Genomic DNA, 115,343 nt, shown 5'->3' on the forward strand with positions numbered 1-115,343 from the left:
TTAAAAATGTCCTTTACAAAGGGTACACTTTAAATAAAGGCTGCACGTTTTTTTTGATATAAAAGTATAACTTCTCGAGTCAGAGAAATGTCTAGCTCCAGCGCCTACCCCCTCGAGGTCACAAGACGAGCCTCCCAGAAAGGTAAAGGACACCTTTCCGTGAGGCTAGTCTTGTGCTTGTCGGGGGTGACCAAGGCGCTTGCGCTTTTCTTTTGCAAAAATTTCATAGGTGTTTCTTCTCGCATATTCTTAAAATAATCAATAAAATAGGAGTAGACAGAAAGAAAAGCAGGTGCATATTCATGAGTCATACTCATCTATTTTTTAATACAGGAATTGGGCGTCAAAAGCCTAATAGTATACGAAATAAAGAGCAAAGCTGTCCATTTTGCGAAAGGGAGAAGCTCACAGATATTCTAGCTTCGGATGGCTCGATCATATTATTAAAAAATAAATTTCCGGTTTTAGAGAATACATTTCAAACCGTCTTAATTGAAACGGACGAATGCCATAGTGAGCTTTCCGTTTATTCGGAGGATCATCTAATAAGACTCATTCGATTCGGTTTAACTCACTGGCTGGAAATGGCCGCTTCAAATGAGTATAAATCTGTTATCTTTTTTAAAAACCATGGTCCACTATCAGGGGGCACTATTGCTCATCCGCATATGCAAATAATAGGTTTGAAGGATATTGATTATACTGAAAAGGTTCAGGCTAGCGACTTTGAAGGTTTAACGATTCATGAAAAGAATAGAACGGTGTTATCGATATCAACTGCGCCACGTGTTGGATTTTACGAATTTAATGTGAAGCTTGGGGATATTCATGATATAACGGCATTTGCTAAGTACATCCAGGTTGCTGCTCATTATATTTTGAATCATTTTCCATTTAATTGTACGAGCTATAATTTATTCTTTTATGAATTTGAAGGAAATATTTATGTGAAGATTGTTCCGCGTTCTGTCACGACACCGCTTTTTATCGGGTATTTTATTCCCCAAGTTCCTAATAATATAGAGTGGATGAAGAATGATGTGCGGGAACGTTATTTTAGATAAAGGGAATATGATCCATTATTTAAAATGAAGTTGTTATTTAATCGGTAAAAAAATATAATAAAATATTGTATTTTATTTTTTTTGGTGTTTTAACATAAGGAGAAAAGCTATGACTTCAAATAAAACTACGATCCCTCCTAAATTAGATTTTAACTTAGTGCTCATTTTATTTTTATTGTTTTTAGTCAGCTGTATTTCGATTTATAGTGCACAAACAACAGGTCAATATAAAGAGAACTTTCTCTTGAAGCAAGTCATTTGGTATATAGTGGGCACAGGTATTATTGCAGCGGTAATCAGACTGGATTCCGAACAGCTGAAGAAAATCTCCTGGTATGCTTACGGCTTTGGTTTATTGCTGCTAGCCTTTTTAATTTTTGCGCCAAGCAGTATTGCGCCTGTGATAAATGGGGCAAAGGCATGGTATAGAGTGCCTGGAATGGGCTCACTTCAGCCATCTGAGCTTGTGAAGGTGTTTTTAATTATTGTTCTGGCGAAGGTCATTGATGACCACCATCTGAAGAATCCGGCTAAAACAATTGAAACTGATTTTCGGCTGTTGATTAAACTTGGCGTATTTACGGGAATTCCTTTGCTGCTCGTCATGCAGCAGCCTGACCTTGGTACCGGTCTTGTTTTTATTTCGATCATGCTTGGGATGATATTTATCTCCGGAATTTCTTGGAAAATTCTTGTTCCCATTTTCGGGACAGGCATTACACTCATTTCAGTTATTTTTTACTTTGTTCTATGGCAGCCCGACATATTAGAAAAATATTTGGGGGTCAAGCAGTATCAATTCGGACGGATCTACTCATGGCTTGATCCTTACAATTATCAAAGCTCGACAGGCTTTCAATTAACAAGATCACTTCTTGCCATCGGATCCGGTGAAACAAGCGGAAAAGGTTACGGAACGAGAGAAGTATATTTGCCAGAAAGTCATACGGATTTCATCTTTAGTATCGTTGGAGAAGAGTTTGGCTTTATTGGATCAAGTATTCTCGTAAGTTTATTCTTCCTTCTTATTTACCAGATAACAAAGATCGGAATGGAGACAAAGAATAACTTTTATTCGTATATTTGTGTAGGGGCTATTAGTATGATTACCTTCCATGTCTTTCAAAATATTGGCATGACCATCGGGCTTCTTCCTATTACAGGGATTCCACTACCTTTTATTAGTTATGGAGGCAGTTCTTTAATGGGGAATATGCTAGCTCTTAGTTTAATATTTTCAATACGCTACCATTATAAAAAGTATATGTTTTCGAACACCGATTGAATAAAAAGAGCGGATGCCCAAGTTCTGGGCTCCGCTCTTATTCAACCACGCCTGTTTCAACAATCTTGACCTTTGTATGTATTTTAAAGGTCATATTCTTATAATCCTCATCCCACTTGCTGAAATCGTATCCGCGAATCCTTTTAAGATGAAAATTTCCGATCCCTAAAGGATCTACGTTTTTCTTCTGGAATAATTTCACTAATTTTAAACATTCTTTATTGACATCCTCCTCCAATTTTTTAGCAATCTGGTCTACAGCTTTTTGATCTAATCTTTTTCCTGTATACTCTCGAATATCCCCAATGATCTTGAGATAGATATCTAAATGGGAATGACCCTGTCTTGTTAGCTTATACTTATGGGTAGATCGGATGCTTCTAATGGCAACATCCTCACCTTTTACATTTTTCACCTCGAAGGTTCCCTGGCTATGTTTATCTGATAATAGTTTAAAGAAAAACATTTTACTTTTAGGCAAAACATAAATTTCCTTATCGTTTTTAAAAATGCTAAGCCCGCTTATTTCAACATCTTCCGGGCTTATTTGTTTTATTTCCGGAAGATAAGGGTCCTTCCCCTTTTTGTAAAAGTCACGGAGAAAGATATGTAAATTTGTTTTGGGTACATCTCTTAGTTCAATATTTTGCCGAATTAAACTGCTTAAATATTTTGAAACTCCTTGGGGTCCATAATCTCCTTTTAAAATTTCTAAGGCACTCTCATGAGCTGTTGCTAAATAGTTTCGGGTCCCAATGCTAGCATCTCTTTCATAAGAGTCAACAAAGTCTATGATGCCTGTATCAGATAATTTATCACCAAATATTGTAATTTCAATACCGCCTGTCACAACGTTCCTGGCAGCCTTCTTCTGAACATTTAATAATAAATCTCTGCGCATTAATCCTTCTGTAACGAACACTTTATTTTCAATGGATTTATCAGGAAGGTAATCTTGAAAAAGAATGGAGCCATTAAATTTCCCATCCTCAGCTAAATCATAGGCTTCTCCTGCTATAATATTGACTTCATCAATGATTTTTTTTTGAACGCATCCCGTTAGCAGGAGAAGGATCGTAATGCTTAAGACGAGCACTCTCATTTCTTCTTCACCTTCTTTGCTATTAATATTGCTATAAACAGTAAAGGAATATAGATGAAAGTAATGGCAAAGCCTGTTTTTCCTAGATAATCGTTGAGTATGCCGACCCTTTCTCTCGTATTAAATATGTTAATAACACCTATTATGGCAGCTGAAATAAATAGGACACCTTTTTTCTGTTTTAGATGGTAAATTCTTTTCAGCAGTCTTGAGGCAACCCAAATGGGAATGCATACATTAGGCAGAATGACTAGGCTCCAGCTTGCAATGCCAATGTATTCAAACCGCTCCACAAATGGCATTTCAACAATTTTCCACATCGTTAATGTTGCCCAAATGGCCTTTTGAAGCTGCTCATTAGAGAAATAGGCAATGGTTAGAACCATTAATCCGGTATAGATCATTGTGGTGGATAAAATTGCAAAATGAGCCCATTTTTTTGATTTCTGGGGTTCCTTAATAAAGGGATAAATAAACAGCACGATTTCAAAGCCGATTAAGGATAATGACATGTGAAAGGATCCAGTTAAAAGATCCATAATGGAATGGTCAAAAATAGGCAGGAGATGCTCAAACTCCGTGAATTTTAAATCATAGATAAAAATAAGAAATAGGTAGGATGGAAGGATAGCCCCGAAAAAAGCAATCCCAACAACGACCTTAAAACCGCCATAAATGATATAAATGCATAAGATCATATAAGCAAGCGTATACCAGAAAACACTCATACTAGGAAAGACCCAAACTTGGATGATTTCGATATAGGTCCTAAGTACGGTTAATGACATAAATAAAAAGTAAAGGATAAAAAAGGAGCTGATTATTTTACCTAACACTTTTCCGAAAACAAATGCATGAGCTGTTACAATATCTCCGTTGACCGTCTCAGCGATTTTATAGATCAGCCATATAATGATATGGAGAGATAATCCTGCAAGCAGAACAGAAATCCACGAATCCTGACTCGTATACTTTGCTATAATCCGCTGATATCCAAGGGTACCTATTCCGATTTGCATAGAAACCACCATATAAAAAACTAAAAATGGAGCAATTTTAAATCGATCAGGGATTACCTCCTGCATAGGATTATTCATCTCCTTTCTTATTCATCAATATCTTTTTTCAATTTTGCCTTTTCTTTACTAAAGCGTACCCGATTTTGTGTTTGTAAGAAAAACGGCCGTAAGTATTGCTTTCTAAAAGGGAACCGGATAAATGAATCCTTTAAGTCCTCTAGCCTTGGAGGGTAGAGTGGTGCCAAAAATGGCCGTCCAAGTGATGTGAGTCGTAATAAATGGGTTAGCATTAGGCTAAAACAAAAAACAATTCCCAAGAGGCCCCAAAGCTGTGCGAATAATAAAAATGGGAACCGAAGAAAGCGAATCGTATTGCCCATCTTATAAACTGGCGTTGTAAAGGACGCTAGAGCAGCCAAAGCAACAATAATGAGAAGAACATTACTAGTGAGTCCTGCTTCAACGGAAGCGGTACCAATAACAATTCCCCCTACGATACCAATTGTCTGTCCGACTTTAGTTGGCAGTCTTGCGCCTGCCTCTCTAAGCAGCTCAATTGTTAATTCGAGAAATATCGCCTCTAATATAGGCGGTAATGGAACCACCCTTCTTGAGGTAATCAAGGTTCCGATTAAATCTTTAGGAACCAATTCATAATGATAGGTAAGCACCGCAACGTAAATTGGGGTAATTAACAATGAAAACAAAACGGAAAATACACGTATTAATCGGAAAAATGAAGCAAGAATCCAATTTAAAAAATAATCTTCAAATGACCCGAAAAATTCAACTAAAGTGGTCGGTGCAATTAGTACATGTGGGGACCCATCTACAATAATTCCGATCTTCCCTTCGGCTAATACCCCTACAACCCGGTCAGGTCTTTCTGTGTCCAATAGCTGAGGAAAAGGAGAATTTGAGTTATCACTAATGAGCTGAACAATATAGGAACTGTCCGTAATGGCATCAAATTCAACTTCCTTTATTCGCTGTCTGACAGTATTAATATTTTCCTCATTTGTGATTCCGTCCATATATAAAAGGGCTACTCTAGTTTTGGATAGGCTTCCTAGTGTAAATTCCTCAACAATAAGTTCTTTTACGGGCAATCGTTTTCTAATCAAATTTAAATTTGTTCCAAGTGATTCAACGAATGCTTCCTTTGGACCAATCACAGAAAACTCAATTTCAGGAGGAGAAATACTTCTGACATTTTCTTTTTGGACGGCGATAAAGGCAAATTTATCCTCAACACTTTCAAGGGTTACCATGACATATCCGTTTAGTAATTTTTGCTCAACTTTATCGTATTCTTCTGATATTTCTACATCTGTTAAAGGAATCAATTTTTTTACATCTTCAATGATGTTCAGTTCGCCTTCCAGCAGTTCTGGGAGCAAGGCTTGCTGAATAATTTCTTGATCAACTAATGAAGACATAAAGGTCAAGCAAATACGAATATTTGTCTTTTGATTTCTATGAAAGGATTTAGCAAAATCCTTTGATTTTTCCAATGATTTCTCCAAATTGCTTTGCTCTTTTTTTGATTCATTTTGTTTCTTGCGAATCCATCTTTTCATATAATCACCATCATTTTCTGATTACGCTTATTGTTACCGAAAATGGAAACTTTATGATGATGAGGGACAATGTTTTTGAAATGAGCGCCAACCTTTTACATGGGTAAATGATGATCATAAGATAAGGCAGAGAGGGCTGAGCAGTAATAAATGTCTTCTTGAAAGGAAAGAAAAAAATGACTGGCGCGCAAGCGCAGTCATTTTTTAGTTACTTTATAAAATATTTCTCAATATCATCAAGCATTAAGTTAGCAGCAATAACGCCACCTGCAGTATTCCAAATCACATCATCCACTTTGTGGATATTGCCTGCTTTCACGACGCTTAGATTTTTGAATAATGGATCTTCAATCCACTCTTCTTCTAAACTGCTTGCTTCACCGTCACCAGTTTCATATGTGAAGTAGAATAGCACGTCACCATCCATTGCAGGAATTCTTTCTTTCGTTGCATTTCTTTCAGCGAAATCATCAACATTTTGGCTTTCAGGTCTAGCAAATCCAATTTGGTCTAAGATCACTCCTGAGAAAGTATCCTTATGATAAATACGTACATCTCCAGCCATAAAGCGAACGATTGAAACCTCTTTGTTCACTTTATCCCCAAGCTTCTCCTTAATATCTTTAATGCGCTGATTATAATCAGCAATAACCTTCTGGCCTTCAGCTTCCTTATTCAAAGCCTTTGCATAAAGCTTAAAGTTTTCCTGCCAGTTGCCTCGTAAAGTTTCAGCGAATACGGTAGGGGCAATGGCACTTAATTGATCGTATATTTTTTCTTGGCGCATTTTGTTTCCAATAATTAAATCTGGCTTTAATGCTGCAATTGCTTCCACATTGACTTCACTCTCTGTACCTACAACTTTAACATCAGCCATTTTGTCTGCAATATGGGGGTACCAAGGATCACCGGTCCAGGACTGAACCGCACCAACAGGTGTAACCCCTAATGCTAATAGGGCTTCAGTTCCTTCATTTGTTAAAATAACGACCTTCTTAGGCGTTTCTTTAATTGTTGTTTCTCCCATTGCATGTTGAACAGTATAGCCTGTTTCTTCAGTCTTATTATCTGTTTCTTTTTCATTGTTAGTTTGTTTGCTTGAGTTATTTCCGCATGCAGCTAAAACGAAAAACGACAGGATAGAAATAATCATTAGAGATAATTTAAATGATTTCATTATGTAGTTCCCTCCTAATTGCTATTGATAATCATTTTCAATGATAACACTATCTTATGATGGTTTATTATGGTTGTCAATAGTTAATTGAAAATGATTATCAAATTCATTGACATCATGTTTTTCATCCAATAGACTGAAAATGAATACGGAACATTTCTTAATGAAAGGTTTATGCTTATGCTGTTAAAAAATAATTCACAACGATGGATTGGTTTATTGATATCTATTATCATTTTAATTTTTTTAATGTGTGCGAGTATTGTATATGGATATACAAATACGACATGGAAAATGGCTATTGATGCTTTTTCAGCGTTTGACGGATCGAATGAGGATTTGATTATTCAGTCAGTCAGGCTGCCGAGGGCATTGATTGCTTCAGCGGTTGGAGCTAGCCTTGCTATTGCAGGAGTTCTGCTGCAAACATTAACGAAGAATCCATTAGCAGCCCCGGAAATATTCGGGATTAATGCTGGTGCAGGGTTTGCTGTTGTTATCGTAGTTACGCTGTTTTCCTTAAGCAATTTGCAAATTTTTACTTGGGTGTCTTTTTTAGGAGCGACAGCAGCTTTTGTTTGTGTCTATGCTATTGGCTCATTTGGAAGAGAAGGGTTAACTCCGATGAAGCTTACGCTAGCAGGGGCAGCTATTAGTGCTATGTTTGCCTCAATGACTCAAGGTTTTCTAGTAATAAATGAAACTGCATTAGAGCAGGTTCTGTTCTGGCTGGCAGGCTCAGTTTCAGGAAGGAAGCTCGAAACGTTAGTAGCTGTTCTTCCTTATCTAGCTGTTGGCTGGGTCATTGCCATGTTCATTTCTAATAAAATGAATATCCTTTCAATGGGCGAGGATGTGGCAAAGGGGTTAGGCTTAAAAACAGGCTTGCTCAAAATCATTGCTGGAATTGCGATTATTCTCTTGTCTGGCGGAGCAGTAGCTGTTGCAGGGCCAATCGGCTTTATTGGAATCGTGATTCCCCATATTACACGTGCTGCTGTCGGAATTGACCATCGTTGGGTAATCCCGTTTTCAGCTGTCTTTGGTGGGATGCTGCTTCTTGCAGCTGACATCTGTTCAAGGTATATAATTATGCCGCAGGAAGTGCCTGTCGGAGTGATGACTGCTGTTATTGGAACACCTTTTTTCATCTATATTGCGAGAAAGGGGTTCAATAAATAATGCGCCAATATAAAAATGTCCGGTTATTTAAAGACAAGGTTTCGTTTTTAGTTGATCAAAAGGCTTTATTCATTATTCTTATTCTTTTATGCGCTACTGCCGGGGTTTTCATTATTAGTACTGGAATCGGCGAAATGAAGATTAGTCCAATAAATGTTATAAAAGTATTCTTTGGCGGTGGCACAGAAATGGAGCAGCTAGTTGTTCAATCTTTTCGGCTGCCAAGAATCATTGTTTCATTAATGGTTGGGATTGGACTCGCGGTTGCAGGGGCAATCCTTCAAGGGATTATCCGAAATCCGCTCGCCTCGCCTGATATTTTAGGAATTACAGGGGGAGCATCTGTTGCTGTTGTTGGATTTCTTGCTTTATTTAGTGATGAAAGCAATGCGTTGACCGTTAGTATTGATTGGCTGCCAGTTGCTGCATTTATCGGTGCAACAGCTGTTGCGTTTTTAGTATATTTATTAGCATGGAAGGACGGAGTTTCGCCAATCAGGCTTGTCTTAATCGGGATTGGTTTATACAGCCTAATGAAGGCATTAACGACTTTAATGATGCTGCTTGGCCCGATTTATCAGGCAAGCCAGGCGAATATTTGGATAACAGGAACTGTTTATGGATCAAACTGGAGCCACGTTTCGATCCTTGTTCCATGGATTCTATTTCTATGTGCGGCTGCATTTATTTTAGCCAGGAATGTGAATATTCAGGAGCTTGGAGATGACATCGCAACAAGTGTTGGCAGCCATGTTCAGAAGTATCGATTCCTTTTGCTGATGGTTAGCACAGCTTTAATTGGCGGATCGGTAGCCTTTGCTGGCGGGATTGGCTTTGTTGGGTTAATGGCGCCCCATATGGCAAGACGGCTTGTAGGTTCTTCTTTTGGTGCGCTGCTTCCGGCATCGGCATTGATTGGCGCTATATTAGTGATGGCTGCTGATTTAATTGGAAGGACGCTGTTTTCACCGCTTGAAATTCCAGCAGGAGTATTCACAGCTAGTATCGGTGCACCATATTTTATCTATTTGCTCTATAAAACACGGAATTCATAGAAAGTAATGTATAAAGGAGGGAGCGAAATTGGTGAATGGGCAAGCAATTGTTACAGAAGGACTGACTTTATCCTATGGGGATTCCATTATTATCAATGAGCTTGACTTGAATATACCTAAAGGAGAAATTACTGTTTTTATCGGTGGGAATGGCTGCGGTAAATCAACCTTACTTAGATCAATCGCCCGCCTGCTAAAGCCCAAATCAGGTTCTATTTTACTGGAGGGTGAAGCGATTGCAAAGCTGTCTACAAAGGAAGTAGCGAGAAAAATGGCGATACTTCCCCAATCTCCTGTGGCACCGGAGGGATTAACAGTCCTTCAGCTAGTAAAACAGGGCAGATATCCTTATCAAACATGGCTTAAGCAGTGGTCTGTAGAAGATGAGAAAAAAGTAAATGATGCCTTAATGGCAACCGGTCTTGAGTCATTAAAGGACCGCGCTGTTGACTCTCTTTCAGGAGGACAGCGTCAGCGTGCTTGGATTGCGATGACACTTGCACAAGATACGGATACGATATTACTAGATGAACCGACCACATATTTAGATATGACTCACCAAATTGACATTCTCGATTTGCTGTTTGAGTTAAATGAGAAAGAGAAGAGAACGGTTGTCATGGTCCTGCATGATTTGAATTTAGCTTGCCGTTATGCTCATAATATTGTTGCGATTAAAGATCAAAAAATATATGCACAAGGGAAGCCGGAGAATGTGATTACTTGCAGCTTAGTGAAAAATGTGTTTGAGATGGACTGTGAAGTAACAACCGATCCATTGTTTGGCACACCTTTATGTATTCCATATGGCAAGGGCAGATACATATTTAAAAAGGATGGGACTGGCAATGGTTCAATGGCTTTCAGAAGCACAGATTAATGAGCTCCGTTCCTATCGGTTTACGACTGAAAAGTCTAATTCTGCCTTGTCTATTTCATTGGAAATGCTGCTAAAAGAGCAGAATTTACGTGATTATTTAGATAAGCTTAGCCAACATATAGATGCGGCAAATGAGAAGGTAACGGCATCAATCTTTATCAAACGATATGCATTTTTGGCGGTTAATTATTTGTACGCGATGACCGTATGGAATAAGAAGCTCGATATCTCATTTGAAAATGTGACTTTGGAAACCGATGACCATGATGAATTATGGCTCCCAAGCTTTTATTTTAATGAGAAGAGTGCCGAAAAAGCTTATAATGAGGACAGGAATGCATGGCGGAAAAATTGCGTTAAAATGCTTTTTTCTGATCACCTTTTCCCGCTAATCAAAAATCTTTCCAGTGTTACTAAGGTATCCAAGCTCATTCTTTGGGAAAATATTGCTGTCTATATTTATTGGCTATACGAAACGATATTAAGTAAAGAGAAGCTGCCAGAAGAGGTTATTCTTCGTGCAAAAGAAGACTTTCAATATTTAGTTTTTCAGGCCGACGGGTCATTATTTGGCTCCCTACATGATAACCCGTTAAAAAGATATTTTAATCAACATATTTATTTAGAAGAGTTTGAGAGAGAGGTCAGGCCTCGCAATACATGCTGTTTATCTTATTTAACAAAAGCTAAAAAACGCTGTAATACCTGCCCGCATACTTGTGCAGCTTGTCCGCTAATAAATGAAATAACTAGACGGGAGGAAAAGACCCTTGAACCAAGAACTGAAGGATAAGCTTGATGGTTTACTAGAAAAATACACTGAGCTGCTTATTGGGGACTCCAGCAGCGAAATGAAAGAAAAAGTCCAAGCCTGGGTATTGTATTCTTTTATTGCAAAATCCATGCCACCATTAATAAAGCACTGGAATGACACATATCCAGATGCAAAAGATGACATGAAAGCTCTAATTGCCCAAATCAAGCAAATGAATGATGAACATAGAAGCAATAAATAAAGCCGTTTCTCTCGATGAGAACGGCTTTACTATTTTTATTGATATGGCAATTGGTTCGTATATCCTTGAAACTGCTGGTAGCTTTGCTGCATTTTTTGCTGATCGGCGGCTTCTAGCTTGTACCAGCCTTTTCGAAACATTAGATTATATAATTCACGCTGCTGGTTTTGAGTTTCTGTGAAAATGTTTAATACATCCTGATAAAGGGACTGATGACTCGCTTCATTTAAATAGGTGCAGTAGGAAGCAGTCATATATTTTTCCGTTGATAAAAGATCATTCGTAAAATCGCGCTCATTCATTTGCGGTGTTTTAGGAATTTGTGTCTCAGGATTTTGGATTTTTTGGTTTGGATTTGGATTCATTTTTTAAGGACCCCCATTCTATTGTTTTTATTGTAATCCGTTAAAGGACTGGCTTTGAGGATTCAAATGTGTCAGGATTTGTTCGTAATGGTGCTGATGCATTTGTCCGCAGTTTTCAAACGCTGCTTTTAGTTCTTGATCCTGACAGTGCTGAGCATAAAAATGCGCCTTTTTCACAGCTAATAAATTCCAAGAAAGCATATCAGTAAGGTACATAGAGTCTTTCGTAGAGACAACCGCTGGGGGCTGTTGCATCATTCCTTGATTTTGCATGTTCATATTCATATTCATATTTTGCTGCTGCATGAATGATCCCTCCGTTATAAATATTCTGTTATGGAATTAGGATTTATCGATTATATTAACTTTTTTTATACTGATTATTTTGGCTGTTCACTTTTCCGCCGCCATCTGCTTCAACGGTTGGACCGGCATTCCCCTTTACACTAGCTGCACTTACCCCTGCCTTTGAAGGGTTCTTTTTTCTTTTCGGCATCACTAATCACCTCCATTATGTAGCGTGCCCAATATCGATTTTTTCACTAGAAAAAAATGGCCGAAAGCATTTGTCATAATTGTTTTGGGATTAGGGGGCTAAGAAATTTTTTTAAAAACACTATTCATGAACACGCAAGCTTGTGAATAAAATAAAAACATAGAGGTTGAAATTTTTCGTTAATCAGGGCAAAAAATATTGCTTAAATATTTTAAATATTTTATAGTTATAAATATAAAGACTCATTCAAGGGGAATTTTTTTTAGAATAAAAATGAATGAGTGTTCATTCAAAAAGTATAAAAGGGGGAAATTAAGTTGATCCAACAAATCAAAAAAGCGGCAGTTCTTGGTTCTGGCGTAATGGGCTCTGGGATTGCAACCCACTTAGCGAACATCGGAATCCCAACCTTATTGCTGGATATTGTACCTCGGGAATTAACTGAAGCAGAAAAAGTGAAGGGATTAACCCTTGAAGATAAGGCAGTTCGGAATCGTATTAGCGAAACGGGACGGCAGAAGCTATTAAAGCAGAAGCCAGCACCGCTAACATCCAAAGCGAATTTGGCTTTAATAGAAGCAGGAAATTTCGATGATGACCTGGAGCGTCTAAAGGATGTAGATTGGGTCATTGAAGTCGTTGTCGAAAATCTAGACATTAAAAAACAAGTATTTGAAAAAGTAGATCGTTATCGAAAGCCTGGCAGTATTGTGAGTTCGAATACATCAGGAATTTCGGTTGAAGCGATGTCAGAAGGTCGCTCAGAAGATTTTAGGAAGCATTTCCTAGGCACTCACTTTTTTAACCCTCCGCGGTATTTGAAACTATTGGAAGTTATTCCAACGAAAAATACGGATCCTGAAGTTCTTGCTTTTATTAAAACTTTCGGCGAGGATGTGCTCGGCAAAGGTGTCGTTGAAGCGAAGGATACACCGAACTTTATTGCAAACCGGATCGGTACTTATGGTCTATTAGTGACATTACAGGAAATGCTTAAAGGCGGCTATAGTGTAGGCGAAGTTGACTCCATTACAGGTCCGTTAATTGGCAGACCAAAGAGCGCCACCTTCCGCACACTGGATGTTGTTGGATTAGATACATTTGTTCATGTAGCGAACAACGTCTTTGAGCAAGTGGAAGGCCAAGAAAAGAACATTTTTGCTGTGCCGGATTTTATGAAAGAAATGCTTAATAAAGGCTGGCTAGGGAGTAAATCCGGTCAAGGGTTTTTCTTAAAACAAGGAAAAGAAATTCTTGAATTGGACCCGCAAACACTTGAATACGGGCCGCGCAAAAAGTTAAAAACGACAGCAACAGAATTAAGCAAGCAAGAAAAAGGCACGGCGGGCAAAATGAAAGCGCTTGTATATGCAGATGATCGTGCTGGCCAATTACTATGGAATATATTAAGCCCAGCACTTATTTATTCTGCTCAATTACTCGGGACTATTGCTGATGATGTCGTAGCGATTGATCAAGCAATGAAATGGGGCTTTGGCTGGGAGCTAGGACCATTCCAAACTTGGGACGCAATTGGTGTAGAAAAATCCGTGAAGAAAATGGAGGAGTCTGGATTAACAGTCCCTGCATGGGTAAAGAAAATGCTTGAAAAAGGCAACCAGTCTTTCTATAAGGAAGAGGAAAATGGAGACCTCTATTACTACCATAATGGCGAATACAAACTTTTGGTAGAAAATCCAAAAGTAATTAATGTAAAAAGATTGAAAAAGAAAAATGGCGTGATTAAAAAGAATAGCGGAGCGAGTCTAATTGATTTAGGCGATGGTGTTGCATTGCTGGAATTCCATTCTAAGAGCAACGCGCTTGGCCTTGATATCATCCAAATGATTAACTTCTCAATCGACGAAGTAGAAAAGAACTATAAAGGTCTTGTGATCGGAAATCAAGGTAAAAATTTCAGCGTTGGTGCTAACCTTGCCATGATTCTGATGGAAGCGCAAGATGATAATATTTTCGAGCTTGATATGGTTGTCCGTCACTTCCAGCAGGCGATGTTGAAAATTAAGTATTGCTCAAAGCCAGTTGTCGCTGCACCGTTCGGTATGACACTGGGCGGAGGGGCAGAGGTTTGTCTTCCAACCGCACATATTCAAGCGGCAAGTGAAACATATATGGGGCTTGTAGAAGTTGGAGTAGGACTGCTCCCCGGCGGTGGCGGAAATAAAGAGCTTTATATAAAGCATCTAAACAGCTTACCAAATGGAATAGAATTCGATCTTCAAAAAGTAGCCAACAAAGTATTTGAAACGATAGCAATGGCAAAGGTTTCGACTTCCGGGGAAGAAGCTCGTGAGAATAACTTCTTGAATAATGCAGATGGAATTAGTGTAAATGGCGATCATTTATTATATGACGCTAAACAGGTTGTCCTAGCGCTATACGAAAAAGGCTATAAACCGCCAATCCGCAAAAAAGTGCCAGTAGTTGGGGAAACAGGCTACGCCACTTTACTATTAGGCGCTCAGACGATGATGTATTCAGGTTATATTTCAGAGCATGATTTGAAAATTGCTAAGAAATTAGCTTATGTGATTGCTGGCGGGAAGGTGCCGTATGGAACGGAAGTAGATGAACAATATCTACTAGATTTAGAGAGAGAGGCATTCTTAAGTCTGCTGCAAGAGCCAAAAACACTTCAGCGTATGCAGCACATGCTTCTAAAAGGGAAACCGTTACGTAATTAATTCTAAAATGGGAGTAATAGTGTCGTATTTTTAAAAGAGTGGGAGAAAGAGAGGGAATAAAATGAGAGAAGCGGTTATCGTAACAGGAGCCCGCACACCGGTTGGTAAGGCAAAGAAAGGGACGCTTGCACATGTTAGACCGGATGATTTAGGTGCCCTTGTAGTACAGGAAACATTAAAGCGAGCAGGAAACTACGAAGGAAATATCGATGACTTAATAATCGGATGTGCAATGCCAGAAGCGGAGCAGGGACTTAATATGGCAAGGAATATCGGAGCACTGGCCGGATTGTCATATAGTGTTCCGGCGATTACTATTAATCGTTACTGCTCATCAGGTTTACAATCAATTGCTTATGCTGCTGAGAAAATTATGATTGGTCATGCTGACACCATTATTGCAGGTGGTGCAGAGTCGATGAGTCTCGTTCCGATGATGGGGCATGTGACACGCCCAAATGCCAAATTAGCCGAAACAGCTCCCCAATATTATATGGGCATGGGCCATACAGCAGAAGAGGTGGCGAAAAAATATGGCATTTCCCGTGAAGAACAGGATGCCTTTGCGGTTCGAAGCCACCAAAAAGCGGCAAAAGCCATTGAAGAAGGAAAATTTGCTGATGAAATTGTACCAGTGGACGTTACTTTCCGCTTAGTAGGAAAAGACAATAAATTGATCGAAAAAACAATCCAGTTCAGCCAGGATGAAGGAGTTCGTCCAGATTCAACAATTGAAACATTAGCTAAGCTTCGTCCAGCTTTCTCCATAACGGGCACAGTAACCGCTGGAAACTCTTCACAGACAAGTGATGGAGCAGCAGCGGTCATGGTGATGGACCGTGAAAAGGCTGAAAGCTCCGGCCTGAAGCCAATGGCAAAATTTAGATCATTCGCAGTTGGCGGAGTACCGCCAGAAATCATGGGAATCGGCCCGGTCGTCGCTATCCCAAAAGCGTTAAAGCTAGCAGGTCTTGAATTATCAGATATCGGATTATTCGAACTAAACGAAGCCTTTGCCTCTCAATCCATCCAAATCATTCGTGAGCTTGGACTTGATGAAGACAAGGTAAACGTCAACGGCGGTGCCATTGCACTCGGTCACCCGCTAGGCTGCACAGGCGCAAAACTAACCCTATCCCTCATTCACGAAATGAAGCGCCGTAACCAGCAATTCGGTGTAGTCACCATGTGCATCGGTGGAGGAATGGGCGCAGCTGGCGTATTTGAACTACTTTAGGGTCAAGGAGTAGATTGAGAACAGCTTAAAAGAGTTCATGGCGCCCTACGAATCAAATTCTACATCCTAAAGGTCACCATAAATAAAAATCAAGAAAGGTCACCATAAATAAAAATCAAGCGAATGGAGGAAAAAAACATGTCAAATCAAACAGATAACCTAATTAAAGGTGGAAGCTTTTTAATCGAAGATATCTCCTATGATCGTGTTTTCACACCGGAGGATTACACAGATGAGCACAAAATGATTGCCAAAACCACTGAGGAATTTGTTATTAATGAAGTGCTTCCTGAAGTAGAACATTTGGAAAATCATGAATTTGACCGCTCAGTAAAATTATTGAAGCAGGCTGGCGAGCTTGGGCTGCTAGGTGCGGACATTCCGGAAGAATACGGCGGTTTAGCACTAGATAAAGTAAGCTCAGCCCTTATTGCTGAAAAAATGGCTCGTGCCGGCGGATTCTCTATTTCTCATGGCGCTCATGTTGGGATCGGTTCGCTTCCAATTGTTTTATTCGGAACAGAAGAGCAAAGGCAGCAGTACTTACCAGTACTAGCAACTGGAGAAAAGCTTGCTGCCTACGCATTAACAGAGCCGGGCTCAGGCTCCGACGCGCTTGGAGCGAGAACGACAGCAAAGTTAAATGCAGAAGGCACGCATTATGTTTTAAATGGTGAAAAACAATGGATTACAAACGCAGGGTTCGCAGATGTTTTCGTTGTGTACGCAAAGGTTGATGGTGAGCATTTTTCAGCTTTCATCGTTGAAAGAGAATTTCCTGGAGTATCAGTAGGTGCTGAAGAAAAGAAAATGGGCATTAAAAGTTCTTCAACTCGTACGTTAATTCTGGAGGATGCTCTTGTCCCAAAAGAAAATTTATTAGGAGAATTAGGCAGAGGCCATATTATTGCCTTCAATATTCTTAATATCGGACGTTATAAATTAGGAGTAGGCGCAGTTGGCGGATCTAAGCGTGCATTTGAAATTACAGTTCAATATGCAAATCAGCGTCAGCAATTTAAAACGCCAATCGCCCAATTCAATTTAACGAAAGAAAAATTCGGTACATTGGCTTCAAAGATTTATGCGGCTGAAAGCTCTGTTTACCGTACAGTTGGCTTATTTGAAGATCGTATGAGCAAATTATCAGAAGAAGAAGTAAAGGATGGCAAGGAAGTAGCAAAATCGATTGCAGAATACGCAATTGAGTGTTCTTTAAATAAATTCTTCTCAACAGAAGTCCTTGACCATGTAGTTGATGAAGGTGTACAAATCCATGGTGGTTATGGATTCATGGCTGAATACGAAATCGAAAGAGCGTACCGCGATTCACGTATAAACCGCATCTTTGAAGGAACAAATGAAATTAATCGCTTATTAGTTCCTGGCACATATATCCGCAAGGCTTTCAAGGGAGAGCTTCCATTATTCGAAAAAGCAATGGCACTGCAAGAGGAATTAATGATGCTTATGCCGGAAGAGCCTGGTGACGAACCACTTGCACAAGAAAAATATCTTGTGAAAAATGCTAAGAAAATCGGATTGCTAGCTGCAGGACTAGCTGCACAAAAATATGGCAAGGCCCTAGAAAAAGAGCAAGAGGTTTTAGTTAATATTGCAGACATTATTTCAAATGCTTATGCAATGGAATCTGCCGTTCTTCGAACAGAGAAGGCAATCCAAAAAGATGGTCTAGAAAAGAGCAAGCAAAAGCTTCTTTATACACAAATCTTCTGTCAAGAAGCATTCAACAAAATTGAGCAGGATGCTAAAGAAACACTAGTTGCTGTTGAAACAGGCGATGCTTTAAGAATGATGATCTCTGCATTACGCAAGTTTACACGCCACACGCCAATTAACGTTATCGCGAAAAAGCGTGAAGCAGCTGATAAGATCATTGACGCTGAACGTTTTGTTCTATAATGATTAATTATAAGGGTCTGGTATGATGCGAATTGGCATCATTGCCAGACCCTATGTAAGTTCACAGTATTAACAAAAAATATTTTTTCATTTTAGCAGGACTATGGTGAAAAGTGTCGAATCCATGTTGATAGCAGATGTTAGGTTTTACGAAAAAAATATGTTAATATTTGATTGATTTCAATCATGATTTGGAAGAATAAAGCGGAAGCGCCTAATCAGGTGGTGAAAAAATGGCACTCACTTTTTATTGGTATCCAAAATGTGGTACTTGCCGAAATGCGAAGAAGTGGCTAGATGAACAAGGGCTTACTTATGAGGCTGTACATATTGCTGAAAATCCGCCTTCCCGCAGCGAACTAGAGGATCTTTACAAAAAAAGCGGTTTGGATATAAAAAAATTCTTTAATACGAGCGGTATGAAATATCGTGAACTTGGATTAAAGGATAAGGTCAAAACGTCTTCAGATGATGAATTGCTTGATTTGCTGGCTACTGATGGAATGTTGATAAAGCGGCCAATTTTAACAGATGGCAAGAAAGTCACAGTTGGATTCAAGGAAGAGGATTATGAAAAATCGTGGCTTTAATAAAAAAGGATTGAAAAAGATCGTCCTTTTTGCCATGATGAAGGAAGAGATCGAATTTACGATCAATTTAGAAAGAATAATGGAGGGGTTATAATGAACACACCAAAAGAATTGCGTTATTCAGAAGAGCATGAGTGGGTAAAAACAGAAGGCGAGCAAGTACGTATTGGTATTACTGACTTTGCTCAATCTGAGCTTGGAGATATCGTATTCGTTGAACTGCCAGAGGTAGGCGACGAGGTAACTGCGGACGAGCCTTTCGGAAGCGTAGAATCTGTTAAAACAGTTTCTGAACTTTATTCACCAGTAAGCGGTAAGGTTGTCGCTGTTAACGAAGATTTAAGCGATAATCCTGAATTCGTAAACGAATCTCCATATGAAAAAGCATGGATGATTGTTGTTGAGCTTTCTGACGCTAGCGAGTTAGATAAGTTAATGACTGCTGAACAATACGAAGAAATGGTAAAAGAAGACTAATTAATTTCATACCGCAAATGGACATTTTACATAAGTCTATTGCTAATCAGTGAAGGAAGTCTCTGTTCAAGGGACTTCCTTTCTTTCGTCTTAATATATCTAAATAATAATTCCTCTATAGGGGGAACACTATAAACAGATCCTCTCATGAAAGGATGAGTATTGTGGTGTTAAAACAACAGAAAATAGATATAACAGACCGTGTAGTGGGAAAGCTAAAAAATGGAGAGATTGAACTTTACTTAGAAAACGAAAAAATTGGTAACATCCAGTTACCCGAAGGTTTTTCGATACAAATGGATCATCATTACGAAACGGATCAGCAAAAAATATATCAACATGTAACGACGACAGAGCATCCCCATGCCAAATATACTGATTGTGATGAGGGAGGCTGGTGCTAATAAACAGCGGAGGGCTTTCCGCTGTTTATTTTTTATCCCCAATTATAAAAAATGTGAAAAACTACAAATAAATAATAAAGCAGGAGATCAACACTTATGTTAAGAATATTGAATATGGTATGGTAAAAGAAATACTTCTTTTCAAATAATAGCCCTTTGGGCAAAACGACAACTCTGTTCAGGTGATGAATATGAATGAGGCAGTGACGGAAAAGGTCATTATTGTGGAAGGTACGACAGATAAGAGAAAGGTGCAAGCCATTGTAAGTGAGCCTGTTGAGATTATTTGCACGAATGGAACCATTGGAGTCACAAAACTAGATGAATTAATTGATATGCTTTATGATAAAGATGTTTTTATTTTAGTCGATGCTGATGCAGCAGGTGAAAAACTCAGGAAACAATTTAAAAGGGAGTTTCCAGAGGCAGAGCACCTATATATTGATCGCATGTATCGAGAGGTGGCTACAGCACCGGAGCACCACTTAGCAACCGTACTTTTAGCAGCAAATATCGACGTGTATACAGAGTTTTTAGATAAAGGATGAGAGTCTTTGAAGGATTGGTCACTAGAGGGAATTGACAATATTTTTCAAGAGAACAGAGCTGGATTGTTATATTTATATACTCCTTTATGCGGAACTTGCCAAGTGGCTGGTAAGATGCTAGCAGTCATTGAAGAGCTTGTTTCTGAACTGCCAATTGGGAAAGCTGATTTAAACTATATACCCGATTTGGCTGAGAGGCTTGGGGTAGAAAGTGTTCCATGCCTTATTATGTTTAAAGATGGCCATATTCAGGATAAAATTTACGCTTTTCACTCCGTTCCCTACCTATTAGATAAAATTAAAAGTACTCTTTAAGAATGTCAGGAAATCAGTCCTGGCATTTTTGCTTGCATTTAAATAACTGACGAATAATTCAATACTTTTATATTTACAAGTGCTTCCATATAAAGGTATTATGTTTAGGGATACGAAATAATTCTAAGGAGAAGCATCAATGGCATTTTATAAAGAGTGGGCAAACCAGATAAAAGGCTATAACCACAACATTAAGCAAGCCATTTTAGCAAATGTCTATACACAAATTGGCTTTGGTATTTTTATGGTTATTTATAATTTCTATATTCGCGAGCTTGGTTTTACAGAAATAATAAACGGGCAGGTTATTTCGCTGACTGCACTTGCTACTGCTTTAATACTTGTTCCTGCGGGTATCATAAGTGATAGGGCAGGGCGAAAAAAAGCCATGCTGATTGGCGCAGTTACGACGGGAATTGTTTTATTATTCAGAAGTGTTATTGAGGTTCAATCTCTTTTGCTGCTGTTTGCATTTCTTACTGGCTTGACATCTGCTTTTCTTCAAGTGTCCGGAATCCCATGGCTTGCTGAAAATTCAACACCTGAACAGCGGGTACATTTATTTAGCATCCATTTTGCTGTTATGACAGGTGCTAATGTAATTGGAAATTTAAGTGGAGGTATATTGACTGACCTATTTACGCTATTCACCTCGCCATTAAACAGCATTCGAATCACTCTTCTTATTGGTGGTGTGTTTTTCCTTATTGGGGTCATTCCGATCACACGATTTAAGGAGACAAAACCATCCCCTACACAAGAACGTAAGCTTAAAAAGGCATCCTTTAATAAGATGTTTTTTAAAAATGATAGTTTTAAAATGATCTTTCTCTTTGCTTTTGCCCAGTTATTAATAGGGGTGGGGGCAGGATTAGTCATTCCATATCTTAATCTATATTTTGCTGACCGATTTTTAGCATCAAATTCAGTTATTGGTTTTATTATTTCTATGGGGCAGGCTGCCACCGCAGTTGCGATGATCATAGGGCCGATGGTTGTTAGAAAGGTTGGAGAGGTGAGAGCTGTCGTCATTCTTCAGCTGCTGTCACTGCCATTTCTCCTTCTTACTGCATATACAGAGAATCTTTGGCTTGCCGCAGTTGGATTTTTATTTAGACAGGCACTTATGAATGCAGGCAACCCTATTCAAATGTCACTTATGATGTCAAAGGTTGATGACTCCATGAAAGGGCTCGCAAACTCAATTAATCAGATGGTGTTTAACGTTGGCTGGGCAACAATGGGGCCCGTTTCAACCGGAATCGTTATAAAGTATGGGGCTTATTGGGGCTACGCACTTGTGTTTTCGATTACGGCTTCCTTATACTTAATAGGATCAGTCTATTTCTATTTAGTATTTAGAAACCATAATAAGACAAAAAGAGCGGCATCGGCCATTAAAGCAGTTTGATTTTTGAAAAATAAAGACATATTTCTCGGGAAATGAAAGGCAATGCTGAAAAAAGTCGAGGCATTGTCTTTTTATTGTGTTTTTTATGTCGAACATAAATAGAAGGAGTGCAAGTAATTTTGTTGAATGTAGTTATTGGAAAGAAATCATAGAAAGATTTTGAGGTGAAGAAAGTGCATAATATGGCTTCGGAATTTCTAGAGGAAGTAAACAAGAAATCACATATTAAGAGGTTAATACAGGAAGCTTCTTTTTTAATTTGCCTTAAGGCTGGGAATGAAGAAATTCCTTTTGAAATTCGAGGAGGCAATATTTTTATCCATTCTGCAGATCAAAATTCAACCTATGATGCGATTATTTCAGGCTCATTAGAAAGCATAAATATTATTTTAACCGGTGGAGAAAAGTTAAGAGAAGCAATGAAATGGAAAAAGGTTTCTGTTGAAACTACTTTTCGAAAGTTGCTTCTTTTAGAGTCTCTCTTTTATCTTTGTAAAAAGTAAATTATTTAGTCTGAAATTTCTAAAATAACTGTTGACTGCCTAAAATCTATATGATAGTATCACTTTAATAACTTAAGTAACCTAACTAAATATTCTTATCAAGAGAGGTGGAGGGACTGGCCCTACGAAGCCCGGCAACCGGTATTTTACGCGGTGCTAATTCCAGCAGAGTATTTTGACTCTGGCAGATAAGAAGAGATGATATCATCCCTCTTCTTAGTGAAGAGGGTTTTTTCAACTCTTCTTTTATAAAAAATAGCAGTAAATCAACAATTAAGCAGATGGATTGCATAAAAAAGGAGAGATGAAAATGTCAGAAAAACAAAAGAACTACCGATTTGAAACATTAGGTGTACATGGCGGCCTGCAGCCCGATCCTGTGACTGGAGCTAGAGCTGTGCCTATATACCAAAATAATGCTTACCAATTTAAGAATACAGAACATGCAGCTAATTTATTTGGTTTAAAGGAAAATGGCTATATCTACACACGTATTCACAATCCTACTGTTACAGTTTTTGAAGAAAGAGTTGCATTATTAGAAGGCGGAGTTGGAGCATTAGCAGTGTCCAGCGGGATGGCAGCTATTACATTAGCAATATTAAATATTGCTGAAGCTGGAGATGAAATCGTCGCAGCCTCTAACCTTTATGGCGGAACGTATAATTTATTTGCTGTTACCCTTCCAAAATACGGAATTCAAGTGAAGTTTGTCGATCCAGAAGATCCGGAAAGCTTCCGAAGTGCTATTACAGAGAAAACGAAAGCTGTATTCGCAGAAACGATTGGAAACCCTAGTTTAAAGGTTTTAGATATTGAAAAGGTAGCAGAAATTGCACATGAAAACGGAGTTCCTCTTTTGATTGACAATACATTTGCGACTCCATATTTATGCAGACCAATTGAACATGGAGCTGATATTGTTATCCATTCTGCAACAAAGTGGCTGTTAGGAAACGGTACAACTCTTGGTGGGATTATTGTAGATGGTGGAAAATTTGACTGGAATTCTCCAAAATTCCCTGGCTTCACTGAGCCAGATCCAAGCTATAATAACCTTGTTTATAGTGAGGCATTGGGACCAGTTGCTTATATTATTAAAGCGAGGGTACAGCTATTAAGAGATTTAGGTCCTGCACTAAGTCCGCAAAATGCTTTCCAATTTACTCTTGGTCTAGAAACGCTTCATGTTCGAATGAAGGAGCATATTGCTAATACAAAGAGAGTAGTAGAATATTTGGAATCTCATCCAGCTGTGAACTGGGTTTTATATCCAGGAAATGAAAATCACCCTGACAAAGCATTAGCAGATAAATATTTGCCAAAAGGAGCAGGGTCTGTCGTAGTATTTGGCATTGCTGGTGGAAGAGAAGCTGGAGCGAAGTTTATTAATAGTCTAGAGCTATGGGCTCATGTAGCCAATGTGGGAGATGCTAAGAGCCTAGTGATCCACCCTGCTAGCACAACTCATCAGCAGTTAGATTCTGAGGGGCTAAAAGCAGCCGGAGTTCCTGAGGATTTAGTTCGTCTATCGATTGGCATAGAAAATGTAGATGACTTGATTGAAGATCTAGAGCAGGCCATTGAATCAGCAACAGGGATAACCTCATTATCTGTTAATGCATAAAACGAATTCGAAGTAAATTGAGTGTTCCAATTTTTTACCGTTGACCCCTCTTTATATCCGTGTTACGATATCAATCGTGAATAACAATGCTTAAATAGATTAAAGTGTTAATTGAATATAGATGTCAAGCTCTTATCAAGAGAGGTGGAGGGATGTGCCCGATGAAACCCGGCAACCGTCAGTAAATGAAATGGTGCCAATTCACACAAAGCATTAATTGTTTTGGAAGATGAGGGAAAGGATCAACAAAAGTATGCCTTTCTGCTCATAACAGAAAGGCATTTTTTTTCGCTATTAATAGTAAATAATAGTAGGAATGGACCGAAACACAAAATCCTTGCCATCTATATATCAATAGATACGAATAAGAAAAGAATGAATGGGCATATTTAATTCTTCTTATAATATAAAAATAGGATGTAAAGAGGGTGAAGCAAAAAAATGATCTCGATTAAAAATGTAAAGAAGATATATCCGTCTAAGCAAGGAGAGGTACTTGCCGTTGAGGATGTTAATTTAGAGATAAATGAAGGAGAAATTTTCGGGGTAATTGGTTATAGCGGAGCAGGAAAAAGTACCCTAATTCGAATGTTAAATGGACTCGAAATTCCTTCAAGCGGGTCAGTTGTTGTTGCTAATAATGAAGTTTCACATATAAAAGGAAATAGCTTGAGAAAGGCAAGACAGGATATTAGCATGATATTCCAGCATTTTAACTTGCTTTGGTCGAGAACTGTAAGACAGAATATAGCATTTCCTCTTGAAATAGCAGGTGTACCGAAAGCGGAAAGACTAAAACGGGTTGATGAGCTCATTAAGCTAGTTGGATTAGAAGGAAGAGAAAATGCATATCCATCTCAGCTTAGCGGCGGGCAAAAACAGCGCGTCGGTATTGCTAGAGCGCTAGCAAACAATCCAAAGGTTCTATTATGTGATGAAGCAACATCTGCACTGGATCCAGAAACTACTAATTCCATTCTTGAATTATTGGTTGATATTAATAAGCGCTTAGGATTAACAATCGTTCTAATCACACATGAAATGAACGTTATTCGTAAAATTTGCCATAGAGTTGCTGTAATGGAAAGCGGAAGGATTGTTGAGCTAGGACCAGTTATTGATGTATTCAAAAATCCTCAGCAACAAATCACAAAGCGATTTGTAAATCAAATTACAGAATCAGATCCTGAAGAAACGAAGGAAATTATTGATCAAATTACTCAATTATATCCACACGGAAAAATCGTTCAATTGAGCTTTGTAGGTGACTCTGTTGAACAGCCGTTAATTACGAATTTGATTCGGGACTTTCATATTACTGTAAATATTCTTCATGGGAAAATTTCGCAAACTCAAAATGGCTCCTATGGAACATTATATATTCACTTAGACGGTGAGAAATCAGAGATTGCAAGAGCAATAGAATTCATCAAGTCCAAGCATGTTGGAGTGGAGGTGATTTCGAATGCTTAATGAATGGTTTCCGAATGTTAAATGGGAAAAGATGTGGGAAGCAACAATAGAAACTCTTTATATGACAAGCATCTCAGTGATTGCAACTTTCATTCTAGGCATTATTCTAGGCTTATTACTTTTTTTAACGTCAAAGGGAAATATATGGGAAAATGCGGTAGTTAATAAAGTAATTAGTGCCATTGTTAATATATTTAGATCCATTCCATTCTTAATCCTTATCGTATTATTAATACCATTCACGATTTTCCTTATTGGTTCCATGATAGGAGAGAATGCAGCACTTCCGGCACTTATTATTGGATCAGCCCCATTCTATGCAAGAATGGTTGAAATTGGTTTGAGAGAAATTGATAAAGGCGTTATTGAGGCAGCAAAATCAATGGGTGCAAAAACAAGCACAATCATTTTTAAAGTATTATTACCAGAATCCATGCCTGCACTCGTTTCAGGTATCACGGTAACCGCAATTGCTTTAGTTGGTTATACAGCAATGGCTGGTGTAATCGGAGCAGGCGGACTAGGGAACTTGGCTTATTTAGAAGGCTTCCAAAGAAGCAGAAATGATGTAACGCTTATGGCTACTATCATTATTCTTATTATCGTATTTATCATCCAATTTATTGGTGATGTAATAACAAGTAAATTAGACAAAAGATAAGGGGAGATTGTAATGAAGAAAACATGGTTGTCACTTTTACTAACATTTGCATTAGTATTAGTACTTGCTGCATGTGGAACAAAGAAAGATGAAAAAGACAGCAGCAATGCAAGCGATGCAGGAGAAGGCGCGAAAACAGAAGAACTAACAAAATTAGTAGTTGGAGCATCTAATGTTCCTCACGCTGAAATTCTTGAAGAAGCAAAACCGTTATTAAAAGAAAAAGGTATTGACTTAAAAATCGTTACATTCCAAGATTATGTTCTTCCTAACAAAGCTCTAGAAGCTAAAGAAATTGATGCTAACTATTTCCAACATGTTCCTTATTTAGAGAACCAAATTAAAGAAAACGGATATGATTTTGTTAATGCAGGCGGCGTTCATGTTGAGCCAATGGGTATTTACTCCAAGAAATATAAGAGCTTAAGTGATCTTCCTGAAAATGCACATATTATTATTAGTAACTCAGTAGCTGAGCACGGACGTATTCTTTCTATTTTTGAATCTCAAGGAGTTCTAAAGTTAAAAGAAGGCGTTGAAAAATCTGCAGCTACAATTGATGATATCGTTGAAAATCCAAAGAATTTAAAATTTGACACAGATTATGAGCCATCATTATTACCGCAAATTTTTAACAATAATGAAGGCGATGCAGTTGTAATTAACTCAAACTATGCAATTGATGCTGGTCTGAACCCATTAAAGGATTCAATCGCAATTGAAGGCAGTGATTCTCCATACGTTAATATCATCGCTGTTCGCAAAGGCGATGAAAATAAAGAAACAATTAAAACTTTATTAGAAGTGCTTCATTCAGATGCAATTAAAAACTTTATCCTTAAAAAATATGATGGTGCAGTTGTTCCTGCATTCTAATGTAAATGAAAAAATCGCCACTCTTGGCGATTTTTTTTTGGACATAATTTCTACAAAATTATTTATTCTAAAGAATATAAACAATATTGTAAGAATGATGCGAATGTAAGCGTTTAACACGTCAAAAATGACTATTTTTTATATAAAAATTTCTTGAAATTGTCTTTGTAATTCAGTAAATATCAGTGTAAAATCTTAACGTGAATTATAATTCGTGAAGATGAAAGGATTGGTTTTTATTAACCAGCTGCACTTAAATTACACTACTGGAATGGAGAAAGCAATGCGCGGCGCTCACGGTGTAGGCTACGCATTGTATAGTCAGAAGCATGACGTCAGAATGAAGGTTGAGAAAAAGCGCCAGGAAGAATATGTAAAGAGCCAGCGCATGCTCGCGGATTTTGAAAGAAAGATTCATTCATAGAATCAAACATATATTAATGAAGAAAAGGGGATTCAGTTTTTGATGCTGATCCTCTTTTTGCTCGTTTTTCCAAAAAAACTTCTTCGTTTTCATCTATACATGAACAGAATGATAGAGGGAAATCTATACAGGTGAGCTGTAAAATGAAGCTTCGTATTCTTTGTATACATATCGTTCCACGTTTCCACTACACGCAAAGTGTTTACTAGCTGAAAGAGTTGCTAATACTTTTCATTTGTTATAAGATTGTAATGAGAATAAAATGAGAATAGAGGGTTGCGGCCATTTGCCGTAAGATAAAATCTTCTTTTATTGATGGAGGTATTGTAATGGCAGGTTCTAAGTTAACAATTAATGATCTTCATGTTGAAATTGAAGGCAAAGAAATATTAAAAGGTGTAAATCTTGAAATTAAAGGCGGAGAAATCCATGCGATCATGGGACCGAACGGAACTGGAAAATCAACGCTTTCATCCGCTATCATGGGTCATCCGAAATATGAAGTGACAAAAGGAAGCGTTACTCTAGATGATGAAGATGTTCTTGAAATGGAAGTAGATGAGCGTGCTCGTGCAGGTCTGTTCTTAGCTATGCAATATCCAAGTGAAATTAGCGGAGTAACGAATGCAGATTTCTTACGTTCAGCTATTAACAGCCGTCAAGAGGAAGGAAACGAAATTTCATTAATGAAATTCATCCGTAAAATGGACAGCCAAATGGAATTCCTTGAAATGGATCCAGATATGGCACAGCGCTACTTAAATGAAGGATTCTCCGGCGGTGAGAAAAAGCGTAATGAAATTCTTCAATTAATGATGCTTGAGCCAAAAATTGCAATCTTAGATGAAATTGATTCAGGTCTTGATATCGATGCATTAAAGGTTGTTTCTAAAGGAATTAACCAAATGCGCGGAGAAGACTTCGGCTGCTTAATTATTACTCACTATCAACGTCTTCTAAACTACATTACACCTGACTTTGTACACGTAATGATGCAAGGACGCATTGTAAAATCTGGTGGCCCAGAGCTTGCACAACGTTTAGAATCAGAAGGATATGACTGGATTAAAAAAGAGCTAGGTATTGAAGACGAAACGGTTGGCCAAGAAGCGTAATTGTTAGGAGGATCCATTATGTCAACAGAAACGAGAATTTTGGATAAGGAGTACATAAGCTCCTTCTCAAAAGATATGGGTGAACCAGCATGGCTGACAGAGTTTCGTTTACAAGCCCTTGCAAACTCTGAAAATCTGCCAATGCCTAAACCAGATAAAACAAACATTAAAAACTGGAACTTAACACAGTTTGAGCAGCATATCGTAGGCAGTGATGATTTCCCATCATTAAATGATCTGCCAGAGGATGTTAAAACGTTAATCAACCTAGAAGCTGCAGAACAAAATTTATATATTCAGCGCAACAACAGACCAACATATATTGCTGTATCTAAAGAACTTCAAGATAAAGGTGTCATTTTCACTGATATTTTCACAGCTGCCAGAGAGCATAGCGATTTATTGCAAAAGTACTTCATGACTGAAGGGGTAAAAGCAGATGAGCACCGCCTTACTGCTTTACATGCAGCATTAGTGAATGGTGGAGTTTTCTTATATGTTCCTAAGAATGTAGAAGTTGCCCAACCAATTCAGGCAGTTTTCATTCATGATAATGAAAAGGCTACACTTTTCAATCATGTTATCGTCGTTGCTGAGGATAACAGCTCTGTAACGTATGTTGAAAACTATGTTTCAACAATCGCTGAAGCAAACAGTGTATTCAATATTGTTACTGAAGTGATTGCAAAAGCGGGATCAAAGGTACAGTACGGAGCAGTAGATACACTCGCTAAAGGATTAACTGGATATGTTAACCGCCGCGGTGTTGCTGGAAGAGATGCTCGCATTGAGTGGGCTCTTGGATTAATGAACGACAGTAATACCATTTATGAAAATGTAACGAATTTAATTGGGGACGGCTCTTTCGGGGATACTAAAACTGTTGTTGTAGGACGCGGTGATCAAACACAGAACTTTACTACAAGCATCGTTCATTATGGTAAAAGCACGGAAGGATTTATCCTTAAGCATGGCGTTATGAAGGATTCTGCTACATCAATCTTTAACGGAATCGGTAAAATTGAGCATGGCGCATCTAAATCGAACGCTGTTCAGGAATCTCGTGTACTTATGCTAAATGAAAAAGCTCGCGGAGATGCAAACCCAATTCTATTAATCGATGAAGATGATGTAACTGCAGGGCATGCTGCTTCAGTAGGCCGTGTTGATCCACTTCAGCTTTACTATTTAATGAGCCGTGGAATTCCAAAGACTGAAGCAGAGCGTCTTGTTATTCATGGATTCCTTGCACCGGTTGTTAATGCACTTCCTATTGAGGGAGTTAGCAAGCAGCTTGTGGAAGTTATCGAAAGGAAAGTAAAATAATGAATATCCAGGATATTCGCAAACAATTTCCAATTTTACACCAGGAAGTCAATGGGAACCCGCTAGTTTATTTGGACAGTGCAGCGACATCGCAAAAGCCTGTACAGGTGATTGAAGCGGTAGATAAATATTATCGTGAATATAACTCGAATGTGCATAGAGGCGTTCATACACTCGGAACTAGAGCGACAGACGGCTATGAAGGTGCAAGAGAAAAGGTACGAAAATTTATCAATGCGAAATCAACGGAAGAAATTATTTTTACTAGAGGAACGACAACTGCTTTAAATACTGTGGCTGCCAGCTATGCGAGAGAAAACCTAAAAGAAGGCGATGAAATCGTCATTTCTTATATGGAGCATCATAGCAACATTATTCCATGGCAGCAGGTTGCCAAGCATACAGGTGCAATACTGAAATACTTGCCTCTCCAGGAGGATGGCACGATTTCTCTTGATGATGTGAGAAATACTGTAACTAGTAATACAAGACTAGTATCCATTATGCAGGTTTCTAACGTATTAGGTGTTGTCAATCCCATTAAAGAAATTGCGAAAATTGCTCATGAAAATGGAGCCGTTATGGTTGTAGACGGAGCACAGAGCACGCCGCATTTAAAGGTAGATGTTCAGGACTTAGACTGTGATTTCTTTGCTTTCTCTGGTCATAAAATGTGCGGCCCAACAGGAATCGGTGTTCTATATGGCAAGAAGCAATTTCTTGAAAATATGGAGCCAATTGAGTTTGGCGGAGAAATGATTGATTTTGTAGGATTATACGAATCTTCTTGGAAGGAACTGCCTTGGAAGTTTGAAGGCGGCACTCCGATCATTGCAGGTGCTATTGGTTTAGGAGCAGCGATCGATTTCTTACAAGAGGTTGGTTTAGATAATATTGAAGCACATGAGCATAAGCTTGCGGCTTATGCATTGGATAAAATGTCCGAGGTTGAGGGAATTACGATTTACGGTCCGAAAGAAGCGTCAAAACGCACTGGCCTTGTAACCTTTAATCTTGATGATGTACATCCGCATGATGTAGCAACTGTATTGGATGCTGAAGGAATTGCCGTACGTGCCGGTCACCATTGTGCACAGCCTCTAATGAAATGGTTGAAGGCTTCGGCGACAGCACGAGCAAGCTTCTATCTGTACAATACAGAAGAAGAGATTGATAAGCTTGTTCAAGGGCTTGTCAAAACAAAGGAGTATTTCAGCGATGTCTTTTAACAATTTAGATACTCTATATAGACAAGTAATCATGGACCATTACAAAAACCCTCGTAATAGAGGGGTGCTAGAAGGCGACAGCTTAACGATCAATATGAATAATCCGACTTGCGGAGATCGTATTCAATTGACGTTAAAGCTCGAGGATGGAAAAGTAACCGATGCGAAATTTGAGGGCGAAGGCTGCTCGATCTCCATGTCTTCTGCTTCCATGATGACCCAAGCCATTAAAGGCTTAACCGTTGAAGATGCCTTAAAGCTTTCAGAAGTTTTCTCACATATAATGCAGGGAAAAGATTATGATGATGATTTAGACCTTGGCGATATCGAAGCCCTGCAGGGAGTTGCTAAATTCCCTGCCAGAATCAAATGTGCCACACTAGCGTGGAAAGCCATGGAAAAAGGGTTAAAAGAGGATTCGAAATAATGTAAGTGCCTTGCACACGCTTGACACTTTTAAGGAGGAATACGACGATGGCAAAGAAGATGCCTGAGATCGGCGATTACAAATATGGTTTTGCCGACAAAGACGTTTCCATTTTCCGATCAAAACGCGGATTGACAAAAGAAATTGTTGAAGAAATTTCAAAAATGAAGGAAGAGCCGCAATGGATGCTAGACTTCCGTTTAAAATCATTAGAGCATTTCTACAGCATGCCTATGCCGCAATGGGGCGGAGATTTAGCGTCATTAAACTTTGATGAAATTACGTACTATGTAAAACCATCTGAAAAGACAGAGCGCTCTTGGGATGAAGTACCTGAAGAAATCAAGCAAACGTTTGATAAGCTAGGTATCCCAGAAGCTGAGCAAAAATATTTAGCAGGGGTTTCTGCTCAATACGAATCAGAGGTTGTTTACCATAACATGCAGGAAGATCTTGAAGCACAAGGAATCGTATTTAAAGATACAGATTCTGCACTACGTGAAAATGAAGATATTTTCCGTGAGCACTGGGCAAAAGTAATTCCTCCAACAGACAATAAATTTGCTGCTCTCAACTCAGCTGTTTGGTCTGGCGGATCTTTCATCTATGTTCCAAAAGGAATTAAGGTTGAAACGCCATTACAGGCTTATTTCCGTATCAACTCTGAGAACATGGGTCAATTTGAGCGTACATTAATTATTGTTGATGAAGGCGCACATGTTCACTATGTAGAAGGCTGTACAGCTCCTGTTTACACAACAAACTCACTTCACAGTGCAGTTGTTGAAATCATCATTAAGAAGGATGCTTATTGCCGATATACAACAATCCAAAACTGGGCTAACAACGTATATAACCTTGTTACGAAGCGTGCCGTTTGTGAAGCAAATGCGACAATGGAATGGATTGACGGTAACATTGGCTCTAAGTTAACAATGAAGTATCCAGCAGTTATTCTTAAAGGAGAAGGCGCTCGTGGAATGACACTTTCTATTGCATTAGCAGGTAAAGGTCAGCACCAGGATGCAGGGGCGAAAATGATCCACCTAGCTCCAAACACTTCTTCTACGATCGTATCTAAATCGATCTCTAAACAAGGCGGTAAAGTAACATATCGTGGAATCGTTCAATTCGGACGCAAAGCGGATGGTGCACGTGCTAACATCGAATGTGATACGTTAATTATGGATAACCAATCAACTTCTGATACAATTCCATACAATGAAATCATGAACGATAATATCTCTTTAGAGCACGAAGCAAAAGTTTCTAAAGTATCTGAAGAGCAATTATTCTACCTTATGAGCCGTGGGATTTCAGAAGAAGAAGCAACTGAAATGATCGTAATGGGCTTCATCGAGCCATTTACAAAAGAGCTTCCAATGGAATATGCGGTTGAAATGAACCGTTTAATCAAGTTCGAAATGGAAGGCTCTATTGGTTAATAAACTTATCTCCGCTTACCTATAAGGTAGGCGGATTTTTTAAATCTATTTATTGAGGAGGTGGAACCATGATTTTAATCGGTGTTACCGGATGGGGGGACCATGATAGCCTGTACACACATAATATTTCACCACGTGAAAAATTAAAGGAATATAGTGGCTATTTTCCAACTGTAGAGGTAGATTCGACCTTCTATGCCGTTCAGCCCAAGCGTAATTCAGAAAAATGGGTGAGAGACACACCCGACACATTTCAGTTTATTGTTAAGGCATATCAAGGGATGACAGGGCATGAACGAGGGGAGATTCCTTTTCAGGATAAAGATGAAATGTTCAAGGTCTTTAAAGAGTCACTTCAGCCATATATTGAAGGAAATAAATTAGCAATGGTGTTATTCCAGTTTCCACCTTGGTTTGACTGCAAAAAACAGAATGTGCATTATTTGCGCTGGTGTAAAGAAAAGATGGGGGATCTACCCTGTGCACTTGAATTTAGGCACCAATCATGGTTCAAACCTGAATATAAGGATAAAACATTAGAATTTATGAAAAGTGAAAACTGGATTCATTCCATTTGTGATGAGCCTCAAGCAGGGGAAGGATCAATACCCGCTGTACTTGATACTCTGGGAAACGATAAAGTGCTTGTTCGTTTTCATGGCAGAAATAATCATGGATGGCAAAAGAAAAACGCCGAGAATTGGCGGGAGGTAAGATATTTATACCGCTATAATCATCAAGAGCTTCTAGAATGGGCTGAACACATAAAACAATTAAAGCGAAGCAGTAAAAATGTTTATATTGTATTTAACAATAACTCTGGCGGAGACGCAGCTGATAACGCGAAGCAGCTCATTGATTTAATGGATATAGAATATAATGATTTAGCACCTCGGCAATTGAATTTATTTTAATTCTCCTTAAAGCAATCGGTCTTATCCGATTGCTCTCGTCTTTTATCTCTCCTTTGTAATTTTTCAAGTATTATCGATTTTATTTAGAATACACATTTCCATTCTCCGTGCATACGTTGTTAAGGGAAAGGAAAGGAGTGTTTATTCATTGATTGATTTAAAACCGATAGACATTCAGGGGCACTCATTTCAATGTGTCTCGGTACAATTGCCAAAAACAAATTTACTTGTCGTTACAAATGATAAAGGATATATAATGTGTGGTGCTCTTGACGTAGCCTTATTAAATGAAAAGCTGAAAGATCGAAAAGTTATTGCCGGAAGAGCGGTGGGAGTTAAAACGATCGAACAGCTTTTAGATGCACCGCTGGAATCTGTCACATATGAAGCGGAAGCTTTAGGTATTCATAAAGGAATGATTGGAAGAGAAGCTCTTCTAAAGATGATTTAGGCATGCCACAATGGGTGCCTTTTTTTAATACATACTGTCCAGATTTGATTAACAAGGCAATTCACAAAAAGATTGACTAAAAAAATTTAAAAAAGGACTATTGTAGGTTGAAATCCGTATAGTTAAAAGGTTAATGTAGAAATAATAGGAAAAATGTCGTAAAAAGTAGAAAAATATTCCGAATAAGGAATGATGGAAATCCAAAAATGGAAATATTGCAATGAAATTAGGTGTAATCAATGAGACTAGTTGCAACATCATATGTAGAAGCTGGAGCAGTCCTAGCAAAAGCTATTTACAATGAAAAGGGACAAATATTAGTAAATGCAGGAATCACTTTAAAAGAAAAGATGATCGAGCGCCTTCAAGAATTAGGAATTAGTTATATATTTATTAAAGAAGAAGGAACCGAAGACATTGAGTATAATGAGACAATTTCGGATTCTACTCGCAGAGAAGCAATTCAGACTATTAGCAGCACATTTGAGCAAATCCAAAAAGATCCAAAGCTAACCAGTTCCTTTGTTGTAGAGAAAGCATCCAAAAGATTTTCTGATATTATACGCCACTTATTAACTGAGATAAGAGAGAAACAGGATTTATTAAATCTTCTTTCTGATGCGTTTACCCATGATAATTATATTTTTATGCATTCTCTTAATGTCACATTATATTCACTTGCCATTGGAATGCAGTTAAAGCTCACACCAAAGGAACTTGAGACGTTAGGATTAGGGGCAATATTTCATGATATAGGGAAACTTAAAGTACCTCTTGATGTATTATTAAAGCCTGATAAGCTGACAGATAGTGAATATGAGGACATAAAGAAACATACTGAGGAAGGTTTTGAGATTTTAAGGAAAGTACATTCCATCCCTCTTCTAGTTGCCCATTGCGCCTACCAGCATCATGAACGAATGAATGGTTCAGGATATCCGAGGGGGATAGCAGGGTCAGATATTCATTATTTCGGAAAAATTATAGCAGTTGCAGATGTTTTTGATGCGATTACGTCAAATCGAGTTTATCGAAAAGCAATGCTACCAAGTGAAGGGCTTGAAATTCTTTATTCAGGTTCGGGTACGTTATTTGATCAAAAGGTAATTGAAGCATTTAGGCTCGCTGTCGCTATATATCCTGTTGGGTTATCAGTTGTTCTAAATGACGGAAGAAGAGGAATTGTTTCAGGACAAAACACAGGCTACGGTGATCGTCCACTCATAAGGATATTAGAGGAAAGCGGAGTCAAGGTTACTCCTTACGAGATTGATCTGAAGAATGAGTTAAGTGTCGTTATTATAAGCTGTGACACCGAATGAAAGTAATAATTTTAATTAACATAGCTATTATTAAAGGCCTTCCTTATATTAAGGAGGTTTTTTTGAATTTAATTACATTCAGGGATATAATTTGCATAATTTGTACGAAAAAAGACTATATGTCAAATGAACTATCAATATTTTTTTGAAAAAATATTATTATTGCCAAAATAATGTTTTGACAGACTAATCGAAAAATAATATACTATGTTTATATTAAATCAAATAGTCAGAAATATTCAAATTCCTAATATATTTGTTTAAATTAGGAAATTTGGCTGACTTACATAGGAAGCAATCAGATAGATTATTCTAATCTTGTAATCTAGCTTATGATACCTTCCTGCGTTTTGAATAGTTAGAACAATCAGATAAGAGAAAAGGGGGAAAACAAATGGTTTTCAAAAAGAAATTAACATCAGTCGTTATGGCAACAACATTGATGGCTGGTATTCTAGCTGGCTGCAGCGGCAGCAAAGATGCCGGTTCAGAGTCTTCAGGCTCAAAGGGCGGCGGAGATACTATTAAAATTGGTGCAAACTTAGAGCTATCAGGAGCTGTTGCATCATATGGATCAGGTATTGCAGCGGGGGTTGATTTAGCAGTTGATGAAATCAACGCAGCTGGCGGTGTAGATGGCAAGAAAATTGAACTTATCAAAGTTGATAATAAATCAGATGCAGCTGAGGCAACAAACGCTGCCATTAAATTAACAAGCCAAGATAAAGTTACAGCGATTATTGGAGCGGCAACAAGCGGTAATACTGTAGCTCAAGCGCAAATTGCTAACGATAACAAGACTGTACTTATCTCTCCATCTGGAACAAGCCCAACTGTAACAGTTCGTGAGGATGGTTCTGTTAATGAGTACGTTTTCCGTACTGCATTTATTGATCCGTTCCAAGGAACAGTTGCAGCTAACTTTGCTCTAAACGATGCAAATGTAAAAAATGCAGCAATCTTTGCAGATAATGCAAGTGATTATGCAAAGGGTCTTGCAGCTTCATTTAAAGAAACATTTGAAAAAGCTGGAGGCAAAATCGTTTCTTCTGAGTCATATGTTGCTAAGGATACAGACTTCCGTTCAACATTAACTCGTATTAAAGCAGCAAATCCGGAGTTCATTTTCATTCCAGGATACTATGAAGAAGTTGGTCTAATCGTTAAGCAAGCTAGAGAAATGGGTATTACTGTTCCGTTAATGGGAGCAGATGGCTGGGATTCTCCTAAGCTAGTTGAATTAGCTGGTCCAGATGCATTGAATAATACATTCATCATCAACCACTACTCTGCTGAAGATCAAGATGCAACAATTCAAAAGTTTGTTAAAGCTTTCGGAGATAAGTACGATGGCAAAACACCAGATGCATTTAATGCACTTGGCTATGACACAGTTTACATGTTAGTTGACGCAATGAAGCGTGCTGGAACAACTTCTGATTCAGAAAAAATTAAAGATGCTCTTGCAGCAACAAAAGATTTAGCTTTAATCACTGGTACAATCACTGTTGATAAGAATCATCACTTAATTAAATCAGCAACTGTTCTAGAGTATGTTGATGGTAAGCAAAAATTCAAAACAAAAGTTAATCCTTAAGATTAACCTAGAAAGTGGGGGGATTATCCTATCCTCCCATTTTCCATTCCCAATGGTAAAAAAATTAGGGAATTCTGTCGAAAGTTGTAAAGTCTTGTGCTTGACGATGCTGGACAAGGCGCTTCCGCTTTTCTAAAAAGGAGTGAGAGTTATGGAATGGTTACAGCAATTAATAAACGGGATTTCACTCGGGAGTATTTATGCGTTAATCGCATTAGGCTACACGATGGTTTATGGAATTATAAAATTAATTAACTTTGCTCATGGCGATGTATTTATGATTGGCGCGTTTGTTGGATTTTACGCTATTTCGGTTTGGGGATTAGGTTTCTTCCCAGCATTAATATTAGCGATGACCGTTTGTGCAATCTTTGGGGTTCTGATTGAGAGAATCGCTTATAAGCGTCTGCGAAATGCAACAAGAATTGCTGCATTGATTACTGCAATTGGGGTTTCCCTTCTTATCGAATACGGAGTGATCTACGTTCGTGGTGCACAGCCGGAAGCTTATCCAAATGTATTACCAAATAAATCCTTTGATATTTTTGGAGCTCAAATTAGCAGCCAATCTTTATTAATTCTCTCCGTTTCTATTATTCTAATGCTTATTTTGCAATTTATCGTTCACAAAACAAAAATCGGTAAAGCAATGCGTGCAGTATCTCATGATATGGACGCGGCTCGTTTAATGGGAATTAACGTTAACAACACAATTTCTGCTACATTCGCGATTGGTTCAGCGATGGCAGGGGCAGCAGGTGTTATTTTTGGTGTGTATTATACGAAAATAGATCCATTAATGGGGATTATTCCAGGTTTAAAAGCATTCGTTGCTGCCGTTCTAGGCGGAATCGGTATTATTCCTGGTGCAGCGGTTGGGGGACTAGTGCTTGGAGTCGTTGAAACAGTTGTAAGTGCTTTCGGTTTCTCATTATGGAGAGATGCAGCAGCATTTATTATTCTCATTTTAATCCTTTTATTTAGACCGTCGGGCATCTTCGGTAAAAATGCTAGAGAGAAAGTGTAGGTGAAATATATATGAAAAAGGCAAAAGGATTTTGGCTATATTTAATCTTATCAATCGTCGTCTATGGAGTTATTCAATTTCTCATTAATGCTGGAATCTTAAATCCATTTTATTCTAATACACTCATCTTTATTGGCATAAATATTATCCTGGCAGTCAGTCTACATCTAGTTATCGGGATTACAGGCCAATTCTCCATCGGGCATGCTGGATTTCTAGCCGTTGGTGCTTATATTTCAGCCATAATTACGATGAAACTGCATCTGCCTTTTCCGGTTGCATTAATCGTTGGCGGAATTGTCGCTGCTTTAGCAGGTCTTCTTGTTGGGATTCCGAGTCTTCGCTTAAAAGGTGACTATTTAGCGATAGCGACATTAGGATTTGCAGAAATTATCAGGATCGTTTTCCTAAATATTGACTACGTTGGCGGAGCTGCTGGTATGCAGGTTTCCCACTTAACAACTTGGACATATACGTTTATCTGTCTATTTATTACGATCTTAGTTATTATGAACTTTACGAACTCTAGACATGGGCGTGCATGTATTTCAATTCGTGAAAATGAAATTGCTGCCGATGCAATGGGTATTAACACAACTTATTATAAGGTTATCGCATTTGCACTTGGCTCATTCTTTGCTGGGGTAGCAGGCGGCTTGTATTCACATAACTTCTATATTATTCAGCCAACAAACTTCGGATTCTTAAAATCCTTTGACATTTTAATTTTTGTAGTACTTGGTGGGTTAGGAAGCTTATCAGGGGCAGTCATTTCAGCTATCTTATTAACACTAGTTTCTACCTTCTTGCAGGATTATCCAGAAACTCGAATGATTATGTACAGTCTTGTACTAGTAATCGTGATGTTATATCGTCCTCAAGGATTGATGGGAACACGCGAGATTACAGATTTATTCAAGTGGAAAAGCGCGAAAGGAGGTAACTAGTTATGGGCAATACACCTTTACTACAGGTAAAAGAAGCAGGCATTCAGTTTGGCGGATTAAAGGCTGTACAAGGTTTTAGCATGGAAATCAACCAGGGTGAACTGATTGGACTAATTGGTCCTAACGGTGCGGGAAAAACAACTAGCTTTAACTTGCTGACTGGGGTTTATGTTCCAACTGAAGGAGACATCTTATTAGAAGGAAAACGCCTTAATGGGTTACCTCCTTATAGAGTAACCCGACTAGGCATAAGCCGTACGTTTCAAAATATCCGCCTGTTCAATGAGCTTTCTGTTTTGGATAATGTTAAAGTAGCTTATCATTCATTAGCGAAGCATTCGATTTTTAGCTCGATTTTACGTCTCCCTACTCACTTCTCGGGGGAAAAAGAGATGGAAGAAAAGTCAATTGAATTCCTAAAGATATTTCAATTAGATAAATACAAAGATGAAAAGGCAAAAAATCTTCCATATGGACAACAAAGAAGACTAGAAATCGCAAGAGCCTTAGCGGCAGGTCCAAAGCTGTTATTACTTGATGAACCTGCTGCAGGGATGAATCCGCAAGAAACTCATGAGCTCATGGAACTAATTGCGTTCATCCGAAATAAATTCAATCTGACGATATTGTTAATTGAGCATGATATGAATTTAGTAATGGGTATTTGTGAAAGAATTTATGTATTAGACCATGGACAGCTTATTGCACATGGAACACCAGAAGAAATTCGAAATCATCCGAAAGTCATCGAGGCTTACTTAGGTGAGGAGGTTGACTCAGATCATGCTTAAAGTAGATGGAATTGACGTTTTTTATGGTAATATTCAAGCACTTAAGGGTGTTTCATTAGAAGTAAATGAAGGGGAAATTGTAACTCTTATTGGTGCGAACGGTGCCGGAAAAAGTACACTCCTAAAAACTTTATCAGGATTGCTTAAACCAAAGAATGGCTCTATCCAATACTTAGGGGATTCCATTGGAGGAAAGGCTGCGCAGTCAATAGTGAAAGCTGGAATCTCTCACGTTCCTGAAGGACGTCGCGTCTTTTCAAATATGACAGTGGAAGAAAACCTTGAGCTCGGTGCGTTTTTAAGAAAGGATTCTAAGGAAATCCATAAAGATATACAAAAGGTATACGAAACGTTCCCGCGTTTGCTTGAACGAAGAAAACAGTTATCTGGAACTCTTTCAGGCGGGGAGCAGCAGATGTTAGCTATGGGAAGAGCCATTATGGCAAGACCGAAACTTCTATTGCTAGATGAGCCTTCTATGGGGCTTGCACCATTAATGGTAAAAACAATCTTCCAAATTATTGAGGATATAAACCGTGAAGGTACAACGATTTTGCTTGTTGAGCAAAATGCACACATGGCTTTATCGATTGCTAACCGTGCCTATGTAATTGAAACAGGGCGTGTAACCGTTTCTGGCACAGCTGCAGAGCTTCAGGAGAGCGAAGAAATTAAGAAAGCATATTTGGGCGGACATTAATGAAACAAGGGTCAAACTTGCGCATATTGCGTTAGTTGACCCTGTTTCTTTTTCTAGCCTATTTTTTTCTGTTCCGTTCCTGTCTTTCCCACAAACGTAAATGTGAATAAGGATCAAAGGACCATTCGGTAAAACCATTATCCTTATAAATTCCATAATGTAAATGAGGTGGGAATTTGCCTGATGTGCCTGGAGGTCCATATCCAGAGCTTCCCACACCGCCAATTAACATTCCGGGTTCAACGATTTGGCCAACCCTTATATCCTTGGCAAATCCATTTAGATGAGCGAAATAATGATAATTATTATTAATATCCCTTATCCCAATTCGCCATCCGCCAAATCGATTCCAGCCTTTCATTTCGACAATCCCATAAGCTGTGGCGCGGACAGGAACACCATATCCTGCAAAAATGTCTGTTCCTTCATGAATTCTTCTTCCACCCCAGCCACGGGCAGCACCCCATGTATTTTTATAGGTGTAGTGACTTCTAATAGGAAGCGGGAAAGCATGTTTATCTAAATCCAATCTTCCAAAATGTTTATAGAGTCTGGCTTTACCAATTATAATGCTAACCGTCTTATCACGTTTATAATAATCCCATAGCCCAATTTTGATATTATCGTGATCAGTTCCATACGAGAGAAGATGATTTGCAAATGTATAAAGAACATCTACATCATTCGTTATGGAAGCTTTTCCGTCTCCGTCCCCATCAAGACCCACACCATTAAAAAGCTGAATTGATAACAGATTATCATCAGTTGGATTAGGATTTAAGGGACCTGCCCATTTTTCTGGTCTGAAATAAATAGCTGTTAGTCCTTTGGCTTTTGGAATATCTCTACGGGCTTGTCTTACATTTCGTTCATATTGATCAACACCAGCCAGATAATACCAAGGAATATGTGTAACAGCTTCAATTCTTTTATATACTTCCATACGACTATTGTAAACATCATTAGGACTAGGTTGTGCTTGTCCGTCCCATACGGGAATAATGGAAAGAATCAATGTTAAAATAGCAATTTTTTTAATTCTCACAGTAGTCCTCCCTTTATCAAACATATGCTTATTTAGTTTGTGATTTTTGAAAAAATAAATATATATCAATTAATGGTAATCAAAATTTTGCAACTTGTCCTAGGTTTCTTCATGTGTTACAGTTGCATCATATGAGTGTATTTTACGTTTTGAAGAATAAATATATAGCTGCAGCGCCTGAATGATCAAGGTCATAAGTCTGTCTGAAAAGAAGCTTATAAATCAACCTTCATACCACTTGTCTTATGCTTGATGGGGCTGGATAAGGCGCTTTCGCTATTTCTAATAGGGAGTGGAAAATTTGAGCACAAAAGAGGAATATATACGTAAGCCAGAGTGGCTAAAAATAAAATTAAACACGAATGAAAACTATACCGGATTAAAGAAAATGATGAGGGAAAAAAGCCTTCATACTGTATGTGAAGAGGCTAAATGTCCAAATATACATGAATGCTGGGCAGTAAGAAGAACAGCTACTTTCATGATCCTTGGTGATACATGTACACGTGCTTGCCGTTTCTGTGCGGTTAAGACCGGTTTGCCTACAGAGTTAGATTGGGCAGAACCGGAAAGAGTAGCAGATTCAGTTGCTCTTATGAATCTAAAGCATGTAGTTGTCACTGCAGTGGCTAGGGATGATCTTAAGGATGGCGGAGCAGCTGTATTTGCTGAAACAGTGAGAGCTATTCGAAGAAAGAATCCTTTTACAAGTATTGAAGTTCTGCCTTCAGATATGGGCGGAGTATACGAAAACTTAAAAACACTAATGGATGCACGTCCTGATATATTAAACCATAATATAGAGACTGTTGAGCGTCTTACACCGAGAGTAAGAGCTCGTGCCCAGTATCACCGTTCTTTAGAGTTTTTGAAACGTGCTAAGGAAATGCAGCCGGATATCCCAACAAAATCCAGTCTGATGACTGGGTTAGGGGAAACAAAAGAAGAAATTATCGCGGTTATGGATGATTTAAGAGCACATCATGTTGATATTATGACAATCGGCCAATACTTGCAGCCTTCGAAAAAACATCTAAAGGTAGTGAAGTATTATCATCCAGATGAATTCCAGGAGCTCAAGGAAATTGCACTAAGCAAAGGTTTTAATCATTGTGAAGCAGGTCCACTTGTACGTTCATCATATCATGCTGACGAACAAGTTAATGCTGCAGCGAAGCGTCAGCAGGAATTAGGAGAAATCGAACTTAAAAAAGCATAATAAGGAAAGAAGGGTTCAGCATTATAGCTGACCCTTCTTTATTATTTCATATTTCGATTGTTATTATTGTACTTCTCGCCTATCTTTTCGCCATTTTCATTTTCGCCATTCCCCATTTTGTATCCTTGTGGAGATTTAAGCATTTCCTTAATGACTTTATTTAGTCCGTTATTCACACTTTTTGTGTTAGGACTATTGGTAGCAAAGTTTTCAACATAACGGCGAAGGGATGTATTATCACTCACATATACATGGTACCATCTTGGAACAACAGACATGGCAGTTTTCTTTACTTGATCTGCAGTCAGGTTCCGATCCTTAGAATCTGTCGAATAAATAACGAGAACTTCTTCATCTGTCACAAGTGTAGAAATGTCATCTACATCGTTGATATCTGCGCAATAGGCGGAAATCATATCAGCGAGCTGCTCTCGATTTATCACCCCATAGCTATTGTTTACATTCTCGCCCATTATTGGGCTTTTTTGGTGACGAACATATCCAAAATTATTATTTGTATTGTTGTCCGTATTCCGATTGTTCATGAAGTTTCCATTATTGTTATCGGTATCACGGTTATATAATTCAGGACGTTGAGTGTTAACATTTAGAGTATTACCGCTGCGCTCGTAAATGCCATCTCCCTCACCAGCCAACTTATTGCTTTGACAAGCCGTTAACGCAGTAATTCCGCATATACCTAAGATCACCAATGATTTTTTAATGTGAAGCACCCCCTTGATTATAGAATAACCAGCAGATTATTTTTTTCTCATAGAAATTGATGGGGTATCAGTTATAATTTAAATATAGGTCTTTTTTAAGAAGTGCTTTCGAAATACAGACATTTCCAATATAATGGTGAATAACGAACGCTGTTTTTATACTTGAGGTGATATGATTTGATTTGTATTAATAATGTTTGCTATGAAGTAATTGAAGATATAAGAGATGGTTTTAATGAAGAGGCTTTTCGCGGCAGGTATAGTGATATTCTAACTCGATATGATTATATTGTAGGGGATTGGGGCTATGGCCAGCTTAGGCTGCGCGGTTTCTTTGATGACCAGAATCAAAAAGCAACCTTCGATACAAAGATAAGTACATTAACGGAATATTTATATGAATTCTGTAATTTTGGCTGTGCTTATTTTGTGGCAAAAAAAGTAAATAAATAATGCGAAAAAGGCAATCAACAGATTGCCTTTTTCTATTTCTGATAATCATCATATGGAGGCTCCATGCTTTTATCAGGGTCATCATGGGTTGGATGGGAACCTTCCATCTGACGTGGCATGTCTTCGTGAAGCGTCTTATTTTCATAGGCAAAATTGCTATACTGCCGCTGTTCGTCTCGAAATGGTGTACTTTTAAGTTCCACAGGCTCGTGTCTTCGAATAGGCGACCCATACGGCCCATCAGGAAAGTCTTCTTTCGCCAAATAATTTCTCCGCTTTTCTACATTTGACAACTCTGTATATTCACGCTCTTCTTCCTTCTTATCCACTATTCCACCCCTTTAAATTACAAATGATAAAGGAGAACCTTAGCGCAGGCTCTCCTTTATTATTTGTGTTAATGCTAATAATAAACGGGAAGAATAATCTTTAAACAAGTTAAACTAATTCATATAAGAAGGAGCGCAATTCTTCTGCATCTTCTTCGGAAAGATTAAAAGCATATTCCAGATACCCTTCTTCTTTTAAATCATCTGGCCCAATAATGGCAAAGCGGCTGCCTTGTATGTCAAGGACTATCTGCTTTCCGTAATATCGATCAGATTGAATAATAGCTAAATCAAAGCGTTGATTTTCACCCATAAAGCTAACAAAGCGTGTTTTGGTATTTACCATATCATCATATAAAAAAAATCGTTCGGCCATTTTTAAATACCCCTTTAAATATACATCTTTTATCTTACAGTTTACTTATTTCTATCATATCAGAAATAGGATTAATTCTCACTGCTTCCACCTGGTTAAAATTTCATTTGTCCTAAAATGTTTCTAATATTGGGGGATTCACTCGAACTTTGTGATAAAATGGTGGTATATGTAATATTTGACGCTGCATCTGAGAGGAATGAAACCATGGCTCACCCATATATAAAGAAATTCACTAATCTTAGGAAATGGCTCAAAATCTTACTGCCAATAGACAAGCTAAAGTTTTATCCGCCGCAATTCATTATTCGTGACCCGATTACGAAAGCAGTGAGAAAAGCTTTTGATGGTGGGTATGAAGTGGCGGTGGTTGTGTTCAATATTAAAAATCTGCGTGAATTGCCTGAACAGCTTGGGGACCAAGGTTATACGCATTTTATTCATTTATTAAAGAAAACATTTAAAGTAGTAATCGAAGAAGAAGTGAAGGCAGAGGAAGTGATTGCACTTCATGATTATTCAAGCGATGGCCTAACACTTTTCTTGAAGGTGAACCATGATAGTCATTCTGTAACAGATATTGATAAAAAAATGAAAAAGATTTTAAGGCAAACTGAGAAAAGACTCCATGAACAAATACCATTTGCCAAACCAAACTTTGAAACAGGTTATATGTTTATTGAAAAAAGGCATTACTCTATTCAAGAAGCGATTTTGAAAGCTAATCAACATGCTCTTTCAATGGCAGAAAAGAAGGTTCAGTCCGAGTATAATGATATGCTGTATTTAGTAAGCAAAATTGTCGCACAGAAGGATATTTATCTTCTGGCGCAGCCAATTATTGATATTGCTACTGGAGAGGTAAGAGCATGGGAAATGCTAACCCGCGGACCAAAGGGTTCGACATTAGAAAATCCACTGCAGCTCTTTTCTATTGCAAGGCAAACCGGTATGCTATATGATTTAGAACTAATTGTATTTGAAAAAACAATTAATCAAATTCAATCTACTGGCTGCACACAAGATATTTTTATTAACTTTACTCCTATCACATTAGGGCATGAACGATTTATTCGTGACATAAGGAAGTTGCTGTCAAAGAACAAAAATATTTCTCCACGACAAATTACGCTAGAAATTACAGAGCGTGATGCCATTGAAGGGATGGAGAACTTTTTATACAATATAAAGGTGTTAAGAATGCTTGGCTTCCGAGTAGCCGTTGATGATACCGGTGCAGGATATGCGAGCCTGCACTCGATAAGTGAAATTATGCCGGATATTATAAAGATTGATCGGTCGGTTATTCAAGATATTGACAAGAATGCTGTAAAAGAGTCGATGCTAAAAGGATTATTAATTATTGCCAAGGAAGCGGGCTCTTTAGTCGTGGCTGAAGGAATTGAAAATAAAGAGGAAGCTTTAGTCCTTTCTAGAAATAAGGTTGATTTAGCTCAAGGGTATTACTATGCTCGTCCGGATTATTTAGAAAAAGGATTAAAGCTATCGTAATCGAAGAAAGGTGAAAATCATGTATTTTGTTGATCGGGAAAAAATTGAAGCTACACTTGTTTTTTTAGAAGAGCAGTTCACGCTTTTTGAAGAAATAAAGGAGCTAACTTCAAAGCTTGAGAAAGCAGCACTTGAACGCACAAGCCAGTTAATAATCGAATCCATTCTTGATGTTGGAAATGCGATGATCGATGGTTTTATTATGCGGGATCCGGGAAGCTATGATGATATAGTTGATATTCTCGATGATGAAAAGGTTATCCATGACGAGTTAACAAACAGCTGCAAGCAGATTATTAAATACCGCAAAATGCTTGTTCAAAACTATATAGAAGTAAACCATAATGAGGTACAAGCACAATTTAGCCAGCATTTGTCTGTACTAAAGCAATTTCCAGAGAAAGTAAGGGCATACTTACTGCATGAGCTGGGTCCCGTGTCTGCATTCCGGAACTAATTAACCACCTTTGAGCAGTTTTCACCTGATTAGGAGTGATTGATTTGTCCAAATATAAAGGATATTTAATTGATTTGGACGGTACTATGTATCGTGGTTCCGAATTAATTAAAGAGGCTGCTGCGTTTGTAACCCAGCTTCGTGCACGGAATATTCCTTATTTATTCGTCACCAACAATTCTTCCAGAACTCCTGCACAAGTAGCAGAAAAACTGCGCAGATTTAAGATTCAAGCCAGTGAGGAGCAGGTGTTTACAACTAGTTTGGCTACTGCCAATTACATATACGAACAGCAGAAAGATGCTTCGGTATATGTGATCGGAGAGGAAGGAATCAGAACGGCTCTTGAAGAAAAGGGATTCCAATTTGCTGAAGAGCATGCCGATTATGTTGTTATTGGAATTGATCGCTCGATTAGTTATGAAAAGCTGACAGTTGCTTGTTTAGCAGTGAGAAATGGTGCGACCTTTATTTCAACAAATGGAGATATTGCAATCCCGACAGAAAGAGGCTTATTACCAGGTAATGGATCATTAACATCTGTTATTACCGTATCGACGCAATCTCAGCCGATTTTTATCGGAAAGCCGGAATCCATTATAATGGAACAGGCACTTCAAGTACTTGGAACTAAAAAGGAAGAAACCCTTATGGTAGGGGATAATTATGATACAGACATTTTAGCCGGAATGAATGCAGGGTTGGATACACTGCTTGTACATACTGGGGTAACGACGAAGGAATTACTTGTAGGATATGAGAAGAAACCGACTTATGTGGTGAATACGCTAGATGAGTGGGCGTTTTTATAGGAATGTAATTATTAAAATTAATATCAGTCTTTAAACGTAACAACGTTTGAAATAAAAAGGATGGAAATAGCTCCATCCTTTTTATTATGGACACATATGTTTTCTAAAAATAGAATTAAATCTTAATTACAGATAATTAACTATATTGAATAGTATTTCTATTGCATATATATAATACAAAATTAGATTGTTTAAGAGAATATTCAATATTTTATTGGAGGTTTAATTAATGGAGGAACGTATAAAAATTAATGATATTTTAAAAATTATTAAGAAACGCGTAGTACTTCTTGTAATAATTGTATCACTTTCAGTTATTGCTACGGGAATCATCAGTTATCAATTTTTAACTCCAATTTACGAAGCTTCTACTCAGCTACTAATCAATCAGAAAAATCCAGATCAAGAATCTGGCAAGCTTCTTGATGTGCGTACAAATTTGGAATTAATTAATACGTATAGAGTTATTATTAAATCTCCAGTAATTTTAGATAAAGTAAAAGCAGAATTGAACATAGAGAGATCTTTAAAGGAACTGAGTAAACAAATTAGTATATCTAGTGAACAAAATTCACAAGTAGTCACCATTTCTGTTCAGGATAAGGAACAAAAAATGGCAGTAGAAATTGCGGATACGATAGCTAATAGGTTTATGAACGAAATAAAAGTAATTATGAATGTTGATAATGTAACAATATTATCAAAAGCTAATGAAGAAACAAGCAGAGATCCAATTAAGCCTCGGCCAATTTTAAATATGTTAATTATTTTTATAGCTAGTCTATTAATTTCTATTGGTCTAATATTTCTTCTAGAATACTTAGACGATACGATTAAATCGGAGCATGATATTAAATCAACATTAGATTTACCAGTATTAGGATCGATACCACTAAAATCAGCAAGTGATTTTCAAATAGAAAAAAATAGAAAAATGAAAATAAGAAAAGGGCAGGAGTGAAAAAAGTGGGACTTTTTACAAAGAAGGAAAAAATAGATTCAAGAGAAATAATCACAATGAAAAATCCAAAATCGCCAATTTCAGAGCAATACCGAACGATTCGAACAAATATTGAATACTCTAATATTGATCGAGAAAACCGCATGATTATGATTACATCTTCATCTCCTGGTGAAGGCAAAACAGTAACTACAGTCAATTTAGCTATTGTGTTTGCACAACAAGGAAAAAAAGTTTTGTTAATAGATGCAGATTTTCGAAAACCAAAGGTTCATGAAGTATTTAAGAAAAGTAATATTATTGGATTAACTACAATTCTTATTAAACAAACTCCTTTAATGGAAGCAATAAAGGAAACAAAAATTAATAATCTCTACGTTTTGACAAGTGGACCACTTACACCTAACCCTTCAGAACTACTAAGTTCAAAATCTTTGAGAAATTTATTAGCAGTAATTAGAAAAGAGTTTGATTTTATTATTATTGATACACCTCCAATCCTAGCTGTAACTGATGCTCAAATACTTGCTAATCAGTGTGATGGGGTAATTTTGGTAATTAATTATGGTAAGACAAAGTTTGCACAAGCTGAAAAGGCAAAAAACTTATTAATGAATGTAAATGCAAGGATATTGGGAGTAATACTAAATAAAACAAAAGGGGAACATAACGACGATTATTATTATTATTATAAGTAAAATTCATCATTATTAAATAATGAAGAGAATCCTAAAAAAGGAAGGGAGTGAATATAGTGATTGATATTCATTGTCATATTCTCCCTGGGATTGATGATGGGGCTAGAGACCTTATCGAAAGTATTGGAATGGCAAGGCATGCAGCAAGTAAAGGAATAACGACTATTTTTGCAACACCTCATCACAAAAATGGTTGGCATGATAATAAGGCAAACAGAATTCTCGCAAAAGTTAATATGCTAAATTCAAAGTTAAAGCAAAAAAAAATTCCTGTAAAAATTTTGCCTGGACAAGAACCCCGTATTTATGGCGAGCTTCTTGATGATTATAAATCTGGGAAAATATTGACCTTAAATAATAAACATAAATATTTACTAATTGAATTACCGAATTCACATGTACCTGCTTATTCTGAAAAATTATTATTCAATATTCAATTGGAAGGAATCACCCCCATAATCGTGCATCCAGAAAGAAATATTCAGATAAGGAAGAATCCAGATATTTTACATCAATTGGTTAGGAATGGAGCGGCTACACAAATTACTGCATCAAGTCTAACTGGACAGAATGGCAAACAGCTCAAAAAGTTTTCGATTCAATTAATTAAACATAATCTGACTCATTTTATTGCATCTGACTCCCATCGATTATCTAGAAATTCGTTTAATATAATTGAGGCTTATGATGTATTATACGAGGAATTTGGAAAAGATTATGTTGAATTATTTAATTATAATGCAAGTGCACTATTGGAGAGTAAAGGAATAGATCGAAAAGAAGCACTATTGATCAAAAAAAATAAATGGTTCTATTTATAAAATCGTCTACATTTGTAAATTGGTTGTTCATACAACGATTTACAAATGTAGGCGATTTTTTTGATAAAAAATATATGGGATGTGCACAAAAAGGGTTTTGTTAATTTTTTGGACAGCCTATTTTAAAAAAATTATTGAAACAAAATCAAATAAAGGGAATAGTCTGTATGTAATGGATCTTGATTCACACAAATTATTTATTCAGAGCTAATTATAGTACTTTCGGCGAAAATAATACTAACTAATGGATAGATGAGAAATTCGCTCTTATTGTTTTTTAGAATAATTATACCCATTTTTTTGTTTAAAATAACAAAAATATCGTTTCTGTTCATTAGAAATAATAAAAAGTGCGTTAACTAAATAAAATAAATAGATTTATTATAGCCTTTACAACTAAGGAAAATTATTTATGTTAGTTCAATTGAATGAAAAGTTCTTAAATGAGGGATAGAGCCATATTTTAAATAGGAAGGATTTCCTAACACATTCAAAAAAATTAGATGTCTTTTGCTAATGTAAAATACCTAATTTTTCATGTAGGGCCACTTTTGGATGTTCGATTTTAGTGACTAGCTATTTTCATAGGGTGATGTTTCCTTACCCTTATCAATGGATTCACTCGATCATACTGTGGGTTGAAAGACCTTAGATGCAAGTCGTCGAAAGTGTGGTGTGAGGACGGGTTAGATGCCCATTTTTGTTTATGTTTATGAGCTTTTAACTGTGCAAGAAAGGGTGAAAAGTAAATGGAAAAAGTGCGTAAAGCAATAATACCAGCAGCTGGGCTAGGAACAAGGTTTTTACCTGTAACAAAGGCAATGCCAAAAGAAATGTTGCCAATCGTTGATAAACCAACTATTCAATATATTGTCGAAGAAGCGGTTGCTTCAGGCATCGAAGACATCATTATCGTTACAGGGAAGGGAAAACGTTCCATTGAAGACCATTTTGATAATGCTTTCGAGCTTGAATACAACTTAATGGAAAAAAATAAATTCGAATTACTAGAAAAGGTTCAAGCCCCTTCCAAAGTAGATATTCACTATATTAGACAAAAGGAACCAAAAGGTTTAGGCCATGCGGTGTGGTGCGCGAGAAAATTTGTTGGTGATGAGCCTTTCGCAGTATTATTGGGCGATGATATTATACAAGCCAAAACTCCTTGTCTAAAACAGTTAATGAATGAGTACGAAAAAACGCAATCGTCAATCATTGGTGTACAAACTGTGTCTGATAATGAAACTCACCGTTATGGAATTGTAGCCCCATGTAACAAAATAGGCAGGCGTTATGAGGTTTTAAGTTTCGTTGAAAAACCTGTAAAAGGAACAGCTCCATCTAACTTAGCGATAATGGGCAGATACATTTTAACCCCTGAGATTTTCAATTTTTTAGAAAAACAAGAAATTGGAGCAGGTGGGGAAATCCAGCTAACTGATGCCATTCAAAAATTAAACGAAATTCAAAAAGTATTTGCTTATGACTTTGATGGAAAAAGATATGATGTAGGAGAGAAAATTGGATTTATCTTAACAACTATTGAATTTGCTTTGCAAAACGATGAGTTAAAGGATGAAGTAATAACATATTTGAAAAAAATCATCGAGAACAAGTATACAACTTTGGGGTGAATGACTTGCTGAAACAAAATAAATTGGCTGAAGCTGATTTTAATAATAAGTCATTAGAGGAGGTTGGAAAATGTAACAGTAGCCTCCTATACCATTTCACAAAAAGGATAATTGATATTGTTGGATCAATATTTGGCATTATTTTAACTTTGCCGTTCATTATAGTCTTTTCAGTTTTTTATCTTTTTGGTAAAAATAAAGGTCCAATGTTTTTTAAACAGGAGAGAATCGGGAAAAACGGTAAAAAATTTATAATATATAAATTTCGATCCATGGTTATTGATGCAGAAAATAAGTTAAAAGAAAATGAAGTTCTTTATCAAAAGTACTTGCGAAATAACTTTAAAATAGAACCAAGCGAAGATCCGAGGGTTACAAAATTTGGAATATTTATAAGGAAAACGAGTATAGATGAATTACCACAATTTTTTAATGTATTAAAAGGTGATATGAGCTTAGTTGGCCCAAGACCTGTAGTTTTAGAAGAGTTAAACAAATATAAAGATAGAAAAAAGGAGTTTCTTTCTGTAAAACCTGGAATGACAGGTTATTGGCAAGCAAGCGGGAGAAGTGAAGTGGGATACCCTGAACGTGTCAATATTGAACTGTATTATGTTTTTAATAAAACTATATTACTAGATATAAAAATCATTATTAAGACAGTAATTCAAGTTATTTTTAGAAAAGGAGCCTATTAAATAAATGGATTTTGACAATAAAAAGGTGGAGCAATGGTCATTTATTTTTTATTATCCATTACGCTATTATACGGTCTATTTCTTTCAAGAGTGACAGTTGTACGGAATATTAACACGAGCAGCAATGAATTTTATGTAGCTCGAAGTAACATTACATTATTTTTTTGGTTTATGATTCTGTTAGGACTGGCAGCCTTTAAAGGTGTAGAGGTTGGCGTAGATTATCCAATGTATTATAGTTTTTTCCTTAATAAAGCATATATTGACCTGCTGGAACCTGGTGTCAGTTTTATATATGAATTGGCAGTTAAATATGATAACTTTTATGTCTTTTCTGTTAGTGTTTATTTCGCTTTTCTCTTTTTTATTTTTTTAGGTATAAAGAAGAATCTTCCTAATTATTTAATTAGCTTATTATTTTTTATTCTGACATATACGTATTTGAATAGTTATAACCAAATACGTCAAATGATCGCTGTCTCTATTATTTTTTGTTTCGTGAATTATTTACTTACAAATAATAAGGGAGATAGACTAAAGTATATAATCGTTATTTTCTTAGCACTTTTATTTCATAATAGTGTTATTTTTACTATTTTACTTTTCTTCATACCTAAGAAAAAGTTTAATAGTAAGCTAGTTATTCCTTTATTTTTATTGACAATTGTTCTATATTTTCTACCAGGATTTAAGAATATGGTAGGGGACATAATTATTAATATCTCCGGAATATACGCAGAAAAGTACACAACAAATTTAGACTTCTTTTTTGAAGTAAATAAAGACAAAGGTATATTGCAATTAATCCCCGTTATTATTCAGATGATCATCGTTTCGATTTCCTTATATTTTCCTGAAGATGAAAAGGATTTAAAAATTAATTATAAGCTGTACCACTTTAGTACAAATCTTGTTATTGTGAATTTGTGGTTATACTCTTTAGCAGGTATTGAGGCTATTGATCGAATACAAATATACTTTTCATGCTTTAACTTATATTATTATCCTATTTTGATTCACCTTTTACTGAATAGTAAAAGGAGGTTTCATGGCCTATTTGTCATATTAATTGCTGGTTTTTGGATATTATATTTTGCGTTGAGGCTTTATATCAATATAGCTGGTGTTGTGCCATATCGTTTATTTATCAGCTAATTTGTAGTTGAGGAGAGATGATGTGAACGGACTTAGTCTAATCATACCAATCTATAACGTTCAGGATTATCTTGAAGATTGTTTACAATCCGTTGTTAAAAGCATGGGGAATTATTCGGATATCCAAGTAATCCTTGTGAATGATGGATCAAAAGATCAGTCTGGAGATATTGCTAAAGGATTTGCTAATCAACATCCACATTTTTTCTATGTATGTAAAGAAAACGGAGGATTATCAGATGCAAGAAATTATGGACTTCAATATGTGCAATATAATTATGTAACCTTTATAGATAGTGATGATTATATCGCAGAGAATTATTTTTCTGAAGTTTTTGAAGCATTAAAAAGCCAGCCAGACATGATTATATTTGATTGGATGGATGTTGGTGAAGATAACTACACCAATCTTATAAAGGGGATAGAGTTTCCTAAAGAGTTATGGACAGTACAGCCAAGTGCGTGGAATAAAGTGTATAAGACAAGTCTATTTAATGAAGTGAAATTCCCAAAAGGAAAGATTTATGAGGATGTTGGTACCATTTATAAAATACTTTTATATGTTGATAATTATATTTATATCAATAAACCTTTATATAAGTATAGAAAAAATCGGAAAGGCAGTATCCTTACAACAATCTCACCAAAAGTAAATGACATCTATGATGCTTTAGAGGATACTTATTCTTTTTACCAGACGAAAAATGCACTCTCAGTAATGAATAATGAAGGGCTATGCTATCAATTTGTAAAAATTTTAATGTGGTCGAATATGTACCGGCAATTGAAATATTATAAATTAAATTTTGTCGGTTTTTATAAAAAAATGAAATTAACTAGAATTTTAGTTTATAGCTTTTTTGATAATTGGAAAACTAATTATTTCTTATTAAATAATACTGATTACTTCACTAACAGATTTGGAGAAAACTATATTGAAAGAATAGATAATATCGGTAAGGGGTTTATTGCTACTGCATATACGATACTTATTCTTATAGTTAGAAATATTGGTAAAAGATGAACGGAGAATCTTTAGTGACAAAGATAAAAATATTATTTATTATGCAGAGCCTCCAAGGAGGAGGAGCCGAAAGGGTAACACTAGACTTAATAAGGAATTTAAATCATAAGTATTTCGAGTCTACCATATTAGTAGTAAATTATTTTGGTGATTTAATATATTCAATACCTGAAAATGTAAATATTATAAAAGTTCTCACTGAAAGAGAAAAAACAATTTTCCATCCTATTAAAGTTATTACGGAAGTAAAAAGAGCTGCTGAAAATGTGGATTTGGTTATTGGTTCATTAGAAATGACTCCTACTTATTTATCTTCTATTGCCTCAGCCTTAACAAAGAAGCCAGCAATAGGATGGGTACACACAGATGTACAAAAACATCCAAAGACAAATAATAAAATTCATAAGTTTCTCATAAGCAAGTTTTATACAAAATTAAAGGTGATCGTAGCGGTTTCAAATGGAGCAAAAGACTCATTTCAGAAAATGTTCCCAAAGCTTAAAGTTCCAGTAAAACGAATTTATAATCCAATTAGAATTGAAGAAATAGAGCGAATGCAGAATGAAAAGAATGATGTGGATGAAATAAAGGAACCAATCATTTTAGGCTCAGGCAGATTGATAGATGTGAAGGGCTTTGATGTCCTTATTAAAGCTCATGAATATTTGTTGGAAAATAACGTAAAAAACAAATTACTTATATTAGGAGAAGGGGAACAAAGAGAATTCCTGGAAAAATTGACTCATGAATTAAACGTAAATAATAGTGTGATCTTCAAAGGATTTGTTGATAATCCTTACAAATATATGCGTTCCGCTAGTGTGTTTGTTTTAAGTTCGAGGTATGAAGGCTTTTCAGTAGTGATCGCTGAAGCCTTATCATTAGGCATTCCAGTTGTATCAACAGATTGTCGAAGTGGACCAGCTGAAATATTAGGGGACGGAAAATTCGGACTATTATCTCCTGTAAATGATTATAAAGCATTAGCTATGAATATTATGAAAACATTAAAAACAGAACAAAATGACACGAGTAAAGAGATGAGAAAGAAACGAGCGTATGATTTTTCTTATGAAAAAATTATTCCCGAGTTTGAAGATTTATTTTTTTCTACAATAGAAAAAAAATGAGTAATCTTACTTTATAAAATATCACTTAACGTATTAAACTTTCTCTCAAAAGTGGTGAACAATGGTGAAGCATCCAAAAGTGAGTATTATCATTCCTGTATATAATAGCGAAAAGTTCTTAATTAATTGTCTCGATAGTGTTGTAAATCAAACATTTAATGATGTTGAAATTATCGTCATAAATGATGGTTCTACAGATGGGAGTTTAAAAATATTAGAATATTATGCAGGGGAATATTCGAAAATAATACTCCTGGATCAAGATAATGTAGGATACTCATCGACAGTAAACCGTGGCTTGAATATTGCCAATGGGGACTACATTGCCTTTGTTGATGGGGACGATTACATTGAATTGGATATGATTGAGATTTTATACAAAGAGGCCGCAGCAAATGATTTAGATTTAGCTGTGTGCAATTGGGATAGAGTTGATGCGTATGGGAACTTTCTTAGCTACAACGATCATTCACAGTTTGATAATAAATTTCTTACTAAAAAAGAAGTTATTCGCGAATTCTTTCTAAATGGTAAAGAAATGATTGAAGGTTATACATGGAATAAACTCATAAAACGCAGTTTACTAAACGATTTTAATATTAGATTTCCGAAAATTAACTATTCAGACATACCAACTATGTTTAAAGTTTTAACAAAGGTCAATAAATGCAAATACATTAATAAACCCTTATATCATTATGTACAAAATCATACATCAATTTCACATACAATAAATGCAAATAATGCAAAAGGGTTTATAAACGCTGTCCAAATGATTAATAGCATATTACTTGAGGAAAATTTAATGTTAGATTTCGAAGATGCCTATTTTGTATACAAGAGTAATGCGTTTTTTTCAGAATATAGTGTTTATAGGGAGCAGATGAAAAGTTCAAAAGAAGTACAAAGTCTTTTTAAAGGAATATTACAGCCAATAACGATAAAAAAATGCATCTCACTAAATAAAATAGTCAATATTAAGCTATTAATAAAGGTGTGTTTATATAAAACGGGGCTTTTGAGGATTTTTTTGTTTACCTATCATAAATATAAAAAAAAATTAAAACAATCCCACTATGGATAACCCCAAATACCTTTAAATTAATAAATGAATGGAGAATCTATAAATATGATTCCTTTCAATATACCACTTAAGGTAGAAAATCAGATTAAGTATATTAATATGGCAATTGATAATGATAAAATTTCCGGAAATGGTGATTTCACCAAAAGATGTGAGCGGTGGATTGAAACTCGCTTTAATACTAAAAAGTCACTCCTAACAACATCTTGTACTCATTCCCTTGAGATGGCAGCCATCCTCCTAAATATTCAAGATGGTGACGAGGTGATTATGCCTTCTTATACGTTTGTTTCAACAGCTAATGCATTTGTACTTAGGGGAGCAAAAATTGTATTTGTTGATATAAGGAAGGACACAATGAATATTGATGAAACGAAAATTGAAAAGGCAATCACTAATCGGACAAAAGTGATTGTTCCTGTACATTATGCAGGTGTTTCCTGTGAAATGGATACAATCATGAAATTAGCCGATCAATATAACTTATGGGTTGTTGAAGATGCTGCGCAAGGTATGATGAGCACTTACAAGAATAAGGCTCTTGGAACTATAGGTCATCTAGGAACATATAGTTTTCACGAAACTAAAAACTATTCTTGTGGTGAAGGTGGGAGTTTGCTAATTAATGATGATCGGTTTTTAAGACGTGCGGAAATAATACGAGAGAAAGGAACAGATAGGTCCTCTTTTTTTCGCGGGGAAGTTGCTAAGTATTCTTGGGTTGATGTAGGTTCTTCATATGAACTTAGTGAACTTAATGCTGCATGTTTACTAGCGCATTTGGAACAAGCCGATTTGGTAAATGAAAAACGACGTTCCATTTGGAGTTTATATTATAGCGAACTTCAAAATTTACAAGATGAAGGATTGATAGAATTGCCTATTATTCCGTTAGAATGTCAGCATAACGCACATATTTTTTATATAAAGACCAATTGTTTAAAGGAAAGGACTAGTTTATTAGCCTATCTTAAAAGTAAGAATGTTTATTCTGCATTTCACTATGTTCCGTTGCATAGTTCTAAGTTTGGATTAACATGTGGAGAGTTTGCAGGTGAAGATGTTTATACAACCATTGAAAGTGATCGTTTATTGCGGTTACCGCTTTATTACTCATTAACAAACGATCAAGTATTAAAAGTCTGTAAAGAAATTAAGGAATATTACCAGTCTTGGGGATGAACAAAAAATTTAATTTGAAAGAAATAATAAAAAAGTAATATTAGGCACGAGGAGGTATATATGAAGGGAATTATTTTAGCAGGGGGGTCTGGGACCCGGTTATATCCACTGACAAAATCTATTTCTAAACAAATTCTTCCTATTTACGATAAGCCAATGATTTATTATCCATTATCTGTTTTAATGTTAGCCGGAATTCGTGAAATATTACTTATTTCTACTCCAAGGGACATTGGGATATTTAAGGAATTGTTAGAAGATGGTACTCATCTTGGGATCAAAATTGAATATGCTGTTCAAGATAAACCAAAGGGTCTAGCTGAAGCATTTATTATCGGTGAAGAGTTTATTGGTGATTCTCCAGTAGCTCTAGTATTAGGAGATAATATTTTTTATGGATCAGATTTTGGGAATCGAGTACAGGAAGCTGCCTCCTTGTTGAAAGGGGGTATTATTTTTGGCTGTTTTGTAAAAGACCCTAGGGCTTATGGAGTCATTGAAGTGGATGAAAACGAAAATGCAATTTCAATTGAAGAAAAACCAGACAAACCAAAATCACCGTACGCAGTTCCTGGTTTGTACTTCTTTGATAATGATGTAGTAAAGATGGCTAAAAATGTGACACCATCTTCTCGAGGGGAACTTGAAATTACGTCAATTATAGAACAATATCTTGAACGAGGAGAACTGCAAGTGAGACTGCTTGGGAGGGGAGTAGCCTGGCTCGATACAGGAACAAAAGAGGATTTATTAGGGGCTTCCAATTTTGTTGAAGCCATTCAAAAACGCCAAGGATTGTATGTGGCTTGTATAGAAGAAATTGCTTTTCGGAGAGGTTATATTTCTAGAAAGCAACTTCTGAATCTAGCACGTCCTTTAATGAAAACAGACTATGGGAAATACTTACTGGAAGTAGCAGATAATAAGAGTAATACGCTTCCATCAAAGTTTTCTTCATAGACTTGGAGGTGAGAGGATATCGTGAAAATCCTTGTAACAGGTGGAGCAGGGTTTATCGGATCGAATTTTATTAAATATATGTTAGCTAATTATAACTATACAATAATAAACTTAGATGCTTTAACTTATGCAGGAGATTTAGGAAACCTGCAACAGATCGAGAACAATAAGCACTACCATTTTGTTGCAGGTAATATATGTGATCGTGAACTATTATATAGACTTTTTATTAAATATGAAATTGATGTTGTCATTAATTTTGCAGCGGAATCTCATGTTGATCGCAGTATTGATGACCCTGAAACTTTCTTGAAAACAAATGTTTTAGGTACGCAAACATTACTGGACGTTTCTAATGGGTATTGGAGGGTTGAATCATTCAATAAGCAATGCAAAACATTTAAAAAGGGAGTCAAATTTATTCAAATTTCAACAGATGAAGTATATGGAACTTTAGGTAGGAATGGATACTTTACAGAAAAGACTAACTTAGCGCCAAATAGTCCGTATTCTGCATCGAAAGCGGCTGCAGATATGCTTGTAAGAGCTTATTATGAAACATATGGTTTGCCGATGAATATTACAAGATGTTCCAATAACTATGGTCCCCATCAGTTTCCAGAAAAGCTAATACCTTTAACAATTCATCATGCACTACAAGAAAAAAACCTTCCAATTTATGGAGACGGAAAACAAATACGGGATTGGCTCCATGTAAATGATCATTGCCGAGCTATTGATTTAGTGCTTCATATGGGGGAGATCGGTGAAGTATATAATATTGGCGGCAGTAATGAAAAATTGAATATTGAGGTAGTAAAATATATTTTAAGTGAGCTGGGGAAGGGGGAAAACTTAATTCAATTTGTAGAAGACCGTTTAGGGCACGATAGAAGGTATGCGATTGATCATTCTAAAATAACAAAAGAATTAGGATGGATGCCTCTGTATACGTTTGAAGAAGGGATAAAGTCGACAATTGATTGGTATATCGAGAATATGGAATGGTTAGAACAGAAGCAAGCTTTTAATGTAAAACAAGAAGAAACTAATAATTAAATTTTTTAAGTTAACTATGCTCACTAATAAAGGAATAGCTTATGAATAATAAAAAGCAATTAAGTATAAATTTAATAGCAAATATCATGTCTTTTACAATTAGTATTGGTGTAAGCTTTTTGCTTACACCATTTTTAATTAAACATATCGGGAAGGAAGCATATGGATTTTTTCCATTGGCAAATAATTTTGTTACTTATATTAACCTATTAGTAATCGCATTAAATTCGATGGCTGCCAGGTTTATTATGTTAGAGGTAATGAAAAATGATATTGAAAAAGCTAATATATATTTTAATTCTGTTTTTTACTCTAATGTGATCATGATCATTTTTCTTGTCATCCCTCTTTCTTTAATCATTTTATTTATGGATCGCTTTTTAAATGTGCCGGCAGCTCTTCACAGTGAAGTCCAACTTCTTTTTAGTTTAGTTTTCTTGACGTTTTTAATATCTGTATTAGGATCTGTTTTTCATGTTGCTACAGTAGCTACGAATAGACTTGATTTGCGCTCATATCAAGATATGATTCAAAGTGGAATAAAAGGAACATTGTTCATTTTTTTATTTGCCATTTTTTTACCTTCAATTATATATGTGGGAATTGTTATTTTAAGTGTTAGCGTAATTGGAAATACTATTTCAATATACTTAACAAAGCGCTTATTGCCAAAGCTGCGTCTCTCCATAGTTTATTTTAATAAAAAGGCAATTAAGGAACTTTTAAGTTCAGGTGTTTGGGGTTCTTTCAATCATCTGAGTGTGATTTTACTTACAGGATTAGATCTGTTACTGGCCAATATATTCTATGGTGCAGCCAAGGCAGGTGAATATTCAATTGCCCAAACTGTCCCAATATTTATAGCTTCCTTAATTGGAATGCTTGTTGGTGTATTCATTCCACCTTTAGCTACTAGGTATGCCAATAACGATAATGACGGATTTATACAGGAAATAAATTTTTCTAGTAAGGTGTTAGGAGTTTTAATTAGTGTTCCTATTTCGGGATTTATTGTATTTGGCGATGACTTTTATCGACTTTGGGTACCAGGAGAAGATGCTAGTTATTTACATTTGTTATCTATTATTATGATGGCCCCTTATCTAATAAGCGGCTCCATTAATATATTGTTCAATGTGAACATAATATTAAATAAGGTTAAAGTTCCATCAATTATGTTATTCAGTACAGGAGCATTAAATGTAATTTTGATGCTGATATTAATTAAATTTACTAATCTTGGATTACTGGCTATATCTATATCAAGTTCAACATTAAGTGTTATCCGCAATTGTCTTTTTACTCCTATTTACCCGGCTAAGTGCTTAAGTGTCAAATGGGCAACTTTTTATCCTTTAATTATACGTAATGTCTTAACAATGACTGTATTAGCAGGTGTATTTTATTTGATTAAAGGGTTAATCAATGTAGATCAATGGCTGGATCTAATGATTATTGCCTTTTTATGTGGTATTGCCGGTTACATGATTAGTATAGTTATATCTTTAGATAAAAAAGAATTAAAAAAGCTTTATCAAATTATGATTGCCAGGTTTGTTAGAAGGAGTCAAAGAAAACATGAATGTTAAAGAAACGTTCAAATCTATAAAATTTATCCGAAAAATTTATTATTTTTTTGTTTCACTGAAACAAAAAAGCAGATTAGATAAGTACTACCAATCTGATTCTTATAACAAACTTATCTCTTTTCATAATAAACACTATGGTGAAAAGTGTTTTATTATTGGAAATGGCCCAAGTTTGACGCCTGAAGATTTAAATCTTCTAAAGGAAGAGGTAACATTTGCGACACATAGGATATACAATATTTTTGATCAAACTGACTGGCGCCCGACTTATTATATGGGCCAAGATTTTGTTCTGCTGAATGAGATTCAAAATGAAGTTGAACATGTTGAAGCCAAAATCAAGTTCTTTCCAATCAATATTAAATGGTTTTATAAATTTGATATTAATGATGCTATATATTTTTATTTGAATTCAGAGGAGTATCATCCTAATTTACCAAAATTCAGCACAGACGCTAGTAAACAAATATATGAAGGTTACTCTGTAACTTACGGGGCAATTCAATTAGCAGTTTATATGGGGTTTAAAGAAATCTATCTTCTTGGTGTGGACTTTAATTATGCTGTGACAGTAAATAATGAAGGGAAAATTATTACTAATCAGGGTGTTAAAGATTACTTTTCTAAAGACAATAATCTAGGATTAAAGCTTCCTAATTTAGAAAATTCTTTGTTAGGTTTTCAGGCAGCACGAAAATTTGCAGATGAAAACGGATTAGTTATTAGAAATGCAACTAGAGGCGGTAAGTTAGAGGTTTTTGATCGAATTAAGTTAGAAGATGTTTTATTAACAAAATGATTAAATAAATTTAGTTAATAGTCAATATAGAGACAGAATTTAATATAACTGATATTTTGTGACAACAAAATGAATCTAGAATCTTAATAATGGGAGTGACAAAGATGAAAATTATTGGTGTTATACCAGCTAGATATAATTCTTCGAGATTCCCAGGAAAGCCGTTAGCTGATATTTGGGGAAAGCCAATGATATGGTGGGTCCATCATAAACTAAATATGGTTCAAGAATTAGATGAAGTTTTCGTGGCAACAGATGATATCAGAATTGAACAAGTATGTAAAGAACTGGGGATCAATACAGTCATGACCTCAAAAAGCCATAAAACACATTTAGATAGACTTTATGAGGTTTCTACAAAGATCAATGCAGACTTTTATATTAATGTTAATGGTGATGAACCATTAATACAGGTTGATGCGATTAAGAAAATTATTCCGCAAAACATTGATCCAAATTCATTATTTGTTTCAAATCTCATGACAGAACTAAAAAATCCTTTAGAAGCAGTTGATTACTCAAAGATAAAGATTGCTACCGATGTATATGGATACGGGTTATACATGGCTAGAAGTCCAATTCCATACCCAAAAGGAACGTATAATTTTAGCTATAAGAAGTTTGTTGGTGTTCAATGTTTTACAAAAAGTGCATTAGAATTCTGCTTTAAAGCTACAAGAGGTCCTTTAGAAGCGGCTGAGGATATTGATGAGTTTAGATTTTTGGAAAACGGTCAAAAAATAAAATTTATTGATGCTGATGTTAAAACATTATCAGTGGATACTCCTAAGGATTTAGAAGCGGTTAAATTAATAATAAAAAGCCAAATAAGTCAGGAGGAAATTATTTGTGAGTAAAATAATGATACTTGACTGCACACTTCGTGACGGGGGGTATATTAACGAGTGGAAGTTTGGTGAACGAACAATAAAAAAGGTGATTTCAAATTTAGCACATTCAAAAATTGATATAATTGAATGTGGCTTTATAGAAGAAAAGGATTTTGATAAAAATAAGGCCTTGTTTAATAATGTAGAAAGGATAAGAGAATATATAGAACCTAAGAGGGAAAACGTCTTGTATGTGGGCATGATTGCACAACCTTACATTTCCATTGATAAGATTACTGAATGTGACGGTACGTCAATAGACGGTATACGGGTCACTTTTCATGAAAATGAAGTAGAAGAAGCATTGAGTTATGGGAAACTATTAATGGAAAAGGGATATAAGGTTTTTATACAACCTGTCGGAACAACTAGTTATTCAGATTCAAATTTGTTAAAACTTGTACAGAGAGTGAATATATTAAAGCCTTATGCTTTTTATTTAGTAGATACATTAGGAATTATGTATAAAAATGACTTGCTTAGAATGTTTCATCTTATAGACAATAATTTGGATGAACATATTGCAATAGGTTTTCATTCACATAATAATCTTCAACTGTCATTCTCGAATGCACAGGAATTATTAATGCTGCATACAAAACGAAATATCATTATCGACTCATCCGTTTTCGGGATGGGAAGAGGTGCGGGTAATCTATGTACAGAACTGGTAGCACATTACATTAATGAAAATATAGAACAAAAGTATGATATCATACCTTTATTAGAGATTGTGGATGAGCATTTGAGTAATTTTTTTATTGAGACGAAATGGGGTTATTCTATCCCTTATTATCTTGCAGCCGTAAATCAATGCCATCCTAATTATGCCTCGAATTTATTGAATAAGCAGACCATTTCAGTAAAGGCAATAAATTCAATTTTGAAGCAGATCCCAAAAGAAAAAAGGGATATTTATGACAAATATTATATCGAAGAATTATATATTAAATATCAAAGCCATTATGTAAATGATTCTGAAAACCTTAATAAAATTCGTGAAATGATATCACGTAGGAAGATACTCATTATTGGACCAGGAAAATCTATTGATCTACAAAAGAAAGAAATCAATGATTTTATTAAAATAAATGACCCCTTTGTTTTTAGTGTTAATTTTACTCCACAAATATTTAGGATAGATGCTGTGTTTATTAGTAACCTAAAGCGATTTCGCAGTCTATCAGACGTTAATACCAATACACCAGAAAATACTTCACTAATTACGACCTCCAATATTACTAAGTCAAATGATTATTCTTCATTGGTCATTAATTATTCAGATTTACTTATTAATAATCCCATTATTATAGATAATGCAGGTTTAATGTTGATCAATCTTTTAAACCGATTATCCATAAAAAGTGTATATTTAGCAGGTTTTGATGGATTTAGCCTGAATAAGACCACCAATTATTTTTCTTCTGACATGATCAATAACTCCGAAATTGAAGAACTTGTAAAGAAAAATAAGGCTATAAGTGAATATTTATCTGTAATTAATAGGGAAATGGATATTCATTTCATTACATCGACTGTTTATAGAGATGCTGTTGAACTGCAAAAGGGAAATATGGTGGATATATGAAATATTCTACTATAATTTTCGATTTAGATGGAACGTTACTAGATACCTCACAGGGAATAATGCGGTGTGCAAATTATTCAGCAAAAAAAATGGGTATTCCTGAATTAACAGTAGATCAGCAAAAAAGCTTTATTGGTCCCCCGTTATTCGATTCTTTTATTCGCGAATGCAGATTATCGGAAAATGAAGCAAGAAAAGCAGTTGAATTGTATCGAGAGCGCTATAAAGAAAAAGGATTATATGAGGCAAAACATTATACGCAAATAAAACAGTTGCTGATGTTATTAAATGAACAAAAATATAAAACGGCTGTTGCTACGCTTAAAAGAGATGACTTAGCTAAGGAAATTTTGAATCACTTTCATTTAACACCATTTATCCATTCAATTAACGGCATTGATGATCAAGACACATATAGTAAATCAGACATAATTAAGCTTTGTTTACAGGAGCTTGAACACGATGATTTGTCAGAAGTAGTTATGATAGGTGATAGCATTTACGATGCAATAGGTGCTGAACAAATTGGTATAGACTTTATTGCAGTAACATACGGCTATGGATTCAAAAATAAAGAAGAAGCCAGTCAAATTAAGAATGTTTTTATAGCTGAATATGTAGATGATATTATCTTGTTTTTAAGTCTTTGACTGCAAAATAAAAAGCCTTACAGAGATTTTTTCTGTAAGGCTTTTCATATAAAAGGTGGTGTATCGTTTGCTTATTTCTGAGCGATATATTAGTAAGTTCATCAAAAAACTAAAACAGTTTATTGGTGATCGCCTAATTAGTAAGTCTATCAATAAAGTCCGCCAATATATACCTTCATTTGATAGAATTATTAAGAAACTGGAATATAAAAGAGAATTATATAGATATCCGAATAAAATGATAGGACGAAATGTAACAATTAATCCAATAAATCAAAAAACAGATGTTCTCGTTTTCGCAGCTCATCCTGATGATGACATACTAGGTTTAGGTGTTACTTTATACCGGCATAGCTTAAATGGTGATGAAATTAAAGTTATTTTTGTTACGAATGGAACTGCTGGAGCTGGAGAAAGCTGGTACCGAAAAATCGATAAATCGAATAAAAGAGCGACCTTAAGATATAGGGAAGCTATACAAGCATTATCACAAATTAATATTTCGAAAGAAAATATCTATTGTTTAGGATTTCCTGATGGAGGTACGCAAAGGTATTTAGATACGATGTATATTGATATTTCAATGTTGCTACAACAATTAAATCCAAAACGAGTTTACGTTCACAGTATTGAAGGCGGTCATATCGATCATGATATGACAAGTTTTGTTGTTAAATCTATCTGCAACAAAATAGGTTATACGAATGTGTTTGAGTATACAGAATATAATCCTTCTCAGCCCATTGGAACTCAGAATATTCGTTTTTTGAACAACCCAACAAATAAATTAAACGAAGTCATTATTGATATTTCTGAGGAGGAGAGGGATCTAAAAAAGAAAATGTTAGCCTTTCATCAATCCCAAGGCGTTGAAAAATACTTTTTACAAGGGGAAGCTATACGTCAGGCAGATATATCGAAATCGGAATTAGAATTATATGAACACTGCCAACTCTCTAGAAGATGCTTAGCACCAATTATTAATAAATTCCTTGATTCGATATCTGTTGTAGCATTCCTTCATTCATTTCTTTATAACATAATCTTAATCAGTTGAGGTGGAATGATGGAAGTCATTATTCACAAACATATTGATGCTTTATACAAAATTATTCCGGAATGGGAAACACTTAATGAAGAGTTTCATGAGGTCACTGTTTTTCAAGATAAAAATTGGCTGAAAAGTTGGTGGGATCATAAAAGCAGGCAAGAGAATATCACGCCTTATTTGATTGAAATAAAAGAAGGAAATGAAGTAATTGGAATTATCCCGTTCTATCATTCAATAATTAATTTGGCGATTTTTCAAATTCGTGTATTAAAACCAATAGGTTCAGAATCATCAGATTACCTACTCCCGTTATTGTCTAAAAAATATTCTCCTGATGTGCTCCTTAGCTGTGCATTTGAGAAAATTTATGAAGATCGATTTAGCTGGGATTATATAGAATGGAAAGCTGTACCGGAAGAATCATTTTTTGATAAATATTTTAACAATCTGAGATTAACAAAACCAAAATGGATAAATAGAAAAAGATCTGTTGCTTGTCCCTTTTTAATGCTTAAAGGTGATATTGAGAATATAAAACTAAAGTTCAATAAATCATTATTGAAAGAAGTTCTTACTAAAAAAAGGCAATTAATTAAAAAAGGGGAACTTAAGTACTCCAAGGTTGTATCAGAACAAGAGATAGAACCCGTAATGAATATGCTTTTTAAGTTACATTGTGAAAGATGGGCAAATACGGATACGCCAAGCGAATTTAGGCATAAAGAGCAAAGAGATTATGCCTTGCTAGCAGCAAAAAGTTTATTTAAGAGTAATTTATTACAACTATCATTCTTAAGTCTTAATAAAGAAATTATATCAATTGAATTTGGAATGTTCGATGGGAAAAAGAGTTATTTGTATATTCCTTCTATGAATACTAAATATAAAAAATACTCTCCATCTCATCTTTTAACATATCATCTTATAATGGATGCTTATAAAGAAGGCGTTGAGATTGTAGATTTTCTTAGAGGAGATGAAGAGTATAAACAAAAATGGGGTACTATTAACAAGTATAATGTAAATTATCATATTTTTAACTACACTATGAAGTCTATGTTAATAAAAAATTTCTATCATATCAAAGAATCTAATCACTTTATTATTAATTATATTAAACCTATAGCTAAGCGACTTTGGTCTATTCTATGAAGCTAATGTTCAAAATAAGGACGAAAAGCATGCCGCTGAGAAGTATCTCTGGAGGCATGTTTTTTTGTTTCCTTAATAAAAAATATGCAATAAGGGAGTTGGTCATATGACACAACTTGTTTTGACGGGGATATTAGAGCATCAAAAAGTAATAGAAATAATAAAAAATCAGTTAATAGACGAAGTTGAATTAATAGGACATAAATGTAAAAGTGCAATTGAACAAGGAAATACGATTTTTTTTATGGGTAATGGCGGCAGTGCTGCAGATAGTCAGCATTTAGCTGCTGAGCTTGTTGGCAGATTCTATAAAGAAAGAAGAGGATTACCTTCTATTGCATTAACTACTGATACATCCATTCTAACAGCCGTAGGAAATGATTATGGGTACGATGAAGTATTTAGCAGGCAGGTAGAAGCGTTAGTAAAGCCAAACGATATTGTTATTGGCATTAGTACTTCAGGAAATAGTTCGAATATTATTAAAGCCGTGCATCAAGCAAAAAAAACTGGTGCTATTACAATTGGTTTTACTGGGAATGAAGGTGGAAGGTTAAAAGATATTTGTGAACATTGCCTTATTATTCCATCAAGTAATACGGCTAGAATTCAAGAAGCACATATTTTAATCGGACATATTATTTGTGAAATCATTGATGAGGTGTACTAAAGTGATAAAGAATGCCCAGTCTCTCATTCATTTATTTAACACTAACATACAAGATTGTTATGTTGTTGTCATTGGAGATGTAATGTTGGATAAATACTATTTTGGTGAAATGAAGAGAATTTCTCCTGAAGCTCCTGTACCTATTGTTAACAAGAAACGAGAAATGACAACTCTAGGAGGAGCGGCAAACGTAGCAAATAATTTAGTGAAACTAGGATGTAATGTGTCACTTGTTGGTGCAGTAGGTAATGACCAAGGACGAGATGAGTTTTTCAATCTGTTAGAGACTAATCAAATTGATGGCTCTGGAATGATAATAGATAAACGGTGCACAACGATGAAAACAAGAATAATGAGTGGAAATCAGCAGGTGCTTAGGATTGATCATGAAGATACGATTCATATTTCAGATTTAGCCATTCAGCAAGTTGAAGAATGGCTTGTACAGAAACTTAATACTGAGCAGATGAATGCAATCATTATTTCTGATTATGGAAAAGGTTTTTGTCAAAAAGAGCTTTGTCAAAGGGTGATTTCTTTGGCAAATCAAAATAGTATTCCAATCGTTATCGATCCAAAAGGTAAAAATTGGGAAAAATACACAAACGCAACAATACTTACACCCAATTTTACAGAATTAAGTGATATTGTAGGGAATAATTTATTGAATACAAACGAAGCGATGAATGAATATGGGCCATTAGTAAGGCAAAAATACTCGATAGATTATTTGTTAATTACTAGATCTGATAAAGGAATGAGTTTAGTAGGGGAAAATGAAATAACTCATATATCGACCGCAGCTAAAGAAGTTTTTGATGTTTCAGGTGCTGGAGATACAGTCGTATCTACATTGTCGGCGTTTATTGGAATAGGGGCGCAAATAGAGGATGCAGTAAAGATATCTAATTTAGCGGCAGGATTTGTAGTTGGGAAGGTAGGAACATATGCTGTACAAACTGACGAATTGCTTGAGCAGCTTAAATTATCATGTGAAAATACGGAAAAACTATCAAGTAAGGTGTTTTATTACGAAGAATATAAGCGGGTAATGAACCTATGGAGAAAAAATGGATATAAGATTATTTTTACAAACGGCTGTTTTGACCTGCTTCACATTGGGCATGTTACTTATTTGAAAAAAGCTAAACAATTAGGAGACAAACTTGTTGTAGGACTTAATAGTGATCTTTCGGTGAAGAGATTAAAAGGTCCAACAAGACCGATATTGAGTGAGAATGATCGAGCAAAAATGTTATCTTTCTTTGAATTTGTAGACGCTATTATCATATTTGATGAAGATACGCCTCTTAATCTCCTATCAGAAGTTAGACCAGATATTTTAGTGAAAGGAGGAGATTACAAAGCAGAGGAAGTAGTCGGTAAAGAGTTTGCAGGAAAAACCGTAATAATCCCTTATCTAGACGGATATTCTACCTCAAATATGATTGAAAAGATTACCAATATAAAGATTGAACTTAATAAAGGCATTAGGGAGTTGTAATTTATAATGAAGGAACGGGGAAATGCTAAATTTAAATTTTTGGATAAGTTTATTGGTATTCCACTAATTTTCCTATTAGGCCTATTAAGATTAAAGAAACAAATAAGAACCAATCCTCCTCAAACTATTATTATCGTCATGATAGCTGCTATCGGAGATACAGTTCTCCTTTCTTCAATACTAAAAGAAATAAAGCATTATTATCCCAATGTAAAAATTACACTTGTCTGTTCAAATGGGAATATTCAAGCTGTAAAAAGTATGCCCCATATTCATCACATAATAAAATTTGATTTTTCGAAAATATGGAAGAGCTTCTTCATTATTAGGAAACAGGAAAAGTATGATTTATTACTTGATTTTGGCGCATGGTCTAGATTAAATGCATTTATATCATTTGTCATAAAGGCAAAATATAAAGTTGGATTTAAAAGGAAACATATGTTTAGGCACTATATATATGATAAAACAGCAGATCATTCAGATCATATACATGAATTGGATAATTATAGGAATATTTTAAGAGATTTAGATTATAGTTTATTAATGTTAAAACCTGAATTTTTAATCAGTAGAGAGAGCATAGATAAAATAAGAACAATATTAAATTTAAATCAAAACTATATTATTTTTCATATGTTTGCGTCTGGTTCGCATAAAAAGAAAAAAGAATGGCCAGAGTCCTCATGGCTTGAGTTAGCTGACCATGTTATTGAAGAGAATTATAAAATAATTTTGACTGGCGGGAAACAAGATGCAATATTCTCTGATTCATTCGCCAATAAAGTAAATGGGATGAAAGATAAAGCCTGTATTTCTTTGGCTGGAAAACTCAATTTAGAAGAAACTGCTGCATTAATAAAAGAAGTGGGGACTATTGTAACTGTTAATACGGGAATTATGCATCTTGGTGCAGCGGTGGGTTCATTTATTATTGCATTACATGGACCTACATCACCGCTAAGATGGGGACCAATTTCTGAAACATCCATTATCCTTACACCTAGAATTAAGTGTGACCAACTACTCAGTTTAGGTTTTGAAAAACATCATTGTGTGATTGAAAATGGCTGCATTTCAACAATAGAAGTTAAGGATGTATATAAAGCAATTAGGGCTAGGTGATCATTATGCAAAAATCGGCAATTTTTTTTGATAGAGATGGTGTTTTGAACGAGGATTTTGGATATGTATATAGACCTATTGATTTTAAATGGATTCCTGGAGCAGTAGAGACAATAAAACACTTAAAAGCTATTGGATACACGATTATTGTGATTACCAACCAGTCTGGAGTTGCGAGAGGATACTTTTCAGAAGATGATGTAAATCATCTTCATCATTGGATAAACAATGATCTGCTTCAAAAGCAAAATGTACAAATTGATTCCTTTTATTATTGTCCACATCATCCAACAGTCGGGATAGAACCTTATTTAACGAAATGTGAATGTCGCAAACCAAGACCAGGTTTAATTCTGGAAGCAATATCAGATTATAATATTGATAGAAAGAAAAGTTATTTTATTGGAGATAAAGACACTGATATGGAAGCTGCAGCAGCTGCTGGAATTAGAGGTTATAAATTTAGTTCTGAATGTTTATATGACTTTATGATGCATCAAAACATCTTATAAATAATAGATAATGACCAAAAATCACGATGTCTCCCAAACATCGTGATTTTTTTTTATTTCTTATATATTCATTTAAAAAGGACATTCACGAAATGAGGGAAGAAAATGAAAATCCTTGTTACTGGCGGCGCGGGTTTTATTGGAACTCACACGTGCGTAGAGCTTCTTCAGTCTGGATATGAGGTGGTTGTCGCTGATAATTTTTCAAATAGTAAACCAGCAGCATTAAGGCGGGTGAGCGAAATCACAGGAAAGGAATTCCCCATTTATGAAGTTGATATCAAAGATCAGAAATCATTATCCCCTATTTTCTCTGAACAGAAGATTGATGCAGTTATTCATTTTGCCGGATTAAAGGCAGTAGGTGAATCAGTAGCATTCCCCCTCCGTTATTATCAAAACAATGTTACAGGAATGATCAGCTTATGTGAAGTGATGGATCGATTTAATGTGAAGAAGCTTGTGTTTAGCTCATCAGCAACCGTTTATGGGTTATCAGAAAGTGTTCCATTTTGTGAAAATGATCCGCTTCAAGCGACAAATCCGTATGGACAAACAAAGCTAATATGTGAACGAATACTTCAAGATTTATTTGTTTCAGATCATAATTGGCGAATTGCCTTGCTGCGTTATTTTAACCCAGTTGGTGCACACAGCAGTGGACTTATTGGTGAAGACCCTAATGGGACACCGAACAATCTGTTTCCTTATATGAGCCAAGTGGCAGTGGGGAAATTGAAGGAATTGAGTGTTTTTGGAAATGATTATGAGACACATGATGGAACAGGGATAAGAGATTATATTCATGTTGTTGATTTAGCTTGTGGGCATATAAAAGCGCTTGAGAGAATATTAGATCAAGCGGGTGTCCATACGTATAATTTAGGTACGGGAAAAGGATATAGTGTCTTGGAGATGATTGGCGCATTCGAACATGCAACAGGGCGGGCGATTCCATTTAAATTTGTTAATAGAAGAAGTGGTGATATAGCTATTAGCTATGCCGATCCAACAAAAGCAAAAAGCGAACTAAAGTGGTCTGCGGAAAAAGGGATAGATGAAATGTGTAACGATTCTTGGCGGTGGCAAGTAATGAATCCAAATGGATTTGAAGACGTTATGTGAATGTAAGGGGTATGAAAATAACAATAAATAAAGAAGAAAAACGGATGGAAAAATGCAGCCCATCCGTTTTTCTATGAGTATGATCTTGTTATGTTAGTAATTCTATTTCGCCCCATGCGCCCTATGCGCCAACCGGCTAGAAGCAGCCGCAGCAATCGCCCCAACAATATCATCTAAAAAGGTATGAACCTTTCCTGAAGATTTATCATTCAAGTCCTTTAAGATACCGGGTTTCAGCTTATCGATATAGCCAAAGTTAGTAAACCCTATAGAACCATATACATTGACAATCGATAAGGCCAAAACTTCGTCTACGCCATACAGGCCTTCATCAATTTCAATAACATGCTGCAATGGCTCCAAAAGCTGTTTGTTTTCCGCTAGCATATCGAGCTGAATGCCAGTCAAGACTGCATTTTGCACTTCTCTTTTAGAAAGAACGCGCTCCACATTTTCAATGCAATCTTCCATTTTTAAATCTGGATGATATTTTTCTTGGAGGAAATAAACTAAATCTGCTATATCTTGAATTTTCACTCCGCGTTCCTGCAACCATTTGCGTGCTGTTTGCTCAATTACATCTTCACGTTTTTCTTCATTCATCGGCTCCACCTATTTCCTCTTAGTTTCAATATATATATAACCTATTTTTAGAAAATATTCCATTGTCCTTTTTCCAATTAATATTGCTTTTCATCAGATTGTACATCCTTTTCAGTTATTTCCATCGTGTTGTGACTTATTCAAGAAAAGAACAAGTTTTGCTTTTTTCTACATATATTTTCGGTAAGGAGTTTCTTTAGAATTTTTCCTATCAGGAGGTGTGAAATGTTAAATTTGCTTAAAAAACATTATGGGCTAGAGGCTGGTGAGGAATTCAAATTTGGGAATTATAATGCATTCAGAAGACAAGGACATGTATATTTACTAGTCCCGATTGGCGGAATGGGTGAGGAGGAGCTTAGTGAATTAGACATGCTGATTGAGCACCTTAAGAAAAGCGGAGAAAAATATTGCAGTACCATTGTGAAGACGAAGGATGGGAAACTAATTAGCGAATCGGATAAAGGTAAATATTGTGTTCTTATGAATAAAGAGCAGCGAAATCGAAAGCTTACACGCAGCGGAAGAAAGCTTGCTAAATTTCACTTTCGAGGAAGAACGGTCACTTTCCCAGTAAAGAATATTAGTAGAATTGGACAATGGAAGCAATTATGGGAGACAAGGCTAGATCAAATGGAAAAGGTTTGGAATGAAATGCTATTTCAGCAGCCAGACAGTGAGTTTGATCGGATGTTTCTGGAATCATTTCCATATTACAGGGGGATTGCGGAAAATGCCATACAATACATTGTTGATACTGAAATTGACGATAATCCAGGTATAACGGATTACGGGACGATATGTCATATACGATTTACAGCTAAAACATGGAACAATACTTATTATATGAAAAATCCCTTCGACTGGGTGTTCGATCACTCTTCTAGAGATTTAGCTGAGTGGACGAGAGAGAAATACTTCCGCAATATAAAAACGTACGTGCCTGAGCTCAAGCAATTTATTAGGGAGTACCAAAGTATTGTTCCTCTAACTTCGTTTTCATGGAGACTTTACTTTGCGCGGCTCTTATTTCCGCTTCACTATTTCTATTGTGTTGAAAGCTACTATGGAACAACCTCCGAGCAGGAAAAGAAATTGCAGGAGGAAAGGCTGCAGAAGTTTTTGCAGCAATCCACTGACCATGAGCGCTTTTTAGGCGGATTTTATGAATTTGCTGAAGTACCGGTACAAAGAATGAAAATTCCAATTATAGAATGGTTAAAAAAATAAAACTCTTCTTTCTGCGACTTTTACAAGTCGTTTTTTTTGCGAAGAAAACGATTACATCTCGATTCGTCTGAAAATACCTATTGTAAAAAAAAGAAATTCCCTCTATAATGTCTACTATACAAATACAAGTGTACATACAGAAAGAACAACTTGAGAGGGGTATGGAAGTGGAAGCAATCTCGATCGGATTATTAGGATTAGGAACGGTTGGTTCAGGTGTTGTAACGATTATTGAAAATCATCAAGATAAGCTAATGCACCAAGTTGGCTGTCCTGTTAAAGTGAAAAAGATACTAGTGAAGGATTTATATAAGGCACGACCTGTTGAAATAGATGCAGCAAAGTTAACGACAGATCCGGAAGAAATCATAAATGACCCTGAGATCGATGTCATTATTGAAGTAATGGGCGGAATCTCTGAAACAAAGAATTATATTATTAAGGCTTTAAAGAATCGAAAACATGTCGTTACGGCAAACAAAGATTTAATGGCTGTCCATGGGTCAGAGCTGCTGACTATTGCATCTGATCATGATTGTGACCTTTTCTATGAGGCAAGCGTTGGTGGCGGAATTCCAATTTTAAGAAGCCTTGTTGATGGGCTAGCTTCGGACAGAATCACGAAAATGATGGGGATTGTGAACGGAACGACGAATTTTATTTTGACAAAAATGAGCAAGAATGGCAGTGCGTATGAGGATGTCCTAAAGGAAGCACAAGAGCTTGGCTATGCGGAAGCAGATCCAACTTCTGATGTGGAAGGGCTTGATGCAGCAAGGAAGATGGCTATCTTGGCAACATTAGGCTTTTCGATGAAAATCGATTTAGACGATGTCAAGGTTGAAGGAATTACACGTATTACTGAAGAGGATCTTCAGTACAGCAGCCAGCTTGGCTATACAATGAAGCTGATTGGTATTGCGGAAAGAGAAGGTGATAAGGTAGCCGTTAGTGTTCAGCCAACCCTATTAGCGGACACACATCCTTTGGCATCTGTTCATGATGAGTTTAACGCTGTTTATGTTCACGGAGAAGCAGTCGGTGAGACGATGTTTTATGGACCGGGAGCGGGCAGTTTGCCAACAGCTACAGCGGTTGTTTCTGACTTAGTGGCAGTGATGAAAAATATGCGTCTAGGTGTAACCGGAAAAAGCGCTGTAACACCGCAATACGAAAAACAGTTAAAAGAAACAAATGAAATTTTCTCGAAGTATTTCTTACGTTTACATGTAAAAGATGAAGTTGGTGTATTTGCAAATATTACGTCAATCTTCTCAGAACATAATGTGAGCTTTGAAAAGATTCTTCAAATGCCGCTGAAAAACAAAGAGCTTGCTGAGATTGTTCTCGTTACTCATCAGGCTTCATTACAAGATTATGAAGATATTTTAGTTAAATTAAGAGATTTACAAGCAGTAAAAACAATCGAAAGCTCGTATCGAGTTGAGGGGAGCGCAAGTGTATGAGATGGGAAGGACTATTAAAAGCCTATAAAGAGTATTTGCCTGTTAACGATAACACACCACTACTAACATTGAATGAAGGAAATACACCATTAATTCGACTTGATAAGCTCTCTGATGAATGGGGAATCGATCTTTATGTAAAAACGGAGGGAACAAACCCAACTGGCTCATTTAAAGATCGCGGCATGGTAATGGCGGTAGCGAAAGCGAAGGAAGCGGGCAGTGATACAATTATTTGTGCATCCACTGGCAATACGTCAGCAGCTGCTGCAGCCTATGCAGCACGTGCGGGACTTCGTTGTATTGTTGTTATTCCTGAAGGGAAAATTGCAATGGGTAAGCTTGCGCAGGCTGTTATGTATGGAGCAGAAATAATCTCCATTGAAGGAAATTTCGATGAGGCTTTAGCGATGGTTAGAAAAATTAGTGAAACAGAGCCTATTACTCTCGTAAACTCTGTTAATCCTTACCGTCTGGAAGGTCAGAAAACAGGAGCTTTTGAAATTTGTGATCAGCTTGGCGGCCAAGCACCGGATATTCTTGCTCTTCCTGTTGGTAATGCAGGGAATATCAGTGCTTATTGGAAAGGTTTTAAGGAATATCATGAAGCGAAGCAAACTGGCCTGCCTAAAATGCATGGATTTGAAGCAGAAGGGGCGGCCGCCATTGTTCATAATCGAGTGTTTGAAAACCCAGAAACTGTTGCAACTGCTATCCGAATTGGAAATCCCGCAAGCTGGAGCCTGGCAAATGCAGCATTAGAAGAATCAAAAGGAAAAATTGATGAAGTAAGTGATGAAGAAATTCTTTGTATGTATCGAAAGCTTGCTTCTACAGAAGGAATTTTTGCTGAACCTGCATCTTGTGCATCACTGGCAGGCATTTATAAGCAGCTTCGCAATGGAGAAATCGAGCATAATACAAGAGTAGTGGCTATTTTAACAGGAAATGGTCTTAAGGATCCGAATGTAGCGATCGATTGCAGTCCAATTAAACCGATTGTCCTGCCTAATGATGAAAACGCGGTTGCTGAGCATATTAAGGGAGTTGTCCATGTATGAGCGAAGGTGAAATGCTCATCATTAAAGTCCCTGGAAGCTCAGCTAATTTAGGACCAGGATTTGATTCAATTGGGCTAGCATTGAATGTGTATTTAACTTTAGAAGTAGAGAAATCTGATAGTTGGGAGATTATCCCGCTATCAGACCACTTAAGTATTTTTCCAAAAGATGAGACGAATTATATTTATCAAATTGCCATGAAAACTGCGGAGGAATACAATCAGTCTCTTCCAGGCTGCAAAATTCATGTCAAGAGTGATATTCCGCTAGCAAGAGGGCTTGGCTCTAGTGCGGCAGCTATTGTAGCAGGAATTGAGTTAGCAGACTCTCTTTGTTGTCTTGGATTGTCAAAGCAGGAAAAATTAGAAATAGCTTCAAAAATTGAAGGACATCCGGATAATGTAGGGGCTTCTCTTCTAGGCGGGCTTGTAGTTGGGTGCCAACAGAATGATGAAGTGAGTGCTGAGGTTTTTAATCATCTTTCTCTGGATGTCATTGCGGTTGTGCCAAAAGAAGAACTGTTAACAAAGGAATCGAGAGGGGTATTGCCTAGCACCCTTTCTTATAGTGAAGCTGTACAGGCAGGCGCAGTTGGAAATGTTCTAATAGCCGCACTATTAAGTAATAACTTCGAGCTTGCCGGAAAAATGATGAAGTCTGATTTATATCATCATCCATATCGGAAGGGACTCGTTCCCCATATGGCAGTAATTGAGGATAGTGCTAAAAGTATTGGCGCTTTTGGAGTTGCTTTAAGCGGTGCTGGACCTACGGTGCTCTGTTTAGCGGAAGAAGGAAAAGGAGCAGCTGTGGCTGAAGGTCTGTCGCAGCTCCTCCCACAGATGGATTGCCGTTGTCTTAAAATCGACCAAATCGGGAGTCAGGTTATCTGTAATTCCCGAAATGGCCTCGTTTATAAATAATAAAAATAGCGATGTCGGATTCGACATCGCTATTTTTATTATTAGAATACTTGTTCAACCTCTACAACACCAGGTACTTCTTCTAAAAGTGCACGTTCAATACCTGCTTTTAATGTGATCGTTGAACTCGGGCAAGTACCGCATGCACCAAGTAAGCGCAATTTTACAACGCCATCCTCTACATCAACTAATTCACAGTCTCCTCCGTCGCGTAGAAGGAATGGACGTAATTTATCTAATACTTCTTGAACTTGTTCAAGCATTGTTGTTTGTTCAGCCATTTAAATCTACTCCTTTCTTTATATTTATTATAATCATTATGATGGGAAAAATCTATTTAAAGAAACGATTTCCACTCAAAACAAAAAATCTAAGGCTTCTCCTGGTATAATCATGTAAAATGAAATAAAGAACAGTATTCATTGCAATTAAGGGGGAAAACGGAATGCATCGTGAAGTTGAATTAACCGTTTATGGAGCGGAAGTTTTATGTCCAAGCTGTGTAAACCTTCCATCCTCAAAGGAAACATTTGAATGGCTGCAGGCTGCATTAAGCAGAAAATATCCGGATCAGCCTTTTAAAATTACGTATGTGGACATTCATAATCCGCCAGAGGAAGCTGCAAAACAAGAATTTGCCCAAAGAGTAATCGAAGAGGATATGTTTTATCCAGTCGTATTGGTTGAAGATGAAGTGGTTGGAGAAGGAAATCCTAAATTAAAAACCATCTATTCAGTTATGGAAATACATGGATACAAACCAGAGTAAATAAAAATGAGCATTTCCGATCTGGAGATGCTCATTTGATTTGTATTATCCTCTATGGTACTTATACATCCAAAGAATGCCTGATTTTAGAATTCGAGCTACACGTCCAGTAATTGCACGGTCAGCGACAAGTCCAAATCCGTGCTTCTTCCCTAAGGAACCAAGTACGCCCTTTAGTTTAATAGTAGGCAATGATTCTGGAAGCTCTTCACCTTTCCAGCGCTTTAATAGTACTTGGACTATTTGTTCAGCCTGCCCTTCAGCAAGCTGTGCACTTGGTGCATGCGGAAGGCTGGCACAATCCCCAACAACATATACATGCTCATCGTTAGGGAGGTTATGATATTTAGTAAGAACGACACGCCCTTGCGCATCCTTCTCAACATCCATATCACGCACCACTTTATTTGGCTGAATACCGGCTGTCCATACAATTGCATCACAAGGAATAGGTTCATCATGATTATATAGAACGTTTTCTTCAACACGGGTAATGTTAGAACGACTGATGATTTCAACACCGTGGCTGTGAAACCAATTTTCTACATATAAACCGAGTCTTTCTGGGAATGCCGAAAGAATATGGCTGCCTCTGTCAAATAATTTAATTTTCAGGTCGGGACGGCTTTCGTGAAGCTCAGATGCAATTTCTACTCCACTTAATCCGGCCCCAACAATGCTAACAACAGAACCTGGTGCTAAATTATTTAACGCCTGATAAGTAGAACGAGATTTTTCAATTGTTTGTATACTTAATGTATAAACATCTGCGCCCGGGACATTATGATACTTATCTTCACAGCCCAATCCGATAATGATGTCATCATAAGGTACCGGTTTGTCGTCTTGAAGGGTAACCTGTTTATTCTCCAGATCAACACCTGTAATTTCACCAAATTTTATTTCCAGTCTTGGGTGTTCAGGGTAAGCGACTCTTACATGCTGATCAGAGATCGTTCCAGCGGCTAATGCGTAGTATTCTGTCTTTAAACAATGGTATGGCACACGATCAATTAAAGTAATAGAAACATCGTCAGGCAGCCCATTTGGCAGAAGACGTTCAAGTACTCTCATTCCACCATAGCCACCGCCAAGTATCACAAGATTTTTCATTTTTGTATTCCCCTTTATGTCCGTTCTAATGTAGTAATAGCCTAAAATAGTAAATAACATAACTCTAATCCCATAGAAAGTATAACTAAATTGTAACCAAATCACAACCTTATTAAGATTAGAACTTGACAAAATTCATTGTATAGTGTTAGAAGAATCTATAAATTTTGTAAGAAATGTAATAAATCCTTGTATCCATCTTTAATTCCAATAGAAGTAAAAATGATTGCGGAAACGAATGAAAAAAGGTAGCATGAAAAAGGTAAGTGATGACCTGAGGTGATAAAGTGATTAAGCCGTTAATTGAGTTTTGTGTAAGCAATTTAGCTAGTGGATCTCAAGCTGCGTTAGAGATTTTAGAGAAGGATTATGATCTTGACGTCATTGAATATGGGTGTCTTGGCTATTGCGGGAAATGTGCTTCTATGCTGTTTGCCCTTGTTAATGGTGAAGTAGTGACAGGGGAAACACCTGACGAACTCGTAAGTAATATATATGAATTTTTGGAAGAGAATCCAATGTTTTGAATATAAAAAGGGTGATATAAGTCAGGCCACTTGATATTTGAGAAGCTGACTGTATATTACCCTTTTGACGTTTTATCGCAGATTAACGGGCTGTAAGACTCCCTACCTCAAGAAATTATATAAAATAGAAAATTTATAAGTGGGAGATCAACAGCCCGTAAAGGCCCGATTGGTTCAACTACCAATCAGTGGGGGATGAGGCAGACTAAGAACGCGACTTCCTATCGCAATGTCTGCACTAGCACCTTTTGTCCTTCGGAAAACCCCCACTGATTGAAGTTTCACTTTAAGCTTGTTTAGCTGTTTTTTGGCTATCGCGCATCTCGTACCATCTTTCTCGTGCCATATCAATAATGCCAGATTCTGTGGACTGATTTTGCTTTTCGATGACTTTGGAAAAGAATTTTACAGCTTGTTCCATTTGATAAGTTCGTCTAGAAAGCTCGCCAATTAAATAAAGAACGCGAACCTCTGAAACTTGAGTGCCTCTGAAATCGTCCGCCATATAGGAATCGATATAGGAGTCTGTAGCAAGCTTTAAGAATCTCTGCTCTTGTTCCTCATTTTGCATGCTGCGATAAAGCCATCCGAGTCTAATATACATCCCAGCAATCGCAATATTTTTCTCTTTTTTCAGCAGACCGCAATACACAGCCAATTTATATGTTTTGATTGCATCGTGAATCGATCTTTTTTGTCCAAAATCATGCGGATTCCACTGTTCGCATACTTTAGATTGAATCAATTCAAGGGAGCCTGGAGGAAAATAAGGAGAAAAATCATTTGTAGAAGAGAAGCCGCAATGTGGACATACTTCAACATGATATAGGATTGCGTTCGTTTCCTCGGAGGAATAATTAGGGCAAAAATCTGTATCGTAGTCAGTTACTTTAATAAATCTTGAACGCAGCTTTTTACTAGTAAACGATTTTTTACATACTTTGCATGTACACTTTTTATCAAAGATGGGTTCAATTTCAGCAGTCATTGTGATCGCCTCCTAGGAAAATAGTTTGATTTAAGAGTTAGTTGTATATTCCATTATATCTACAATTATACTCTAATGCATGATAATAGCACTATGTTTAATAAATATCTGACTATAAATAATGTATTTAATTGATGAAACTGATTAGTTGAGGTCATGAACTGCAGTGTATATACTAGTTATAGAGAGAGTAATCTTTGATTAATTGCTTTTGAATTTTAAGAAACATTCAATTATATATACAGGTTTAAGCATGATTAATTTAAGGAGGGAAAATAAATGAGTGACGTTGTTATTATTACTGAAGCAGCGGCTTTACAAATAAAAGAAATGATGAAAGCAAACGAGGAAGAGAATGCATTTATTAGAGTGTCCGTTAAGGGCGGAGGGTGCAGCGGCTTATCGTATGGTATGGGATTTGCTCATGAAGTAGAAGAAAATGACTCTCAGTTTGAACAGCATGGTATTCAAATTCTTGTTAGCAAGGAGGATGCGCCAATCCTTCAAGGAACAAAAATTGACTATAAGCAATCCATGATGGGCGGCGGGTTCACCATCGACAATCCAAATGCAATTGCTTCATGCGGGTGTGGGTCTTCGTTCAGAACGGCTGCAAATGCAGGTTCGCCAGAGGAATGCTAATACGAAAGAGGGTCCCGTCGGGAACCCTCTTTCGTATTAATTGAACATGGAACTGCTGTGCATTGGTTGAATTCTAGCTTTCGGATCGATATAAGCTTTTGCGTTATTAACGGCTGTTGGCGCTTCCCCAAAGCCGCAGGCAATGAGTTTCACTTTTCCGTCATACGTACAAATATCGCCAGCAGCATAAATGCCAGGAATATTTGTTTCCATCTTAGAATTTACGACGATGGAGTTTTTCTCTATGACAAGGCCCCATTCCTTTATTGGACCAAGGGAGGATACGAAGCCGTAGTTACAAATAACGGCATCTACATCGATTACTTCTTTTGCTTTATCATTAACACCTTCAACAATCACTTGGGAAATACCTTTATTATTACCGATTATTTCTGTCGGAACGAATGGGGTTTTGATTTCAACTTTTGAGTTGTGAAGGTTTTCTACACTATGCTCATGAGCACGGAATTTATCGCGGCGGTGAACAATGGTTACCTTCTCAGCAATGGGCTCTAGCATAAGTGCCCAGTCAACTGCAGAGTCGCCTCCTCCAAAAATGACAACATTTTGACCAGCAAATTGATTTAAATCGTCAATAAAATAATGAAGATTTTTCCCTTCATATTGAGCAGCACTATCAAGCTCAAGGCGGCGAGGCTGGAATGCACCATTACCAGCAGTAATAATGACAGTTTTTGTATAATGAATCTCTTTATTTGTTGTGAGTTTAAAAGTGCTGTCTTTTTGCTTTTCAATCTTTTCAACTGATTGTTCAAGTACTGTAGCTGGCTTAAATTTAGCCATTTGTTCCTTTAAATTGTTTATTAATTCTTGGGCACGGATCTTTGGAAAACCGGCTACATCATATATGTATTTCTCCGGATATAGTGCAGATAATTGACCGCCAAGCTGTGGCAAGCTTTCAATAATTTTAACAGAAGCCTGTCTCATTCCGCCGTAGAAAGCAGTAAACAAGCCAACAGGACCTCCGCCAATAATGGTTATATCATACACATATTGATCTTCTTTCACAACATATCCCCCCAACATATAGTGCCATCCCACACCATATCATAACATAATTTTGGATAAAGCTCACTTCCTTGTATAAAAGATTATGAATAGACAAAATATTTTAGTATTATTATAGTGAAAATAATATTTTTGTTTTATTAGTCAAAAAATTAAAAATGGTTTTTCCTGCTGTTTTTAGGCTTGAAATCCAATTTGAAAACGAATAATATGGTTGTAGGTATAAATGTTAATATTTTGTGACAATTTTCTTACTTTTTTTTGACATCTTAAGTGAATAACATCACAAACTCTTGGTGCTTTTTATGTGTATTCAAAGAGTTGAGGATAAAGGAAAGCTGTTTGAAAAATGATAAAGAAAATATGCTAAAAGGTGGAAGATGTGCATTGAGAAAGCAAAAGATTGTTATTTTAGGGGCGGGTTATGGTGGATTAATGACTGCTACTCGTTTACAAAAGGCTATAGGTGTAAACGAAGCCGATATTGTATTAATAAACAAAAATGATTACCACTATGAAACAACTTGGCTTCATGAGGCCTCTGCGGGTACTCTTCACCATGACCGAGTACGCTATGATATTAAAACAGTCATTGACCAAAATAAGGTTGAATTTATTAAAGGAACAGCATTAGAGGTTAAAATTGAAGAGAAAAAAGTCATTTTGGAAAATGGCGAAATTAACTATGATTATTTAGTAATAGCGCTTGGCGGCGAATCAGAAACATTTGGCATTAAGGGCTTAAAAGAGTATGCATTTTCAATTGTAAACGTTAATTCAGCTCGCCAAATCCGTGAGCATATTGAATATCAGTTTGCAACATATAATACGGAAGCTGAGAAAAAAGATGAACGCTTAACGATTGTTGTTGGGGGAGCTGGATTTACAGGAATTGAATTCCTTGGTGAATTAGGCAACCGCATACCAGAGCTTTGCCGTGAATATGATGTTGATATTCAAAAGGTAAAAGTCATCTGCGTAGAAGCAGCACCAATGGTCCTTCCTGGATTTGATCCTGAGCTTGTTGAATATGCTGTTGCACATTTAGAGAAAAAAGGTGTAGAATTCCGGATCGGTACAGCCATCAAGGAATGTACACCTGAGGGAATTATTGTAGGAAAAGGCGATGACGAAATAGAAGAAATTAAGGCTGGTACTGTTATTTGGGCAGCAGGTGTACGCGGAAACTCCCTGATTGAGAAGTCAGGCTTCGAGGCAATGCGCGGACGTGTGAAAGTACAGCCAGATTTAAGAGCTCCCGGCCACGATCATGTATTTATTATTGGGGATTGTTCTCTAATTATTAACGAAGAAATTAACCGTCCTTATCCGCCAACGGCTCAAATTGCGATGCAGCAAGGAGAGGTTTGTGCTAAAAATATAGCAGCCCTTATTCGCAACAAAACAGAGCTCGAGTCATTTAAGCCAGATATTAAAGGAACAGTATGTTCTTTAGGTGAGGACGATGCGATTGGTGTTGCATTTGGCAAGAAAATGGTTGGGGCAAAAGCTTCATTCATGAAGAAAATGGTCGACAATCGTGCTCTTTATATGATTGGCGGGCCATCATTAGTCATGAAAAAAGGAAAATTTAATTTCTTATAATCAACTTTAAAAAAGGAGCTTAAGGGTATTGACTTAAGTTCCTTTTTCGCATTTTCATTAAATTAAGATTATTTATTAATTGACTCCCCTATTTACATTCAGTACACTATTTAATGATGTGCTTTAGGGAGGTACGGAACTCATGCAAATGACTATTTTTGTGTTGCCAATTTCCATGCTGCTGTTTTTTGTGTTGTTTTTTGGAATTGGATTTATACTAAATATGCTACTGAGAATGTCTTGGATTATGGCTATTATTTATCCAATCATTGCCATATTAATTATTGATAAAGTTCGATTTATTGAGTATTTCCAAAACGCAAAAGAAGCATTCTCCAGCTTGGGAACAGAATTATCCCAGCTTGCCACTGCGGACGTTCTTATTTTAAGCAGTGGATTGGCTGGTGCAATTGTCGCTGGAATTACGATAAAAATTTTAAGAAACAAAGGGTATCAAATGTTTTAGTAATTCTTATTAAAGAATGACAAAAATCTTTGCCTAACGGCAGAGATTTTTTTTTCTAGAAAATAGAATAAAATTTTCGGTATTTTCTTGCTATTTTAATGTTTTAGTTTAGTTTTTTTCCTCTCTATGAATATTCTCATGAAAGTTGGGAAATGAATATTCTTGGGAGGAGTGAAAATTTAAATGAATATAATTAAAAATTGGACAAGACGTTTAGTAATGTCAGCTTTATTTATGATAGCTCTATTTACTACTTTTCAATCCATTTCTGGTGTACAAGCAAAATCAATTGTAACCTATTTCAACAGTGATGATTTTCATGAAAGCAAAACGATAAACGACCACCATCTTAATCATACATTTAAAAGTGTGGGCATTGCTTTTAAATATTTAAAGCAACTGACAAATATGGATCTGAAAATATCCTCTAGCCAAGCAGTTTCAGGAACGCCACCGAGATTAGAAGAGGCAATAGATTGGTCGCAATACCCAGCAAAGCGTGTAGTGGCAACAGGATATACAGCTTTTTATGAATCAACAGGGAAACATCCTGGTCATCCGAGTTTCGGGATTACATATTCTGGTGTAAAGGTAAAACGAGATTTATATTCAACCGTTGCAGCAGATCTTAATGTATTTCCAATTGGAACAATACTCTTTGTTCCTGGATATGGGTATGGGGTTGTTGCTGATAAAGGCGGTGCCATAAAAGGAAATAAAGTTGATCTTTACTATGAAACAGTCAATGATGTTTATAATGAATGGGGAAAAAAGACACTCGATGTGTATGTCGTACAAATGGGTAACGGCACCTTAACGGAAGAAGAATTACATGCCTTAAATGAAAATGAATCTATGCAGGTATTCCGCCAGCAGTATATAAAATCTGAAAGAAAATAAAATAGTACAGGTAAATCCATCGCTGGATTTGCCTGTACTATTTTTATTTGCCAGTAAAAGCATGTGGATGCAATTTTTTCGCAAGCTTTATAGCTCCTTCAATTAGGCGGGGAGAAGGGCGGCAGTAAAGCTCCTCTTCAAGCACGAAGATATGTTTATTTTTAACAGCGTCTAATTGATCCCAATTTGGTCTTTTAAGAACAATATCAGGATTAACCTTTTCTTTCCGTACACCTACCCAGGCAAGGCAAATATAATCAGGATTTCTTTGGTAAACATCATCCCAATTCGTTTGTACACTTGCCAGCTCCACGTCTTTAAAAAGATTAACTCCACCTGCTAGCTCACTAATTTCTGTCAGCCAATTTATTTGTCCGGGCGTAAACACTGGCTTTGGCCACCATTCCCAATAGAGGGAAGGCTTTTTGTCTATAGCACCAGTGATTCGTTTCAATTCTTCAATTTGACTCTGAAAATCAGCAGCAGCTTTCTCCCCAGCCTCCAGCTTCCCTAAAGCTTTTGCGGCAAAAACTAAATCATTTGCAATATCTTCTAAGCTTTGTGGATTTAGAACAATATGAGGGATGTTTCTTTTTACTAATTCCTCAATGTTTTTTCCCATGCCTGGAACGCTTAATGATGCGAGGACTAGATCGGGCTTTAATTGTTCGACCTTATCCATATTAATTGATAAATCAGGTCCAAGACGGGGCAAATGTACAATTTGTTCAGGCCAGTCAGAAAAGTCATCTACACCTACAAGGAGATGGGCAAGCCCTAAGTACTCCATAAGCTCTGTATTACTCGGACATATCGAAACAACTCTCAATGATTTCACACCTTTATATGAAGACAAATTTCTATAATGAAACAATATAATGTAGAAAAAGAGTTAAAAGGATGCCTGTTAGACCGCCAAAGAAGACTTCAATCGGTTTATGTCCGAGCAGCTCCTTAAGCTCCTTTCTTTTCTCTTGTTCAGCCTTTTTTTGCCAAACTTTGGCTTCTTCAACAAAACGATTAAAATCAGACATTAATTGATTTAATACAATTGCTTGCTCTCCTGCCTGTCTGCGTACCCCTGTTGCATCAAACATCGTAATGATGGCAAAAACGGCGGAGATGGCAAAAACGGGAGAAGCTAGCCCTGTTTCCAAAGCGACCCCGGTTGAAAGGGCGGTAACTGCGGCAGAGTGTGAGCTTGGCATCCCACCTGTGCTTGTTAATAAAGCCCAATTCAGCTTTCTCGTAGCAATAAAGTGAATCGGCACTTTCACAAACTGTGCAAAGAAGATGGCTGCTAGAGCCGACCAAAGAGGAAAATTCAATAATAAATCCATTTATTAACCACCTTTTAAAAAAGCCATGGGCCAAATTTCTAATCCTGCAATTTATTAAAAAAATTTGAAAATTTTGCGCAGAATTAGCCCTTTTGTTAAGATGATAATAATAATTTAGAGATAGTGCAATCCTTTTCAGAAGGAAATGTGCCCAAGGGCTGTGTTAATTTTTTGTAAAGATTCATATTCTTTTTTTGGGGGGAGGGGAGTTATAGCTTGGAAGTGTACCCGCTTGAATATTATGAGTTCTTCGTGAAATTTAATGAAGGGGACTATTACACATGCCATGATCTCCTCGAAGAAATGTGGATGACGGACAAAGGAAATTTATTTTTCAAAGGGCTTTTGCAAATGAGTGTAGCCATCTACCATTATGAATATGGAAATGTGAAAGGGGCAAGGCTCATGATGCAAGCTGCCCATGATTACTTGCAAGGATATCGGCCGAAGCATTGGGGCATTGATCTTGAACATGTATATTCATTTATTGAGGCATGCCTGTCACTATTCCCAAAGGATATTGACCGCGTTCCATTCGAAAAAGTGAATACTCTTCCCAACTTGCCCCAATTAATATTGTTTTTAAATGATTAGATAGTCGAAATATTTTTCTTTTTTCGTTATAATGAGAGCATCAAATATGGGGGTGGAAAGATGTTTACAGTAAAAAAAGAAGTAAATTATGCGAATGAACATGATTGTTTAGTCCTTGGGATATTTGACAAGCCGAATAAATTCGAGGGCATTCTTTCCGGTTTGGATAATGAGTTCAATGGACAATTAACGGAATTAGTTAAAAACGGTGATCTATCTGCTAAGAAAAAGGCGGTTTCAAAAGTACATACATTTGGGAAAATCGGTTCAAAAAGATTATATATTGTCGGTCTTGGCCGTGAAAATGAGTTAACTTTTGAAGTTTTACGTGAAGCTTTAGGGAAAACCTTCAAAGCTGTGAAAAAGGATAAAATTCAGGATGTTTCTGTTCTTTTACCGTCATTCATTAATGAGGATGTCGCTTTACTGGATGCAGCTCACGCTGTAAGTGAAGCGCTTACATTAGCGATGTATACCTTCGAAGGCTATAAACAAAAATCAAACGAACCAGAAAAAACAGTAGAGCACGTGACTGTTTATGGTGATTCCTTAGATGAAGAAGAAATTAAAGCGGCATTAACTGTAGGATATATATACGGAAAAGGAACAAATTCTGCCCGTACCCTTGTTAATCTGCCGGGGAATATGCTGACGGCCACTGATATGGCTAACTATGCTTTGGAGTTAGCAGCAAAATATAGCTTTGAAGCAGAAATTCTTGAAAAAGAAGATATGCTAAGACTTGGAATGGGTGCCCTATTAGCGGTAAACCAAGGATCTGTTGAGCCACCAAAAATGATTGTCCTTAAATATCAGGGCAAAGAGGAATGGACAGATGTTATTGGGTTGGTAGGAAAAGGAATTACGTTCGATACTGGCGGCTACTCTATTAAGCCTAAGGATGGCATTGTTGGTATGAAATCAGATATGGGTGGGGCAGCAGCCGTGCTTGGTGCGATGGAAATCATCGGCGAGCTTAAGCCGGAACAAAATGTTGTTGCAGTCATCCCATCAACAGATAATATGATTAGCGGTAATGCCCTTAAACCAGATGATGTTATTACTTCCATGAGCGGAAAAACGATTGAAGTACTAAATACAGATGCGGAAGGCCGCTTAGCTTTAGCGGATGCGGTAACTTATGCCAAGCATCATGGAGCTAATTATATTGTTGATGTGGCAACGTTAACAGGAGGCGTAATAGTCGCTCTTGGAAATGAAACAACAGGCGCATTAACAAACAATGAAGTTCTGTGGGAGCAAGTTCTCGAAGCATCATACGAAGCAGGAGAGCCAATTTGGAGACTTCCACTATTTGAAAAAGATAAACAAAGAATACGAAGCAGTAAAATTGCGGATTTAAATAATTCTCCTGGCCGTGAAGGGCATGCCATAATGGGTGGAGGATTTGTAGGAGAATTTGCAGAAGGTACTCCATGGGTTCATCTTGATATAGCTGGTACTGCAACAACCCGCAAAGATCATGATCTCGGACCATCTGGTGCAACAGGAGCGATGGTTCGAACTTTAGCTTTACTTGTTGAAAGATTTGAAAGTAACTAAGGGTTAAATGAAAGCTTACTCCTAATAAAAAGGACAAGGGAGTTTTCCCTTGTCTTAAAATCCAAATAAGGATGTAATGATATTTTTCCGTTTCGCTTTCTTTTTTGGCACTTCTTTATCAAAGATCAATAGATTTTCAGCGGGCAGCCCAGTTTTAGGGCTGTTTTGTTTGCTTTCAAGCTTTTCTATTCGTTCAGTCAAGCTTTTGATAACTTCTTGGAGATCTTCAATTTCACGGCGATGCTGCAGCAGCTGATAAGACACAACATCATCCGCTTTTCCGTTCAACCGCTGCTCCAGCATCTCCACTTTTTCCATTATTAGTTCAGCCGCTTTATCATTGATGCTTACAGTAGTTTTCATTATGCCTCTCCTCGACTTTCCATCATGCACATTTACATTCTGCAGAATCATTCCTTTACTTAGCTGATCCTGTACTTGTTTAAGTAGGTCAATATCTTCTTCCTTAAACAAATAATGGCCCAGCTCATTCCGTTCCATTTGGAGCTCCAGTTGCCTTACCCAACGCTGTACTGTGCTTGGTGAAACCCCTAACAACTTGGCAACAGCACTTGTATTCAAACTGATCCCCTCCCTTTATAATCTATTAAATTCTTGTATTAATAGGAAACTCCTTCATGTTTGACAAAACTAGTTTCTATTCGGCAAAGAAAGTGAATATGCTACATGTTATTCCTGTTCTGTCGATTCTTTTAGGAAATCAACATGAAAATGGAAGAAAAATGTTAATTCTGAAGTTGGTTACTGGCATAATAAAACAATTTCGGCATGTGTCGCCAAAAGATGACAATATTTTCACAATAATATGGAATGATGTTGATTATTCTGATTTCAATTATTATACTTAGGATGGCTAATAATTTTTGGAGTGTTAGGAAAGGGGAATTTTTACCATGATTATTGGAGTACCTAAAGAAATAAAAAACAATGAAAACCGTGTTGCCGCTACACCGGCTAGTGTTTATACACTTGTTAAAGCAGGTCACCAAGTTTTAGTAGAAACTGGTGCAGGTCTTGGAAGCGGATTCACTGATGAGAATTATAAAGAGGTTGGAGCAGAAATCGTTCCTACAGCTGCAGATGCATGGGCTGCTGAAATGGTTATGAAGGTTAAAGAACCACTACAGTCTGAATATTCATATTTCCGTAAAGGATTAGTATTATTCACTTACTTACACTTAGCAGCAGAGCCTGAATTAGCAAAAGCTTTAAAAGAATCTGGCGTGACTGCAATCGCTTACGAAACTGTTGAAGTAAATCGTACATTGCCATTACTTACTCCAATGAGTGAAGTTGCTGGACGTATGGCTACTCAAATTGGTGCACAATTCTTACAGAAGACAAACGGCGGAAAAGGAATCCTTCTTGCAGGAGTTCCAGGCGTTTCTCGTGGAAAAGTAACAATTGTCGGCGGTGGAGTAGTTGGTATTAACGCAGCGAAAATGGCTATCGGTCTTGGTGCACAAGTAACAATCATTGACTTAAGCCCTGAGCGTCTGCGTCAATTAGACGATATTTTCGGCAACAACATCCAAACATTAATGTCCAACCCATTCAATATTGCTGAAGCTGTTAAGGAAAGCGATTTAGTAGTAGGTGCTGTTCTAATTCCTGGTGCTAAAGCTCCTAAATTAGTAACTGAAGAAATGGTTAAGACGATGGCTCCTGGTTCAGTTGTGATTGACGTTGCTGTTGACCAAGGCGGAATCTTTGAAACAGTTGACCATATCACAACTCATGACAACCCAACTTATGAGAAGCATGGCGTTGTTCACTATGCAGTTGCTAATATGCCTGGTGCTGTTCCAAGAACTTCAACAATTGCTCTTACAAACGTTACAATCAACTATGCACTACAAATTGCTAACAAAGGCGTTCAAAAAGCAGTTGAAGACAATGCAGCATTAAAACTAGGTGTTAACGTTCTTAACGGACACATTACTTACCAAGCAGTTGCAAAAGATCTTGGATACGATTATGTATCTGTTGACGAAGCTTTTGCAAACTAATATCCAAAGTAAATAGTTCAATATTCTGCCCCTTTGGCTAACGCTGAGGGGGCAAAATTTCGATTTGACATTGGCTTATTTTATTTATATAATTTCCAAAAAAAGAGTAAACATTGACGAGGATTAGTAAAGTGTTTTAGTTTATTTCAGAGAGGAAGCCAATTTGCTGAAAGGCTTCTATAAACAGCCGCTTGAACCTGCCTCCGAGTTCTGTATTGGATATTACCTGAAAATACAGCGGGTCAAATCCGTTATCATGATTCTTGAGTGTAAAGCTATGCTTTAAATTAGGGTGGTACCGCCATGCTTTGGTCCCTAATTTGAGGCATAGCTTTTTTTATAGGGACATAGGGACGGTTCTGCTGTCCCATTTGATGGGACACTAGAACCGTCCCTATGTCCAAAATAAATCAAAAGAGGTGTAAATTAATGGCTAAAGAATTTGTAAAAGATATTACAGCAATGGATGATGATTTTGCCCAGTGGTACACAGACGTTGTGACCAAAGCAGATTTAATTGATTACTCAAGTGTTCGAGGTTCGATGATTATTCGTCCTTACGGCTATGCATTGTGGGAGAATATTAAAAATGAGCTCGATCAGCGAATCAAAGATACAGGACATGAAAATGTATATATGCCGCTATTTATCCCTGAAAGCCTTCTGCAAAAGGAGAAGGATCATATTGAAGGATTTGCCCCAGAAGTTGCTTGGGTGACACATGGAGGATCAGAGGAGCTTGCTGAACGCTTATGTGTACGTCCGACATCAGAAGTGCTTTTCTGTGAGCATTACAAAAATATTATTCATTCTTATCGGGATCTGCCAAAGCTTTACAATCAATGGGCAAACGTAGTGAGATGGGAAAAAACAACTAGACCGTTCCTTCGTACACTGGAGTTCCTATGGCAAGAAGGACATACTTGCCACGCAACTGATGAAGAGGCACATGAAGAAACAAAGAAAATGCTCGAAGTTTATGCAGATGTGTGTGAAAATGTATTAGCCATTCCAGTTGTGAAGGGACAAAAAACAGATAAAGAAAAGTTTGCTGGAGCGAAGTTCACATATACAATTGAAAGCTTAATGCATGATGGAAAAGCATTACAATCTGGTACGTCTCACCATTTGGGCGACGGATTTGCTAAAGCATTTGGCATTCAGTACTTAGACAAGGATGGACAGCAGCAATATGTACAGCAAACATCATGGGGATTCACGACTCGTATTATCGGTGCTATGATTATGGTTCACGGGGATGACAGAGGTCTTGTGATTCCGCCAAAGGCTGCTCCAACACAAGTGATGATTGTGCCAATTGCCCAGCATAAAGAGGGAGTTCTTGATTTTGCTTATGATTTAAAGGATAAGCTTTCTTCCATTGTGCGTGTTGGTATTGATGCAAGTGACAAGAAGCCAGGCTGGAAATTTAATGAATATGAAATGAAAGGTGTGCCTCTTCGTTTAGAGGTGGGACCTAAGGATATAGAAAATAGCCAAGTTGTATTAGCTAGACGTGATACAGGTGAAAAACTAATCGTTAGCATGGCTGAATTAGAGTCTAAAATAACAGAAGTGTTGGAGGATATTCAGCAAAACTTATTTACAAGAGCCAAAGAGCTTCGTGAAGTTAAAACTTATACTGCAGCTTCTTTTGATGAGCTAAAGGATATTTTCGCAAATAAATCAGGTTTTGTAAAAGCCATGTGGTGTGGAGATCAAAAATGTGAGGATCAAGTAAAAGAAGAGACTGGTGCCACATCAAGATGTATGCCATTCGAGCAGGAAAAGGTAGCGAATGAATGTGTTTGCTGTGGACGTGAAGCAGACAAGCTCGTATATTGGGCGAAAGCTTACTAATCATGGAAAATCGCCATTAATCCTAATAGAAGCCCACTCAAATGCTGCAGAAATTGCATATTAAATAGTGTAGGCAAAATTATTAGGAGGTTCCCAATATGTATCATTATAGAGGAAGACCGTATTACGGTAATGAAAGATTCTTATTCGGTGCTCCACTACTTGGCGGTTTACTTGGCGGTTTAGCTGGTGGTTTTGCTGGAGCTGCTTTATTTGCACCAAGGCCGTTTTATGGACCGGTTGCTCCATACGGTCCTTATGGATTCGGAGGATATGGCGGTTTTGGGTATCCAGGATATTATTAAAGCTAAGAATACATGAAAGCTCTCAATTTGAGAGCTTTTTTCTTTATGCAACAGGAAATTATTCGGCGAGTTTTTTTATAGTAAATGATAATTTTGCATGCTGTGTATAACTTTGTGAATATATTTGTTTACGTTCAGCTACAGCACAAATTATCTCCATCTTAAGTTTAAGGTTAAACTGCAGCAATGTAGCAATTGATTTTTGGATTGGAACTCTAGAACTAGCCCGTCAGGTGTGTATCTAACCTTTGGAATATGTGTAATTCCTGTGGAGTTTATTATTGTATTCACCTTTTGCTGCTGTGAAGCCTGTGCAGCACTCATTAATTCATAGGAAAATTGCCTCGAAGCTGCCATCTTATCTAATAAGAGGCTTGCGTCCTTCATGATTTTTTCCATATCCTTGGCTGAACTCATAAAGGTCGCTGGATCTACAGTGGGATATTGCCTAAAGACTATTGGATGAGGGGAAGCAGGATATACGTATGTCGCTGGATAATAGCCATTTTGATTATATGAATTATGGGGTGTCATATTACCGCCCCTTTCTTTTTTACTTCTATATATTCATGGAAGGCTTTTCCTGTGTTTCTTCTCTGTTATATTATAGAAAGAGGAATAAGAAAGGGGAGAGTGTGAATGAATTTGAAAAATACTCTTATTGAGGCACTTGGAATGGAGATTATTTCACTTGAAAAAGGGAAGGTAGTAGCAACCATGCCTGTTGATGAACGAACAAGGCAGCCATTTGGCGTATTGCATGGCGGCGCCTCTGTAGCGCTGGCAGAGACCGTTGCAAGTGTTGGGGCTTACGAGCTTGTTGATCATGAAACAGAATCAGTTGCTGGTCTTGAAATTAATGCTAATCATATTAGAGCAAAGAGGGATGGAAAGGTTACCGCCATCGCAACAGTTCTACACCAAGGAAGAACGACAATGGTCTGGGATATTAAAATTGTCGATGAAGAAGAAAAGCTAATTTGCGTTTCGAGATGCACGATGGCAGTTATAAAGAAAAAATAGTTGCACCTAGGCTGAGTTTGATATCGGGAGTTCAGCCTTTTTTTGACTGAACAGGGGTCTAGGGCATGAAGCAGATAAGGACATACTTTTGGGAGAAAGTGGCGAATGTTATATTGCTGGATAATTTGGATTAGAAGCCATGATAAGCTTCGTAAAAGTAGTTTTGCGCTCCTTTCATACCCCTCCAGTCAAAAAGTATATCCTTGAAGGTAGTCAAGACAGCTTAAGCCCCCTTCGATAAGAAAGTAGTACTAAGAAGACATTTAACCATCTTTAATGATAATAAACTAGGTATTAGGGGACGGTATTTTGATTAGTCACATCAATCAGTCAGATACGATCATTATTGTAATCCATGAAATTTACGGAATAAATGACAATATAAACAAAGTCTGTCAATCCCTATCAGAACAAGGTTATGATGTCATCTGTCCTAATCTAATAGAAAGGGAAAAATCATTTCAATATCACGAGGAGGAGCTTGCGTATCGTCATTTTATGGATCATGTAGGCTTTGCTAAAGGAGTTGCAAAAATTAACAGCCTTTTACTGGATTTAAAAGATACAGACAAAAAGATTTTTATAGTTGGCTATAGTATTGGTGCAACCATTGCGTGGATATGCGGGAGGGAAAAGAATGTTTCAGGTGTTGCATGCTTTTATGGTTCCCGTATTAGAGACTATAGGAATACAATACCGAAATGCCCTTCTATTTTGTTCTTTCCGCATACTGAACCATCCTTTCATGTTGAGGAACTTATCTCCAAGCTAAAACAGCATCAATCTATTGAAATACATAGATATGAGGGGCTGCATGGATTTAGTGATTCCTTTTCATCAAGGTATAATGAACAATCAGCAAAAGAATCATTTAGCAGGTTAATAGATTTTGTCGAAAGAAATAGAAACAAATAAAGGAGATAATCAATATGGAGATTACAAAAGCCACCTTAACAGATCTGGAAGCTGTCACAGAGCTTTTTGATTTATATCGGATATTTTATAAACAGCCTTCAGATCTTGATAGTGCAAAAGGGTTCATTAAAGAGAGGCTAACAAATCAGGATTCAGTTATATTTATCGCCTATGAAGAGGAAAATCCTGTTGGTTTTGTTCAGCTATATCCATCCTTTTCATCGGTTAGTATGAAACGATTATGGATTTTAAATGACCTGTATGTTAAAGAAACGGTACGGGGAAAAGGCTGTGGTGAGAAATTAATAAATACAGCTATAGCTTATGCAGCAAATACGGGTGCCAAAGGTTTATTGCTTGAAACTGCAGAAGATAACTACAGTGCACAAAGACTTTATGAAAAAATAGGATTTACTAAAGAAACAAATTATTTCTACTACTTCACAATATAAAAGGTAATATATGGTTGACAGAACTTGTTGATAATAATATGATAAGTAAAAATTATCCATATAGAAACGCAATGATTAGGAGTATTAAGGATTGTTTATTGCTCAGAGAGCTGCCATTTGCTGAAAGGCAGTCAATAAAATTCCCCAACTTGCCTATGAGTGGTTAGACTGATAAGGTCTAAACGGATTGACTGCCGTTAAATAGTTATGAAGAAGGTTTGTTTGTATATTGGTTTCAAACAAATCAAGAAGAGTGGTACCACGAAGGTAAAGCCTATCGTCTCTTGTTAATGAGACGGCAGGCTTTTTTTATTAAATATTTTCGGGAGTGATGGATATGAATGATCATTGTTTTATATGCAAAAAACATAGGGGAGAGCTGCAAACATCAGGTGTGGTGATTTATGAGGATCAGTATGTATACGTGGGGCATATTGATAGTGATGGAAAGCCAAATTATTTGGGGCATCTCATGATAGATTTAAAGAGACATGTTCCTACTTTGGCGGAGATGAATCCTGAAGAAGCAAAAGCTTTTGGAATGATAATGGCTAGAGTAAGTAAAGCATTAAAAGAAACTGAAAATGCTGAGCATATTTATGCCGTTGTTTCAGGTAATGCTGTTCCACATTTGCATATGCATCTTGTTGGCCGTTACCCTAATACTCCTGAAGAATATTGGGGGCCATTTGCGGTATATGATTCGCCAAATGCTCGAATGGGTGAAGAAAACGATGTAATAGAAGTTTGCAACCGAATTAGAAGTTTTCTAGAGTTGAACCCTCATGAGTAATATTCATGAATTTAGCTGGGTGGGGAGCCAAGAAAACTTTGTTGATAACATAAATATCCAAAGAATTGGATGTATTGTTCTAGGGCGTTTTGGAGGAAATCAGACAGCAGGGCAGTATAAGAATGAAGATGGCTGTCTAATCTGGATTGATGAAAGGCTAGATTGGGAATTTGTTCTCCTTCTAGATGCACATCAAACGGCTGAAAGTGCTGAATTAGTCATCTCCTCTTTTGAGGCTCAGCATGAAGAGATAAAGTATCTGTTAACTTTACCTATAAATGAGTCATTCGAAGCATTAAGTAAATTCATATTATCTATATTTAATAGTCAACGATTTAAAGAAGCTTGTAAACAGATTCAAGGAGAAACAGCTTGTCTTATTGTGGTGAGAAAAGATAAGTTTCTTTGGTGGCTATCTATTGGTGATTGCGTTCTATATCTTTTTCATCCGGAATTATCCGCCCTGAACGAATATCAGCAAAATCAAAGAAATTTTTATGAATGGATTGGGCGAGTGAATACTTTTGATTTGCCCGTTCCATGCTACAGTGAAGGAAGAAAAGAGCTAAGGAAAGGGAAAAATCATTTATTTTTAACCACTGATGGGCTGATAGAATGTCCAAATGCTCATTTCGATAATCCTAAAGAAATTTTTAAATCATTTGAGAACTTCTCGAACGATGAGGGCGTAAGGAAATTATTGCAGGAAATACGAGAAAATAATGTACGTGACAGTACGACGATTATCTCCTGGTTTATAGATATTGAAGCGAATGCTAGTATGCCAAGCAATTACATCGAGGAGGTAGTGTGAACCATCTAAAAATGCTTTAAAAACAATAGAATTAAAGATTAGCAAAAATTAGGGGGTTTTTTACAGCTGAATCTATGTTACAATGTAATTAATAAAATATTGAAGTACTTGGAGGAGTCTGTCACCAAGGGATAACTATGTCCTTTGGTAGCAGGCTCTTTTTGTATTTCAAAATAAAAAAGGGGGAAAAAGTTTGATTATCTTGCAATTAGCGATCATTTTATTTGCAGCAAAGCTTGCAGGAAGTATAAGTGTGAGATTTGGGCAGCCTTCTGTTTTAGGAGAAATTATTGTGGGGATTTTACTGGGGCCATCTGTTTTTGGACTAGTAACTGCTACAGATACTCTAGCGTCATTTAGTCAGCTTGGCGTCATCTTGCTAATGTTTATTGCGGGATTAGAGACAGACCTTGATGAATTTAAGCGTTCTGGGAAAGCATCTACTTTCGTTGGCTTTGGCGGTATCATCTTTCCGCTTGTTTTCGGATATATGGCGGGCATAATGATGGATCTTTCCTCTTTCCAATCTTGGTTTTTAGGTTTAATGCTTTCAGCGACTAGTGTAAGTATTTCAGTTGTCGCATTAAAAGAGATGAATCAATTAAAAACGCCAGAGGGCACTTCGATTTTAGGTGCAGCAGTCATTGATGATGTAGTTGTCATGATTGCATTAGCATTCTTGATGAGTTTTGCTGGCGGAGATGTTAGTTTAACGTCAGTTATCTTAAAGAAAGTCCTCTTTTTTGCAGGAGCTCTGCTCGTTGCATGGAAGGCTGTTCCTTTCATTTTGAGAGTATTCTCCAAATTGAAAGTTTCTGAACCTATTATTGCAGTGGCATTAATAATATGCTTTGTCTTTGCCTATACTGCTGAAATTACAGGAGTTGCAGCCATTATCGGTTCCTATATGGCGGGTATAGCCATTAGTGTAACAGGCTTTAAGCATGAGATTTTTGAAAAGGTAGAGACGATTAGTTCTGCGATATTTGTCCCAGTATTCTTTACGTATATTGGAATTTCATCAGAGTTTTCAGGTGTAATTGATCATCTATGGGTCATTATCCTATTAAGTGTTCTAGCGATACTAACGAAATTTATTGGTGCTGGTTTAGGTGCTAAGTTTGCAGGGTTTGGCTGGAAAAGTTCAATGGGAATTGGTTCCGCAATGATCTCGCGAGGAGAAGTTGCTTTAATTATTGCTGCCTTGGGAATTGAAGTAAATTTAATTGATAAAGATTTATTTGCAGTCATGATAGTCGTTATTCTAGTGACAACGATTGTGACGCCGCCAATGATGAAATGGTTTTTTAAAGATTCAAAGACAGTGGTAAGTGCTGAGAATAGTCAAAGTATATAAAGAAAAAAGGGACGGATGCATTTGAAGCACATCCGTCCCTTTGCTTACTATTAACCAAAAATTAAAATGACAATAAAATACGCTACCATCGTAATTAAACCAAGTGGAACTCCGAAGCGTGCCCATTCCTTACTTGTAATATTTAATTTTCCGGCTGAAATAATATTCGGGATATTTCCGGGAATTAACATACCTCCACTAATCATAAGTCCAAGTAAAATGGCTTTGATTGTTGGTTCGCTCATTTGAGGGCTAATTTCTGCCGCTGCAAGAGTGGCATTATCCAAAATTGCCGAAATCATATTGATCCAGTAAAGGATAAGCGGGCTAAGCTCTAGTAAATATTTTTCAATGAAAGGTTCAAATCCAGCTCCAAGAAGGGTAAGTCCCATTACAAAAAGATAGATTTTAACTGTACGAATAATAATTTCTTTATAGCTTTCTTTTTCAAGGGATGCTGTTAATCCCTCTGAATTTTTCTTTGGATTAATTAAAACAGCTGATAGAATTCCGAAAATGAGAATAGCTATAATAACATCGACACCAATAAGCTTAAATAAATAGAAGAATTCCTCATTTAATTTGCTGATGGCAATAGTTGAAAGCGGTTCCCCAATTGGCGTTAGCGCAGCCCCAAGACCTATTGAGAAGCAGGCGAGAACAACTAGTCGAACCTCTGACTTACGGTCAAGACGAATAACACTCACAATAACGACAAGAACAATCGCAGCGATGATCGCAGTAATCACACTGGAAATTAATCCAAGCACGATTGTAACTAATGCTAAAAATAAACGAAACGGCATCATATTGCTTAAGCCAAGAATCCCTTTTTCGATTGGATTTTGGCACCATCTGAATATTAAGCCAGCAACAAGGACAGCAAGGGTAATATGTATTGGATCTTCAAGAGCTTTTAAGAACAAAGAGCCGTTTAGAACTTGGCTAATAGCTGCTGCTGCTATACCCATTATAAATAAGAAGGCTTCTAGGTTATGTTCTACTTTTTTGACAGTAAATGGCAAGAATAATACTAATATTAAAACAATTGTGAGTCCTAATATCATTATGTATGTCAGTCCCTTTCTCTATAAATTTCCGTAAAAACGGACTAACGGCCTAGATGTGAAAAATACAGAAAATTTCACTAATGGCAGTTAACATTGATTATTATATCATGAATATGTATTTTTTCTGCATAGATTTTCAATATTCTATTTAATATGTAGGTATAAATATGTTGAAACCGCTTAAGATTTACATAAAAAAAGGATGAGAAGTCTCATCCTTCGGCTATTCATATTCATAAATATTAACTCTAGTGCTTCTTCCTTTGTTATGGAAAATCATAATTAAGAGCGGAACTATAATGAGGGATGAAATGAGAATTAGCAGTAAAATCTCAGAAGAAAGTGATAGCTTTTTCTTTATATCATTTTTGTAAGTATCGAAAAAGGACTTGACTTCATCATTACCATAAACATTACTTAATGTGAGAAACTCTCCATTGTCTAGATTATAATAGTAAAATTCTGTTTTATTAAAAACAAATAATTCATCACGGAGATGTTCTAGCTTAACAAAAGCAACTACAAGATTTGCAGTATTTTCTTCGATTACTTCTTCATTTTCTTCTGTTTCAGGAACATCTGTCTTTAAAACTTTCAAAACAGTTCCTTGAAAAGTTAATCCATCAACTATTCTAGCTGAATTCTGATGATAATAGTGTTCAGAGCCTCTTAACTGCTCTTCTAATGCTTTGATAAACTGAGATTCGGTTTTTTGATCCATGCCGTTTGCTTGAAAATGGGACGGTGGTTTTAATAAAAGGAATAATGTTAAAACAGCACACAACAACCAAACAATTCGTTTTGTCATTTGTCTCCTTTCCCCTTTCTATGAAGAGAATCAATGAATCTAGTACTAAATTTATGCTCAAAAGCTTAAGAATATACAATACATCGATTTATCCAAATGGATTTCGGCAAAATTCAGCTATTGTTAAAATGCTAAGGTTCCGTAATAATGAAGGAGTGCAAAATATTAAAATGAAGAATATACGGAGAAAACATGAGAAATACATACTTTATGAGCTATTTTCCGCTCCTTTCCATCATATTATTTAGTCTCTCGCTTTCAATAAAGGTTGAAAAAGTATTACTTGAATTCCTCAAGAAATCTGGAATTTATGTTGGTATGAGGGAATTTTTTTCAGATGGGGGAATTAAACTTTCATTGCTCGTTCTTCTGATGCTCTTATTTTTTATGGTATTTGCTGCTATGAAGTTAATTGCTGATACAATCAATGAGGTATCACTTTTATTCTTTTCTAAAGACTCAGAAGGGGATAGCTTAAAGCAAATTCGAAGCGGGGCAGTGATTTTCTTTACTGGCAGTGCCCTTTCTTTAGTCAGTATGAACAGTTTTTCAGGGATTGGCCTGATTTTTGTGATAACGGTTGCGGTTTACTTCTTGTATTTTGTATACAAAGTAAGCTCATCTCTATCTTATCTTGGACTTATTGGGCTTATTTTTTTTCAGGTGCTATTTTGGTCAACTTTTATATGCGGGATCATTTATTTAGCTATTAAGGTTTACAATAGTATTATCGCAAGTTTGCCAATTTGAAGAAAAGAAGAAGGGAGCTCTTTTATTGAGGGCTCCCTTTATGGTCCTGACATAATTTGCTTCCAAATAAGCTGCTGCGGCGCGGCATCTTGCAAGTATTGGATATTAACAGGGGTGTCCTTGCCGATCCAGACACCCGCTGTATATTGATCTGTTAAGCCAATAAACCAGTAATCTTTATAATCATTTGTTGTCCCCGTTTTTCCTGCTGCATATCCAGAGGACAATCTGGCTTTCCTTGCCGTACCTGACTGGACTGTTTTTCTCATCAGCGTCATTACTTTATCTGTTGTCTCTTTGCTCCATACTTGGACTTTCGGATCCTTCCAGCTATAAAGAATATCACCTTGCCTATTTGTAACCTTCACTATCGCTCTTGCGGGCTGAAACGCCCCATCATTTGCAAACACAGTATACGCAGAGGTCAATTCAAGGGGAGTCATTCCATAAGAGAATCCTCCAATGGCAGCAGCGAGATTATAGTCTTGTTTAGACACTTTACTAAAGTGAAATTTAGCCAGATCTTGAAAGCCATTTGCTATTCCAATAGAATCTAAGATTCTTACAGCCGGTGTATTATAAGAATTAATAAAAGCCTGTTCGATTGTAACAAAGCCGTACTTTCCTCCTCCATAATTTTGTGGACAGTATCCGTTTTTGCAGAAGGAATTCGCATTTATTTTTGTACTTAGTGATGCTCGTGTCCGTTCAAAATAAGGTCCGTATACAAGTAGCGGCTTAATGGCGGAGCCTGGCTGCCGAAAGGCTTGAAACCCTCTGTTAAAATCATGTTTTTTGTATTGCTTGCCCCCAATGAGAGCTACAAGCTGATGTGTTGTATGATCAATGACTGCTGCGGCACCCTCGATTTCAGGATAGGGCAAGTTTTGTGTAAAAGCCTGCTTGGCCCGTTCCTGTATAGTCATATCAAGAGCCGTTTCAATCATAACCCCGGATGCTTCCACTTCCTTTAATCGTTCATTTAGTTTAAGAGAGATGGTATCCTTTTCTTGATCAGTTTTTGCAGCTAGCAGTTTTTGCGTGTAGCCTTCCTGGGTGCTAATTAACTCTCTAAGTTCTGACTCAACATAAGTAACATAATCAGGATATAATTCAATTCGATTTCTTATATTTAATTGAATTGGCTCTTTTTTTAGCTGATCTGCCTCATCCGCTTTAATCATTTGATGTGCGGTTAATTGGTCGATAAGCCTTTCCTGTCTTGCCTTCGTCTGCTCAAAATGACCTACAGGATTATAAAGAGTGGGGTTGTTTGGAATCGCGGCTAGAAAAGCTAGCTCCGCTTTTGAAAGCTCGATCGTTTGTTTTTGAAAATAAAATTGTGACGCTGCTTCAATCCCATAGGCTCCATTTTGAAAATAAATAGCGTTTATATATTGCTTGAGGATTTCATCCTTTGTTAATTTGCGTTCAATTTCATACGCATATAGTAGCTCACTTAACTTGCGGTTATATGACTTCTCATTGTTTAAAAAAAGATTGCGAGCGAGCTGCTGCGTAATGGTGCTTCCGCCTTGTTCGATATTATTGGATTGGATATTAATAGCTAAGGCACGTCCGATTGATGCAAGGTCAAAGCCTGAATGATTGTAGAAATGCTGATCCTCGGAAATGATAAACAAGTTTTTCAAAAAAGGAGGAATCTCTTCATTTTCCAGGTTAATGCGGTTATACGGTTGATTAATTTCAGAAATAATCTTGCCATTTTTCGCTTTTATATAAGATGCTTGAGGCAAAGAAATATCCTTAATGTGGATCTTATCATCTAATACTTCGTGCAGGCTTCTTACTCCATTAACTTCAGTCCCAGTTGCCAAAATGAGCAAAAGGAAGCAGGGGATTAAGGCAGCAATCATAAAATATCCAGCTAATGTACGCAACTCCCACACATTCCTTTCTTGTCTTGCTGTTGATTTTCAAATTCTATTCTATCGCAGATTAGCCTAAATAAAAATTCCTATAAAAATGAAATTACGCAGAAAAATTAAAAAATTCCATGGTATAATATAGGAAATGATGTGCGTTTATTTTACAGAAGAAAGAAGGTGTAATTATGGAGGAAGAACATCGTTATTTATTTATTGACTTCGAGTTTACAATGCCTGAAAAGGGCGGCAGATACAAAGGATTTTATCCAGAAATTATTGAAGCCGGCATTGTTTCTGTTTCTAATGATCAAATCCGTGATCAATTTTCTTCCTTTGTCTCTCCTATTCGCTTTCCTAAATTATCTGAACGCTGTAAATCATTCCTTCATATTTCACAAGAGCAAGTCGACAATGGTATTTCCTTTCTAGAACTCGTCGATAAAATGAAAAATATGAGCGGAAATCAGTCTTGTACGATTATTACATGGGGTAATATGGATATGAGAGTCCTGCGAAATAATTGTCAGCAGGTAGGAGTTCCTTTTCCTTTTAAAGGGAAAGAAGTGGATTTATCAATGGAGTATAAACGCTTTTTCGGGGACCAGAACCAAACAGGCTTGTGGAAGGCTGTCCAGGAATATGGAAAAGAAGGCACAGGTAAACATCATCGGGCACTTGATGATGCCATGACGACCTACAATATATTTAGATTAGTAGAAAAGGATAAGAGATATTTACAAAAGCCTGAGCCGACTACGATCGGGGACCGAGTTGATTTTTCAAAACTATTAAATAAATTTGCTTAGAAAGCCAAATCGCATATGGTACGATTTGGCTTTCTTGTCATTTAAAATAATCCATTTCAAGGACTTCAGCATTTTTTAAGCTAAGCTCTGCCCAAGGGGAACCGTCTTCTTTAAGCTCCTGCATCATTTTGTCCAATGCTTCTCTTAAAGAAGCTGTATATTCAGGAATGTTACCATCAAAAAGTTTTACCATTTGTTTAGGAACATTCGTTTGTTCTCTGTAAGCTAAGGCGCGGCGCTCATGAAACATTTGTACATTAGCATCTTTCGGGTTATGTAAATCTCCTTGCATGGGGTGTTTAATAACGGCAAGCACCCTAACAAGATAATGCTGCGCCCGGATATCTGTTATTTCACCAATATATTTACCTGTCTTATAAATGGCTGTCACTTTGTTGCCAATTTGTAAATCTGCCATGAAAACATCACCTTTCCTCATATATCCTCTTCTCTTCATTATGGCTTATTAGAAGGGAAAAACAAAGTGCAAAGCGAATACAAAACTTGTAATCTAAAGAAGGAAATGTTGAATTATTAATAATAGGGAAGCCTTCCACGCGCAAAAAGGTTGGAACACTGCACCGTTGTTGATATAATAACATATTGAACCACTGCATTTTTGCAGAAAGGATAGATCGAATGCTGCAATCGTATATATTGTCTTTGTTTCTATATTTCCCTCAAGATAAATCTGAATATATTCCTGCTGCTATTAGCTTTACCATTTTCTTTATCTTATGTATCATCACATTCCGTTTCATTTTACGGATATCCAAACGTGAAGCGATCAAGGCCAAAGAACTTGAGGACAGAATCATGAGCCAGGTAAATAGTACTGAAAAGAAAATCTAGATTAAAATGACCAAACCACTTCGGGATTTGGTCATTTTTTTTGTACGATGTAAGTTGGTTCAAATGTCTTCAAAATCTCCATACTGTTAAGGAGGTGGAAAATATGACAATTGTCCGACTTGGATTTGTGGCTATGAGTATGGAACTAAAAAACGCATCTCCGTCAAAAACGATGACTTTTGCTCAGTTCCAGAAAATAAAAGATCGAGAGGCTGCTATTCGCAAACTAGAGAGGATCGCATTAGGAAATTTAGAAAACACACTTCGGCTATTAAAACATTGTGCTGCAGCCGATATTCACTTTTACCGTCTTACATCACGCTTGATCCCATTAGCTAATCACGAGGAGCTCCTTGATTGGGATTATATGAAACCACTGCAAAGTCAGCTTAAAGAAATTGGGGATTATGCCAATGAGCATGAAATCCGAATTGATTTTCATCCTGACCATTTTGTTCTAATCAATTCGCCAATGAAGGACCTATTAAAAAATTCAATTAAGACGTTAAAGCTGCATTATTTATTATTGCAGGGGATGGGTATTGATCCAATTCATCGTTGCGTGATGCATGTAGGCGGAAGTTATAAGGAAACAGAAAAGTCTCTAGAAAGATTTATAGATAATTGGATGGTTGTTCCAAAAGGCATTCAGAAAATGATTATGCTCGAAAATGATGATACTTCCTTTACACTAGACGATACTTTATATTTATGTGAGAAATTAGGCATTCCGCTTGTATTTGATTTTCATCATCATTTGGCACATCACCGTGAACCAGATTGGGAATCGTCATGGAATCGTATTATAGGAACGTGGAAAACATCCCCGCTCCCAATAAAAATGCACATTTCCAGTCCAAAAAGCGAGAAAGAGTTCCGTCATCATGCTGATTATATTGATCCTGACATGTTTTTTGAGTTCTTGCATGTTATAAAGGGAAGTGTGCCGCAAATTGATTGTATGATTGAGGCGAAGAAAAAGGATGAAGCCCTGTTTGCATTAATGAATGACATTAAACATAGAGAAGAAGTTGAAATGATTGACGGTTCTTCTTTTCGTTTAAAATGAAGCTCACCTTCTGTTCTCCTGTTTATTTTGTTTATGATCCCGCGAATTTGGCGATACTAGTGGGAGAATTTGTGTGATAGGAGTTTTAAAATATGAAAAAGGCTTGGATGTTACTCCCTTTTTTCATTTTAACAGGGTGTGCAGAAGAAAATATTAGAAATTTAGATGTAGAGGTATTTAATGCCGATGGAGATTCATTAGGGACGGTTAATTTTCAGGAACAAGCAAAGGGAGTCAAGTTATCTATCGATTTAGATGGATTGCCTCCAGGCGAGCATGCCATGCATATACATGAAAGCGGAAAGTGCGAACCGCCAGATTTCAAATCAGCAGGAAATCATTTTAATCCAGGAGAAAAAGAGCACGGTCTCCTTCATCCAAAGGGCGCCCATGCAGGTGACCTCCCTAACTTAATTGTGGGAGAGGATGGAAAGGTAAAGGCTGAAATTATGGCTCCGCAAGTCTCTCTAAAGAAAGGGAAAAACTCATTACTAACGAAAAATGGGACCTCTATTGTTATTCATGAAGGCAAGGATGATGGCATGACACAGCCAGCAGGAGATGCCGGTGATCGAATTGCATGCGGCTCAATTTCTAAAGATAAAAAGAAGAAATAAGATATAGGAAAGGACCTTCCCGGAGAAATGGAAAGGTCCTTTATGAGGTTTTGGGAAAGATAATAGGGTTTATTGGACAAAGGTAGCCTGTTTTTCTCAGAACTTGTCCGATAAAGTGCCTTATTGGACAAACAAAATGTATTTCGAGAAAAGCTGTCCGATAAAGAGTTTTATTGGACAAACAAACTGTATTTCGAGAAAAGCTGTCCAATAACGAGGTGATATTGGACAATAAACTGCTAATTTCGAAAAAGTTGTCCAATAAAAGGCACTAACCTCCAAAAAAAGCAAGCGCCCCCTTCATTACACAGTCAAAATCAGAAAAAGGGAGGTCACCCTCCCGAATTATCCAATATCATCTTCTTCAATAAAACTCCGCCAATTATTGGAAGGCAATTTTCAATCTCTCTAAACCATCAAGCACAATATCATGAGGACAAGCAATATTCATACGAACAAAGCCTTCGCCGCCAGGACCGTATTTTGTTCCGGGCTCTAAGGCGAGCTTGCCTTTATATAATAAACGTTCCTTAATTTCTTCATCGCTTAATTGGAGATTACGGCAATTGAGCCAAACCAAATAAGTACCCTCTGGCTCCATAATCTCTATGGCAGGCAAATGTTTCTCTATATAGCTTTTAACAGTATTAATATTCTCTTGTAAATAGACAAGGAGATCATCAAGCCAGTCAGCACCGTGCCGATAAGCGGCTTCCATTCCTACAGTGCCAAAGGCTGGCAAGGAATAGAATCCTTGGCGCTGCAAAACTTTATGAAACTGTTTACGAAGTTTATCGTTTGAGATAATAACAGCAGACGCTTGCAGACCAGCTAAGTTGAAGGTTTTCGTCGGTGCAATGCAAGTGATCGTAATATCCCGGAACTTTTCATTTAGTGAAGCGATTGGGATATGCTTATTTGGTTGAAAAATTAAATCATGATGAATTTCGTCTGATAGGATTAGACAATTATATTGATGGCAAAGCTCTCCCATTTTTTGCAATTCGTCCTTTGTCCAAACTCTTCCGCCAGGATTATGCGGATTACATAATAGGAATAGCTTTACCCCTTCTTTTAATTTATTTTCAATATCTGCGAAATCAATTTCGAATCGATTGTCTTTTAATAGTAATGAAGAATTGACGATTTCACGATTGTTCTTTCTAATCATTTCGAAAAAAGGAGCATAAACAGGTGATTGGAGCATGACTTTATCTCCGGGTTCAGTATAAGCTTCTATAGCTGCTGCGATAGACGGAACAACGCCTAAGTTATAGAGGATCCACTCATTTTCAATTTCCCAGCTATGGCGTTCCTTAAGCCAATCCCTGATGCTATCCGCAGTAGAGGAAGATGTGTATGTATAGCCGAAGATGCCATGATCCACTCTTTCTTGAATGGCTTCTTTCACTTCAACAGGAGGCTGGAAATCCATATCAGCTACCCACATGGGCAATACATCGCTTGTTCCAAAAACTTCTTTCGTTAACCCCCATTTTACTGATGAGGTATTTTCCCGATTAATAATTTGGCCAAAGTCAAACTTCTTCATCCTATCCCCGCCTTTTCATTCATATAGTCTTTCCTCTATAATAAAGGATGGAAGCAAAAAGTTAAATAAAGGTGATTATATGCAAATTCAACAGTTAAATATACAGCTTGTCGAAACAATCAATGAGTGGGATCCGTTTGGATTAGGGGCAGGAAATTATGAGACGGAAATTGCTGATATCGTTCAAGATGTTCATGATATACATGATCAATCACAGCTTGGAAGGAAAATTCAGGCAATCTTTGAGTTTTCATTTGAACAGCTTCTTCCTTTAGAGGATTGCAAGAGAATAGCAGCAAAACTTTTAGATATTAAAGATGCTGGGTCATGTATGATATAGAAAAGGGTGAGTTCTTATGAATCACCCTTTTTGTATAAATTCTTTTATATAATGAAAAACTTCCTCAGGTCTTTCTTCAGGAATAAGATGACCGGTTTCTCTTAATACGATTAGTTGTGAACGGTTTAAATCCTCATGCAGCTTTTTGCCGGTATGAAGCGGTACAACCCTATCCTCATCTCCCCATATTAAGAGACAAGGCACCTGGATGTCCTTTAATATCTCTGACGTTAAGTCACCCTCCCGGTCACGAATGAGCTTTGTCAACGCAAGGAAAATATCGTCTTCTAAGAAAGGTGCTAAATAACCTTCTTCCATTTCTTTATCAATCATGGATTGGTTATGTACAACTAGCTTTAAATTATTTTCCAGGCCTGATCGTTCCAGCCAACGTTTGACAAAAAGATGAAAAAACGGAAGATAGCTAGCAAGAATTAAAGAAGGCTTTGATTTCTTTAAATAGCCTGAGCTGCAGAGGAGGATGACTCCTTCAACTAAATCCGGACGTATATGAGCAATATATAAGGCAATTTGTCCCCCCATTGAATGACCAAGTAAAGTAATCTTTTGTAAGCCAAGGCTTTCAACCAGCTTCACAACGGTCATGGCCAGATTTTTAAATGAATATTTGTATTGACGAGATTTCCCGCTTTTCCCAAAAGGGGGCAAATCAATCGATATAACGTTATATTCCTTCGTTAAAAATGGAATTAGCCGTCTAAAACTAAAACTTGAGGAAAGGAATCCGTGCAGCAACACAATTGTTTCCTTAGAGGAAGAGTGCTGCTGATAGTTCTCATAATAAATATCATTTCCATTCAAGTGTATGATTCTTTGAATCAATGTATTCTCCATATTATCCCCTCAAGCAGTAAGTATATCTTATATTCTCCAAGTGATTCCAATGAAACAAACAAAAAAAGGACAACCCAAAGGATTGTCGCTTCAAAAAAGGGGGAATACTAGAAAGCCTTTAACACCATCTTTTCCAATTTGGCTTGTTTTTAAACATAAAACTTAAAAACATTTTATCCAATTATTCTTTCTCTTTCACATTAATTAATAATACCGACAAGGTGCAAAATAGAGAATATCTCCATCGATGTTAATATTTTTGAAAAATTGTTAAAGCTATGGTATAATTTTTAATTGCGAATAAAAAGGATAAAATTAAAAGAAATTAGGAGTGTTTCCATGTCTGAAAAAATCGAAGTAGGCAGTGTAGTTAAAGGTAAGGTGACAGGAGTTCAGCCATACGGTGCGTTCGTTGCACTAGATGAGAATACGCAAGGTCTTGTTCATATTTCTGAGGTTACTCATGGATTTGTTAAAGATATTAACGAACATTTAAAAGTTGGAGATGAAGTAGAAGTTAAAGTTTTATCTATTGATGAGGCATCTGGAAAAATCGGTTTATCTATTCGTGCTACACAAGAAGCACCAGTAGCTGAAGTGAAGGCAAAAAAGGCTCGTAAACCACGTCCAGCAACACCAATTCAAGTAGAAAGTGAAACGGCACAAGGATTCAATACTCTAAAGGATAAACTTCAAGAGTGGATCGATCAGTCTCAGCGTAACGATTTAATTAAAAAATAATTAGATGAAACCAGGCTAATGGTCTGGTTTTTTTATGTAGGAAATTATAAATTCGCATGCTGTGTATAACTTTGTGAATAATTTTGTTTACGTTCAGCTCCAGCGCCTACCCCCTCGAGGTCACAAGCCAATCCTCCCAGAAAGGTAAAAAGCACCTTTCCGTGAGGCTCGTCTTGTGCTTGTCGGGGGTGATCAAGGCGCTTGCGCATTTGTTTTTATTTTGGATAAATGTCCCTTACTACTCAAATAATAACCTTGTTTAATGAATGATAAGGGGGATAATTAAATGGCTGAACAAACTCTTTATGAAAAAGTTGGTGGCGAAGACGCGATTGGAAAAGTTGTAGATTATTTTTATTCTGAGCTAGTTTTAAAGGACCCAACGGTTAATCACTTTTTTGAGAAAACGGATATGGAAAAGCAGCGCCGTCATCAGACAAAGTTCATTAGCTTTGCATTAGGGGGACCGAACCAGTATACAGGAACATCAATGGCAAAAGCTCATAAAGGAATGAATCTTCAGCCTGAGCATTATGATGCCATAGCAAGACATCTTGGGGACGCTCTAGCACATTTTGGTGTTGGTAAGGAAGAGATTGACGAGGCATTAAGTAAAGTCAATACGCTAAGAGATGACATTTTATATCAATAACCGAACTCGCCGATGGGCGAGTTTTCTTTTCTTTGAGGGGTTTAGAGGCTATTTATAGAAAGTTATACGTATAGCGGTCATCCAATGGCCTGTGCGTTTGCCTTGAAAAATATTGAAATCCTTGAGCGCGAACAACTGACGGAAAATGCTGAGAAAATGGGGAGGGTGCTCCTTGAAGGTTTTCAACGTATTCAAAGTGAGAGAAAAATCGTTGGAAAAGTAAAGGGACTTGGCTTAATGGGCGGTATTGAACTCGTGAAAGATATAGAGACAATGGAGAAGTTTTCTGAACCTGTGGCACCAATGGTAGTAAATGAAGCGGCAAAACGGGGGCTTATTTGCAGATCTGTTGTATTTGATGGACAGGATACCGTTGTATTAGCACCGCCATTAATCATTACAAAAGAGGAAATCGAAAAGTTAATTAACATTCTAAATGAAGCCATCGCGGCTGTTGAGGAATTTGAGCTGAAATAATGAAAGAGACACCACTTATCTTGCTGTGGCGTCTCTCTCATTATTTAACGTACCGAATTAGGGTCTTTCTTAATTTGGTGTTTTCTAATTCTATATTGAAGGTTTTGTCTGCTCATGCAAAGAGATTTTGCGGCTTGAGTAATATTAAAGTTATGTCGCATTAGTACCTTTTCTAAATAGTTTTTTTCGGCTTCTTCCATGTATTCATCCAATGACCTGATTCCATTGTCTATTTCAATAGGCTGATCAACGGGAATGACCTGTGTGTAATCCTCATTCTTAAATTGCGGTTTATTGCGGAAATGAATAGGCAAGTGCAAATACCCAATCCGATCCTCATGAACAATAAGGTTCATGGCCCCTTCGATTACATGCTCCAGTTCGCGTACATTTCCTGGCCAGTCGTATTGTTGGAATATATTTAATACATGATTGTCAATTCCTTGCACCTTCATGCCGAATAAATGATTATATTTTTCAATAAAAAACTGGACAAGGTCTTGTATATCTTTTGTTCGATCTCGTAATGGCGGAATAAATAGTGAAACGACACTTAATCTGTAATACAAGTCTTTTCGTAATCTTCCTTCCGCAATAGCATCAATTGGATCCTCATTGATCGTGGCAATGATACGGACATCTACTTTACGGTCCTTCGTGTCTCCAATTCTCCTTACCGTTCTTTCCTGTAAAACCCTTAACAGCTTAGCCTGCAGGGCTGGATTTAGAGAGTTTATTTCATCAAGCAGCAATGTCCCGCCTTCAGCTTGTTCAAATAAACCTGGCCGTTCAATTGAGCCGGTGAACGCCCCTTTCTTTGTCCCGAATAGTAGCCCTTCTATTAAACTATCAGGCAGAGCAGCACAGTTTTGCGAAATAAAAGGCATGGAAGAGCGATTGCTTCCGTTATGAATGCTTTGTGCAAATAATTCTTTTCCAGTTCCTGTGTCTCCAATAATTAGAACGGAAGAGCTCGTTCTAGTAGCCCTTTTACTGGCATCAATGAGATCTTTAATTTGTTCGCTGCTTCCAATAATGCTATCAAAATTGTAGCGGGTGTTGCCTTTTTTATTCATATTTTCCCTTATTAGTTTTTCTAATTTTGTTACATCACGGGCGATTTCCATTGCACCAATGCGAACACCGTCTTCTGTAATCGGGAAGGTATTATTAATAGTTGTAATTTCTTGTCCTTTATTATTAAAATAAGTTTGTTTTGCGTTAATAATTTTTTCTCCGTGAGTAAGTGCTTTAATCAACGTGCTATCTTCATTCGTATGAAAGGAAAAAACGTCTAAAAGCTCTTTATCAAGTACGTCGGAGAAATCCATTCCCTCAATTTCGGCCATTTTTTTATTATAAATAATCGTCTTTCCCTCATGGTTGACGACATGAACACCAACATCTATTTCTTTAAGAATATGCTGAAAAAATTTATCAATAATTTGTAATTGAGTTAGTTCTGTTTTATTCATAATGATTACTCCCTTAAAACGTTCTATGTTAAGTGTATGAGAGGAATTACAATGGTGCAATATTTTTTTGCTCTTAAAAAGATAAAAAATGATGAAAAAGCAAAAAAGTTTTGCGGAAAAAAAGAGAAAAATGATATTTGACGCGGTATTTGTTTTTGGCACGGTTCTTGCAAGTATAATTGGAGTGCGAAAGTATTAAAAGTACAAGGAGGAAGTAACCATGGTACAACCATACAAACATGAGCCATTCACTAATTTTAAATTAGAAGAAAATAGCCAAGCGTATTTAGCTGGTTTAAAAACAGTTGAAGGCTATTTAGGACAAGACTATCCGTTAGTAATCGGCGGAGAACGTATTACGACTGAAGATAAGATTGTTTCTTACAATCCTGCTAATAAAGAAGAAGTTGTTGGACGTGTGTCTAAAGCAAGCCGTGAATTAGCTGAACAAGCAATGCAAGCTGCTGTAGAAGCGTTCAAAACTTGGAAAAAAGTAAAGCCTGAAACTCGTGCAGACGTGCTTTTCAAAGCTGCTGCGATCATTCGCCGCCGCAAGCATGAATTCTCAGCTTTATTAACAAAAGAAGCAGGAAAGCCTTGGAATGAAGCAGATGCTGATACAGCAGAAGCAATTGATTTCCTAGAATACTATGGCCGTCAAATGCTAAGAATTAAGGATGGTGTTCCTGTAAACAGCCGTCCGAATGAATATAACCGCTATGACTATATTCCATTAGGTGTAGGAATTATCATCTCACCTTGGAACTTCCCATTAGCGATTATGGCTGGAACTACAGTAGCAGCGATCGTAACAGGAAATACAGTATTATTAAAGCCAGCTTCTACAACTCCAATTGTAGCTGCTAAATTCGTAGAAGTAATGGAAGAAGCAGGTCTTCCTGCAGGCGTTCTTAACTTCGTACCAGGTAGCGGTTCTGAAGTTGGCGATTACTTAGTTGACCACAAAGATACTCGCTTTATCAGCTTCACAGGTTCGCGTGATGTAGGTCTTCGTATTTTTGAACGTTCTTCAAAAGTAAATGAAGGTCAAGTTTGGATGAAGCGTCTAATTGCTGAGATGGGCGGTAAAGATACAATCGTTGTCGATAAGGAAGCTGATCTAGAATTAGCTGCAACTTCTATTGTTGCTTCTGCATTCGGTTTCTCAGGACAAAAATGTTCTGCATGCTCTCGTGCTGTTGTTGTTGAGGATGTTTATGATCAAGTATTAAATCGTGTTGTTGAATTAACAAACGGATTAACACAAGGTGATCCAACAGATCCTAACAACTATATGGCAACTGTAATTGACCAAAGTGCTTATAATAAAATTATGAGCTATATTGAAATTGGCAAGAAAGAGGGTAAACTAATGACAGGCGGAGAAGGAGACGATTCTAAAGGCTACTTCATTAAACCGACTGTATTTGCAGATCTTTCACCAGAATCACGCATCATGAAGGAAGAAATCTTTGGACCAGTTGTTGGATTCTCAAAAGCAAAAGATTTTAATCATGCGATTGAAATTGCGAATAACACTGAGTACGGCTTAACAGGTGCTGTTATTACAAATAACCGTGAAAACCTTGAAAAAGCTCGTGAAGATTTCCATGTTGGTAACCTATACTTCAACCGCGGATGTACAGGTGCTATTGTTGGGTACCAGCCATTTGGAGGCTTCAACATGTCAGGAACAGACTCTAAAGCAGGTGGCCCAGATTATCTGCTTCTTCATATGCAAGCAAAAACAACATCTGAAATGTTTTAATTTTCATTAACCCTTTAAAGTACTGCAGTTTAACTGTACAATAAAGGGGATTATTTCGAACTAGGAGGGTAAACATTATGTCAAAAACAACTGCTCTAATTGAACAGTCAGAAAAATTTGGTGCGAAGAACTATCATCCACTGCCAATTGTAATTTCTCAAGCTGAAGGTGTATGGGTACAAGATCCGGAAGGCAATAAGTATATGGATATGCTTAGTGCTTATTCAGCAGTAAACCAAGGACACAGACATCCAAAAATTATCGAAGCATTAAAAGAACAAGCAGATCGTGTAACATTAACTTCACGTGCATTCCATAATGACCAGCTTGGTCCATGGTACGAAATGATCTGTGAGTTAACAAATAAAGAAATGGCTTTACCAATGAACACTGGTGCTGAAGCAGTGGAAACAGCATTTAAAGCTGCTCGCCGTTGGGCATACGATGTAAAAGGTGTTGCTGAAAACCAAGCTGAAGTTATTGCATGTGTAGGTAACTTCCATGGTCGTACAATGACAGCTGTTTCTCTATCATCAGATCCAGAATACCAACGCGGATTCGGACCAATGCTGCCAG

At 36.8% G+C, this 115,343-nt stretch carries 122 protein-coding genes, 1 pseudogene, 2 riboswitches and 2 other annotated features (1 of these 127 running past the window's edge); of the genes and pseudogenes, 96 read left to right on the top strand and 27 right to left on the bottom strand.

Translation table 11 applies throughout. The features are described from left to right. The first annotated feature begins 302 nt into the window (after nucleotides 1-302). Together H0173_RS20095 and H0173_RS20100 are read left to right on the top strand one after the other, a co-directional pair. The gene (locus H0173_RS20095; RefSeq protein ID WP_221848567.1) at nucleotides 303-1,064 is read left to right on the top strand and encodes a DUF4931 domain-containing protein; all 762 of its coding nucleotides are present in this window, start codon (nucleotides 303-305) and stop codon (nucleotides 1,062-1,064) included. Nucleotides 1,065-1,173: 109 nt separating this feature from the next. Beyond that, the gene (locus H0173_RS20100; RefSeq protein WP_221848568.1) at nucleotides 1,174-2,349 is read left to right on the top strand and encodes an FtsW/RodA/SpoVE family cell cycle protein; all 1,176 of its coding nucleotides are present in this window, start codon (nucleotides 1,174-1,176) and stop codon (nucleotides 2,347-2,349) included. A 37-nt stretch (nucleotides 2,350-2,386) separates the two neighbouring features. Here H0173_RS20100 and H0173_RS20105 read toward each other — a convergent pair whose 3' ends face one another. From H0173_RS20105 to H0173_RS20120, 4 genes are all read right to left on the bottom strand, one after another. Next, nucleotides 2,387-3,451 (bottom strand): Ger(x)C family spore germination protein, encoded by a 1,065-nt coding sequence (locus H0173_RS20105; RefSeq protein ID WP_221848569.1) that lies wholly within the window; start codon nucleotides 3,449-3,451, stop codon nucleotides 2,387-2,389. Further along, nucleotides 3,448-4,536, bottom strand: a complete 1,089-nt coding sequence (locus tag H0173_RS20110) for a GerAB/ArcD/ProY family transporter (RefSeq protein WP_221848570.1) — start codon at nucleotides 4,534-4,536, stop codon at nucleotides 3,448-3,450. Before H0173_RS20110 ends, H0173_RS20105 begins: the two co-directional genes overlap by 4 nt. Nucleotides 4,537-4,556: 20 nt before the next feature. Continuing rightward, nucleotides 4,557-6,050 (bottom strand): spore germination protein, encoded by a 1,494-nt coding sequence (locus tag H0173_RS20115; RefSeq protein WP_221848571.1) that lies wholly within the window; start codon nucleotides 6,048-6,050, stop codon nucleotides 4,557-4,559. A 208-nt stretch (nucleotides 6,051-6,258) separates the two neighbouring features. Then, nucleotides 6,259-7,227 (bottom strand): ABC transporter substrate-binding protein, encoded by a 969-nt coding sequence (locus tag H0173_RS20120; RefSeq protein WP_221848572.1) that lies wholly within the window; start codon nucleotides 7,225-7,227, stop codon nucleotides 6,259-6,261. Between the two features lie 180 nt (nucleotides 7,228-7,407). On the opposite strand from H0173_RS20120, the gene H0173_RS20125 reads away from it, so the two are divergent. Genes H0173_RS20125 through H0173_RS20145 form a run of 5 tightly spaced genes read left to right on the top strand, consistent with a single transcriptional unit; the run spans nucleotide 7,408 to nucleotide 11,360 of the window. Then, nucleotides 7,408-8,409 carry a FecCD family ABC transporter permease gene (locus tag H0173_RS20125; RefSeq protein ID WP_221848573.1) on the top strand — a complete coding sequence of 334 codons (1,002 nt, stop codon included), beginning with the start codon at nucleotides 7,408-7,410 and terminating at the stop codon, nucleotides 8,407-8,409. After that, nucleotides 8,409-9,464, top strand: a complete 1,056-nt coding sequence (locus H0173_RS20130; RefSeq protein ID WP_221848574.1) for a FecCD family ABC transporter permease — start codon at nucleotides 8,409-8,411, stop codon at nucleotides 9,462-9,464. Before H0173_RS20125 ends, H0173_RS20130 begins: the two co-directional genes overlap by 1 nt. A 31-nt stretch (nucleotides 9,465-9,495) precedes the next feature. Next, the gene (locus H0173_RS20135; protein ID WP_221848735.1) at nucleotides 9,496-10,344 is read left to right on the top strand and encodes an ABC transporter ATP-binding protein; all 849 of its coding nucleotides are present in this window, start codon (nucleotides 9,496-9,498) and stop codon (nucleotides 10,342-10,344) included. Then, nucleotides 10,313-11,137, top strand: a complete 825-nt coding sequence (locus tag H0173_RS20140; RefSeq protein ID WP_221848575.1) for an IucA/IucC family C-terminal-domain containing protein — start codon at nucleotides 10,313-10,315, stop codon at nucleotides 11,135-11,137. The genes H0173_RS20135 and H0173_RS20140 overlap by 32 nt, the downstream gene beginning before the upstream one ends. After that, on the top strand, nucleotides 11,115-11,360 hold the full coding sequence (locus tag H0173_RS20145) for a YusU family protein (RefSeq protein WP_221848576.1): 246 nt from the start codon (nucleotides 11,115-11,117) through the stop codon (nucleotides 11,358-11,360). The genes H0173_RS20140 and H0173_RS20145 overlap by 23 nt, the downstream gene beginning before the upstream one ends. Before the next feature lie 35 nt (nucleotides 11,361-11,395). Here H0173_RS20145 and H0173_RS20150 read toward each other — a convergent pair whose 3' ends face one another. From H0173_RS20150 to H0173_RS20160, 3 genes are read right to left on the bottom strand one after another with little or no spacing between them, the layout of a single operon-like run. Further along, a complete protein-coding gene (locus tag H0173_RS20150; RefSeq protein WP_221848577.1) occupies nucleotides 11,396-11,725 on the bottom strand; it encodes a spore coat protein in 330 nt (109 codons plus the stop codon). A gap of 27 nt (nucleotides 11,726-11,752) precedes the next feature. Continuing rightward, the gene (locus H0173_RS20155; protein ID WP_221848578.1) at nucleotides 11,753-12,031 is read right to left on the bottom strand and encodes a hypothetical protein; all 279 of its coding nucleotides are present in this window, start codon (nucleotides 12,029-12,031) and stop codon (nucleotides 11,753-11,755) included. A 55-nt stretch (nucleotides 12,032-12,086) separates the two neighbouring features. After that, nucleotides 12,087-12,221, bottom strand: coding sequence for a YuzL family protein (locus H0173_RS20160; RefSeq protein ID WP_221848579.1), 135 nt, complete (start codon nucleotides 12,219-12,221; stop codon nucleotides 12,087-12,089). 320 nt (nucleotides 12,222-12,541) lie between these two features. On the opposite strand from H0173_RS20160, the gene H0173_RS20165 reads away from it, so the two are divergent. The 28 genes from H0173_RS20165 (at nucleotide 12,542) to H0173_RS20300 (ending at nucleotide 40,686) form a co-directional block, all read left to right on the top strand. Beyond that, the gene (locus tag H0173_RS20165; RefSeq protein ID WP_221848736.1) at nucleotides 12,542-14,926 is read left to right on the top strand and encodes a 3-hydroxyacyl-CoA dehydrogenase/enoyl-CoA hydratase family protein; all 2,385 of its coding nucleotides are present in this window, start codon (nucleotides 12,542-12,544) and stop codon (nucleotides 14,924-14,926) included. 61 nt (nucleotides 14,927-14,987) lie between these two features. Next, on the top strand, nucleotides 14,988-16,163 hold the full coding sequence (locus H0173_RS20170) for an acetyl-CoA C-acetyltransferase (protein ID WP_221848580.1): 1,176 nt from the start codon (nucleotides 14,988-14,990) through the stop codon (nucleotides 16,161-16,163). Between the two features lie 138 nt (nucleotides 16,164-16,301). Beyond that, nucleotides 16,302-18,086, top strand: coding sequence for an acyl-CoA dehydrogenase family protein (locus H0173_RS20175; RefSeq protein WP_221848581.1), 1,785 nt, complete (start codon nucleotides 16,302-16,304; stop codon nucleotides 18,084-18,086). 233 nt (nucleotides 18,087-18,319) lie between these two features. Then, nucleotides 18,320-18,676, top strand: coding sequence for an arsenate reductase family protein (locus H0173_RS20180; RefSeq protein ID WP_221848582.1), 357 nt, complete (start codon nucleotides 18,320-18,322; stop codon nucleotides 18,674-18,676). 93 nt (nucleotides 18,677-18,769) lie between these two features. Then, nucleotides 18,770-19,153 carry a glycine cleavage system protein GcvH gene (gcvH, locus tag H0173_RS20185; RefSeq protein ID WP_221848583.1) on the top strand — a complete coding sequence of 128 codons (384 nt, stop codon included), beginning with the start codon at nucleotides 18,770-18,772 and terminating at the stop codon, nucleotides 19,151-19,153. Nucleotides 19,154-19,320: 167 nt separating this feature from the next. Continuing rightward, nucleotides 19,321-19,557, top strand: a complete 237-nt coding sequence (locus H0173_RS20190; RefSeq protein WP_313770676.1) for a YusG family protein — start codon at nucleotides 19,321-19,323, stop codon at nucleotides 19,555-19,557. Between the two features lie 191 nt (nucleotides 19,558-19,748). Next, the gene (locus tag H0173_RS20195) at nucleotides 19,749-20,105 is read left to right on the top strand and encodes a toprim domain-containing protein (protein ID WP_221848585.1); all 357 of its coding nucleotides are present in this window, start codon (nucleotides 19,749-19,751) and stop codon (nucleotides 20,103-20,105) included. Between the two features lie 6 nt (nucleotides 20,106-20,111). Further along, nucleotides 20,112-20,420 carry a thioredoxin family protein gene (locus H0173_RS20200; RefSeq protein WP_221848586.1) on the top strand — a complete coding sequence of 103 codons (309 nt, stop codon included), beginning with the start codon at nucleotides 20,112-20,114 and terminating at the stop codon, nucleotides 20,418-20,420. Between the two features lie 139 nt (nucleotides 20,421-20,559). After that, nucleotides 20,560-21,831 (top strand): MFS transporter, encoded by a 1,272-nt coding sequence (locus tag H0173_RS20205; protein WP_221848587.1) that lies wholly within the window; start codon nucleotides 20,560-20,562, stop codon nucleotides 21,829-21,831. Nucleotides 21,832-22,004: 173 nt separating this feature from the next. After that, a complete protein-coding gene (locus H0173_RS20210) occupies nucleotides 22,005-22,334 on the top strand; it encodes a hypothetical protein (RefSeq protein ID WP_221848588.1) in 330 nt (109 codons plus the stop codon). A gap of 92 nt (nucleotides 22,335-22,426) precedes the next feature. Continuing rightward, a riboswitch (SAM riboswitch) is annotated at nucleotides 22,427-22,529 on the top strand. Nucleotides 22,530-22,644: 115 nt separating this feature from the next. Further along, entirely contained in the window at nucleotides 22,645-23,961 is a 1,317-nt protein-coding gene (locus tag H0173_RS20215; protein WP_221848589.1) for an O-acetylhomoserine aminocarboxypropyltransferase/cysteine synthase family protein, read from the top strand. Nucleotides 23,962-24,090: 129 nt separating this feature from the next. Continuing rightward, nucleotides 24,091-24,197, top strand: a riboswitch (SAM riboswitch). A 205-nt stretch (nucleotides 24,198-24,402) separates the two neighbouring features. Beyond that, nucleotides 24,403-25,434, top strand: coding sequence for a methionine ABC transporter ATP-binding protein (locus tag H0173_RS20220; RefSeq protein WP_221848590.1), 1,032 nt, complete (start codon nucleotides 24,403-24,405; stop codon nucleotides 25,432-25,434). Then, nucleotides 25,427-26,095: a methionine ABC transporter permease gene (locus tag H0173_RS20225; RefSeq protein ID WP_221848591.1), complete on the top strand. Its 669-nt coding sequence runs from the start codon at nucleotides 25,427-25,429 to the stop codon at nucleotides 26,093-26,095. Before H0173_RS20220 ends, H0173_RS20225 begins: the two co-directional genes overlap by 8 nt. A gap of 12 nt (nucleotides 26,096-26,107) precedes the next feature. Continuing rightward, nucleotides 26,108-26,971: a MetQ/NlpA family ABC transporter substrate-binding protein gene (locus tag H0173_RS20230; protein WP_221848592.1), complete on the top strand. Its 864-nt coding sequence runs from the start codon at nucleotides 26,108-26,110 to the stop codon at nucleotides 26,969-26,971. 229 nt (nucleotides 26,972-27,200) lie between these two features. Further along, the gene (locus tag H0173_RS20235; protein ID WP_221848743.1) at nucleotides 27,201-27,395 is read left to right on the top strand and encodes a YuzK family famiily protein; all 195 of its coding nucleotides are present in this window, start codon (nucleotides 27,201-27,203) and stop codon (nucleotides 27,393-27,395) included. 329 nt (nucleotides 27,396-27,724) lie between these two features. Continuing rightward, nucleotides 27,725-28,510, top strand: coding sequence for a Fe-S cluster assembly ATPase SufC (gene sufC, locus H0173_RS20240; RefSeq protein WP_221848593.1), 786 nt, complete (start codon nucleotides 27,725-27,727; stop codon nucleotides 28,508-28,510). A gap of 18 nt (nucleotides 28,511-28,528) precedes the next feature. Then, nucleotides 28,529-29,836, top strand: a complete 1,308-nt coding sequence (sufD, locus tag H0173_RS20245; RefSeq protein ID WP_221848594.1) for a Fe-S cluster assembly protein SufD — start codon at nucleotides 28,529-28,531, stop codon at nucleotides 29,834-29,836. Continuing rightward, nucleotides 29,836-31,065: a cysteine desulfurase gene (locus H0173_RS20250; protein ID WP_221848595.1), complete on the top strand. Its 1,230-nt coding sequence runs from the start codon at nucleotides 29,836-29,838 to the stop codon at nucleotides 31,063-31,065. Before sufD ends, H0173_RS20250 begins: the two co-directional genes overlap by 1 nt. Then, nucleotides 31,055-31,492 (top strand): Fe-S cluster assembly sulfur transfer protein SufU, encoded by a 438-nt coding sequence (gene sufU / locus H0173_RS20255; RefSeq protein WP_221848596.1) that lies wholly within the window; start codon nucleotides 31,055-31,057, stop codon nucleotides 31,490-31,492. The genes H0173_RS20250 and sufU overlap by 11 nt, the downstream gene beginning before the upstream one ends. 47 nt (nucleotides 31,493-31,539) lie before the next feature. Then, entirely contained in the window at nucleotides 31,540-32,937 is a 1,398-nt protein-coding gene (sufB, locus tag H0173_RS20260; protein ID WP_221848597.1) for a Fe-S cluster assembly protein SufB, read from the top strand. A gap of 68 nt (nucleotides 32,938-33,005) precedes the next feature. Then, complete coding sequence (locus H0173_RS20265) at nucleotides 33,006-33,851, top strand: DUF72 domain-containing protein (RefSeq protein ID WP_221848598.1); 846 nt, start codon at nucleotides 33,006-33,008, stop codon at nucleotides 33,849-33,851. A gap of 148 nt (nucleotides 33,852-33,999) precedes the next feature. Beyond that, nucleotides 34,000-34,302: a YunC family protein gene (locus tag H0173_RS20270; RefSeq protein WP_221848599.1), complete on the top strand. Its 303-nt coding sequence runs from the start codon at nucleotides 34,000-34,002 to the stop codon at nucleotides 34,300-34,302. Between the two features lie 239 nt (nucleotides 34,303-34,541). Next, nucleotides 34,542-35,624 carry an HD-GYP domain-containing protein gene (locus H0173_RS20275; RefSeq protein ID WP_221848600.1) on the top strand — a complete coding sequence of 361 codons (1,083 nt, stop codon included), beginning with the start codon at nucleotides 34,542-34,544 and terminating at the stop codon, nucleotides 35,622-35,624. A gap of 394 nt (nucleotides 35,625-36,018) precedes the next feature. Continuing rightward, a complete protein-coding gene (locus H0173_RS20280) occupies nucleotides 36,019-37,221 on the top strand; it encodes an ABC transporter substrate-binding protein (RefSeq protein ID WP_221848601.1) in 1,203 nt (400 codons plus the stop codon). Nucleotides 37,222-37,372: 151 nt separating this feature from the next. Then, on the top strand, nucleotides 37,373-38,248 hold the full coding sequence (locus H0173_RS20285; RefSeq protein WP_221848602.1) for a branched-chain amino acid ABC transporter permease: 876 nt from the start codon (nucleotides 37,373-37,375) through the stop codon (nucleotides 38,246-38,248). Nucleotides 38,249-38,259: 11 nt separating this feature from the next. Further along, nucleotides 38,260-39,195, top strand: coding sequence for a branched-chain amino acid ABC transporter permease (locus tag H0173_RS20290; RefSeq protein WP_221848603.1), 936 nt, complete (start codon nucleotides 38,260-38,262; stop codon nucleotides 39,193-39,195). 2 nt (nucleotides 39,196-39,197) lie between these two features. Continuing rightward, a complete protein-coding gene (locus tag H0173_RS20295; protein WP_221848604.1) occupies nucleotides 39,198-39,986 on the top strand; it encodes an ABC transporter ATP-binding protein in 789 nt (262 codons plus the stop codon). Further along, on the top strand, nucleotides 39,979-40,686 hold the full coding sequence (locus H0173_RS20300) for an ABC transporter ATP-binding protein (protein ID WP_221848605.1): 708 nt from the start codon (nucleotides 39,979-39,981) through the stop codon (nucleotides 40,684-40,686). The genes H0173_RS20295 and H0173_RS20300 overlap by 8 nt, the downstream gene beginning before the upstream one ends. A 58-nt stretch (nucleotides 40,687-40,744) precedes the next feature. Here H0173_RS20300 and H0173_RS20305 read toward each other — a convergent pair whose 3' ends face one another. After that, the gene (locus tag H0173_RS20305) at nucleotides 40,745-41,731 is read right to left on the bottom strand and encodes a M23 family metallopeptidase (protein ID WP_396021283.1); all 987 of its coding nucleotides are present in this window, start codon (nucleotides 41,729-41,731) and stop codon (nucleotides 40,745-40,747) included. A 301-nt stretch (nucleotides 41,732-42,032) separates the two neighbouring features. Here H0173_RS20305 and lipA point away from each other — a divergent pair, with 301 nt between their 5' ends. Then, entirely contained in the window at nucleotides 42,033-42,950 is a 918-nt protein-coding gene (lipA, locus tag H0173_RS20310) for a lipoyl synthase (protein ID WP_221848607.1), read from the top strand. Between the two features lie 41 nt (nucleotides 42,951-42,991). On the opposite strand, the gene H0173_RS20315 is transcribed toward lipA, so the two are convergent. Next, the gene (locus H0173_RS20315) at nucleotides 42,992-43,684 is read right to left on the bottom strand and encodes a YhcN/YlaJ family sporulation lipoprotein (RefSeq protein ID WP_313770677.1); all 693 of its coding nucleotides are present in this window, start codon (nucleotides 43,682-43,684) and stop codon (nucleotides 42,992-42,994) included. 168 nt (nucleotides 43,685-43,852) lie between these two features. Here H0173_RS20315 and H0173_RS20320 point away from each other — a divergent pair, with 168 nt between their 5' ends. Continuing rightward, complete coding sequence (locus tag H0173_RS20320; protein WP_221848608.1) at nucleotides 43,853-44,128, top strand: YutD family protein; 276 nt, start codon at nucleotides 43,853-43,855, stop codon at nucleotides 44,126-44,128. Between the two features lie 32 nt (nucleotides 44,129-44,160). Here H0173_RS20320 and H0173_RS20325 read toward each other — a convergent pair whose 3' ends face one another. Continuing rightward, nucleotides 44,161-44,457 carry a cytosolic protein gene (locus H0173_RS20325; protein ID WP_221848609.1) on the bottom strand — a complete coding sequence of 99 codons (297 nt, stop codon included), beginning with the start codon at nucleotides 44,455-44,457 and terminating at the stop codon, nucleotides 44,161-44,163. A 109-nt stretch (nucleotides 44,458-44,566) separates the two neighbouring features. Next, complete coding sequence (locus H0173_RS20330) at nucleotides 44,567-44,833, bottom strand: DUF3055 domain-containing protein (RefSeq protein ID WP_221848610.1); 267 nt, start codon at nucleotides 44,831-44,833, stop codon at nucleotides 44,567-44,569. 207 nt (nucleotides 44,834-45,040) lie between these two features. Here H0173_RS20330 and H0173_RS20335 point away from each other — a divergent pair, with 207 nt between their 5' ends. From H0173_RS20335 to galE, 27 genes are all read left to right on the top strand, one after another. Beyond that, on the top strand, nucleotides 45,041-46,345 hold the full coding sequence (locus tag H0173_RS20335) for an EAL domain-containing protein (protein ID WP_221848611.1): 1,305 nt from the start codon (nucleotides 45,041-45,043) through the stop codon (nucleotides 46,343-46,345). A gap of 19 nt (nucleotides 46,346-46,364) precedes the next feature. Continuing rightward, the gene (locus H0173_RS20340; RefSeq protein ID WP_221848612.1) at nucleotides 46,365-46,802 is read left to right on the top strand and encodes a DUF86 domain-containing protein; all 438 of its coding nucleotides are present in this window, start codon (nucleotides 46,365-46,367) and stop codon (nucleotides 46,800-46,802) included. A 44-nt stretch (nucleotides 46,803-46,846) separates the two neighbouring features. After that, a complete protein-coding gene (locus tag H0173_RS20345; protein ID WP_221848613.1) occupies nucleotides 46,847-47,614 on the top strand; it encodes a TIGR01457 family HAD-type hydrolase in 768 nt (255 codons plus the stop codon). Between the two features lie 229 nt (nucleotides 47,615-47,843). Then, nucleotides 47,844-48,575 carry a YveK family protein gene (locus H0173_RS20350; protein ID WP_221848614.1) on the top strand — a complete coding sequence of 244 codons (732 nt, stop codon included), beginning with the start codon at nucleotides 47,844-47,846 and terminating at the stop codon, nucleotides 48,573-48,575. A 5-nt stretch (nucleotides 48,576-48,580) separates the two neighbouring features. Beyond that, the gene (locus H0173_RS20355; protein ID WP_313770678.1) at nucleotides 48,581-49,273 is read left to right on the top strand and encodes a CpsD/CapB family tyrosine-protein kinase; all 693 of its coding nucleotides are present in this window, start codon (nucleotides 48,581-48,583) and stop codon (nucleotides 49,271-49,273) included. Between the two features lie 56 nt (nucleotides 49,274-49,329). Beyond that, nucleotides 49,330-50,094, top strand: coding sequence for a tyrosine-protein phosphatase (locus tag H0173_RS20360; RefSeq protein WP_221848615.1), 765 nt, complete (start codon nucleotides 49,330-49,332; stop codon nucleotides 50,092-50,094). Nucleotides 50,095-50,843: 749 nt separating this feature from the next. Continuing rightward, nucleotides 50,844-51,728, top strand: a complete 885-nt coding sequence (gene galU / locus H0173_RS20365) for a UTP--glucose-1-phosphate uridylyltransferase GalU (RefSeq protein WP_221848616.1) — start codon at nucleotides 50,844-50,846, stop codon at nucleotides 51,726-51,728. A gap of 23 nt (nucleotides 51,729-51,751) precedes the next feature. Continuing rightward, nucleotides 51,752-52,426 carry a sugar transferase gene (locus H0173_RS20370; protein ID WP_396021287.1) on the top strand — a complete coding sequence of 225 codons (675 nt, stop codon included), beginning with the start codon at nucleotides 51,752-51,754 and terminating at the stop codon, nucleotides 52,424-52,426. Nucleotides 52,427-52,459: 33 nt separating this feature from the next. Then, nucleotides 52,460-53,581 carry an EpsG family protein gene (locus tag H0173_RS20375; RefSeq protein WP_221848618.1) on the top strand — a complete coding sequence of 374 codons (1,122 nt, stop codon included), beginning with the start codon at nucleotides 52,460-52,462 and terminating at the stop codon, nucleotides 53,579-53,581. A 22-nt stretch (nucleotides 53,582-53,603) separates the two neighbouring features. Further along, nucleotides 53,604-54,605: a glycosyltransferase family 2 protein gene (locus H0173_RS20380; RefSeq protein WP_221848619.1), complete on the top strand. Its 1,002-nt coding sequence runs from the start codon at nucleotides 53,604-53,606 to the stop codon at nucleotides 54,603-54,605. Nucleotides 54,606-54,619: 14 nt separating this feature from the next. Next, entirely contained in the window at nucleotides 54,620-55,735 is a 1,116-nt protein-coding gene (locus H0173_RS20385; protein WP_221848620.1) for a glycosyltransferase, read from the top strand. Between the two features lie 64 nt (nucleotides 55,736-55,799). Next, nucleotides 55,800-56,819 carry a glycosyltransferase gene (locus H0173_RS20390; protein ID WP_221848621.1) on the top strand — a complete coding sequence of 340 codons (1,020 nt, stop codon included), beginning with the start codon at nucleotides 55,800-55,802 and terminating at the stop codon, nucleotides 56,817-56,819. A 45-nt stretch (nucleotides 56,820-56,864) separates the two neighbouring features. Next, nucleotides 56,865-58,001, top strand: a complete 1,137-nt coding sequence (gene rffA, locus H0173_RS20395; protein ID WP_221848622.1) for a dTDP-4-amino-4,6-dideoxygalactose transaminase — start codon at nucleotides 56,865-56,867, stop codon at nucleotides 57,999-58,001. 60 nt (nucleotides 58,002-58,061) lie between these two features. After that, nucleotides 58,062-58,961 carry a glucose-1-phosphate thymidylyltransferase RfbA gene (gene rfbA / locus H0173_RS20400; RefSeq protein WP_221848623.1) on the top strand — a complete coding sequence of 300 codons (900 nt, stop codon included), beginning with the start codon at nucleotides 58,062-58,064 and terminating at the stop codon, nucleotides 58,959-58,961. 21 nt (nucleotides 58,962-58,982) lie between these two features. Beyond that, a complete protein-coding gene (gene rfbB, locus H0173_RS20405; RefSeq protein WP_221848624.1) occupies nucleotides 58,983-60,020 on the top strand; it encodes a dTDP-glucose 4,6-dehydratase in 1,038 nt (345 codons plus the stop codon). Nucleotides 60,021-60,061: 41 nt separating this feature from the next. Next, complete coding sequence (locus tag H0173_RS20410; protein WP_221848625.1) at nucleotides 60,062-61,609, top strand: oligosaccharide flippase family protein; 1,548 nt, start codon at nucleotides 60,062-60,064, stop codon at nucleotides 61,607-61,609. Beyond that, a complete protein-coding gene (locus H0173_RS20415) occupies nucleotides 61,599-62,408 on the top strand; it encodes a 6-hydroxymethylpterin diphosphokinase MptE-like protein (protein WP_221848626.1) in 810 nt (269 codons plus the stop codon). The genes H0173_RS20410 and H0173_RS20415 overlap by 11 nt, the downstream gene beginning before the upstream one ends. Nucleotides 62,409-62,512: 104 nt before the next feature. Continuing rightward, nucleotides 62,513-63,265 carry a 3-deoxy-manno-octulosonate cytidylyltransferase gene (locus tag H0173_RS20420; protein WP_221848627.1) on the top strand — a complete coding sequence of 251 codons (753 nt, stop codon included), beginning with the start codon at nucleotides 62,513-62,515 and terminating at the stop codon, nucleotides 63,263-63,265. Next, nucleotides 63,258-64,886: an aldolase catalytic domain-containing protein gene (locus H0173_RS20425; RefSeq protein WP_221848628.1), complete on the top strand. Its 1,629-nt coding sequence runs from the start codon at nucleotides 63,258-63,260 to the stop codon at nucleotides 64,884-64,886. Before H0173_RS20420 ends, H0173_RS20425 begins: the two co-directional genes overlap by 8 nt. Next, nucleotides 64,883-65,536: an HAD hydrolase-like protein gene (locus tag H0173_RS20430; RefSeq protein ID WP_221848629.1), complete on the top strand. Its 654-nt coding sequence runs from the start codon at nucleotides 64,883-64,885 to the stop codon at nucleotides 65,534-65,536. Before H0173_RS20425 ends, H0173_RS20430 begins: the two co-directional genes overlap by 4 nt. Before the next feature lie 67 nt (nucleotides 65,537-65,603). Next, nucleotides 65,604-66,593 (top strand): PIG-L deacetylase family protein, encoded by a 990-nt coding sequence (locus H0173_RS20435; protein WP_221848630.1) that lies wholly within the window; start codon nucleotides 65,604-65,606, stop codon nucleotides 66,591-66,593. A gap of 9 nt (nucleotides 66,594-66,602) precedes the next feature. After that, on the top strand, nucleotides 66,603-67,739 hold the full coding sequence (locus H0173_RS20440) for a GNAT family N-acetyltransferase (RefSeq protein WP_221848631.1): 1,137 nt from the start codon (nucleotides 66,603-66,605) through the stop codon (nucleotides 67,737-67,739). A gap of 106 nt (nucleotides 67,740-67,845) precedes the next feature. Then, nucleotides 67,846-68,409 (top strand): D-sedoheptulose-7-phosphate isomerase, encoded by a 564-nt coding sequence (locus tag H0173_RS20445; protein ID WP_221848632.1) that lies wholly within the window; start codon nucleotides 67,846-67,848, stop codon nucleotides 68,407-68,409. Next, nucleotides 68,396-69,913: a D-glycero-beta-D-manno-heptose-7-phosphate kinase gene (gene rfaE1, locus H0173_RS20450; protein ID WP_260631288.1), complete on the top strand. Its 1,518-nt coding sequence runs from the start codon at nucleotides 68,396-68,398 to the stop codon at nucleotides 69,911-69,913. Before H0173_RS20445 ends, rfaE1 begins: the two co-directional genes overlap by 14 nt. 6 nt (nucleotides 69,914-69,919) lie before the next feature. After that, nucleotides 69,920-71,038 (top strand): glycosyltransferase family 9 protein, encoded by a 1,119-nt coding sequence (locus H0173_RS20455; protein WP_221848634.1) that lies wholly within the window; start codon nucleotides 69,920-69,922, stop codon nucleotides 71,036-71,038. A 5-nt stretch (nucleotides 71,039-71,043) separates the two neighbouring features. Further along, on the top strand, nucleotides 71,044-71,550 hold the full coding sequence (locus H0173_RS20460; protein ID WP_221848635.1) for a D-glycero-alpha-D-manno-heptose-1,7-bisphosphate 7-phosphatase: 507 nt from the start codon (nucleotides 71,044-71,046) through the stop codon (nucleotides 71,548-71,550). A gap of 105 nt (nucleotides 71,551-71,655) precedes the next feature. Then, on the top strand, nucleotides 71,656-72,675 hold the full coding sequence (gene galE / locus H0173_RS20465; RefSeq protein ID WP_221848636.1) for a UDP-glucose 4-epimerase GalE: 1,020 nt from the start codon (nucleotides 71,656-71,658) through the stop codon (nucleotides 72,673-72,675). Between the two features lie 102 nt (nucleotides 72,676-72,777). On the opposite strand, the gene H0173_RS20470 is transcribed toward galE, so the two are convergent. Beyond that, nucleotides 72,778-73,278: a phosphatidylglycerophosphatase A family protein gene (locus H0173_RS20470; RefSeq protein ID WP_221848637.1), complete on the bottom strand. Its 501-nt coding sequence runs from the start codon at nucleotides 73,276-73,278 to the stop codon at nucleotides 72,778-72,780. Between the two features lie 225 nt (nucleotides 73,279-73,503). On the opposite strand from H0173_RS20470, the gene yutH reads away from it, so the two are divergent. The 4 genes from yutH (at nucleotide 73,504) to thrB (ending at nucleotide 77,958) form a co-directional block, all read left to right on the top strand. Next, a complete protein-coding gene (gene yutH / locus H0173_RS20475; protein WP_221848638.1) occupies nucleotides 73,504-74,508 on the top strand; it encodes a spore coat putative kinase YutH in 1,005 nt (334 codons plus the stop codon). Between the two features lie 161 nt (nucleotides 74,509-74,669). Beyond that, a complete protein-coding gene (locus H0173_RS20480) occupies nucleotides 74,670-75,974 on the top strand; it encodes a homoserine dehydrogenase (protein ID WP_260631289.1) in 1,305 nt (434 codons plus the stop codon). After that, entirely contained in the window at nucleotides 75,971-77,035 is a 1,065-nt protein-coding gene (thrC, locus tag H0173_RS20485) for a threonine synthase (RefSeq protein WP_221848640.1), read from the top strand. The genes H0173_RS20480 and thrC overlap by 4 nt, the downstream gene beginning before the upstream one ends. Further along, nucleotides 77,032-77,958 (top strand): homoserine kinase, encoded by a 927-nt coding sequence (thrB, locus tag H0173_RS20490; RefSeq protein WP_221848641.1) that lies wholly within the window; start codon nucleotides 77,032-77,034, stop codon nucleotides 77,956-77,958. The genes thrC and thrB overlap by 4 nt, the downstream gene beginning before the upstream one ends. A 41-nt stretch (nucleotides 77,959-77,999) precedes the next feature. On the opposite strand, the pseudogene H0173_RS20495 reads toward thrB, so the two are convergent. Next, nucleotides 78,000-78,230, bottom strand: a pseudogene (locus tag H0173_RS20495) (NifU family protein); the annotation flags it as partial. A gap of 173 nt (nucleotides 78,231-78,403) precedes the next feature. Between H0173_RS20495 and H0173_RS20500 the strand changes: the two are divergent. Further along, nucleotides 78,404-78,727, top strand: a complete 324-nt coding sequence (locus tag H0173_RS20500) for a YuzD family protein (RefSeq protein ID WP_221848643.1) — start codon at nucleotides 78,404-78,406, stop codon at nucleotides 78,725-78,727. 45 nt (nucleotides 78,728-78,772) lie between these two features. On the opposite strand, the gene H0173_RS20505 is transcribed toward H0173_RS20500, so the two are convergent. Continuing rightward, nucleotides 78,773-79,840: an NAD(P)/FAD-dependent oxidoreductase gene (locus H0173_RS20505; RefSeq protein ID WP_221848644.1), complete on the bottom strand. Its 1,068-nt coding sequence runs from the start codon at nucleotides 79,838-79,840 to the stop codon at nucleotides 78,773-78,775. 290 nt (nucleotides 79,841-80,130) lie between these two features. Here H0173_RS20505 and H0173_RS20510 point away from each other — a divergent pair, with 290 nt between their 5' ends. Continuing rightward, nucleotides 80,131-80,367 carry a YuzB family protein gene (locus H0173_RS20510; protein ID WP_396021288.1) on the top strand — a complete coding sequence of 79 codons (237 nt, stop codon included), beginning with the start codon at nucleotides 80,131-80,133 and terminating at the stop codon, nucleotides 80,365-80,367. A gap of 286 nt (nucleotides 80,368-80,653) precedes the next feature. Here H0173_RS20510 and H0173_RS20515 read toward each other — a convergent pair whose 3' ends face one another. Further along, on the bottom strand, nucleotides 80,654-81,355 hold the full coding sequence (locus tag H0173_RS20515) for a DUF2225 domain-containing protein (protein WP_221848646.1): 702 nt from the start codon (nucleotides 81,353-81,355) through the stop codon (nucleotides 80,654-80,656). Nucleotides 81,356-81,634: 279 nt separating this feature from the next. Between H0173_RS20515 and H0173_RS20520 the strand changes: the two genes are divergently transcribed. Continuing rightward, nucleotides 81,635-81,997 carry a HesB/IscA family protein gene (locus H0173_RS20520; protein WP_221848647.1) on the top strand — a complete coding sequence of 121 codons (363 nt, stop codon included), beginning with the start codon at nucleotides 81,635-81,637 and terminating at the stop codon, nucleotides 81,995-81,997. Nucleotides 81,998-82,033: 36 nt separating this feature from the next. Here H0173_RS20520 and H0173_RS20525 read toward each other — a convergent pair whose 3' ends face one another. Further along, a complete protein-coding gene (locus tag H0173_RS20525; protein ID WP_221848648.1) occupies nucleotides 82,034-83,029 on the bottom strand; it encodes an NAD(P)/FAD-dependent oxidoreductase in 996 nt (331 codons plus the stop codon). Nucleotides 83,030-83,416: 387 nt separating this feature from the next. On the opposite strand from H0173_RS20525, the gene H0173_RS20530 reads away from it, so the two are divergent. From H0173_RS20530 to H0173_RS20540, 3 genes are all read left to right on the top strand, one after another. Continuing rightward, nucleotides 83,417-84,634, top strand: a complete 1,218-nt coding sequence (locus tag H0173_RS20530) for an NAD(P)/FAD-dependent oxidoreductase (RefSeq protein WP_221848649.1) — start codon at nucleotides 83,417-83,419, stop codon at nucleotides 84,632-84,634. A 142-nt stretch (nucleotides 84,635-84,776) separates the two neighbouring features. Beyond that, nucleotides 84,777-85,100 carry a YuiB family protein gene (locus H0173_RS20535; RefSeq protein WP_221848650.1) on the top strand — a complete coding sequence of 108 codons (324 nt, stop codon included), beginning with the start codon at nucleotides 84,777-84,779 and terminating at the stop codon, nucleotides 85,098-85,100. A gap of 183 nt (nucleotides 85,101-85,283) precedes the next feature. Then, the gene (locus tag H0173_RS20540) at nucleotides 85,284-86,000 is read left to right on the top strand and encodes a 3D domain-containing protein (protein ID WP_260631291.1); all 717 of its coding nucleotides are present in this window, start codon (nucleotides 85,284-85,286) and stop codon (nucleotides 85,998-86,000) included. Nucleotides 86,001-86,043: 43 nt separating this feature from the next. Here H0173_RS20540 and H0173_RS20545 read toward each other — a convergent pair whose 3' ends face one another. Next, a complete protein-coding gene (locus H0173_RS20545; RefSeq protein WP_221848651.1) occupies nucleotides 86,044-86,829 on the bottom strand; it encodes a cobalamin-binding protein in 786 nt (261 codons plus the stop codon). Nucleotides 86,830-86,860: 31 nt separating this feature from the next. After that, complete coding sequence (locus H0173_RS20550) at nucleotides 86,861-87,340, bottom strand: divergent PAP2 family protein (protein ID WP_221848652.1); 480 nt, start codon at nucleotides 87,338-87,340, stop codon at nucleotides 86,861-86,863. Between the two features lie 216 nt (nucleotides 87,341-87,556). Between H0173_RS20550 and H0173_RS20555 the strand changes: the two genes are divergently transcribed. Together H0173_RS20555 and H0173_RS20560 are read left to right on the top strand one after the other, a co-directional pair. Next, the gene (locus tag H0173_RS20555; RefSeq protein WP_221848653.1) at nucleotides 87,557-87,934 is read left to right on the top strand and encodes a DUF309 domain-containing protein; all 378 of its coding nucleotides are present in this window, start codon (nucleotides 87,557-87,559) and stop codon (nucleotides 87,932-87,934) included. 60 nt (nucleotides 87,935-87,994) lie between these two features. Next, entirely contained in the window at nucleotides 87,995-89,497 is a 1,503-nt protein-coding gene (locus tag H0173_RS20560) for a leucyl aminopeptidase (RefSeq protein WP_221848654.1), read from the top strand. A gap of 54 nt (nucleotides 89,498-89,551) precedes the next feature. On the opposite strand, the gene H0173_RS20565 is transcribed toward H0173_RS20560, so the two are convergent. Continuing rightward, nucleotides 89,552-90,079, bottom strand: coding sequence for a MerR family transcriptional regulator (locus H0173_RS20565; protein ID WP_221848655.1), 528 nt, complete (start codon nucleotides 90,077-90,079; stop codon nucleotides 89,552-89,554). Between the two features lie 332 nt (nucleotides 90,080-90,411). On the opposite strand from H0173_RS20565, the gene ald reads away from it, so the two are divergent. The 3 genes from ald to H0173_RS20580 all read left to right on the top strand — a co-directional run bounded on the left by ald (nucleotide 90,412) and on the right by H0173_RS20580 (nucleotide 93,692). Next, nucleotides 90,412-91,527 (top strand): alanine dehydrogenase, encoded by a 1,116-nt coding sequence (ald, locus tag H0173_RS20570; protein WP_221848656.1) that lies wholly within the window; start codon nucleotides 90,412-90,414, stop codon nucleotides 91,525-91,527. A 104-nt stretch (nucleotides 91,528-91,631) separates the two neighbouring features. Next, nucleotides 91,632-91,847: a binding site (T-box leader), on the top strand. A 109-nt stretch (nucleotides 91,848-91,956) separates the two neighbouring features. Further along, nucleotides 91,957-93,387, top strand: a complete 1,431-nt coding sequence (gene proS, locus H0173_RS20575) for a proline--tRNA ligase (RefSeq protein ID WP_221848657.1) — start codon at nucleotides 91,957-91,959, stop codon at nucleotides 93,385-93,387. A 98-nt stretch (nucleotides 93,388-93,485) separates the two neighbouring features. Then, a complete protein-coding gene (locus tag H0173_RS20580) occupies nucleotides 93,486-93,692 on the top strand; it encodes a hypothetical protein (RefSeq protein WP_221848658.1) in 207 nt (68 codons plus the stop codon). A 150-nt stretch (nucleotides 93,693-93,842) separates the two neighbouring features. On the opposite strand, the gene H0173_RS20585 is transcribed toward H0173_RS20580, so the two are convergent. Next, nucleotides 93,843-94,226, bottom strand: a complete 384-nt coding sequence (locus H0173_RS20585) for a YuzC family spore coat inner layer protein (RefSeq protein ID WP_221848659.1) — start codon at nucleotides 94,224-94,226, stop codon at nucleotides 93,843-93,845. A 105-nt stretch (nucleotides 94,227-94,331) separates the two neighbouring features. Between H0173_RS20585 and H0173_RS20590 the strand changes: the two genes are divergently transcribed. From H0173_RS20590 to H0173_RS20615, 6 genes are all read left to right on the top strand, one after another. After that, entirely contained in the window at nucleotides 94,332-94,715 is a 384-nt protein-coding gene (locus H0173_RS20590) for a hotdog fold thioesterase (protein ID WP_221848660.1), read from the top strand. A 309-nt stretch (nucleotides 94,716-95,024) separates the two neighbouring features. Then, the gene (locus H0173_RS20595; RefSeq protein WP_221848661.1) at nucleotides 95,025-95,630 is read left to right on the top strand and encodes a dienelactone hydrolase family protein; all 606 of its coding nucleotides are present in this window, start codon (nucleotides 95,025-95,027) and stop codon (nucleotides 95,628-95,630) included. Between the two features lie 14 nt (nucleotides 95,631-95,644). Continuing rightward, entirely contained in the window at nucleotides 95,645-96,082 is a 438-nt protein-coding gene (locus H0173_RS20600) for a GNAT family N-acetyltransferase (RefSeq protein ID WP_221848662.1), read from the top strand. Nucleotides 96,083-96,144: 62 nt separating this feature from the next. Beyond that, nucleotides 96,145-96,370, top strand: a binding site (T-box leader). Nucleotides 96,371-96,419: 49 nt separating this feature from the next. After that, nucleotides 96,420-96,875 (top strand): HIT family protein, encoded by a 456-nt coding sequence (locus tag H0173_RS20605; RefSeq protein ID WP_221848663.1) that lies wholly within the window; start codon nucleotides 96,420-96,422, stop codon nucleotides 96,873-96,875. Continuing rightward, the gene (locus H0173_RS20610; RefSeq protein WP_221848664.1) at nucleotides 96,868-97,689 is read left to right on the top strand and encodes a PP2C family serine/threonine-protein phosphatase; all 822 of its coding nucleotides are present in this window, start codon (nucleotides 96,868-96,870) and stop codon (nucleotides 97,687-97,689) included. The genes H0173_RS20605 and H0173_RS20610 overlap by 8 nt, the downstream gene beginning before the upstream one ends. A 193-nt stretch (nucleotides 97,690-97,882) precedes the next feature. Further along, entirely contained in the window at nucleotides 97,883-99,046 is a 1,164-nt protein-coding gene (locus tag H0173_RS20615) for a cation:proton antiporter (protein WP_221848665.1), read from the top strand. Between the two features lie 50 nt (nucleotides 99,047-99,096). On the opposite strand, the gene H0173_RS20620 is transcribed toward H0173_RS20615, so the two are convergent. Then, nucleotides 99,097-100,113, bottom strand: coding sequence for a DUF1646 family protein (locus H0173_RS20620; RefSeq protein ID WP_221848666.1), 1,017 nt, complete (start codon nucleotides 100,111-100,113; stop codon nucleotides 99,097-99,099). A 226-nt stretch (nucleotides 100,114-100,339) separates the two neighbouring features. Beyond that, nucleotides 100,340-100,924: a hypothetical protein gene (locus tag H0173_RS20625; protein ID WP_221848667.1), complete on the bottom strand. Its 585-nt coding sequence runs from the start codon at nucleotides 100,922-100,924 to the stop codon at nucleotides 100,340-100,342. Nucleotides 100,925-101,116: 192 nt separating this feature from the next. Between H0173_RS20625 and H0173_RS20630 the strand changes: the two genes are divergently transcribed. Next, nucleotides 101,117-101,674: a DUF5366 family protein gene (locus tag H0173_RS20630; protein ID WP_221848668.1), complete on the top strand. Its 558-nt coding sequence runs from the start codon at nucleotides 101,117-101,119 to the stop codon at nucleotides 101,672-101,674. Nucleotides 101,675-101,712: 38 nt separating this feature from the next. On the opposite strand, the gene H0173_RS20635 is transcribed toward H0173_RS20630, so the two are convergent. After that, entirely contained in the window at nucleotides 101,713-103,584 is a 1,872-nt protein-coding gene (locus H0173_RS20635) for a transglycosylase domain-containing protein (RefSeq protein ID WP_396021284.1), read from the bottom strand. A 164-nt stretch (nucleotides 103,585-103,748) separates the two neighbouring features. On the opposite strand from H0173_RS20635, the gene kapD reads away from it, so the two are divergent. Further along, the gene (gene kapD, locus H0173_RS20640) at nucleotides 103,749-104,369 is read left to right on the top strand and encodes a 3'-5' exonuclease KapD (RefSeq protein WP_221848670.1); all 621 of its coding nucleotides are present in this window, start codon (nucleotides 103,749-103,751) and stop codon (nucleotides 104,367-104,369) included. A 37-nt stretch (nucleotides 104,370-104,406) separates the two neighbouring features. On the opposite strand, the gene kapB is transcribed toward kapD, so the two are convergent. Continuing rightward, the gene (gene kapB / locus H0173_RS20645; protein ID WP_221848671.1) at nucleotides 104,407-104,787 is read right to left on the bottom strand and encodes a kinase-associated lipoprotein KapB; all 381 of its coding nucleotides are present in this window, start codon (nucleotides 104,785-104,787) and stop codon (nucleotides 104,407-104,409) included. Between the two features lie 221 nt (nucleotides 104,788-105,008). On the opposite strand from kapB, the gene H0173_RS22465 reads away from it, so the two are divergent. From H0173_RS22465 to H0173_RS20655, 3 genes are all read left to right on the top strand, one after another. Next, complete coding sequence (locus tag H0173_RS22465) at nucleotides 105,009-105,221, top strand: hypothetical protein (RefSeq protein ID WP_260631292.1); 213 nt, start codon at nucleotides 105,009-105,011, stop codon at nucleotides 105,219-105,221. Nucleotides 105,222-105,324: 103 nt separating this feature from the next. After that, the gene (uvsE, locus tag H0173_RS20650; protein ID WP_221848672.1) at nucleotides 105,325-106,290 is read left to right on the top strand and encodes a UV DNA damage repair endonuclease UvsE; all 966 of its coding nucleotides are present in this window, start codon (nucleotides 105,325-105,327) and stop codon (nucleotides 106,288-106,290) included. Nucleotides 106,291-106,382: 92 nt separating this feature from the next. Further along, nucleotides 106,383-106,907, top strand: a complete 525-nt coding sequence (locus H0173_RS20655) for a superoxide dismutase family protein (protein WP_221848673.1) — start codon at nucleotides 106,383-106,385, stop codon at nucleotides 106,905-106,907. Nucleotides 106,908-107,289: 382 nt separating this feature from the next. On the opposite strand, the gene H0173_RS20660 is transcribed toward H0173_RS20655, so the two are convergent. Next, the gene (locus H0173_RS20660) at nucleotides 107,290-108,459 is read right to left on the bottom strand and encodes a MalY/PatB family protein (RefSeq protein ID WP_221848674.1); all 1,170 of its coding nucleotides are present in this window, start codon (nucleotides 108,457-108,459) and stop codon (nucleotides 107,290-107,292) included. A gap of 79 nt (nucleotides 108,460-108,538) precedes the next feature. Here H0173_RS20660 and H0173_RS20665 point away from each other — a divergent pair, with 79 nt between their 5' ends. Next, nucleotides 108,539-108,799, top strand: coding sequence for a DUF1871 family protein (locus H0173_RS20665; protein ID WP_221848675.1), 261 nt, complete (start codon nucleotides 108,539-108,541; stop codon nucleotides 108,797-108,799). Nucleotides 108,800-108,820: 21 nt separating this feature from the next. On the opposite strand, the gene H0173_RS20670 is transcribed toward H0173_RS20665, so the two are convergent. After that, nucleotides 108,821-109,654 carry an alpha/beta fold hydrolase gene (locus H0173_RS20670; protein WP_221848676.1) on the bottom strand — a complete coding sequence of 278 codons (834 nt, stop codon included), beginning with the start codon at nucleotides 109,652-109,654 and terminating at the stop codon, nucleotides 108,821-108,823. A 339-nt stretch (nucleotides 109,655-109,993) separates the two neighbouring features. On the opposite strand from H0173_RS20670, the gene yugI reads away from it, so the two are divergent. The 3 genes from yugI to H0173_RS20685 all read left to right on the top strand — a co-directional run bounded on the left by yugI (nucleotide 109,994) and on the right by H0173_RS20685 (nucleotide 111,524). Beyond that, nucleotides 109,994-110,395, top strand: a complete 402-nt coding sequence (gene yugI / locus H0173_RS20675; protein WP_221848677.1) for a S1 domain-containing post-transcriptional regulator GSP13 — start codon at nucleotides 109,994-109,996, stop codon at nucleotides 110,393-110,395. Nucleotides 110,396-110,681: 286 nt separating this feature from the next. Continuing rightward, nucleotides 110,682-111,047 (top strand): group I truncated hemoglobin, encoded by a 366-nt coding sequence (locus H0173_RS20680; protein WP_221848678.1) that lies wholly within the window; start codon nucleotides 110,682-110,684, stop codon nucleotides 111,045-111,047. A gap of 54 nt (nucleotides 111,048-111,101) precedes the next feature. Further along, entirely contained in the window at nucleotides 111,102-111,524 is a 423-nt protein-coding gene (locus tag H0173_RS20685) for an aminotransferase class III-fold pyridoxal phosphate-dependent enzyme (protein ID WP_313770680.1), read from the top strand. Nucleotides 111,525-111,568: 44 nt separating this feature from the next. Here the strand turns inward: H0173_RS20685 and H0173_RS20690 are convergent, their stop codons facing one another. Further along, the gene (locus H0173_RS20690; RefSeq protein ID WP_221848680.1) at nucleotides 111,569-112,999 is read right to left on the bottom strand and encodes a sigma-54 interaction domain-containing protein; all 1,431 of its coding nucleotides are present in this window, start codon (nucleotides 112,997-112,999) and stop codon (nucleotides 111,569-111,571) included. Nucleotides 113,000-113,219: 220 nt separating this feature from the next. On the opposite strand from H0173_RS20690, the gene pruA reads away from it, so the two are divergent. Beyond that, complete coding sequence (pruA, locus tag H0173_RS20695; protein WP_221848681.1) at nucleotides 113,220-114,767, top strand: L-glutamate gamma-semialdehyde dehydrogenase; 1,548 nt, start codon at nucleotides 113,220-113,222, stop codon at nucleotides 114,765-114,767. A 77-nt stretch (nucleotides 114,768-114,844) separates the two neighbouring features. Continuing rightward, nucleotides 114,845-115,343 carry the 5' portion of an ornithine--oxo-acid transaminase gene (locus H0173_RS20700; protein WP_221848682.1) on the top strand. The gene runs 692 nt beyond the window's last position, so only the first 499 of its 1,191 coding nucleotides appear in the window; its start codon is at nucleotides 114,845-114,847; its stop codon lies off the right edge, out of view.

The organism is Bacillus sp. S/N-304-OC-R1 (assembly GCF_019749375.1).
Lineage (GTDB): Bacteria > Bacillota > Bacilli > Bacillales > Cytobacillaceae > Cytobacillus.

Bases quoted from the DNA above. Each gene is read 5' to 3' on its own strand.
- H0173_RS20095 (WP_221848567.1), top strand. From the start codon at position 303: ATGAGTCATACTCATCTATTTTTTAATACAGGAATTGGGCGTCAAAAG.
- H0173_RS20100 (WP_221848568.1), top strand. From the start codon at position 1,174: ATGACTTCAAATAAAACTACGATCCCTCCTAAATTAGATTTTAACTTA.
- H0173_RS20105 (WP_221848569.1), bottom strand. From the start codon at position 3,451: ATGAGAGTGCTCGTCTTAAGCATTACGATCCTTCTCCTGCTAACGGGA.
- H0173_RS20110 (WP_221848570.1), bottom strand. From the start codon at position 4,536: ATGCAGGAGGTAATCCCTGATCGATTTAAAATTGCTCCATTTTTAGTT.
- H0173_RS20115 (WP_221848571.1), bottom strand. From the start codon at position 6,050: ATGAAAAGATGGATTCGCAAGAAACAAAATGAATCAAAAAAAGAGCAA.
- H0173_RS20120 (WP_221848572.1), bottom strand. From the start codon at position 7,227: ATGAAATCATTTAAATTATCTCTAATGATTATTTCTATCCTGTCGTTT.
- H0173_RS20125 (WP_221848573.1), top strand. From the start codon at position 7,408: ATGCTGTTAAAAAATAATTCACAACGATGGATTGGTTTATTGATATCT.
- H0173_RS20130 (WP_221848574.1), top strand. From the start codon at position 8,409: ATGCGCCAATATAAAAATGTCCGGTTATTTAAAGACAAGGTTTCGTTT.
- H0173_RS20140 (WP_221848575.1), top strand. From the start codon at position 10,313: ATGGTTCAATGGCTTTCAGAAGCACAGATTAATGAGCTCCGTTCCTAT.
- H0173_RS20150 (WP_221848577.1), bottom strand. From the start codon at position 11,725: ATGAATCCAAATCCAAACCAAAAAATCCAAAATCCTGAGACACAAATT.
- H0173_RS20155 (WP_221848578.1), bottom strand. From the start codon at position 12,031: ATGCAGCAGCAAAATATGAATATGAATATGAACATGCAAAATCAAGGA.
- H0173_RS20160 (WP_221848579.1), bottom strand. From the start codon at position 12,221: ATGCCGAAAAGAAAAAAGAACCCTTCAAAGGCAGGGGTAAGTGCAGCT.
- H0173_RS20170 (WP_221848580.1), top strand. From the start codon at position 14,988: ATGAGAGAAGCGGTTATCGTAACAGGAGCCCGCACACCGGTTGGTAAG.
- H0173_RS20175 (WP_221848581.1), top strand. From the start codon at position 16,302: ATGTCAAATCAAACAGATAACCTAATTAAAGGTGGAAGCTTTTTAATC.
- H0173_RS20180 (WP_221848582.1), top strand. From the start codon at position 18,320: ATGGCACTCACTTTTTATTGGTATCCAAAATGTGGTACTTGCCGAAAT.
- gcvH (WP_221848583.1), top strand. From the start codon at position 18,770: ATGAACACACCAAAAGAATTGCGTTATTCAGAAGAGCATGAGTGGGTA.
- H0173_RS20195 (WP_221848585.1), top strand. From the start codon at position 19,749: ATGAATGAGGCAGTGACGGAAAAGGTCATTATTGTGGAAGGTACGACA.
- H0173_RS20205 (WP_221848587.1), top strand. From the start codon at position 20,560: ATGGCATTTTATAAAGAGTGGGCAAACCAGATAAAAGGCTATAACCAC.
- H0173_RS20215 (WP_221848589.1), top strand. From the start codon at position 22,645: ATGTCAGAAAAACAAAAGAACTACCGATTTGAAACATTAGGTGTACAT.
- H0173_RS20220 (WP_221848590.1), top strand. From the start codon at position 24,403: ATGATCTCGATTAAAAATGTAAAGAAGATATATCCGTCTAAGCAAGGA.
- H0173_RS20225 (WP_221848591.1), top strand. From the start codon at position 25,427: ATGCTTAATGAATGGTTTCCGAATGTTAAATGGGAAAAGATGTGGGAA.
- H0173_RS20230 (WP_221848592.1), top strand. From the start codon at position 26,108: ATGAAGAAAACATGGTTGTCACTTTTACTAACATTTGCATTAGTATTA.
- sufC (WP_221848593.1), top strand. From the start codon at position 27,725: ATGGCAGGTTCTAAGTTAACAATTAATGATCTTCATGTTGAAATTGAA.
- sufD (WP_221848594.1), top strand. From the start codon at position 28,529: ATGTCAACAGAAACGAGAATTTTGGATAAGGAGTACATAAGCTCCTTC.
- H0173_RS20250 (WP_221848595.1), top strand. From the start codon at position 29,836: ATGAATATCCAGGATATTCGCAAACAATTTCCAATTTTACACCAGGAA.
- sufU (WP_221848596.1), top strand. From the start codon at position 31,055: ATGTCTTTTAACAATTTAGATACTCTATATAGACAAGTAATCATGGAC.
- sufB (WP_221848597.1), top strand. From the start codon at position 31,540: ATGGCAAAGAAGATGCCTGAGATCGGCGATTACAAATATGGTTTTGCC.
- H0173_RS20265 (WP_221848598.1), top strand. From the start codon at position 33,006: ATGATTTTAATCGGTGTTACCGGATGGGGGGACCATGATAGCCTGTAC.
- H0173_RS20275 (WP_221848600.1), top strand. From the start codon at position 34,542: ATGAGACTAGTTGCAACATCATATGTAGAAGCTGGAGCAGTCCTAGCA.
- H0173_RS20280 (WP_221848601.1), top strand. From the start codon at position 36,019: ATGGTTTTCAAAAAGAAATTAACATCAGTCGTTATGGCAACAACATTG.
- H0173_RS20285 (WP_221848602.1), top strand. From the start codon at position 37,373: ATGGAATGGTTACAGCAATTAATAAACGGGATTTCACTCGGGAGTATT.
- H0173_RS20290 (WP_221848603.1), top strand. From the start codon at position 38,260: ATGAAAAAGGCAAAAGGATTTTGGCTATATTTAATCTTATCAATCGTC.
- H0173_RS20295 (WP_221848604.1), top strand. From the start codon at position 39,198: ATGGGCAATACACCTTTACTACAGGTAAAAGAAGCAGGCATTCAGTTT.
- H0173_RS20300 (WP_221848605.1), top strand. From the start codon at position 39,979: ATGCTTAAAGTAGATGGAATTGACGTTTTTTATGGTAATATTCAAGCA.
- H0173_RS20330 (WP_221848610.1), bottom strand. From the start codon at position 44,833: ATGGCCGAACGATTTTTTTTATATGATGATATGGTAAATACCAAAACA.
- H0173_RS20335 (WP_221848611.1), top strand. From the start codon at position 45,041: ATGGCTCACCCATATATAAAGAAATTCACTAATCTTAGGAAATGGCTC.
- H0173_RS20340 (WP_221848612.1), top strand. From the start codon at position 46,365: ATGTATTTTGTTGATCGGGAAAAAATTGAAGCTACACTTGTTTTTTTA.
- H0173_RS20350 (WP_221848614.1), top strand. From the start codon at position 47,844: ATGGAGGAACGTATAAAAATTAATGATATTTTAAAAATTATTAAGAAA.
- galU (WP_221848616.1), top strand. From the start codon at position 50,844: ATGGAAAAAGTGCGTAAAGCAATAATACCAGCAGCTGGGCTAGGAACA.
- H0173_RS20375 (WP_221848618.1), top strand. From the start codon at position 52,460: ATGGTCATTTATTTTTTATTATCCATTACGCTATTATACGGTCTATTT.
- rffA (WP_221848622.1), top strand. From the start codon at position 56,865: ATGATTCCTTTCAATATACCACTTAAGGTAGAAAATCAGATTAAGTAT.
- rfbA (WP_221848623.1), top strand. From the start codon at position 58,062: ATGAAGGGAATTATTTTAGCAGGGGGGTCTGGGACCCGGTTATATCCA.
- H0173_RS20410 (WP_221848625.1), top strand. From the start codon at position 60,062: ATGAATAATAAAAAGCAATTAAGTATAAATTTAATAGCAAATATCATG.
- H0173_RS20415 (WP_221848626.1), top strand. From the start codon at position 61,599: ATGAATGTTAAAGAAACGTTCAAATCTATAAAATTTATCCGAAAAATT.
- H0173_RS20420 (WP_221848627.1), top strand. From the start codon at position 62,513: ATGAAAATTATTGGTGTTATACCAGCTAGATATAATTCTTCGAGATTC.
- H0173_RS20430 (WP_221848629.1), top strand. From the start codon at position 64,883: ATGAAATATTCTACTATAATTTTCGATTTAGATGGAACGTTACTAGAT.
- H0173_RS20440 (WP_221848631.1), top strand. From the start codon at position 66,603: ATGGAAGTCATTATTCACAAACATATTGATGCTTTATACAAAATTATT.
- H0173_RS20445 (WP_221848632.1), top strand. From the start codon at position 67,846: ATGACACAACTTGTTTTGACGGGGATATTAGAGCATCAAAAAGTAATA.
- rfaE1 (WP_260631288.1), top strand. From the start codon at position 68,396: ATGAGGTGTACTAAAGTGATAAAGAATGCCCAGTCTCTCATTCATTTA.
- H0173_RS20455 (WP_221848634.1), top strand. From the start codon at position 69,920: ATGAAGGAACGGGGAAATGCTAAATTTAAATTTTTGGATAAGTTTATT.
- H0173_RS20460 (WP_221848635.1), top strand. From the start codon at position 71,044: ATGCAAAAATCGGCAATTTTTTTTGATAGAGATGGTGTTTTGAACGAG.
- galE (WP_221848636.1), top strand. From the start codon at position 71,656: ATGAAAATCCTTGTTACTGGCGGCGCGGGTTTTATTGGAACTCACACG.
- H0173_RS20470 (WP_221848637.1), bottom strand. From the start codon at position 73,278: ATGAATGAAGAAAAACGTGAAGATGTAATTGAGCAAACAGCACGCAAA.
- yutH (WP_221848638.1), top strand. From the start codon at position 73,504: ATGTTAAATTTGCTTAAAAAACATTATGGGCTAGAGGCTGGTGAGGAA.
- H0173_RS20480 (WP_260631289.1), top strand. From the start codon at position 74,670: ATGGAAGTGGAAGCAATCTCGATCGGATTATTAGGATTAGGAACGGTT.
- thrC (WP_221848640.1), top strand. From the start codon at position 75,971: ATGAGATGGGAAGGACTATTAAAAGCCTATAAAGAGTATTTGCCTGTT.
- thrB (WP_221848641.1), top strand. From the start codon at position 77,032: ATGAGCGAAGGTGAAATGCTCATCATTAAAGTCCCTGGAAGCTCAGCT.
- H0173_RS20500 (WP_221848643.1), top strand. From the start codon at position 78,404: ATGCATCGTGAAGTTGAATTAACCGTTTATGGAGCGGAAGTTTTATGT.
- H0173_RS20505 (WP_221848644.1), bottom strand. From the start codon at position 79,840: ATGAAAAATCTTGTGATACTTGGCGGTGGCTATGGTGGAATGAGAGTA.
- H0173_RS20515 (WP_221848646.1), bottom strand. From the start codon at position 81,355: ATGACTGCTGAAATTGAACCCATCTTTGATAAAAAGTGTACATGCAAA.
- H0173_RS20520 (WP_221848647.1), top strand. From the start codon at position 81,635: ATGAGTGACGTTGTTATTATTACTGAAGCAGCGGCTTTACAAATAAAA.
- H0173_RS20535 (WP_221848650.1), top strand. From the start codon at position 84,777: ATGCAAATGACTATTTTTGTGTTGCCAATTTCCATGCTGCTGTTTTTT.
- H0173_RS20540 (WP_260631291.1), top strand. From the start codon at position 85,284: ATGAATATAATTAAAAATTGGACAAGACGTTTAGTAATGTCAGCTTTA.
- H0173_RS20550 (WP_221848652.1), bottom strand. From the start codon at position 87,340: ATGGATTTATTATTGAATTTTCCTCTTTGGTCGGCTCTAGCAGCCATC.
- H0173_RS20560 (WP_221848654.1), top strand. From the start codon at position 87,995: ATGTTTACAGTAAAAAAAGAAGTAAATTATGCGAATGAACATGATTGT.
- ald (WP_221848656.1), top strand. From the start codon at position 90,412: ATGATTATTGGAGTACCTAAAGAAATAAAAAACAATGAAAACCGTGTT.
- proS (WP_221848657.1), top strand. From the start codon at position 91,957: ATGGCTAAAGAATTTGTAAAAGATATTACAGCAATGGATGATGATTTT.
- H0173_RS20580 (WP_221848658.1), top strand. From the start codon at position 93,486: ATGTATCATTATAGAGGAAGACCGTATTACGGTAATGAAAGATTCTTA.
- H0173_RS20585 (WP_221848659.1), bottom strand. From the start codon at position 94,226: ATGACACCCCATAATTCATATAATCAAAATGGCTATTATCCAGCGACA.
- H0173_RS20590 (WP_221848660.1), top strand. From the start codon at position 94,332: ATGAATTTGAAAAATACTCTTATTGAGGCACTTGGAATGGAGATTATT.
- H0173_RS20600 (WP_221848662.1), top strand. From the start codon at position 95,645: ATGGAGATTACAAAAGCCACCTTAACAGATCTGGAAGCTGTCACAGAG.
- H0173_RS20605 (WP_221848663.1), top strand. From the start codon at position 96,420: ATGAATGATCATTGTTTTATATGCAAAAAACATAGGGGAGAGCTGCAA.
- H0173_RS20610 (WP_221848664.1), top strand. From the start codon at position 96,868: ATGAGTAATATTCATGAATTTAGCTGGGTGGGGAGCCAAGAAAACTTT.
- H0173_RS20620 (WP_221848666.1), bottom strand. From the start codon at position 100,113: ATGATATTAGGACTCACAATTGTTTTAATATTAGTATTATTCTTGCCA.
- H0173_RS20625 (WP_221848667.1), bottom strand. From the start codon at position 100,924: ATGACAAAACGAATTGTTTGGTTGTTGTGTGCTGTTTTAACATTATTC.
- H0173_RS20630 (WP_221848668.1), top strand. From the start codon at position 101,117: ATGAGAAATACATACTTTATGAGCTATTTTCCGCTCCTTTCCATCATA.
- kapD (WP_221848670.1), top strand. From the start codon at position 103,749: ATGGAGGAAGAACATCGTTATTTATTTATTGACTTCGAGTTTACAATG.
- kapB (WP_221848671.1), bottom strand. From the start codon at position 104,787: ATGGCAGATTTACAAATTGGCAACAAAGTGACAGCCATTTATAAGACA.
- H0173_RS22465 (WP_260631292.1), top strand. From the start codon at position 105,009: ATGCTGCAATCGTATATATTGTCTTTGTTTCTATATTTCCCTCAAGAT.
- uvsE (WP_221848672.1), top strand. From the start codon at position 105,325: ATGACAATTGTCCGACTTGGATTTGTGGCTATGAGTATGGAACTAAAA.
- H0173_RS20655 (WP_221848673.1), top strand. From the start codon at position 106,383: ATGAAAAAGGCTTGGATGTTACTCCCTTTTTTCATTTTAACAGGGTGT.
- H0173_RS20660 (WP_221848674.1), bottom strand. From the start codon at position 108,459: ATGAAGAAGTTTGACTTTGGCCAAATTATTAATCGGGAAAATACCTCA.
- H0173_RS20665 (WP_221848675.1), top strand. From the start codon at position 108,539: ATGCAAATTCAACAGTTAAATATACAGCTTGTCGAAACAATCAATGAG.
- H0173_RS20670 (WP_221848676.1), bottom strand. From the start codon at position 109,654: ATGGAGAATACATTGATTCAAAGAATCATACACTTGAATGGAAATGAT.
- yugI (WP_221848677.1), top strand. From the start codon at position 109,994: ATGTCTGAAAAAATCGAAGTAGGCAGTGTAGTTAAAGGTAAGGTGACA.
- H0173_RS20680 (WP_221848678.1), top strand. From the start codon at position 110,682: ATGGCTGAACAAACTCTTTATGAAAAAGTTGGTGGCGAAGACGCGATT.
- H0173_RS20690 (WP_221848680.1), bottom strand. From the start codon at position 112,999: ATGAATAAAACAGAACTAACTCAATTACAAATTATTGATAAATTTTTT.
- pruA (WP_221848681.1), top strand. From the start codon at position 113,220: ATGGTACAACCATACAAACATGAGCCATTCACTAATTTTAAATTAGAA.